Here is a 113,279-nt window from a genome sequence, read left to right on the forward strand (position 1 = left end):
CCTTCGGCTTGCCGATCCTGGCCATGGTGGATGCCAGCGGCATGGGCCAGACCTTCGGGGCGCTGGTGCATGGCTTGTCGACCTACCGTCCGGGCCTGTCGTTTGCCGGCGTGATTGCCAACCGGGTGGGCAGTCCCGGCCATGCGCGGATGCTGGAGGATTGCACCCCGGAGGCGATCCACTTCTTTGGTGCTGTGCAGCGTAACGAGACGCTAAGTGTCCCGGATCGTCACCTGGGTCTGGTGCAGGCAGGCGAGATCGCCGATCTGGATGCGCGGCTGGAGGCGGCAGCGGCCGCGATTGAAGAGGCTGGGGTGACCGGGCTCCCGGAGCCGGTGACCTTTCATCCGGAAACAATTGCGCCGATCGAGGCGGCGCTATCCGGCGTGCGCATTGCGATCGCGCGGGATGCGGCTTTTGCTTTCATGTATCCGGCCAACCTGCGCCTGCTGGAGAAGATGGGCGCCGAACTGCGGTTCTTTTCCCCGCTTGCGGGGGACGGGTTGCCAGAGGCCGATGCCGTCTGGCTGCCGGGTGGCTACCCCGAGTTGTATCTGGATCAGCTGTCCGCCAATGCTGCCCTGAAGTCGGACCTGGAGGCCCATCATGCGGCGGGCCGCCCCATCCTGGCGGAGTGCGGGGGCTTTCTCTACCTGCTGGACGAACTGGCCGACCGCGAGGGCCATGCCGCGGCTATGGCTGGGCTGGTGCCGGGCAAGGCCCAACTGGCGGACCGCCTGCAGGGTCTGGGTCTTCAGGCGGCCCCGCTGCCGGAGGGCGAGCTGCGCGGGCACACCTTCCATCACACCCACTCCGAGGTCGGGCTCGAGCCCTATGGCCATTGCTGGCGCGCGCGCGGGACGGGGTCGCAGGGCGAGGCGATCTATCGCGACGGCCGCCTGACCGCGACCTATCTGCATGCCTGGTTCCCCTCCAACCCGGAGGCCACGGCCCAGCTGTTTCGAGCATGAGTGATCGACCGCGGGACAATGTGACGCGGATCGAGCCCGGGGCGCGCGCCGGGGCCCGCCTCCCGTTGTGCGGCGAGCGAAAGCCCGGTTGCGTGGATCTGGTCGGGGCAGGGCCGGGCGATCCGGGCTTGCTGACACTGGACGCCGCCGCAGCGATGCAGCACGCCGATGTCCTGCTGCACGACCGCCTGATCCCGGAGGCGATCCTCGATCTGGCCAACCCGGAGGCGCAACGCCTGTATGTGGGCAAGGCCCGCTCACGGCACAGCTGCGATCAGGGGGATCTGAACGATCGCATGGTTGCACTGGCCCGGGAGGGGCACTACGTGGTGCGCCTGAAGGGCGGCGACCCGTTTGTCTACGGGCGGGGTGGCGAGGAGGCTGCCGCGATTGCCGCTGCCGGGGTGCCCGTGCGCATCGTGCCGGGGATTACCGCGGCGGGTGGTTGTGCGGCCTATGCAGGAATCCCGCTGACCCATCGCGATCATGCCTATCGCTGCCAGTTTGTTACCGCCCACCGGCGTGCCGGCGAGACCGATCTGGACTGGGCCTCGCTGGTCCATCCGCAGCAGACCCTGGTTGTCTACATGGGGCTGCATACCCTGGCCGAGGTCTGCGGCGAGATGATGGCGGCGGGTGCGGATGGCGCGATGCCGGCCGCGCTGGTTGAACAGGGGACGCGACCGGGCCAGCGTGTCATCGAAGGCGTTCTGGCCGATCTCCCCGCGCGGGTGGCGGATCTGGCTATCCAGTCGCCGGCGCTGCTGATCGTGGGCGAGGTCGTGCGTCTGCGCGAGACGATCGCCATGCAGGGTGCCGAGTCCGTCCCGGGAGCGCATGGAACCGGCTGAGCAGAACAGCTCGGCGGGCGCCATGCGCTCGGAGACGCCCGAGACCAGCGGGCGTCTGCGCACGGGGCTGACCACCGGTGTGTGTGCGACCGCCGCCGCCGTTGCCGGCGCACGGTGGCTGCTGGAGGGGTGGCTGCTCGAGACGGTGGAGGTCGTCCTGCCGAAGGGGCAGGTGGTGAGCCTGGCACTGAACGATCTGGAACCGACCTCGGGGGGTGCGGTGGCCGGAGTCATCAAGGATGCCGGTGACGATCCGGATGCGACCCACGGGGCGCGGGTCTGGGTCGAGGTCACCCTGTGCGGCGAACCCGGCGTGGAGTTCGTCGCGGGTGCCGGGGTCGGGACGGTTACGCGCCCGGGCCTGGTGCTGGCGCCGGGCGAACCGGCAATCAACCCGGTCCCGCGGCGCATGATGCAGGGCCACCTGGAGGCGCTCGCCGAGGCGAGCGGATACAGCGGGGGCTTTCGGGTAACGGTTGGCGTGGACGGCGGCGAACGGATTGCCGAGCGGACCATGAACGCTCGACTGGGGATCCTCGGGGGGCTCTCGATTCTGGGCACCACCGGCATCGTCCGGCCGTTTTCCTGCGCCGCTTATATCGCATCTATCCATCAGGCCATAGATGTGGCCCGCGCCAACGGCTGCCCGCGCGTGGCCTGCTGCACCGGGGGTACCAGCGAGGCCGCGATGCGCGAACAGTACGGTCTGGACGACATGGCGCTGATCGAGATGGGGGATCTGTTCGGGGCGGCACTGAAGTATCTGAGGCGTCACCCCCTGCCCGCGGTGGTGCTGGCCGCGGGGTTCGGCAAGCTCAGCAAATTCGCGGCCGGGCACCTGGATGCCCACAGCCGCAAGTCACGCATCGATCTCGACGCGCTGGCGGAGGAGGCGGCGGATCTGGGAGGCAGCCAGGCACTGGTCGCGCGCATCCGCGCGGCTAATACCAGCGCCCAGGCGCTTGCGGATTGCCTGGAGCAGGGTGTGGCGCTGGCCGACCGTATCAGTGCGCGCGCCTGGCAGCGGGCGCGCGGGATGCTGCCGGAGACCACGGCGCTGGAGATCTGCGCGGTGGATCGGGCCGGACGCATCGTCGGGTTTGCCGATGGTGCCGGGGGGCTCGCGCCATGACGGCCGCCGCGATTGCCCTGCAGTCGGTGGCCAAGCGCTACGCCGGTGGCCGGGTTGGGCTGGCGAACGTGGATCTGGAGGTGCCGGCGGGCAGCTTTTTCGGCCTGCTGGGGCCGAACGGGGCTGGCAAGACCACTCTGGTGGGGTTGTTGACCACGCTGGTGCGGGCGGATCGGGGCTCGATCCGCGTCTGCGGGTACGACGTGGCCACGCAGGCGGTTGCGGCGAAGGCGTGCATGGGCGTGGTACCGCAGGAGGTCAACTTCAACAGCTTCGAACCGGTGGGCGAGATCGTCGAGGCCCAGGCGGCTTACTACGGGCTGTCCCCAAGGCGGGCGCGCGAGCGAACCGGCGAGGTGCTGGAACAGGCGGGGTTGCTGGACCGGCGCGAACAGTCGGCCTGGGGCCTGTCGGGTGGCATGAAGCGGCGGCTGATGATTGCCAGGGCCCTGGTGCACCGCCCCCGCGTCCTGCTCCTGGACGAGCCGACGGCGGGGGTGGACCTGGAGGGGCGCCATGCCACCTGGGAGCTGTTGCGTGGCTTGAACGCGGACGGCGTGACGATCCTGCTGACCACCCACTACCTGGAGGAGGCAGAGACCCTGTGCGACACCCTGGCGATCCTCGATCAAGGCGAGATCGTCGCGCGCGGTGATACGGGCGAACTGCTGCACGGGCTGAACGTGCAGACCCTGGTGCTGGAACTGAGCATGCCGCTGGACGCGGCCCCGGCGCTGGACGGTTTGGCGATTCGTTTGAATGATCGCTGGACCCTGGAGGTCGACCTGCCGCAGGGCATGGAGGTGAATGACCTGTTCGACCGCCTGGGCGCAAGCGGGGTGCGTGTCGCGGGAGTCCGCAACAAGCGCAACCGGCTCGAGTCGCTGTTCCTGCAGCGCATCGCGGAACGCGCTGCCGCCCCGCCGGGGAGGGAGACATGAGGCTCGCGGCGTACGGATTTGCCTATCGCGGGATGGTGGTCAAACAGGTGCGGCGTTTCCTGCGCGCCTGGGTGCAGAACCTCCTGCCATCAGTGGTGACGACGGTCCTGTTCCTGGTGATCTTCGGTCACCTGATCGGGCGCGAGCTCGGCACCATGCGGGGGGTCGATTACGCTGATTTTATCCTGCCCGGCCTGATCATCCTGGCGGTGGCCACCAATGCCTACAGCAATGTGACACTGGCGTTCTACGGGGCGCGGCTGCAGCGACATATCGAGGAGCTGCTGGTCGCGCCGCTGCCCGCCTGGCTGATTGTGGCCGGCTTCGCCACCGGTGGTGTCATCCGGGGCCTGCTGGCCGGGGCGCTGGTCGCGCTGGTCGCGATTCCGTTTACCAATCTCCAGTTGCACCACCTGGCGGCCACGCTGGGGATCGCGCTGATCAGCGCCTTGCTGTTCGCCCTGGCCGGGCTCCTGAACGGCCTGTATGCGCGCAGCTTCGACCATACCTCCGTGGTGGCCACGTTCGTGCTGACCCCGCTGATCTACCTGGGCGGCCTGTTCTACCCGGTAGAACGGATGCCCGAGCCCTGGCAGTCCCTGGCCGTACTCAACCCGCTTTATTACATGATCGAGGGCTTTCGCTACGGCCTGCTGGGGACCGGCTCCTTTGCCTGGGCCGCGACCTTCTGGGTCCTCGCAGGGGCAACCCTTGTCGTTGGCGTGCTGGCCTGGGCCCTGGTGGCCCGCGGCGTGCGGATCCGGACATGAGTGGGGGCGGGGTGCAGCGATGAGTGCCGATCATTCGCGGGTGCGCCGGGCCTGTCCGGGGGTGGCCGCGCCGATGGCCACCGGGGACGGTCTGTTGATGCGGGTGCGTCACCCGATCGGGGGGCTGGATGCGGGGCAGGCGCAGAGCATTGCGGAGGTGGCGCGGCGTTTTGGGTCCGGTGTCCTCGAGCTGACCAGCCGCGGCAATCTGCAGCTGCGTGGTTTGGACGCGGCGGGGCTGGAGCCGGCTCGCGCCGAGCTGGAGGGGGCGGGGTTGGCAGATCGCGACCCTGCGGCGGAAGCGGTGCGCAATGTCCTGGCGGCCCCGGTGACGGATATCGACCCGGAGGCGGCCATGGATGTGCAGCCGGTCGCGCGGGATCTCGTGCGAGCACTGGGGGATCACCCGCGCCTGAGGGCATTGCCCCCGAAGGTGGGGGTGGTGGTGGAGGCGGGTGGCGGTTTGCCGCTGGATGGGGTGCCGGCGGATTTGCGACTGGAGGCCTGTACGGCGCTGGGAGGGGTGTGGTTCCGAGTGGCCTTGGGGGCGTCCAGTCGCACGGCCACGGTGCTGGGCTGGACACGCGCGGAGAATGTGGTGGACGTCGCCCTCGCGGTGTTCGAACGCTTCGTTGCGTTGCGCGAGGGCGATGTGGATCCGCCGGGACGGCTCGCGGGTGCCGTAGCCCGATGGGGCCCGGAGGCGTTGACGCCGCCCGGGCTGGAGCGGGTGCTCCCGGGCGGGGACTGGGTCGCGGCGCGGATCCCCGGATACGCGGATGCCGGGATGGGGACGTGCCTGAACGGGCGCGCCTTCGGGATCGCGTTTCCGTTCGGGGCCCTGCGCGCCGAGGCGCTGCAGGGGCTGGCCGAGCATATTCGGGCGCACGACGGACGCCTGCGCCTGACACCGTGGCGCAGCCTGCTTCTGACCGGGGTACCTCCTGTGGAGCCGGACCGTGTCGCCGAGTGGGGTGGCGTGACCGATCCGGACGACCCGCGCCTGGCGGTGAGTGCCTGTATCGGGCAGATGGGTTGCTCCGCGGGCAGTACCGCCACGCGGGCGGATGCCGAGAGGGCCGGGGGCGCTGCCTGCGGGTTGCTTGCGGGGGACGGGCAAGTGCATGTGAGTGGCTGCGACAAGCACTGTGGGCGTCCCGCGAATGCGCAGGTCCTGCTCACGGCGTGGGAAGGCCGCTATGAGCTCTCGCTGCAACGCGCCCCCGCGCGATGGGAGACCGTGCTGACGAGGCTGGCGCCGGGGCAGGTCGAGCCGGCCCTGGCAGCCCTCGATGCCATCGCCCGCGAAGAGGGTGGCGGGCATGAGTCGGGGCTCGAGGCCCTGCAACGGTTGGAGGGAACAGCGCTGACGAGACGTATGAACGCGATGATGAACAACGGAGATCCAGCATGACGCAGAGCGATACGGCCGGGGCCATACCCGACTATATCCGCGACGGGGCGGCCATCTATCGGGAGTCGTTTGCGATTATCCGATCCGAGGCGGAACTGGACCGCTTTCCGCAGGAGCTGGTGCCCGCGGTGGTGCGCATGATCCACGCCTGCGGCATGACCGACCTGCCACGGGACGTCGGGTTTTCGGCCGGCGTGGCCCGGGCGGCCACTGATGCGCTGGCCGCCGGCGCGCCGATCCTGTGCGACAGCAACATGGTGGCGCACGGGATCACTCGGACCCGGCTACCGGCGGACAACCCGGTGATCTGCAGCCTGCGGGAGGAGGGTGTGGCCGCGGCCGCCGAACGCCTGGGTACCACGCGATCGGCGGCCGCCCTGGAATGGTGGCGACCGCATCTGGAGGGTGCGGTCGTGGCCATCGGGAATGCACCCACGGCCCTGTTTCACCTGCTGGAGATGCTGCACCAGGGCGCGCCACGTCCGGCCGCGGTACTCGGTATCCCGGTGGGCTTTGTCGGTGCGGTGGAGAGCAAGGAGGCGCTGGCCGCCAGCCCGCTGGACCTCGAGTACCTGACCATCTTCGGACGCCGCGGTGGCAGCGCCATGGCCGCGGCGGCCATCAATGCCTTTGCGAGTGACCGGATATGACGACTTCTTCCCCTGTGAATGCATCCCCGGAGGCGGGCTGCCTGTATGGAGTCGGCACCGGGCCTGGCGATCCCGAGCTGCTGACGTTGAAGGCCGCGCGTCTGATCGCACAGAGTCCGGTAGTGGCCTATTTCTGCCGCCGTGGCGGGCGCGGTCAGGCCCGTGCGATCGTGGACGCCCACCTGGGTACCGGCCAGTGCGAGATGCCGCTGGAGTACCCGGTGACCAACGAGATTCCGCACGGCTCCGAGGAATACCGCCGCCGCATCGAACAGTTCTTCGACGCCTGTGCCGAGCAGCTGGCGGCCGAACTGGAAGCCGGGCGCTCGGTCGTGGTGCTGAACGAGGGCGACCCGTTCTTCTACGGCTCCTTCATGCACGTATACCTGCGGCTCAAGGAGCGCTTTCGCACGAGTATTGTGCCCGGAGTGACTTCGATGATGGCCTCTGCCGCCCAACTGCCAACTCCGTTGACCATGCGCGATGACCTGCTGACGGTGATCCCGGGCACGATGCCGATCGACGATCTGCGCCAGGCCCTGCAGGGGACCGATGCGGCGGTCATCATGAAAGTGGGGACCCATCGCGATGCGGTGGTCGGTGTCCTGCAGGAGCTGGGGCTGAGTGAGCGCGCCTGGTACGTGGAACGCGCGAGCACCGCCGAGGAGCGGGTCCTGCCGCTGTCCGAGATCCCGGAACGGGTGCCCTATTTCTCGATGATCGTGATCCCCGGGCGCGGGGTTCGGCGATGAGCGGGGATGGCGGTCCGGTGGTCGGTCGGTTGAGTGTGGTCGGGGTGGGTCCGGCGGGGCCGGAATGGATCACACCGGAGGTCGCTGCCCGTCTCGAAGCGGCCACCGATCTGGTGGGGTACGGGCCGTACCTGGAACGGATTGCGGGCCCTCATCACCGTGTTCACGCCTCGGATAACCGCGAGGAACTGGCGCGTGCGATGCACGCCCTGGACATGGCCGCCGAGGGGCGGGACGTGGTCGTGGTCTCGGGGGGCGACCCGGGTGTATTCGCCATGGCGGCGGCGATCTTCGAGGCGCTGGAAGGGGCGCAGGCACAACGCTGGGCGGGAGTCGAGGTGGACGTGACTCCCGGGGTCTCGGCGATGCAGGCCGCCGCCGCGCGGCTGGGTGCGCCGCTGGGCAACGATTTCTGCGTGATTTCGCTGTCGGACAACCTCAAACCGTGGTCGCTGATCCAGCGCCGGGTGCGGCTGGCGGCCGAGGCCGACTTCGCCATGGCGTTCTATAACCCGATCTCGCGCGCGCGACCATGGCAGCTGGGGGAGGCCCTGGGCATCGTGCGCGAGGCCCAGGGTCCGGACACTCTGGTCATGCTGGCCACCGCGGTGGGACGCGGCGAACGCGAAGACGTGCAGATCTCCACCCTTGGCGAGGTGGATCCGGCGGCGGCCAACATGAGCACGCTGGTGATCGTGGGCGCCGCCTCCACCCGGGTGCTGGAGCGCCCCTCCGGCCGGCGCCACGTGTACACCCCGCGCTATGTCGAGTCGGCGGAGTCGCGGTGAACGCGCGCGAGGCCTTCCAGCCACTCCAGGGCCGCCTGCGGGGCGTGGAAGCGGGGCACCCCGGGGGCGTCCGGCGGCCGGTCCACCATCACCACCGGGATGCCGCGTTCGCGGGCCGCCTGCAGCTTGGGGGCGGTGGCCTCGCCGCCGCTGTCCTTGGTGACCAGCACGTCGATAGCGTGGGTCTCCAGCAGCCGGTGCTCGTCGGCCAGGCTGAATGGGCCGCGGGCCCGCAGCCAGGTGACCCGGGGCAGCGCCGGCAACGGTTCGGGCGGGTCGATGGTGCGGATGACGTAGTCCAGCTCGGGCGCCGCCTCGAAGGCCTCCAGGTGCTGGCGCCCGGTAGTGATGAGCACGCGCCGGCCGAGGCCGGGGAGCGCGCAGGCGGCGGCCTCCAGGTCGGGCACGCGCAGCCAGTGATCCCCGGGGCCGGCCTGCCACGGCGGCCGGGTCAGCCGGGCCAGGGGTACGCCGGCGTGGCGCGTGGCGGCGACGGCATTGGCCGAGATCTGCCGCGCGAACGGGTGGGTCGCGTCCACCAGGGCGTCGACCGCGTGTTCGTGCAGCCAGGCGGCAAGGCCCTCGGCACCGCCGAACCCGCCCGTGCGCCGCGGCAGTCGCGAGGGTGCGGGCCTGCGCGTGCGTCCGGCCAGCGACACGGTGGCGTACAGCCGAGGGTGCCCGTCCAGCAGCGGCTCCAGCGCCGCGGCCTCGGTGGTGCCGCCCAGCAGCAGGATCTGCCGCGGGCGCGCCGCCCGGGGGCCGGTATCGGTGGATGAACGGGAGCTCATGAGGATGACCAGTCTAGCCACCAACGAGGAGCGAGCGCCATGGCTGAATATCGTCGGCGTGGGCGCGGGGGGACTCGCCGGGCTGGCCCCGGATGCCCGCATGGTGCTGGACACGGCGGCGACGGTGATCGGCGGCGCCAGGCATCTGGAGATGCTGCCGGAGCGGCCGGGGCAGGAGCGCCTGGTGTGGCCGTCGCCGCTGGAGACCGCGCTGGACTGGATCGAGGCGCGCGCCGGGCAGCCGCTGTGCGTGCTCGCCAGCGGTGACCCCTTCTGGTTCGGGGTGGGCGCGACCCTGATGCGGCGTTTTCCGGTCGCGCAGACCTGCGTCTGGCCGGCGCCCTCGGCGTTCAGCCTGGCCGCCGCGCGCATGGGCTGGCCGCTGCAGCAGACCCGCTGCCTGTCGGTGCACGGCCGGCCGATGGAGGCGCTGCGGCCCTGGCTGCATGACGGCGCGCGACTGCTGATCCTGAGCCGCGACGGGGATACCCCGGCGGAACTGGCGCACTGGCTGACCGGGCTCGGCTTCGGCGATTCCACCCTGACCGTATTGCAGTCCCTGGGTGCGGACCGCGAGGCGGCGGTCCGCGCGCGCGCCGGGGCCTGGCCGGAGGTCGCGATCGAGGCGCTGAACACGGTGGCGCTGGAGTGCCGGGCCGATCCGGCGGCGCAGGTGCTGGCGGCCAGTGCCGGCCGGCCGGAGGCGCAGTTCGAGCAGGACGGCCAGATCACCAAGCGCGAGGTGCGGGCGGTGGCGCTGGCCCTGCTGGCGCCCGGACGCGGCGAGCGGCTGTGGGACGTGGGCGCCGGCTCCGGAGCCATCGGCATCGAGTGGATGCTGACGGATCCGGCCAACACCGCCGTGGCCATCGAGCCGCGCGCGGAGCGCCTGGAACGCATCGCGCGCAACGCGAGCACGCTGGGGGTGCCGGCGCTCCGTCCCATCCACGGGCGGGCGCCGGAGGCACTGGGAGACCTGCCGCCACCCGACGCGATCTTCATCGGCGGCGGGCTGACCACGCCGGGGCTGGTGGAGCACTGCATCGGCCAACTGCGCCCGGGCGGGCGGCTGGTCGCCAGCAGCGTGACCGTGGAAGGGGACGCGGTGCTGGCGGCGGCGCACGAGCGCCACGCCGGCGAGCTCACGCGGATCAACGTCAGCCGCGCGGAGCCGCTGGGAGGCATGGCCGGCTGGCAGCCGCTGCGGCCGGTGACCCTGTGGTCGCTGCGCCGGAGCTGAGGGAAACGCCGAGCGGGGCGCATGTCCGGGTGACCCCCGGCGTCGGCTTCGCCTCGGCCTGCACGGCCGGCGAGCTGGAGGCACTGGTCCGCGAGGTGCTGGCCGAGGCGCACGCCGGGTTGCGGGCGGGGGGCGGCGAGGCGATCGAGATCCGGCAGCTGGCGGCCCCGGCGCACAAGGGCGACAGCCCGGTGCTGTGGACGGCCGCGCGCGACCTGGAGCTGGAGCCGGTGTTCGCGTCGGCGGCCGCGCTGGCCGAGCACGACGCTGCCCTGTCCACGGACTCCTCGCGCTCGCGTGCCGCCGCCGGGGTCGGTTCGGTGGCGGAGGCGGCGGCGCTGGCGGTGGCCGGCGACGGGGCGCGCCTGCTGCTGCCGCGGCGGCTCTCGGCACGGGCGAGCTGCGCGGTGGCCGTGCGGACGGTGAACGGGACAGACGGGAATTTCGAGGAGTTTTGATGACGGTTCATTTTGTCGGAGCGGGGCCCGGTGCGGCCGATCTGCTGACTTTGCGCGGGCGCGATCGTATCGCGGCCTGCCCGGTATGCCTGTATGCCGGTTCGCTGGTGCCGGAGGTGGTGCTGGAACATGCCCCGGAGGGGGCGCGCGTGGTCAACACCGCGCCACTGACGCTGGACGCGATCATGGAGGAGATCGAACGCGCCCACGCGGCGGGCCAGGACGTGGCGCGCCTGCACTCCGGCGATCTTTCGGTCTACAGCGCGCTGGGCGAGCAGACCCGCCGGCTGGAGGCGGCCGGGATCGACTACAGCATCACGCCTGGAGTGCCGGCGTTCTCTGCCGCCGCGGCGACCCTGGGGCGGGAACTGACGGTGCCGGAGGTGGCGCAGTCGTTGGTGCTGACGCGCACGCCGGGGCGGGCGTCCTCCATGCCGGAGCGCGAACGGCTGGCGAGCTTTGCCGCCACCGGGGCGACCCTGGCGATCCACCTGTCGCTGCACAATATCGAGACCGTGGTCGAAGACCTGCGGCCGCACTATGGCTGCGACTGCCCGGTGGCGATCGTGTTTCGCGCCAGCTGGCCGGACGAGACCGTGGTGCGCGGTTCGCTGGGGAATATCGCGGAGCGGGCGCAGGCCCTGACCACGCGGCGCTCGGCGCTGATCCTGGTGGGGCCGGCGCTGGACCCGGGGGATTTTCGCGACAGTGCGCTGTACGACCCGTCGCACGTGCGCCGTTACCGCGGCATGGACGGGGACTAAGCGGTGGCGCCCCTGATCTTCCGCAGGCAGGGATAACGCCGGTGGGTGTTGTGGGACACGGGGCTTTTCGCCTGCAAGCAGGCTCCCACATCGCCAGGAACCTGTAGGAGTCTGCTTGCAGGCGAAGGCGGTTTCTTCCCGATCAGGGTCATGGCAAGGGGCCGCCATGCGGCGGCCCCTTGGTTCCCGGCCGGTTTAGCGGCGGCGGTAGTTGTCGTGGCAGGCCAGACAATGGTGGCGCACGCCGTTCAGGGCCTCGGTGGCGCGAAGCTGGAAGTCTTCGTTCTCCAGGTCGTCGGCCGACTCCACCTTGCGCTGCAGTCGTTCGGCGGCCTCGCGGTAGGCTGCCTTGTACTCGGAGAACTCCGGGTCCTCCCAGGCCGCGGGCAGGGCCCCGGGTTCGCCGTCCCGCGCTGGTGTCTCGCGTGCGAACCAGGTTTCGATGTCGTCGGCGCGGCGCGCCAGTTCCTCGGCCAGACCGGGCAGACGTTCGGCGAATGGTGCGTCATAACGCAGGATCTGCTCGATGCTGCGGTAGGTGGCCGAGGTGCCCTGCATGCTCTGCTGACGGAAGCGCTGGAAGGCCTCGGTCGCATCCACTTTGGCCGGATCGTCCAGGGTCTCGTCATAGTCGCCCCAGGGGCCCGGCATTGTGACAGTGACCTCCGCGGTGGCCGGGCTGCCGGTGGCAGCCAGCAACAGGATCGCAAAGAGGGTGGTTCTCAACGGGTGGTGGATCGGTTGCATCCAGTTCATGTCGATTCTCCCGGTCATTTCTCAGAAGCGGAACTGGTGCTGCAGGTGCAGCTCCCAGTCCGAGGTGTCGGTGTCGCGGTCCAGCCACATCAGTTGGGTCTTGTGCCGCTGGCCACGGTGATACCAGTTGAGGCCGGCACCCCATTCACGCTGCCAGCGCTCGTCAGTGCCAAGATCGTCGCCTGCGTCGTGGCGCAATACGGCGTGGCGCGCGGCGAACTCCAGTCCCTCCACCGGCAGCGACTGCGCCAGTTCCAGTTCGGCCCCCAGGTCGTGGTAGCTCGCGGTGCGGTCGGGGGAGACATCGCGGCGGAAGGCCGCCAGCGACAGCGAGGTATGGGCGAACTTGACCACCGCGTCGGCGGTGGCGGTGATCCAGTCGGCGCGTTGGTTGGCCACCGTGTCTTCGATGCCGCGGCTCCAGTCGCGCAGGTGGTTGCGGCTGGCGGCCTGTACGCCGGCGCCCAGGGCGACGGTGCGCTCCACGGCCTGGCCTAACGTGGTGTTGTCACGTGGGACTGCGCCGACCGGGGCCCACGCGCCGCGCGCGCTGAACAGGTGGCCGGATGTGGAGGGGCGATCGTCGCGCTGATCCAGACGCCCGCGACCGTCAAACACGCCGATGGCCCATGCCCGGTTGTCGCCGGCGCCGCCCAGCAGGGCGATACCGGTGTCGCGGCCGGCCGGAACCTCGAACTGGTTGCCGGCGATGCTCAGTTCGGTGAACAGGCGGTTGGGTCCGCCGATATCCCGCGACAGGCCGAAGGGGACCGTAAACTGGCCAGCCCGCAGGCCCAGGTGTTCACCCAGTGCGTACTGCAACCAGATGTCGCGCATGGACAGCTCGCCGCTGCTGAAATCCGGCTGCAGGCGGAAGCTCAGATCGGGGTGGAACAGGGTGCCCGAGGTGTCCAGCCAGGCACGACGGAAGTCGAATTCGCTGCTGGAGCCATCCGGGTCTCGTTCGTAGCTGTAGCGGCCCTGGATCAGCGGATCCAGGGTGACCTGCAGGCCGTCTTCCGCGTCGCCGAATTCGAAGCCGGCTTGTGCCGGCGCGATGCCCGCGGCCGTCATCAGGCACAGGGTGGCCAGGGCCGGGACGGCATGCTGTCCCGGTCGGAGATGGGTATGGTTCATTGTTGGGTTGCTCCCTTGGACGCGCGACCCCGCACGCCGTGGATGAAACGACGCCGGAAGCTGGACAGGGAGCAGGGGAGGCCGGGCGATGCGAGCACGCCGGACTGGCCCGCTCGGCCGCCCACCGCGGCGTCGGGTGTCGTCCAGGCCGGTCTCCGGACTCGCGAAGTGGATGCGCGATGCATCCAGGGCGGATCGCCTTCCCGCGGGCATCCCGGGGATGCGCCGCAGTGGCATTGGATCCGCCCGTCTCCGCCTACCGTTGCGGGGGCAGTGCCGGCCTTGCGAATGTCGATTCGCGCACCGGCTTCCCGATTATCCCCGGCGGCTGAGCGCCGGGGCACCTAGAGAGGGGCGAACCGTAATGGAGGGAAAAGGGGGGGTCAAGTTTGTCCGGGTATCCCGGGAAACGGTGTAGTGGGGGCGAACCCGGCTCCCCTGGAGGCTGATAATTGATGCAGATCATCTCCGGGGCGGATTTTGATCGCGACCAGGTTTCCGCGTCTGTAGGGTGGGTTTTAAGTGGTTTGGACCGAGTCTATTTCGGTTCGCGCCGATATCCGCTTCTCAGATGTCTGTTACTCATCTGTTACTCAAGGGAGACCTGTATGAAAACGCTTTCCGGATTCCGCATGACGGCGCTGGCGGCTTGTGCAGCCGTCGCGTTCGGGGCCGCAGCCCCGGCCGTGGCCGATACCGACTATTCCGAATACCGCGACGTGTTCGAGCCGCTGCCGGCGCTGCCGCCGATCCCGGCGGACAACTCGATGACCAAGGAGAAGATCGAGCTGGGCAAGATGCTGTTCTTCGAGCCGCGCATCTCCAGCTCCGGCGTGATCTCCTGCGCCACCTGCCACAACCCGGCGCTGGGCTGGGCGGACCGCATCCCGCGCGCGGTGGGCCATGACGGCCAGGTTGGCGAGCGCAATACCCCGACCGTGCTGAATTCCGGCTTCTTCACGGCCCAGTTCTGGGATGGCCGCGAGGACGATCTGGAAGGCCAGGCCCTGGGCCCGATCCAGGACGCGATCGAGATGGCGATGCCGCTGGAGGAGGCGATCGCGCGCCTGGAGGAGTTCAACGAGTACCAGGAGAAGTTCGAGGCCGCCTATCCCGATTATGACGGCGACAACGTGATCAATACCGACCACGTGGCCAAGGCCCTGGCGACGTTCCAGCGCACGCTGAACACCCCGAATTCGCCGCTGGATCGCTGGCTGGTCGGGGACGAGGGTGCGATGAGCGAGCAGCAGATGCGCGGGATGAAGCTGTTCGCCGATAACGGCTGCGTGGCCTGCCACAGCGGACCGGCGTTGACCGACAGCAACTTCCATCGCATCCAGGTGCCGGGCTCGGAAGACAAGGGCCGCTATCTGGTCACGGGCGATGAGGCCGACAAGTTCGCGTTCAAGACCCCGACGCTGCGCAATGTGGCGCTGACCTACCCCTACATGAACAACGGCGAGACCGCGACGCTGGACGAGGCGATCCGCATCATGGGGCAGGAGATGCTGGGCATGGAGTTCAGCGATGACGAGGTCGCGGACATCGAGGCCTTCATGCACGCACTGACCGGCGAGATGCCGCGCTTCGATATCCCCGCGCTGCCGTAACTGGCCGCACTGGGATCGGGTGTTACAAGCCCCCTCCGGAGACGGAGGGGCTTTTTCGTGGGTGCGTTTATTCGACCGTAATAGTGATCTTTTCGGACACAACCGGTGGGTCGAAGCTGATGTGGCGGTAGTCCATGAACAGCAACTGCAGGGTGTACTCGCCGGGTTCCAGTTCCAGCTCGCCCTCGGTCTGTCCACCACCGAAATGACGCTTGTGGTCGGAGAAGGGCAGCGAGGCATCCAGGTCCACCTCGTCGAGTGGCTTGTTCACCAGCAGGTGGTGGTGGCCGGTGTTGTCCATCTCCACGCCGGCCGGCGCGACACCCATGCCGCGCAGGCCCATCTGGACACGCACTGGACTTTCGAGCGTTTCGCCATCCTGTGGACTGATGAAATAAACCTCGGCCCCGTCCGGTGGCGCAATGCGGTCGGTCGCCATGGCATTCCCGGCCAGCGCCAGGCCGCCGGTCAGTGCCAGTAACGTGGAAAGTCGGGTGAGCGTGGGATTCATGAAGGCTCCTTTGGCCCGCGTTCGGGCATCCGTGTGGTCCCAACTCCAGTATAGACCGCGGTCCCTGCGGCAGCCCCGCGGCGTTCTGCTACCCTAGGCGCCTTCAAATTCCACCTTCCTCAGGAACGAGTGCTTCGCATGACTTTTCGTACCCGTTTTGCCCCCAGTCCGACCGGCTATCTGCATATTGGCGGTGCCCGCACCGCGCTGTTCTCCTGGCTGTATGCGCGTCACCACGGTGGCGAGTTCGTGCTGCGCATCGAAGACACCGATCTGGAGCGCAGCAATGCGGAATCGGTCAACGCGATCCTTGAGGGGATGAACTGGCTGGGGCTGACTTACGATCACGGGCCGTTCTATCAGACGGAGCGTTTTGATCGGTACAAGGAGGTAATCGACCAGCTGATGGCCGCAGGTCACGCCTATCGCTGCTACTGCACGAAGGAAGAGTTGGATGCGATGCGCGAGGAGCAGAAGGCGCGCAAGGAAAAGCCGCGCTACGACGGTCGCTGCCGGGCGCGCACCGAGCCGCGCGAGGGCGTGGAGCCGGTAATCCGTTTTCGCACGCCGGACGAGGGGGTGACCATCGTCGACGACATGGTGCGCGGCAAGGTCGCGTTCCAGAACAGCGAGCTGGACGACCTGATCATCGCCCGCTCCGACGGCTCGCCAACCTACAACCTGACGGTGGTGGTCGACGACATGGATATGGGGATCACCCATGTGGTCCGTGGCGATGACCACTTGAACAACACCCCGCGCCAGATCAACATCCTGAAGGCGCTGGACGTGGAACCGCCGCGCTACGGCCACCTGCCGATGATCATGGGCCCGGACGGCGCCAAGCTGTCCAAGCGCCATGGCGCGGTCTCGGTGATGCAGTACCGCGACGAGGGCTATCTGCCGGAGGCGCTACTGAACTACCTGGTGCGCCTGGGCTGGGCCCATGGCGATCAGGAAATTTTCTCGGTCGACGAGCTGGTGCGCCTGTTCGATATCCAGGACGTGAACCAGTCCGCCTCCGCGATCAACCCGGACAAGCTCCTGTGGTTGAACCAGCACTACATCAAGTCGCTGGACCCGGATCATGTGGCGCTGGAGTTCGGCTGGCACCTGGGTCAGTTGGGTATCGATCCGTCCAGCGGCCCGGCGATGCGCGACGTGGTGATCGCTCAGCGCGAGCGGGCGCGTACCCTTCGCGAGATGGCCGAGAACAGCGTGTACTTCTACCGCGAGTTCGAGGACTACGACGAGAAGGCCGCGCGCAAGCAGCTCACCGCCGAAGCACTCCCGGTGCTGCAGACGCTGCATGACGGTTTCAGTGCGCTGGGGGCCTGGGAGAAGGAGCCTTTGCACGAGGTCGTGGTGCACACCGGCGAGCGGCTGGATCTCAAGCTGGGCAAGGTCGCGCAGCCGCTGCGTGTGGCCCTGACCGGCGGCACAGTATCGCCGCCGATCGACGACACCCTGGTGCTGATTGGGCGTGAGCGATCACTGGCTCGGATCGAGCGGGCGCTGAAGAAAATTTCGGCGGAAGCGGGTTGACACTCCAGGGGGTGCTGGCTACAGTACGCGCTCGCCTGACACGGGGCCATAGCTCAGCTGGGAGAGCGCCTGCATGGCATGCAGGAGGTCGGCGGTTCGATCCCGCCTGGCTCCACCAAATTCGGGTGTAAGCGAGTTCACCGATGCATCGTTTTGGGGTTATATCCATCTGGGTGGGTCTGGTGATTGCAGTGGTTGGGCTGTTCGGCGGTTTCGGGCTGATGTTCACCGGGGAGCAAACCTGGTCCAAGCCCCTGATTGCGGCGGTTCCGATCGGATTTCTTCTGGTGTTTACCGGTGTTGTAACCACGATCATTTATCGTGAGACCGCCGGAGGTCACAGAAGCGGCCGGCCCCAGGGCCCGCCAAACTAGCAACAAGACGTTGCCTCTGCGTCCCCATCGTCTAGAGGCCTAGGACACCGCCCTTTCACGGCGGCGACCGGGGTTCGAATCCCCGTGGGGACGCCATTATTCCGAGAAGGCCCGAATCGAAAGGTTCGGGCCTTTTCTTTTGTGCGCGCCGGTACCCGTGCTGGCGCGGGACCGGTTCAGGCGAGTTGCGGGTTTTGCTGCAGCGCCTGCTCGGATGGGTGTCGTCGGGGGATGATGCAGTGGTTGATGCGCAGGAGTTCGCGTTCGCTCCACTGGCGCCAGACGTCATCGCGAGCAAAGCGGGCATAGTCGAGCAGGGTTAATCGTTCGATATTCGGGTTGCCGTGGTCGTGGGCCAGACGGCGCGCCCGCTCCAGCTCCTGCCAGCCCTCGTTGTCGGTGCCGTCGCTGCGTTCCAGTAGCGCATGCGCCCGCAGTCGCCGGATGGCGGGTTCGAAGCCGTGGTCCCCTCGTTTCAGGCAGTTGGTCAGTGTATCGGTGGCGATCTGCAGACGCTCCGAGGGCTTGGCGCCGGTTGCATGCAGGGCGTCGAGCAGGAAGAGCTGAAAGATGGTGCTGACGCCATCCATGATGTGGCGCAATGCATCTGCCTGTTCCCGGAGTGGAGCCACAGCCGAGGGGTCGCCCTGGCGGGCGAGAGCCCAGTGCTGTAGTGCCAGGCCTGAGGCCCGCCAGAGGGGATAGTCATAGTCCTCGGCAATCGCGAGCGCGCGGCGGGCGGAGGTCAGGGCTTCGTCAGGGTCGTCGGCGAAGAAGCCAAGCGCTGCCCGGAAGGCGTAGACAAAGGCCTCGGTGGGGCGGTGTTCCAGCGCTGTGGCCTCGGCGCAGGCCGCATCCATTTCATCCCACGCGCGAGCGTGGTTGCCGAAGAAGAGGAGCGTCCAGGCCATGAAGCCGCGTGAGCTGATCGCAGGGTTTTCGGTGTGGCGCGCGACCAGGTGTGGGTGGTCGTCTTCGCGGTACAGGGCGAGCGCCTGGGTCTGGTGTTCCAGCGCCAGCGGCAGCTGGCCACTCCAGAAGTGCGTGTTGCCTTGTACATAGTGAGCGGCGATCCGTAGCAGGCGGTCGTTCGACTGCTCTGCGACCTGCTCCATGTCGTTGGCCAGGCGGTGGGCTTCATCAAAGCCATGCCAGGATCCGGCACCGTGCCAAAGTCCCCAGAGCACACGGAAGTACTGCACCGCGTCTCGCTGGGGCGCGGTGATGCCCAGCGTACGCTCAAAGATCGCGTGCACCGTGCGCGAGCCGTATCCCAGCAAGGCGAGGTTTGAGGCACCCAGTCCGCCCAGGGCTCGCTGGGTCTGCGCATCGCGTTCTTCCGAGGGTTCCCGCTCACCCAGCTCGCGATCGAGGCAGCTGAGCGCGTCTTCGAAGTAGTGCGAGGCCTCCAGCAGCATGCCCCGGGCGAACGCCGCCTCTCCCGCCTCGAGCCAGGCGGGCACCGCCTCCTCCACACGCCCGGCGTGATAGAGATGGCTGGCCACCTGGCCCCAGTCGATACTGCTCGTGCCTTCATCGTCACGCAGGAGATCGGCCAGGCGGCCGTGAAGACGCGTTCGTTCGGCCACCAGCATGGATTCGTAGGCGGCCTGCTGAAACAGCGCGTGACGGAACCGGTAGCGCACACCGTCCAGGACGCCGACCGGCTCGATGAATCCGCGGCCGGTGAGGCGGCTGAGCTGGCGGCGGATCACGTCGGCCGGCTGCTCCAGGAGGTGACTCAGGATGCGCGTATCAAAATCGCGTCCGATTACGGCCGCGGCGTGGGCCAGGTCACGCGCGGTCCCGGTTTGTTCCAGACGTGCCACCAGCAGATTAGCCAGCCCGGGCGGCAAGGTGTCGGGCAGGGTCCCGGTGCGCGCCGCTTCGAGGGTGTAGCGCGTCAGCTCCTCGAGAAAAAGCGGGACGCCCTCGCCGCGTTCGATGAGTTGCGCGCGCAGGTGTTTCGTCAGGCGATGCCGGGTGTCGCAACGCTCGATGAGTTCATGTGCAGCCTGGTCGGGCAGGGCGTGCAGTCGCAGGTGCTCGAGCGGGACATCGCGCCAGTTGGAACGAAAACTCATGCGGGCCGTGAGCAGGGTCAGCAACGGGCGGTCATGCAGGCGCTGATACAGGCGTCGGAGGAATTCGGCCGTGCCGGAATCCATCCAGTGCAGGTCGTCGCAGATCAGCAGGATGGGGCCTCGTTGGGCTCGGCGCCGGGCGAGTTCGACGAGGACATCAATGATGTGATCCCGGTCGAGACCCTGCGCGGCCAGTGCTTCGAGCCCGTTGCTGTCCGGGTGTGTGAGCCAGTGCGCCAGGGCGTCGGCGATGTCCGCATCGAGTGACCGAGCGGTGCCGAGGGCACGTGCCAGTCGGCGCTGGCGGCTGGCATTCATGCTGCCGAGCCCAAGCCAGGTGGCGAACGCTTGACGCACGGGCGTCAACAAGTGCCGCGAGCGGTCCTCGCGGCACTTCAGCAGGAAGCGCGAGCGCGCCTGGCCGCGGATGCGCTCGTCGAGGTGTCGTGCGAGACGGCTCTTGCCCAAGCCGGCTTCACCCTGAATCAGTACATAGTGTGGTTTGTGATGTTCGAGTGTCTGGCGCCAGATCATGTGCAGGCGCTCAAGCTCCTCTGTGCGTCCCGCCAGAGGAGTGAGGCCACCTCGGGCGTGCTGGGCATCGACGCGATCCAGGGGGCCGGGGTCGCCGGTGACGCGCTGGCTTCCTTCGAGTACTCCCGTGCCTGCGTGAGGGCTGAACAGAAAATACCCCGAGACGCGCTGGTGCACGGATGGCGAGACCACGAGCGTCCCCGTGTCGGTCGAACGTGCCAGAGCCTGTGCGCGCTGGCTGAGCAGGCCAGCGGGGTCGGGGGTGTCCGGGTCGACCCCGGTTACGATGAGGTCGGTATCGACGCTTATGCGCAGCTCGCAGTCGCTCGGGGCTGTTTGCAGGACTTGCCAGGCGGCGTGGACGGCATCGACGGTGGCCTGCTCGCGACCTGCAGGATAGCCAAAATAGGCGAGGAGGCCGCTGCCAGGGGCCCGAACCACATGCCCCCGATGGTTCAACAGGACCAGGTCCAGTTGCTCCAGGGTGTGTTGCATGCGTTCATTCTGCAGCTCGACGTCAAGCTCGGCGTCCGCCTGGACCAGGCAGGCCACAACGGTGACCCGGCGGCGCTCGGCACGCAGAGAGGCTGTTTCGGGTGTGGTAGTCGAAGACACCGTTGCCGGTGTCTTTGGTGTTGGGGCCAGGATTTCGTCGCGGGTTCGCACCAGCAGGTGGCCAGGGCCATCGACCGCCTGGCGCTCCAGGCGGCCAAAGTGTTCCAGCGCCCGCTCGCGGTTACCCATGCCGGCCAGGGTCAGCATGACCAGGCGGTGCAGGGCCTCTTCATGGGGCTCCATCGCCAGCAGTCGCTGGAGTTCGGTGAGCAGGGCTTCGGCGTCTGCGGAGTGGCAGAGATCGTCGAGATTTTCCTCGATCAGGAGGAGCAGCTGGGACCAGTAGTGGTCGCGCTGTGTCTGTGCCCAGGCGGCGAGCTCGGGGAGATCCTGGAGTGCGCGCACGGGATCAAGAAAGGGGCCATGGTAGTGGCGGATGCTCGCGAGGGTTTGTGCGGCCAGTTCGTTGCAGCTCAGGTGGCTGCGGTCGGCCCGCAGGCGGTGCAGGGCGAGGAAATCGATCTCGGTGCCGGGCTGAAGCTGGAAGTGGACGTAGCGCGGTGTGGCCTCGAGCAGGGCGGCGGGCGGGTCCGGCAGTTGCCGCCGCAGTTGAAATAGCCCCTGGCGCAGGTTGACACGTGCGCTGTCGCTGTCCAGCTCGGGCCAGAACAGGTGCGCCAGCTCCTGGCGTGGCACGCGCCGTGGGCATTCGGCCGCCAGGTAGGTCAGCAACAGCCCCAGCTTGGTGCCGGACAGGGCGGGCACATCACGGCCCTCGACCCGCACGCCGACTGTGCCGAAGGTCGTGATCTCCAGATGAGCCAACCATCCCCCCTGTCGCAAACGCCGGGCGCATGCCAACGGGCGTCGTCGCCGCTGTTGCCGGTGCCCGGGTGGTTATTGCGTGTCTTGCCCGCGCTGTCTGGCCGCGAGACGAAATCACCCGGATTGTACCGGGATTTGAGGTGCTGGGTCAGTCGATCCGGATAGTGGTGTATCCCTGCTGCTCGTAGCCCATGATGGACAGGAAGGTGTTGCCCACCAGATTGACGCCCGGGATCAGGTCGTCCTGGCCGAGATCGAAGCGACGGGTGGCGATATAGCAGGCCTCCATGTGGACACCATCCAGCTCCTGGATGTCGGCCAGGCGGTCATGGATGTGGCGTACCGCCGATACGTCCTCGATCTCCAGGTGGTCGGTGTCGCGTGCAATCAGCGCGGCGGCACCACCGCGAAACGCGAACACCATGTTCGGTTCCAGACCCTGGCGCACCATGTCCTCGTGGGTCTCCTCGATAACGCTCAGCCGGGCAATCAGGCGTTCGGGATCGCCAATGGTGATGTCCCAGAGGATCTGGCCGTGTTCGATGCCTGCGAGTGCACGCTCGTCGGAGGGCTTTTCCGCCGCCACCGGACCCGTGAGCAGGAAGGCCAGCAGGACAGTACCGATCATGCCGATCAGCCGGTATTTCATGGCGAGCTCCTTGCCGACCCAGAGCCGGTTTCTGCGGTGACTATGCCTCGAGTTTAGGGCATGGGGACCCGTGTGCACACGAGTTCCCATGCCCAGCCTGCTTCGGGGGGCCGGTTGGATGGCCCCCGCGCGGGCGATTTAGTGCCCGTGGTAGCCCTTGTGCAGGTACTCGACACCCTCGAGGTTTTGCACCTGGATCTCGCGCACCGGGATGAAGCGTGCAGTGCCGGGCCCGACGATCTCCTCGGTCACTCGGATGCGGTACGGGGCTTTCGAATTCAGGACCTGCCCGACGTATTGCTTGCCCTCGTGGGTCACGCGTACCGGGGTCGTCTTGTCGTGGCGGCTGAAGTTGTAGCTAACGCCTTTGGGGTAGTTCAGGTTGCGTTCGGAAAAGGTCATGTCTGGGCCTTGCTGGATGACTTGGTTTGACTGGTTGATGTGTTCTTGATGGCCTCGAAGGCCTCCAATGCGGCCTGGCGGCTGGCTTTCAGGTCGACGATCGGGTCGGGATAGCCCAGGGTGCCGCCGGCGCCCGGGGCGTGAATATACCGTGTTTCGGTCTTCTTGAGCACCGGCAAAAAGCGTCGCACGAATCGGCCGTCCGGGTCGTATTGTTCCCCTTGGCGTTGTGGGTTGAAGATTCGGAAATACGGTGCGGCATCGGCGCCGCAGCCACCGGCCCACTGCCAGCCCAGAGTGTTGGAGGCAAGATCGGCGTCGACCAGGGTGTCCCAGAACCAGCGGGCGCCGTGCCCCCAGTGCAGGCGCAGGTTCTTGGTCAGGAAGGATCCTACGACCATGCGCAGGCGGTTGTGCATCCAGCCGGTTTCCCACAGCTGGCGCATCGCCGCGTCCACGATCGGGATTCCGGTGCGGCCCTGTTGCCAGGCGGCGAGGTCGGCCTCCGATTCGCGCCACGGGAAATCCTCGAAGCGCGGGTTCAGGGGCTGTTCCGGCGTGTGCGGGAAGTGATAGAGCACATGGTGCGCAAAGTCGCGCCAGCCGAGTTCGCGCACGAAAGACTCGGGCCCCTTGTGCTCCAGGCTGATGTTGGCATCGCGCAGGGCGCGCAACACTTGCCGCGGCGAAACCTCGCCAAAATGCAGATGCGGTGACAGCCCGGAGGTGCCGTCCTGGTCGGGGCGGTCGCGGCTGTCGGCATAGCCTGTGATCGACTGCCCGAGGAACCGCTCCAGGCGTGCCTGGGCGCCGCGTTCGCCGGGTGCCCAGGTGGCGCGCAGGCCGGCGGCCCAGTCGATTCGGGGCAGCAGTGCCAAGTCGTCGAGCGTCAGGGAGGCCGGTGGTTTTTCGGGCCCCGGCAGGCGAGAAGGGGCGGGGAGCGGGTCCTGTTCAATCCCGCGCTGCAGGCAGGCGCGCCAGAACGGGGTGAAGACCCTGTACGGGCCGCCCTGGCCGGTCTCGACGTCCCAGGGCTCGATCAGCAAGGCCGCGTTGAAGCTGCGAACCTCCAGGCCGTCGGCACGCAGCCCGGCCTTGATCCCCTGATCGCGCAGGACGCGGGCCGGTTCGTATACGCGGTTCCAGTACACGGCCTCGGCGCCCGTCTCGACGACCAGCTCGCGCAGGGTGTCGAGGCTCGGGCCGGCGCGAACGACCAGAGGGCTGCCGGCCTTGTTCAGCGCCTCGTTGAGCGACTGCAGGCTGTGGTGCAGCCACCAGTTGGAGGCGGCCCCGGGGGCCCACTGCAGGTCCTCGTCCGGGGCATGAATGAAGACCGGGATCACGGGCCCGCCACGTTCGGCGGCGGCTTGCAGTGCGGGCTGGTCGGCCAGGCGCAGGTCCTGGCGCAGCCAGACGAGGGTGGGTCCGGGCATCAGAGTCGCTCCCCCTGCTGCAGCCGTTCGCGGATCGCGGCGGCCTGTGTGCGAATGGCCTGAAGGCGTTCGGTGTCCATCTTCTCGATGTGCTTCCACTGCAGCGCGGTGCGCGGATGATTCGCGAAGCGTTCGCGGTGGCGATCGAGGAAGTCCCAGTAGAGGGTTGTGAACGGGCAGGCGTCGTCGCCGAGCGCCTCGGTCGGGCGGTAGCGACACTGTGTGCAGTAGTTGCTCATGCGCTGGATGTAGCGCCCGGTGGCGACATAGGGCTTGGAGGCCATGCGGCCGTCATCGGCGTATTGCGACATGCCGATTACGTTCGGAATCTCCACCCATTCCACCGCATCGACGTAGATGCCCAGATACCACCCGTGAATGGCGGTCGGTTGTACCCCCAGCAGCTGCGCGAACAGGCCGGTGACCATCAGGCGCTGGATATGGTGGGCATAGCCAAGACGCAGGGTCTGGCCGACGGCTTCGCGCAGGCAGCGCATCTCGGTGTCGGCATCCCAGTACAGCGCCGGCAGCGGTTCCCCGGCTTCGAGCGCGTTCCAATCGTGCCAGCGCTCGCCGAAATGGAAATACAGGCCGCGCACGTATTCGCGCCAGCCCAGGATCTGGCGGACAAAGCCTTCCACTGCGGCCAGCGGGGCATGGCCACGGCGCCAGGCGTCCTCCGCTGCAGCGATCACCTCGCGCGGGCTGAGCAGGTGCAGATTCAGGGCGGCGGACAGGCGGGCGTGGTACAGCCAGGGTTCGCTGCTCCACATCGCGTCCTGGTACTGACCGAAGTGTGGCAGCCGGTGGGCGATGAAATCGTCCAGCGCCTCGCGCGCATGCGCGGGTGTGACTGGCCAGTCGAAGTCCTCGCAGCGGCCGGGGAGGTCGGGCAACTGCTCGGCGACGATCTGGATGACCTCGCGCGTGACGGCGTCGGGCGGGAAGCGTCTCGGTGCGGGCAGCAGGCCGGGACCTTCGCGGCCGAAATGCCCCCGGTTCTCGGCGTCGAAGTTCCACTGGCCGCCGGCGGGCTTGCCGTCATCCATCAGCACATCAAGACGGCGGCGCTGGTCGCGGTAGAAATACTCCATGCGCAGTTGCTTGCGGGTCCCGGCCCACTCGGAAAATGCCTCGAGCGATACCAGGAACAGCGGGTCGGGCAGGATGGTGAGCGTGACCCCGGCTCTGCGGCAGGCCGTCTCCAGCTCGCGCTGTACGCGAACTTCGCCGGGTTGCAGGACCTGAACTTCGCGCGGACGCAGGCGGCGCAGATCGGCCTCCAGGGCGGACTCGAGCGTGTGATGCCCGTGGTCGCCCAGGGCATGGTAGTGCAGCGCCCATCCGTCCTCGCGCTGGCGCCGGGCGAAGTGGCGCATCGCCGAGAGAAACATTACGGTACGGGCGGCGTGCGACGGGACATGCAGCGATTCGCCCGGCACCTCGGCCATCCAAAGGGCGTCGCGGGAGGGGTGCAGGGTTTCCTGCACGGGGTGCGGCTGGGCGAGCTGGTCGCCGAGTACCACCAGCAATTTCGTCGGGTGGTCGTTCGCGCTCGGAGGTTGGCCGGAGTCCACGAGCCGTGGTGGACCGGCTCAGTGAGGCAGTTGTCGGCTGAGGAGTTCGGCCGCTTCGAGCGGCGCGCCGGGCAACACTTCGATTTCGCGCTGGTGATTCACCTGGGAGAGTTCGAGCGCCGCGGAACCCGCCAGATAGCAGCGAGGCCCGGGGCGATTCAGGATAGCCTCGATGCGCGGCAGTTCGGGGGAGCGCATCAGCTGCGAGGAGCCGTGGATTATCACGGCAGGCGCGGACTGGCGTTTCACCAGCGCCTCGAGGGCCTCGGGGCTGGTCGCGTCAAACAGGGGCAGTGTTTTGAGGCCTCGCCGGGCGCAGGCCAGTTGCAGGAGCATGCCGCCAACCTGCTGGTGCCCGCCGCCCAGGACCAGGCAGGGGATCGCGGGACCTTCGCAGGCCCGGATCGCTGCGCGCAGCTGATCGGCAAAGGCCGCGGTGGCCCAGGCCGCGAAAACCGCCAGGCGAACCTCGCCTTCGGGCGAGTGCCGCGATTCTTCCCGCAGGCGCCGATAGACCTCGAGAAAGGCGCTTTCATGCACGCCGTTCCAGCCGTGGCGCATAACCAGGCGCGCGTAGGTCCTCTCCAGCTGAGCCGTGTCCAGTTCCGCGGCAGAGGAATAGAGCGCCTCGGCCAGTGGGTCGAGCGTGTGAGGGGCGATACCGGGTTTGCTGGTGCCCGTGCGATTGCGGCTGGCGGATGCTTCGGATTGGGTATGCGACGAGGGGGGCGGTTCCACCGTTGCGCTTTCGCTGGCCAGGACACGATGGACCTGGGAGACCGGAATCCCCTGATCGAGCAGCTCCAGGATGCGCTTGATGCGGGCAATGTCGTCTGCGCTGTATAGCCGATGACCCTTGGGGGTGCGCATCGGGCGAATCAGCCCGTAGCGACGCTCCCAGGCGCGCAGAGTGACGTCATTGATCCCGGTCTCCGCGCACACGTGGCGGATGGGATAAAGACCTTCCTGTTCGGATGTGCCCAATTGTGTCGCGCTGGCCATGGGTTAATTGTACAGCATCTGTACGGATCATGTACTGCGTTTTCGGGCCGAGCATCGGCCGTACTGATGGTTGCCGTCAACCCCGGCCTCGACCGCTCCCCCCGCGATTGGCCACCAGGCCTTCATGGGGGGTTCTGTTGGAATGAACCCGAACGGGGTTTAGTCCCCTAATAGGGCAAAGGATCCCATACGGAGGCGAACAATGCCGCAGGACGGACACAGAGCGCGACATCCGGTCATTCGGGGAGGTTCTATGCTGGCCGTGATTACAGCCCTGTCCTGGGCTGTGGCCATGCCGGTGCAGGCCAATCCCGAAATGGCAGAAAGTATTTCCCCGTACCTCAGATTGCATGTCGACGACCCGGTAAAGTGGCGTGCCTGGGATCCTGCGCTGCTGGAGAAAGCCCGCGAGGAACAGCGCCCGTTATTGATCTCGAGTGGGTATTACTCCTGCTATTACTGCCACGTCATGCAGGAGGAGAGCTTCCAGGACGAAGGCATCGCCGAGCGCCTGAACGAGCATTTCATCCCGGTCAAGGTCGATCGCGAGGTGAACGGTGCGCTCGATACCTATCTGCTCGAGTTTCAGCGCGCCACCGCCGGGGCGACTGGATGGCCCCTGAACGTGGTGGTCACGCCCGAGGGGTACGCGCTGACAGGTGTGGTGTATGCCCCGCGTGATCAGTTCGCGGAGTTCCTGGATGGCATTGCCGACCGCCTCGAGGCCGACTATGACCGGCTTCTGGATCTCGCCCGACGCGGCAGTGACGAGCTCTCCGAGCAGCTGCGCAAGGGCGAAGAGCCCATGTCCGACAGCCGGGCGGCGCGTCTGCCGCAGGTCCTCTGGAACGCGATGGAACGCGAGGCCGATGACCTCCAGGGTGGGTTCGGGAGTTCAACCAAGTTTCCGCACTCGCCGTGGCTGCGCGCGATGCTCGAAGCCGAGCAGGCCGGCAAGGCGCCGAACTGGGTCCCGGAGTTTCTCGAGATCACCCTGGACGAGATGGGCGGGTCCGGATTGCGTGACGTACTGGGTGGCGGGTTCTTTCGTTATTCCGAGTCGCCGGACTGGGACGAGCCACATTTCGAGGTGATGCTGGAGGACCAGGCCCAGCTGGCCTGGCTTTACCTCAAGGCGGGTACGCATTTCGATCGTGACGACTGGATCGATATCGGCCTGGAGAATCTCGATTTCGTGAAGCGCGACATGGCCCTGCGCGAGGATGATCTGGGCGAACAGGCCGACGTCGGTCCCGATGGCTTTCGTGGGTTCGCCGCCAGTCTTTCGGCTATCGACGAGCAGGGGCGCGAGGGCGGCGCATACCTGTGGCCGGAGGAGGATCTCGACGCGGCGCTGGCGGATCACGAGAACCCGGAACTGGTGCGGGCCTATTTCGGGATGGAAGGCGCCTCGGTGTTCGACCTCGGATACCTGCCGCGTGGAGGCGATTCCATCACGCAACTGGCCGAGCGCTTCGAGCTCGACGAGGAGGTGGTGCAGGAGCAGGTGGACAGAGGCCGCGAGGCCCTGATCCAGGCTCGCGAGGAGCGCGGTCTGCCGCGCGATGAAAAGGTCCTGACCGGGGCGCACGGGCTCCTGCTGTCCGCGCTGGCGCTGGCGGCGGACCACGACGAGCGCTTCGAGGAGGCCGGAAAGGCCGTGCGCTCGTGGTTGCTGGAGGTGGCCGAGTCGCCTGATGAGTTGCCGACGCTGATGGGCCTCCCGAGCGAGGATGCCGGTGAGGCGACGCTGAACGATTACGCCTATGTTGCCCAGGGGCTGCGTGACTGGGATTCGACGCGCGACAGTGGTGATCGCGACAACGCAATCGCCTTGCTGGAGACGGCCTGGGAGCGTTTCCGCGACGACGACGGCTTTCGGTCCGAGCCGGAACCCCCGCTGCCCGGGATGATCTCGCAACGCTTCCATCCAGCGGTTCACCGGCCGTCGCCGACCACTCTGATCCTGCGGATGACCGAAGAGTGGCTGGAGGAGAGCGAGACGCTCAAGACGGCCTTCGAGGAGTACGACCTGCGCCCGGGGCGCGGAGTCGAGGGGCAGCCGAAGCATCATGCGCGGCTGATCCTCTGGTTCGAGGACCGCGACTGATCGCCAGCGCCCGGCGTGTGGCGCACCTGTCCGGGGCCGTTGAGGCTGGGCCTGGTTCGTGGTTCGTCTTTCAGTGTTTACGATGGCTTCGTGCGTGGCGGTTACAAGTCGAGGCGTAGGGAGAAGTCGATGGCGCGGACGTGCTTGGTCAGGGCGCCGACCGAGATGTAGTCGACGCCGGTGGCCGCGATCTCGGCGAGGCTGTCCGGCGTGACCCCGCCCGAGGCCTCGGAGATGGCCCGCCCCCGGATGCGCTGAACGGCGGTGGCGAGGTCGTCCCGCGAGAGTTCGTCCAGCATGATCACGTCGGCGCCCGCGGCCAGCGCCTGATCGACCTCGTCCAGGTTCTCGGTTTCCACTTCCACCCAGCGCCCGGCCCCGAGCGCGCGGGCGCGCTCGACGGCAGCCGCGATGGAGCCACAGGCGGCGATGTGGTTTTCCTTAATCAGCACGGCATCCCACAGCCCGAGGCGATGGTTGTAGCCGCCGCCGATGCGCACGGCGTATTTCTGCCCGTGACGCAGGCCCGGAAGTGTCTTGCGGGTGTCGAGGATGCGGCTGTGGGCGTCGCCCAGGCGGGCGACCCAGCGGGCGGTCTCGGTGGCGGTTCCGGACAGCGTCTGAAGCAGGTTGAGCGCGGCGCGCTCGGCGGCCAGTACGGCGCGGGCCGGGCCCTCGAGCGTGGCGACGGGCTGTGCGCCCTCGGGTTCCAGCACGGCGCCCTCGGCTACCTGCCAGTCGATACGGATCTCGGGTGCGAGGCTCGCAAAAACGCGGTCGAACCACGCCTGGCCACACAGCACGCCGGGCTCTTTCAGCAGCAGGGTGGCGCGCGCGGCGCGATCCTCCGGTACCAGTGCCGCGGTGATGTCGCCGGCCAGGGCATTGGGCCCCAGGTCCTCGGCCAGCGCCATCTCGACCTCGCGCACCAGCATGGCCCCGTCTGGCCGTGCCGGGCCCTGGGCGAACGGGTCATGCGGGGCGCGCTGCTGCTCAGCCGTCATGGCGATCGGGCATCGGGCGACCGGAAACATAATCGTCGCGCAGCTTCTTCACCAGCCCGGCCAGCAGGATCAGCGCGATCAGGTTGGGTGCGGCCATCAGGATGTTGGCGATGTCGGAGAAGTTCCAGACCATGCCCAGCGGGATGGTGGCCCCGATGACGATCAGGATCACGAACGCGATGCGATAGGGCATCACCGCACGATCGCCGAACAGGAAGTAGGCCGAGCGGTCGCCATAGTAGGACCAGGCGATCATCGTGGAGAAGGCGAACAGCATCAGGCTGAAGCCGACCACCATCGCGCCGAACGGCCCCAGCGTGGTGCTGAACGCGGTGGCGGTCAGCGAGGCGCCGACCACGTCGTCGGCGCGGTCGATGTAGGCGCCGGTGACCACGATCGCCAGGCCGGTCAGGGTACAGACGACGATGGTATCGATGAACGGCTCGAGCATGGCCACCGAGCCTTCGCGCGGCGGATCGCCGTTCTTGGCCGCGGCGTGAGCCATGGCCGAGGAGCCCAGGCCCGCTTCGTTCGAGAACATGCCGCGTGCGACGCCGTACTGGATGGCCAGACCGATCGCGCCGCCGCCGGCCGCCCAGGGGTTCAGCGCCAGGTTCAGGATGGTGGCCACCGCGGCTGGTACGGCCTCGATATTGGCGACGATCACGATGAACGCGCCGATCATGTACACCACGGCCATGAACGGCACGATGGCGGAGGCGATCATCGCAATGCGCTTGACCCCGCCAATGATTACCAGGGCGACGAGCACGGCCATGGTCAGGCCGATGATCAGCGCCATCCAGCCCATGATGTCGTCATCGGCGCGCAGGTTCGGGACCATGAAGGTCAGGCCATCGACTACAGAGTTCGCCTGCACCATGTTGCCGATGCCGAACGAGGCGATCAGGGTGAAGGCGGCGAACAGGATCGCCATCTTCTTCATGTTCAGGCCGTGCAGCAGGGTGAACATCGGGCCACCGGCGATAGTGCCGTCCGGCCCCACCTCGCGGTAGCGCACGGCGAGGGTTGTCTCGGCAAACTTGGTGGCCATGCCGAAGAAGGCGGTTACCCACATCCAGAAGAGTGCGCCGGGGCCGCCGAGGGCAATGGCCGTGGCGACGCCGGCGATATTCCCGGTCCCGATGGTGCCGGACAGGGCCGTGGACAGGGCCTGGAATGGCGAGATTTGGCCAGCGCCCCCGGCACGCCCATCGGTGCCACGCAGCGCGCGCCAGCCCTGGCGGAAGGCGACGACCTGCACCAGTCCCAGGCGGATGGTCAGGTAGAGTCCCGTACCCAGCAGCAGGATCAGCGTGATCGGGTTGCCCCACAGGAGGCTGGCGGTATCACCGAGGAACTGGTCGAGGGTCTCGAGCATTGCGAAGCTCCTTTTGCCGGGCATGCAGGGGGCGCTCCGGGCGAATGTACCGCGCCTTTTCCGCGTTGACGATAGGCAATCTCGAACACCGCAATAGAAAACAGGCGGGAACCGGGTTGAAATCCCGCCTTCTCAACAGCAAAGGGAATGGGTCTCAGGGAATGACTATGACGCAGGATCGACAGGAGCAGATTGACCAGGACACCGAGGGTTCGGCCAAGCCCGTCCCGCGGGTTTTTCTGGTCGGGTCACTGATCGTATTGGCGGCGTTCATCTGGCTGGTCAGCGTGATCTGGCCGACCCTGGAAGGGCGTATCGCGGACATGAGCACCCTGCAGATCGGTCTGCTGGCGAGCTTTGTTGCCGGTCTGATGACGGCTGTGGGCGCGATTCCGATCTTTTTCCTGCGCCGGATCAGCCAGTCGGTCGAGGACGCGATGATGGGCTTCGGGGCCGGGGTCATGCTCTCGGCCACTGCCTTCGAACTGGTGCTGCCTTCGGTGGAACATGCGGAGGTTCAGTACGGTGGTGTCGGCATGGCGATCCTGGTGCTGTCGGTGGGTATGGCCCTCGGCGGCGGGGCGTTGCTGGCGCTGCACAAGCTGGTCCCGCACGAGCACTTTCACATCGGCCCCCAAAGCGGGGCCGATCCCGCGAAGATCCGGCGGGTGTGGCTGTTCATCTTTGCGATCGCCCTGCACAACCTGCCGGAGGGTCTGGCCGTCGGGGTCGGCTTCGGCGGCGACGATGTCAGCGATGGCATCACCCTGGCGATCGCGATCGGTCTGCAGAACATCCCGGAAGGGCTGGTGGTGGCGATTGCGCTCCTCTCGCTGGGCTACAGCAAGTGGGCCGCGTTCGGCGTAACCCTGCTGACCGGCCTGGTGCAGCCGATCGGCGGGTTGATCGGGGCCGGCGCGATCACGCTGATGGAATTCTTGCTGCCCTGGGGCCTGGCCTTCGCCGCGGGGGCGATGCTGTTCGTGATCAGCCACGAAATCATCCCCGAATCGCACCGCAAGGGGCACGAGGCCCAGGCGACCGTCGGCGTGCTGGTCGGCTTCGTCGCGCTTCTGGCGATCGACCTGGCGCTGTAGCGCTGGCGCGGGCTCCGGTACTGTTCTTGCGCGGCGTGTAGTGGCAGCGCCCCTGAGGTTCGGCTTGGGGTGAAGTGGGGCTGCAAGCCCGCCGCCGAAAAGTCGCCGCCAGCCGTCCGGGCTTTCGCGAAGGAGGTATTTGGGTGTACAATTAGTTTCGTCTGCGGGTGCCCGACAATGCCCGCACACCGTTCTGGAAGAGATCTGCGATCGCAAGTCGATTGGCAGACGCCGAAGGCGCAACATCCGCCCGGAATCGCTCAGGCTACCGGACCGGAACGGTGCAGAAGACACACTCTGGAGAGCGGCCGGCGACGGCCCACCGAAGGGGGCGGCCCTGCAGCGAGTAATCGCTGGCACGGCGCAAACTCTCAGGTTTCAGGACAGAGGGGCGGCTGGCAGGTAGACCCTGCTGGCCGCCCTTTTTTTATGCCCCGCGTATACGTAGGGGACGCATCGGGCCGGCAGACGGTCCGTCTCATGAATACGGATGCAAGGCGACAAACGATGAGTCTGAAGAAAACGCCGCTTCACGCCGCGCACCAGCGCGCCGGGGCCAAGCTGGTCGATTTCGCCGGCTGGGAGATGCCGCTGCACTACGGCTCCCAGATGGAGGAGCACAAGATGGTGCGCGCCGGGGCCGGTATGTTCGATGTCTCGCACATGCAGGTCGTCGATATCCACGGCCCGCAGGCGCAGGCCTTTCTGCGCTACCTGCTGGCCAACGACGTCGCCAAGCTGAAGACCGAGGGCCGCGCCCTGTACAGCTGCATGCTGAACGAGTCCGGCGGCGTGATCGACGACCTGATCATCTACTGGACCGGGGGCGACAGCTACCGCGCCGTAGTCAATGCCGCGACCGCCGAGGGCGATATCGCCCACATGCAGCAGGTGGTAAAGGGCTTCGACGCGAACGTCGAGCCGCGCCCGGAGTTCGCGCTGATCGCGATCCAGGGCCCGCAGGCGGTGGAGAAGACGCTGCCGCTGCTGCCGGAAGACCTGCGCTCGGCCGGCGATCTCAAGCCGTTCTCCGCCGTCTGGAACGGCTCCTGGTTCGTTGCCCGCACCGGCTACACCGGCGAGGACGGCTTCGAGGTGATGCTGCCGCAGGCGGAGGCCGACGGCTTCTGGGAACAGCTGAAGGACGCCGGTGTGAACCCGATCGGCCTGGGTGCGCGCGACACGCTGCGCCTGGAGGCCGGCATGAACCTCTACGGCACGGATATGGACGACCAGACCAATCCGCTGACCGCGAATCTCGGCTGGACCATCGCCCTGAAGGACGCCGAGCGCGACTTCATCGGCCGCAAGGCCATCGAACAGTGGAAGGCCGAGGGTGTGCCGGAGCGCATGGTCGGGCTGGTGCTCGAGGGTCGCGGCGTGCTGCGCGGCGGCACCCGTATCGAGACCGCGGCCGGCGACGGCGTGGTGACCTCCGGCAGCTTCTCGCCGAGCCTGGGCGTGTCGGTTGCGTTTGCGCGCATCCCGGCCGCGGTGGACGCCGAGGAACTGCAGGCCGACATCCGCGGGCGCATGCTGCCGGTGCGGGTGGTCAAGCCCGTATTCGTGCGTAACGGCGAGCCACAGATCGAACTGAATCGCTAGCGATTTTATTGCCTCATGCCGCTTGCCACAGACTACACTGCGCAGGCGGGATCCAAACGAAAAAGGAAGACGTCATGAGCGAAGCACCGAAGGATCTGAAGTACACCAAGAGCCACGAGTGGGTGCGCCAGGAGGCTGACGGCAGCGTGACCATCGGCATTACCGATCACGCGCAGGAACTGCTGGGCGATCTGGTGTTCGTGGAGGCCCCGGAGGCGGGCAGCTCGGTCGAGGCCGGTTCCGCCTGCGCGACGGTCGAGTCGGTCAAGGCCGCCTCGGACGTGTACGCCCCGCTGTCCGGCGAGGTGACCGAGGCCAACGAAGAGCTGGCCGACAGCCCCGAGAAGGTCAACGAGTCGCCGTTCGACGAGGGCTGGCTGTTCAAGATGAAGCCCTCCGACGCGAGCCAGCTCGACGCCCTGATGGACGCCGACGCCTACGCCGCGCACGTCGAGGCCGAGTCCTGATCCGACGTTCCCGATGGGTCGGTTCCTGACGGAGCCGGCCTGGCTGGAGCGATAAGGCGCCCCGGGCATCCGGCCCGGGGCCCGATCCGAACTTCGCAGTAGCGAAAGCGAGTACGACATGCCCTTTATCCCGCATACCGAAGAAGACATCCGCTCGATGCTCGACCGCATCGGCGCCGATTCCATCGAGGATCTGTTCGACGAGATCCCGAAAGAACTGCGCGCACCGGCGCTCGAAAAGGTCCCCGAGGGACTGAACGAGATGGCGATCTCGCGTCTGATGCAGGAGCGTGCGGCGCGGGACGGCATGGCGTCCAATTTCATCGGCGCCGGGGCCTACGAGCACCATATCCCGGCGGCCGTGTGGCAGATCGCCACGCGTGGCGAGTTCTACAGTGCCTACACGCCGTACCAGGCGGAGGCCAGCCAGGGTACGCTGCAGCTGATCTACGAATACCAGACGATGATCAGCCGCCTGACCGGTATGGAGGCCTCCAACGCCTCGCTGTACGACGGCGCCTCCGCGCTGGCCGAGGCCGTGCTGATGGCCGTGCGCGTGAACCGCCGCTCGAAGAGCAAGAAGATCCTCGTGCCAGGCGCGCTGCATCCGGATTATCGCCGCGTGATCCACACCCTGATCGGTAACCAGGGCATCGAGCTGGTCGAGATCCCGTTCGACGAGACCTCTGGCCAGACGCCGGTCGAGGCGCTGGCGCCGTTCGCGGACGACGACGTGACCGCGATGATCATCAGCCAGCCGAACTTCTTCGGCATCCTGGAAGATGTCGACGCGCTCACCGGCTGGGCCGAGCAGCGCGAGGTCCCGGTGATCGCCGTGGTCAACCCGGTCTCGCTGGCGCTGCTGAAGCCGCCGGGCGAGTGGGGCGAGAATGGTGTGGACATCGTGGTGGGCGAGGGCCAGCCGCTGGGTGCCCCGCTGTCCTCCGGCGGGCCGTACTTCGGCTTCATGACTACGCGCAAGAAGCACATCCGGCAGATGCCGGGGCGTATCGTCGGCCGCGCCGAGGATGCCGACGGCAAGCCGGGCTACGTGCTGACACTGCAGGCCCGCGAGCAGCACATCCGCCGCTCCAAGGCGACCTCGAACATCTGCACCAACCAGGGCCTGGTGGTCACCGCCGCGACCATCCACATGTCCATGCTGGGTGACGAGGGCCTGACCCGCGTGGCCGAGGCCTGCTACGCCAACACCCACGCGCTGGTGGAGAAGCTCGCGGCCAAGGGCATCAAGCCGCGCTTTACCGGCGAGTACTTCCACGAGGTCGCGCTGGACTTCGGCGGGGACGCGGCGGACCGCGTGCAGGCGATGGCCGACGCCGGCGTGCTGGCCGGATACCAGCTGGGCCGCGACTACGCCCAGCTCGACGGCTGCGTGCTGGCCTGCGCGACCGAGACCAAGACGGATGCCGATCTCGAGCAGTATGTGACGACCTGCGAGCAGGCGAAGGCCGCCTGACGCAGGCCGCACCCGACGCGCCATACACCACAAGCCTGAGGAGGCACGCCATGGCCGAAGTCAAACTGAAGGGTAATCCGATCCATACCAACGGCGATCTGCCGCACGTCGGCTCGCCGGCCCCGGATTTCAAGCTGACGACCAAGGACCTCGAGGACGTCTCGCTCGCCCACTTTGGCGACAAGCGCAAGCTGATCTCGATCGTGCCCAGTCTGGACACCCCGGTCTGTGCCGAGTCCACCAAGAAGTTCGAGGACATGGTCAAGCAGCGCCCGGATCTGGAGATCCTGGTGGTCTCCGCCGACCTGCCGTTCGCAATGGGCCGCTTCTGCGCCGCCGAGAACCTCGAGCGTGTGACCGTGCTGTCGATGATGCGCGATCGCAACTTCGCCAAGGACTACGGCGTGCTGATCCAGGACGGCCCGCTGGAGGGCATCACCGCCCGCGGCGTCGTGCTGCTGGACACCGACAATCTGGTGATGCACGCGGAGCTCGTTTCCGAGATCGGCGACGAGCCGGACTACGACGCCATCTTCAAGGGCCTGGATGACCGGGCCGATTTGAGCCCGACGCAATAAAACACGGGCCATTGGCGGCCGGGCCTCCTGGCCCGGCCGCCTCCAACGAATTCCTGAAGCGAGAAACCGCTATGAACACCACGGAAAACCATCTGATCTTCGAACGTTCGCGTGCCGGTCGCTCGGCCGTGGCGCAGGCGCCTCGTGCGCATGCCACGACTGCCATCCCCGCGAACCTGCAGCGCAAATCGGCCCCCGGCCTGCCTGCGGCCTCGGAGCTGGATGTGGTGCGTCACTACACGCGGTTGTCGCAAAAGAACTTCTCCATCGACACCGAGTTCTACCCGCTGGGCTCGTGCACGATGAAGTACAACCCGCGCGCCTGTAACAGCCTGGCCATGCTGCCCGGCTTCCTGAACCGGCACCCGCATGCCCCGGCCAGCCACAGCCAGGGCTTCCTGCACACCATGTTCGAGCTGCAGGAGATGCTGAAGGACGTGACCGGCATGAAGGCCGTTTCGCTGGCCCCGATGGCCGGCGCGCAGGGCGAGTTCACCGGCGTGGCGATGATCCGCGCCTATCACGATGCGCGCGGCGACAGCGACCGCCGCGAGATCATCGTTCCGGATGCCGCACACGGCACCAATCCGGCCACGGCGATCATGTGCGGCTACGAGGTGCGCGAGATCCCGACGGACGCCATGGGAGACGTCGACCTGGAGGCACTGAAAGAGGCCGTGGGCCCGCAGACCGCCGGGATCATGCTGACCAACCCGTCTACCGTGGGCGTGTTCGAGCGCCGCATCTCCGAGATCGCGAAGATCGTGCACGACGCCGGCGGCCTGCTGTACTACGACGGCGCCAACCTGAACGCGATCCTAGGCAAGGTGCGTCCGGGCGACATGGGCTTCGACGTGATCCACATGAACCTGCACAAGACTTTCTCCACGCCGCACGGCGGGGGTGGCCCGGGTTCCGGTGCTGTGGGCGTTGGCGAGCGCCTGCTGCCGTACATGCCGGTGCCGCACGTGGTCGAGGACGGCGAGGGCGGTTACCGTTTCGCCACAGAGACGGACTACCCCGAGACCATCGGCCGGCTGTCCGCGTTTGCCGGCAACGCCGGCGTGCTGCTGCGCGCCTATGTCTACATGCGCATGCTGGGCCGCGAGGGCATGCAGCGCGTGTCCGAGTTCGCCACGCTGAACGCCAACTACCTGGCGCGCGAACTGGAAAGCGCCGGCTTCGACCTGGCCTATCCCGAGCGCCGTGCGACGCACGAGTTCATCGTCACGCTGAAGAAGCAGGCGAAGGAACTGGGTCTGACGGCCGGCGACGTCGCCAAGCGCCTGCTGGACCACGGCTACCACGCGCCGACCACCTACTTCCCGTTGCTGGTGCCGGAGTGCCTGCTGGTCGAGCCGACCGAGACCGAGTCGAAGGAGACGCTGGACGGCTTCGTCGAGGCGATGGTTGCGATTCTGGAAGAGGCCGGCCGCGACATCGACACCATCAAGGCGTCGCCGCACAACCTGCCCAACCGCCGCTTCAACGAGGTGGCCGCGGCCAAGGCGCTGGACGTGGTGTACCAGGAGCCGAGTACGGATGAAGGCGAGCCGGCCCCGCGTACGGGAACCAGCGGTTAATCCGGTCACGTTCGGTTGTGCTGTCAGGGCCCCCGGTTTCCCGGGGGCTTTTTTTTGCGTGCTGTACTTCTCGATTCTTGCGGGGGTATACGAAAAATTCCGACCCCTGTGGTAGGGTTTAGACCGACTATAAGGATTCATTAACGGGTCCGTGGATACTCCCGCCAGGGGGAGGAAAGGCCAGGCAGGCCTTTTCGAGACGGGCAAGGACTAGGAATGACGGAGATTTGTGCGGCCCACGGCTACGCCGCGCTGTTCGAGCATGCCCCGGTTGGGCTGGCCGAGATGGACACGGAGGGGCGCATCCTGCGCGCGAACCCGCGTCTGGGGGAGATGCTGGCCTGCGACCCTGGGGATCTGGTCGGGGGATGGTTGCGCGAGCGCCTGCTCCCCGAGGATGTCGAGCCCTGCGAGGCGCGGCGCCGTGGTCTGCTTGACGGTGGCTGCCCCAACTGCCAGGTCGAGGTTCGCCTGGTGGACGCCACAGGCCTTGCCCGCTGGGTCGAGATCAGTATCAGCCGTATCCCCGCGACGATTGATAGCCCGGAGGCGCTACTGGCGGCTGTTGCCGATATCGATACGCGCAAGCAGGCCGAGCAGCGTATGGACAGCCTGCTGCATGCCAGCCCCGCGGTGATCTACACCATGGATCCGCACAACCTCGGCACCATGACCTGGCTCAGCCGCAACTCGGTCTCGGTGACCGGTTGGGCCCCGGAGCAGATCAGCTCGAACCCGGACTGGCTGACAACCCACATCGCCCCGGAGGACTATGGCCGCTGCGTCAGCCAGGTGCGGCGCTGGCTGTCCGACGGGGCCCAAGGGTTCTGCCGCCTGAACTACCGCCAGCGGATGCCCAACGGCCACTGGCAGTGGCTGGAGGACCAGATCACCGCCATTCGTGATGCAACCGGTGCGGTGACCGAACTGGTGGGTGCTTTTCAGGATATCGGCGCGCGCGTCGAGACCGAGCGCCACCTGGAAAAGATCGCCCGCAACCTGCCCGGCGTGATTTACCAGTACCGCCAGCACCCCGACGGGCGTGGCTGCTACCCATACGCTAGCGAGGGGATGACCGATATATTCGGGATTGCACCCGAGGAGGCGATGCGCGATGCCGCGGCGGTGTTCCGCGTGATCCACCCGGAGGACGTGGAACGCATCCGCGCGAGCATCGAAGCGTCGATGCGATCGCTGGAACCCTGGTTGCAGCGCTATCGCGTGATGAGTCCCGAACGCGGCGAGACCTGGCTGGAGGGCCACGCGAGTCCGGAGGCTCTGGACGACGGGAGTGTGCTCTGGCACGGCGTGATCCTGGACATCACGCAGCGGGTGCGCGCCGAGCATGCTCTGCACCGAAGTGAGCAGGAACTGGCCCTGGCACAAAGCATCGCGCATGTCGGCAACTGGATCAGTGATTTCCAGAAGCACGAGATTCGCTGGTCGGATGAGGTCTATCGCATCTTCGGGATGGAACGATCCCGCTGGGAGGGCACGCATGGGGCGTTCATGCAGGCGGTCCACCCGGGGGACCGTGAACGCGTACAGGCGGCGGTAGACCGAGCCCTGGCTGGTCTGGAGCAGTTCGATGTGACCCACCGCATCCTGCGGCCGGACGGTACAGAGCGCGTGGTGCGCGAGCTAGCCTCCGTGGAGCTCAGCCCCTGCGGCACGCCCGCGCGCATGGTCGGCACGGTGCAGGATATTACCGAGCAGTATCACCTCGAACAGGAGCAGCGTCTGCTGGCCGCGACCTTCGAGTCCAGCCAGGCCATCTTCATCACGGACGTTGAGGGCACCATCCAGCGTGTGAACGCAACGTTCACGCAGCTCACAGGATATACCGAAGAGGAGGCCGTGGGGGCAAATCCGCGCATCCTGAATTCCGGGCGCCAGGATCGCGACTTCTACCAGGAGATGTTCCGCACGGTGCGTGAGACGGGCCACTGGCAGGGCGAGATCTGGAATCGCCGCAAGAATGGCGAGATCTTCCCCCTGCACGAGGTCGTTACCGCGATCCACGACGATCAGGGCGAGATCGAGTACTACATCGCGATGTTCCACGACATCACGCGGCAGAAAGAACTCGAGGCCGCCCTGGAGCACCAGGCTTTCTACGACCCGCTGACCGATGCCGCCAACCGTGGCTACTTCGAGACGCTCCTGGATCAGGAGGCGCGCCGTGCGCAGCGTTACGCGCATCCCTGCTCGCTACTGCTGCTGGATATCGACCACTTCAAGCGTATCAACGATACGTTCGGCCACGAGGTGGGCGACGAGGTCCTGCGCTTCCTGGTGCATGCCCTGAAGGGTCGTCTGCGCGAGGCGGATGTACTGGGACGCTGGGGTGGCGAGGAGTTTGTGGTCCTGCTGCCCGGAACGGACGCGGAGCGTGGCCAGCATGTGGCCGAACAGCTGCGCGAGCAGGTCACTGCTACGGCATTCCCCTGTGTGGGCCTTGTGACGATTAGTCTGGGGGTTGCGGAGTGCCGCCCCGGTGAGTCGATCAGGGACTGGGTGAAGCGAGCGGACGAGGCCATGTACGTGGCCAAGAAGGGCGGGCGCAATCGGGTCGTGCGGCTGGATGATTGACTACTTCATTGGACCCCGGGCTCTGGGCAGAGTGAGCTGAATGGCGAGCACCGAAGGCGCCGACCCCATTCAATGCGAGCACATTGCAGTAGGCCTGGCCCGCCTCGACGCAGCCGGTGCCATCTGCACGGTCAATGCCCGCCTGGCTGAGTGGCTCGAGTGCTCGCCGGCTGATCTGCAGGGCAGTGCACTGGTGGACTGCATCGCGCCCGAACAGCGGCCATCGCTGGCGGACGCGTTGCAGCGTTCGGCCACATCCGAGGTGACCCTGAGCGTGGACATGCTCGCGCCGGCTGCACCGGAAGGGGCCTCGCTCTCCTGTACGTTGACGCTGGTGCCGGATGACGATGGGCGCGTCGTGACCGTTCAGCGCAGGCCCGGGGGCGATTCTGCAGCCCAGGTCTACGAGCAGACGTTTACCGCCAATACCGCACCGAAGCTGCTGATCAACCCGGCGGATGGCCGGATTGTCGATGCCAACCCCGCCGCGGTGAGCTTCTACGGCTATTCGGCCGACACCCTCAAGGGCATGTATATCCACGACATCAACACGCTGTCGGCGGAAGACGTGCGGGTCGAGATGCAACGTGCGAAGAACGAGGAACGCCGTTTCTTCCGGTTTCGCCACCGTATCCACGGCGGCGAGATTCGGGAGGTGGAGGTGTACTCCGGCCCGGTGGTCCTGGATGGAACCACGTACCTGTACTCGATTATTCACGATGTATCCGAGGCCCGGCGCTACGAGCGCGAACTCGAGTTTTATGGGGGCGTGTTCCGACGCCTTCCGGTGGGGGTCTATCGCAACACGCCCGGGCCGGAAGGCCGCTTTGTCTGGCTCAATCCGGCTATGGTGGCGCTGTTTGAGGCCGAGTCCGAGGCGCAGCTGCGCGCGACGCCAGTGCAAGTTCTGTATCGCGATCCGGATGCCCGCGAGGCATTCAGTCGCGATCTGGAGATGCACGGCCGCGTGGTCGGTCGCGAACTCGACCTGCAGACGCTGCGCGGTCGGGCCTTTCGGGCGCGCGTGACCGCGTATCGCACCCAGGACGAGGATGGACAACCGGTCTTCGATGGCGTGATCGAGGACGTCACCGAGGTGCGCGCGGCCGAGGCCTTTCAGAATCGCTTGCTGGCCAGCCTGGCGGAAGGCGTATTCGGCCTGGATCGTTACGGCCGCTACACCTTTCTCAACCCGGCGGCCTGCCGTCTGCTGGGGTTCAAAAGCGAGGCGGAGGCACTCGGGCGCGATGCCCACTCGACCAACCATCACTCACTGGTGGGTGGGGAGCCCTATCCCAAAGAAGCCTGCCCGATTCTTCGGGTCCTGGAGACGGGCCAGTCGGATGAACCGTGGGACGACTCTTTTGTGCGGGCCGACGGCTCCCATTTTCCGGTGAGCGTCTTTGCGGCGCCAACATTTGATGTGGCCGGTCGGGTCGATGGTGTGGTGGTGTCGTTCCAGGACCAGACGGCCCGGGCGGAAAGGGAAGTACAGCTGAACAAGGCCACCGCCCATTTGCCCGGGGCGATCTACCAGTACCACCTGTATCCGGATGGGCGGCAGGCGTTCACGTTCGTCAGTGATGGGGTGCGGCGCGTGTTCGGGCTCAGCCCGGGGCTGGTTCAGGACAGCGCGGACGCGGCCTTTGCAACGGTACACGCGGATGACCTGCCTCGCATCCAGGCCAGCATGGAGGATTCGGCGCGGTCCTTGGAGCCCTGGCGTGCTCGCTTCCGAGTTCGCCACCCGCTGCGCGGGACGATCTGGGTCGAGGGCCGTTCGACGCCCGAGGCGCGCGCCGGTGGCGTTATCGTCTGGCACGGCGTCATGATCGACATTACCGAACAGGTGGCGATGGAAGATGCCCTGCGCGAGCGTGGCGAGGAGCTGGCCGCTGCACAGCGCATTGCACACATGGGCAGCTGGGTCTGGGATATCCGTGAGGATCGCACCCGCTGGTCGGACGAGGTCTATCGCATCTTCGGCCTCAGGCGGGGTGAGCAGGAAGCCAACTACGCGGGGTTTCTGCAGGCCGTGCATCCCGAGGACCGGCGCGAGGTGGCAAAGACAGTCGAGGCGGCACTGGAGAGCGGCGAATACGATATTCACTTTCGGGCCCTGCGCCCCGATGGACAGGAACGAGTGGTCCATGTACGCGGTGCGGTCGAGTGCGACGACAACGGCAAGCCACGCCGGTTGATGGGGACCGTGCAGGACGTGACCGAGCGGCGCGCCCTGGAGGAAAACCAGCGCCGCCTCGTGGGGATCCTGGAACATACGCCCGACGTGGTCGCGATGCACGGGCCATCTGGCGACATGAAATTCCTGAACTCTGCTGGTCGCCGCTTGTTTGGTCTGCCGCCCATGACGGGCGAACCGTGGACGCCCGAAAACGGCTGGAACACCTGGGGGCTGCCGCCCGAAACCCGCTCGATCGAGAGTGCCGTCCAGCGGTTCCAGCCACCGTGGGCGGCCGAGCGCATCCTGAAAGAGGCCGCTCCGATTGCGATGCGCGACGGGGTCTGGGAAGGCGAGACGGCGATACTGGACGGACAGGGCAGGGAGATCCCGGCTTCACAGGTGATTATTGTTCGCCGCGACGACCAGGGCGAGATCCGGCAGGTCTCGACCATCCTGCGCGACCTCTCGCAGCGCAAGGCGGTGGAGGAGGCCCTGCGCGAGAGCGAGGCACGCTTCCGCCAGCTGGCGGGCAGCGTGAACGAGGTGTTCTGGCTACAGGACGAAGACGGGATCCTGTACGTGAATCCGGCCTTCGAGCGGATCTGGGGGCAAAGCCGGGATCTCCTCTATCGCGATCCGCGTTCGATGCTGGAGGCCGTGCACCCGGAAGACCGCGAGCGCGTGGAACGACGCTTCCTGGACAACCCTTTGAGCGCGGCGCATGTGGAAGACAACTTCCGCCTGCGTCGTGCGGACGGTAGCGAACGCTGGCTACACGTGCATCGTTACCAGGTGCTGGACGAGGACGGGCGAGTGAGCCGAGTGGCGGGAACCGCGGTGGATATCACCGACCTCAAGCAGGTGGAGCTGGAACTACAGCGCGCCAATGCGGAGCTGAAGCGTCAGGCCTATTACGATCGCCTGACCGGTGTGGCCAACCGCCACTACTTCGAAACGCTGCTCAATCGCGAGTTGGCGCGTGCCGACCGCTACGGGGCGCCTTTTGCCCTGGTGATGCTCGATCTCGATCACTTCAAGCGGGTCAACGACACCTTTGGCCACGCGGCGGGGGATGTCGTGCTGCAGGAGGTGACTCGCGTGATCGCGGAACGTCTGCGCGATGCCGACGTTCTCGGGCGCTGGGGCGGCGAGGAGTTCATGGTCCTGCTGCCGGGTGCTCAAGAGGCGGATGCCGCGCGGGTCGCGGAGACCATGCGGGCGCGGGTGGAGGGGCATGATTTCCCGGAGGCCGGCCGGGTCACGATCAGCCTCGGTGTGGCGGCCTTCTGCGCGGGCGAGCCACGTACAGGGTTGTTGCGTCGGGTCGACGAGGCGCTGTATCGCGCCAAGGGCGAGGGCCGCAACCGTGTAGCCGTGGCCGCCTCGGCCGAAGCGATTGGATGAGCCCCGGCGTTTAACCAACCGCGTAGGGTGCGTTGAGCGCAGCGAAACGCACCGCCTTGGCTTGTCCCGCGGGCTATTCCTTACCCAGGCAGCCGGCAAAGCCGTCCGCCATGTTCTGCATCAGTTCGAACCAGGCATCCGGCCCGGGCTCCAGTTCGGCACCGACCGGATCCAGCACGCCGAGCCGTGTATCGGTTCCCTCGGCCACGGTCTCGGCCAGGGCCGGACGGAATTGCGGCTCGGTAAACAGGCAGACCACGTCGCCATCTGCGACCCGTTCACGCAGTTCGCTGATGCGTCGTGGTCCCGGGCTGCGCGAGGGGTCGATGCTGATCGAACCGGCGGCATTCAGGCCGTAGTGCTGCTCGAAGTACTGGTAGGCGTCGTGGAACACGATAAAGGCCTGGTCGCGTACCGGCTCGAGCTGTTCCGCCAGGCGTCCGTCCAGATCGTCGATCCGTTCGAGAAGGGCGTCACGGTTGGCCTCCACGATTTCGGCGCGTTCCGGATCCCATTGCATGAGCTTGTCGGCGAGCTGTTCGGTGATCGAGCGCACCACTGCGGGCGAGAGCCAGATGTGGGCATCGTAGTCGCCGTGATGGTGATCATGGTCGTGTCCATGGGCCTCGTCGTGGTGGCCGTGATCATGGTTGTGGTCATGGCCGTTGTGGCCATGATTATCGTCGGAGTGCCCATCGTCGTGGCTGTGGCCATGGCCGTTGTGATCGTGGTCATGGTTGCCATGGCCGTGATCATCGTCCCCGTGGTCGTGGTGATGCTCCCAGACGCCCCCTTCGCGCGTGGGCTTCAGGTCCAGGTCGAGGTCGTTCATCAGGCTGATAATTTCGCGGTCGCCGGCACGGCGGAGCGGGCGCTCCAGAAAGGTCTCGAGATCCGGGCCGACCCAGACCACCATGTCCGCGTTCTGCAGACGGCGCGCCTCGGATGGCCGCATGGAATATCCGTGCGGCGAAGCCGTGGCGGGGACCAGCAGTTCCACGTCGAAGGCGTCCTCGCCCAGGGCGGCGACGATGCTGTGAATCGGTAGAATGGTCGCGACGATGCGCGGCTTGTCCGCGGCGGCCATGCCCGGGAGCAGGAGGCCCAGGATGGCCAGCAGGCTGACCGTCAGCGAAATCCCGAAGGGGTGGCGCGGGCGCGAGTGCATGGCAGGGTCTCCAGGGTGTCGGATCGGAATTAGAGAACGTTATAGTATATCAACATGAACAAGGGAAGCCCTGCCACCATGTCCGCACCGGAATCGGACCACAGCCCGCTGCTGGACGCCCGTGATATCTCCCTGGAGCGGGGGGGCAAGCTGATTCTCGACCGGGTCTCGGTGCAGATCCCGCCGGCCGAGGTCGCGGTGGTGATCGGCCCCAACGGCGCGGGCAAGACTTCATTGTTGCGTGTGTTGCTGGGCTTGTGGCAGCCGACGCGGGGGCAGGTGAAGCGCCGGCGCGGGCTGCGCATCGGCTACATGCCGCAGCGCCTGCAGATCGAACCGGTGCTGCCGTTGTCGGTGCGGCGGTTTCTGACGCTGCGCCAGCGCGCGCCGAGGGCCGAGCTGCTGGCGCACCTGGAAAGGGTGGGTGTCCCGCACCTGCTGGACAAGCCGGTGCAATCCCTGTCCGGGGGCGAGATGCAGCGAGTGCTGCTGGCGCGGGCGCTGCTCAACCGGCCCAATCTGCTGGTGCTGGACGAGCCGGCGCAGGGCGTGGATATCGTCGGGCAGGGCGAGGTCTTTCGCCTGATCGATGACATTCGGCGCGAGACAGGCTGCGGGGTGCTGATGGTCTCGCATGACCTGCATCTGGTCATGGCGGGTGCAGATGCCGTGATCTGTCTGAACCAGCATGTCTGCTGTACCGGCCGGCCGGAGGAGGTCTCGCGCCACCCGGAGTACCAGCGCCTGTTCCCCACCGCCGATGTGCAAGGCATCGGTATCTACAAACATGACCACAACCATGTCCACGACCTGCACGGCGAGGTGCATGATCTGGACGACAACGGAACGGGCGGGTCGCACGGCTGTGGCCACGCCCACCATCACGGACAGGGAACGCCGAAACGATGATCGAAGCCTGGCTGGATGACTTCCTGTTCCGCGCGGTGCTGGCAGGGCTGATGGTGGCGGCCGTGGCCGGTCCGCTGGGTGCCTTCGTGGTCTGGCGGCGTATGGCCTATTTCGGCGACACGATCTCGCATTCCGCCCTGCTGGGGGTGGCGCTCGGGTTCCTGCTGGGGACGAATCTCAACCTGATGGTGACCATCGTCTGTGTCGCGATCGCCGTGCTGCTGGTGATCCTGCAGCGCCGTCAGGAGCTGGCTTCGGACACCTTGTTGGGGATCCTGGCGCACAGCGCGCTGTCGCTGGGGATTGTGGCGGTCACCTTTATCGAGGGCCTGCGGGTGGACCTGATGGCCTATCTGTTCGGCGACATCCTCGCGGTGGGGACGAATGACCTGCTGGCGATTGCCATAGGCGGCGGCATTGCGCTGTTGCTGCTGGTGCTGCTCTGGCGACCGCTGCTGGCGCTGACGGTGCACGAGGAACTGGCGCGGGTCGAGGGTGTGCCGGTGCTGGCCGTGCGCCTGGGGCTGATGCTGCTGATCGCGCTGGTGATCGCGGCCGCGATGCAGGTGGTCGGCGTCTTGCTGATTACGGCGTTGATGATCATTCCGGCCGCGAGTGCCCGGCGCTTCGCGTCGACGCCGGAGCAAATGGCGTTCCTGGCCGGTGTGATCGGCATGCTGGCGGTGCTCGTCGGCGTCTGGGGTTCGTTCCAGTACGACACCCCGACCGGGCCGACGATCGTCGTCGCTGCGATGCTGGGCTTCATCCTCATTCACCTGCTGCCCGCGCGTCTGCTGCCCCAGTTCGGCGGGCGCTGAGGGAAGCGCTGAGCCATCGGAGCCGTTTCGGAGGGAGGGTCGCGGCCCGTCGTCAGTCGCGGATGTAGTCCAGCGGCAGCGAGGTGCGGTCCACCACCCGGCGCAGGACGAAGCTCGAGTGCACCGAATCCACCCCCTCCAGCCGGGTCACCCGCCGCAGCAGGAAGTCCTGATAGGCGTCCATGTCCGGCACGACGACCTGCAGCATGTAGTCCGCCGATTGCCCGGTGATCAGATACAGGTGCTGCACCTCGGGGTAGCTGGCGATCGCCTCCTCGAAGCGTGCGAAGCGCTCCGGGGTGTGGCGGTCCATGCCGATGTGGATCAGCGCGGTCAGTTCCAGCCCCAGGGCGCGCCGGTCGAGCAGGGCCACGCGCCGGATCAGGATGCCGGCCTGCTCGAGTGCCCGAACGCGCCGCAGGCAGGGCGAGGGGCTCAGCCCCACGCGCTCGGCGAGGGCCTGGTTCGACAGGCTGGCGTCCTCCTGCAGGATCTCCAGGATGTGACGGTCAAAGCGGTCGAGCTTGTGCGGTCGCGGTTCCATGGTGGAATATTGCGCCAGATAGGCTATTTAAAGCAATAAACAGCCTCTTATCTCCCGCTATATGCGAAAAAAGCAAGGTTCTGTCCGCGCAAATTCGTTAGGATAATGTGCAAGTGGACCAATCGCCGCGACGGAAAGCCGCGGCCCCAGGAGAGAATCAAGATGGCCTTCGATCACACCAAGTACGCCCCGTTCCCGCCGATCGACAAGGCGGACCGCCGCTGGCCGGCGCAGCGCACCACGGTTGCGCCGCGTTTCTGCGCGGTGGACCTGCGCGACGGCAACCAGGCGCTGGTGCACCCGATGAGCGTCGAGCAGAAGATGCGCTTCTTCGAGGTGCTGGTGGATATCGGTCTGACCGAGATCGAGATCGGCTTCCCCTCCGCCTCGCAGATCGACTACGACTTCACCCGCCGTCTGATCGAGGAGGACCGGATCCCCGAGGGCGTGTACGTGCAGGTGCTGACGCAGGCGCGCGAGGATCTGATCCAGAAGACCTTCGCCGCGCTGGAGGGCGCGCCGCGCGCGGTGGTGCACGTGTACAACTCCACCAACCCGGCGCAGCGCGAGCAGGTCTTCCGCATGGACCGTGCCGGCATCCGCGGCATCGCCGAGAACGGCGCGCGCTGGGTGCGTGACTATGCGGCGAAGTATCCGCAGACGGACTGGATCTTCCAGTATTCGCCGGAGAGCTTCTCTACCACCGAGCTGGACTACGCGGTCGAGGTCGTGGATGCCGTGAACGCGATCTGGCGCCCGGACCAGGGCCAGAAGGTCGTGATCAACCTGCCGGCCACGGTCGAGTCGGCCACGCCGAACGTGTTCGCCGACCAGGTCGAGTGGTTCTGCGACCATGTGCAGTACCGCGAGCACTTCTGCGTGTCGCTGCATACGCACAACGACCGCGGTACCGGCGTGGCCGCGGCCGAGCTGGGCCTGCTGGCCGGGGCCGACCGTCTGGAGGGCACGCTGTTCGGCAACGGCGAGCGCACCGGCAACATGGACCTGGTCACCGTCGGCATGAACCTGTATTCGCAGGGGATCGACCCGACCATTGACCTGTCCGACATGGAACGGCTGATGGACGTGTACAAGGAGTGCACCGACATGCCCGTCCATCCGCGCCACCCGTGGGCCGGCGAGCTGGTGTACACCGCGTTTTCTGGCAGCCACCAGGATGCGATCCGCAAGGGACTGGCGCACTACAAGGAGAAGGGTGGCCACTGGAACGTGCCGTACCTGCCGATCGACCCGAGCGATCTGGGCCGGCGCTATGAGGAGGTTGTGCGCATCAACAGTCAGTCCGGCAAGGGTGGGGTATCCCACGTGCTGGAGCGCGACTACGGCATCGAGCTGCCGCGCTGGCTGGCGATCGAGTTCGCCCGCATCGTGCAGAAAGACGCCGAGACCTCGCAGGTCGAGGTCTCCTCGCAGCGCATCCACGAGCTGTTCGAGCAGCACTATCTGACGCCGGTCGCCGGCTGGGATCTGGTGCGCTACGAAATCGAGAAGGAAGGCCCGGTGGTACGGCTGGACGCGACCATGGGCCCGCCCGGGCGCGAGTCGCGCCTGCAGGGCGAGGGCCACGGCGCGGTCGAGGCCCTGACCGCCGCGATGAAGGCCGACCGGGGGGTCGAGGTCAAGGTGAGCCACTTTGACGAGCACGCGATGGAGTCGGGCACCGAGGCGCGCGCCATGGCCGCGGTGGACGTGCAAGTCGACGGCGAGCGCTCCGTCGGTGTCGCGCTGGGCGAGGACACGACCGCCGCTACGCTGCAGGCCGTGCTCAATGCGACCGGCCGCCGCCTGGGCGAACGCACCGCCGAGCCGGCCGCCGCCAGCGCCTGATCCAGCGGCCCCTGCGCGTTCGAGGACGCGTAGGGTGCGTTGAGCCTCGCGAAACGCACCGGTCGCAGGCGCGACGCGGCATTGATGCAATTCGCTGCGCTCATTGCATCCTACGGATTTCCGTGGGCCCCGAGGGCAAGGGCATCCCGGACCGTGTGGGAGCGTGCTCGCACGCGAACCGTGCGCACGCCGTCCCCCGTCAGGCCGTCACTTCACCCGCTTCTCCAGCATGCTCTGCATGCGGATGAGGCGTTCCTGAAGCTTGACCGTCTCCTGCTGCAGCTCGTGGATCTCCGAGTGCAGCGCCTTGTTCTCCTCGTGCACGCTGTCATGGATCATCTGCTGCTCGATCTCGATTGCGCGATCATGCATGCGCTGCATCGCGTCCACGATGATCGCGATGAACAGGTTCAGCACGGTGAACGTGGCGATCAGGATGAATGGCACAAAGAACGCCCAGGCCCAGGGGTAGATCTCCATCACCGGGCGTGCGATGTCTTCGGACCAGCCTTCCAGTGTCATTACCTGGAACAGGCTGTACATCGAGGCCCCGAGCGTCCCGAATTTTTGCGGGAACGAGTCGCTGAACAGCCCGGTCGCGATGATCGCGAACACGTAGAAGATCAGCACCAGCAGGCCCATGATCGACACGATCCCGGGGATGGCCCGCAGGAGCGCCTCCACGATAAAGCGCAGTTTGGGCACCATCGATACCAGGCGCAGCAGTCGCAGCACGCGCAATACCGAGAACGGTCCGGAGGCCGGGATGAGTGCGATCCCCACCACGAAGAAGTCGAAGACATTCCAGGGGTTGCGCCAGAAACTCAGGCGATAGACAAACAGCTTGGCCAGTACCTCGGCCGTAAAGATCGACAGGATGACGGCGTCTGCCGTGAGGATCACCGGGCCCATCCAGCCCATTACGGTATCGGACGTCTCCAACCCAAGCGTCACGGCGTTCAGCAGGATCAGCGCGATGATTGCGCGCTGGGTGAGACGGGCTTCGATAAAATGCTCGAGGCGCTGGCGTAGCGAGGTCGGTGCGCTCATGGCGGTTCTGGACTCTGGTGGTTCGCTGGTGGTTCGACATTTCGGCGGCGCGGCGGGCTCGCCGTGGACCAGTCCGGAAAGGCGTGCAAGAGTAGGCGAAACTCCGCTTTCCGGCAATTGGCTGGCAGCCGCGAACCCGCCCACAAAGTGGGTGTCCCTTAGCTGCGCAGGGCAGGTGCTCGCCCACAAAGTGGGTGTCCTGCACATACTTGAGGGCAAGGAACCAACGGGTGGAGTCGATTGATGTGGGATGAACGGTACGCCACGGATGAGTATGTCTACGGTACTCGGCCGAACGATTTCCTGGCCGAGCAGATCTCGGGGGTTCCGCCTGGGAAAGCTCTTTGCCTGGCCGAAGGTGAGGGACGAAACGCGGTCTTTCTGGCCGAACGTGGGTTCGGTGTGCTGGCGGTGGATAGTTCGTCAGTAGGTCTGGAGAAGGCCGAGCGTCTTGCGACGCAACGTCATGTCGCGATCCGGACGGAAGTCGCGGATCTGACCGACTACAGTATCCAGCCGAACCGTTGGGACCTTGTCGTCTCGATTTTCTGCCATCTGCCGCCCGATACTCGGCGTCGGCTACATCGGGAGGCGGTCGCTGGCTTGAGGCCTGGCGGGCGTTTCATTCTGGAGGGGTATACGCCGGCGCAACTGGCCCTGGGAACCGGGGGACCGCCTACCGAGGCACTTATGATGAATCTGCCAGAGCTGCGTGATGAACTGACCGGCCTTGAGTTCATTCATGCGGTCGAGGTCGAGCGTGACGTGGTTGAAGGTGTTTTTCATACGGGCCGTGGTGCTGTCGTGCAGATTCACGCATGCAAGCCCGCCGAGTCCGGTTGATCCACCGCGGAGGCCTGGGCCTTGGGTTGGGTGCCCCGCAAAGTCCCTGTGCAACTGCTGACGCCCTTTCAGTGACGGTGACTCCGGTTTAGTGTCTATCCACATCTCGGGGGCAACGGCTTCCGGGGCAATGCGCCAGGGACGTCGCTGCCATGTCCGTCGCCGCACTCTCCCCTGATTCTTCAGCAGAGCTAGGCTAAGCGCATTGCCTGGTGTTCAGCCTGCAATCGAAAGATAAAACAATCGTTGCTCTGTTGGAGGAAGTACCGCTCAGTCGGCGCATAGGGCCGTTCGACGAAAAACGGGAAATACATCTAGAAATTGGCAAACGATGTGCTACTTTCAACCGCGAAGGCAGGGATGCCTTCGCTAGAGCCGCCCAGGAACGGAAGCCCGGGTGGCTCTTTCTTTTGGGGCCCACGTGAGCCCCACTAAGGCCTAACTCGCCAACAGTGCCGCGGAACAACGTGGATCGAACCGGCCGCGAGCGGCCCAAACAACCGAAATTCATCCATGCCAAGTCGACGTCCTGCGCTCGGGTTCAAGCAGCAGGGCGGGCGAACAGCGCCCGCGCCATGGAGATTCCTCGGAGGTAGCGGCACTGTCGACGTTCGGCGAGGCTCACCAACTGCTCCGGTGCGCCAATGGCCGAGCCGAACGCGCGCAATAGACGGCTGGATCGCCGGATAAAGGCTTCGGCATCCATGCCCAGCTGGTCGAGCAGGCGAGGGCGGTGCGCGGGAATCGATCCTCGTTTCGTCGGATGTACGCAGCGCCCCAATGTGTCCGTCAGCTCCAGGTAATCCTCGAACGCAAATGGGATCGCCGGTTCGAACTGGCCGCTTGCATCAAACGGCATCAGTGGCGCGCGGGGAAGCGATCGCAGCTCAATTTCGGGGCGTAACGTCCCCGGTGCACTGCATGCCCCGGGACGGTGGGAAATGTTGCTGGGCGCGCACGCCGAATCATCCTCGGCCTCCGGGCGGATACGCCGTTTCAGCGAAGTGTGGTCACACTCGTGCAAGGCTTCGGCCATCCCGGCACGGACCGGATTCAAGTCCACGTAGCTCATGGCCGCCAGCACGGCTGCGTCATCCAGCAGGGCCTGACTCTTGAAGCGCCCCTCCCAGAATCGTCCCTTGACGCCTTCCTCCTCGTTGGCCTGTCGTGCGATGGATTCATTCAGCACACGCATGAACCACGACAGATCTGCCAGCCGGTTCCGATACGTTTGGGCGTACTCCTCGACCCGCCGTAACTGTGCGTGGCACATCGTCTTCCGTCGAGGCGACAGATACTGCCTAACCAGTTCGGGGCCAGAGAACAGGCGCGTCCAGCGCTGCAGTACGGACTCGGTATCCAGCGAGGCTGCGCGTTCAGGGTCCAGTCGTACCACCACATGGTAGTGATTGCTCATGACCGCATAGGCAGCCACATCGATGGTAAAGATCGCGGCCAGCTCCAGGATCCGCGTCTCGATCCATTCGCGGCGATGCTCGAAGTTGTGTCCGGACACGCGATCCTCTCCGCAGAGAAAGGCGCGCCGAACGCAGCGGGAGACGACGTGGTACCAGGGCGTGTCCTCGACGGACACGAGGGATGAGCGGGGTTGGGTCATCGTGGACTCCTTCCATGGAATCAGATGCTTCAGAACTTAGATGCGCTCAGCCGCGATAGCAAGGCCTTTCCCTCACAAAGTGGGTGTCCTTCAGATCTGTCCTTCAGATCTGTACCGATCTGTACCCACCGCTGGTCCAAGAGAAACGGCTACAGCAGCGCCGCCGCGTTCACGCCCAGTGGCTCAGCCGCGGCCACGAGCGTCTTGTCGAGGGAGCAGAGTTCCAGGCCGTGGTTATACGCAATAGCCAGGTGAAGGGCATCGCCCGCACGTAATCCGGACGCATGACCGTCAGCGAAATGAGCAGCCATACGGTAATCCATGGATGAGACCGGTACGGTCGTGAGTGACGCTTCGCGCAGCGCTGCAAAGGCCCCAAGTACGGTCGCCCGTTCCCGGGCGGTCAGGATCTCCATGCGAACCTTCATGGACAAGGCTGCGGAAAATTCCGTGACCACCCAGTCACTGATGCATAGCGAGTCCGCACGCTGTGCGCCCAGCCAGTTCTGCATATCGCCCGTGCGGGGTTCACGGGTAAGTGCCGCTACCAGGATGCTGGTATCCAGATAGCGCATCAGTAGCGAGCATCATCGCGGACACGACGGATGAAGGTCTCATCGGCACTGTTGCACTGGGCGTCCGTGACTGCACGGAGCTCGTTCGGATCGATTGGTTTCCTGGGGGCGGCGGCACTGGAGAGGCGCACCACGGCCTTGCCTCGCTTGGTGATGAGGATGGATTCGCCTGCGGCGGCTCGCTCGGCAAGCTCGCTAAGGTGCGCTTTGGCGTTCGCCAGGCTGATCGTCGATTCCGACATGTTGCACGCTCCTGACCATTTAGTTGGTCATATGATAGCGCGGCCGCCGCCGTACCGGAAATCAGCGTGCACAGGCGTTCGGTCGCGTGCGCAGAGTCGGGCTTGAAGGAAAGTGGGTGTCTCACAGATGTGAGAAAGTGGGTGTCTTCCGGATGGTCACTGCCGCAGCCGAGCACTAACGATTATTAGAAGTCGGGCTATGGTCCTTGAGCCAGTCCTTCAAAGCCGAGTCCATTCGCGTCTGCCAGCCCTTTCCTGTAGCGCGGAATGCTTCCACGACGTCTGGCGACAGACGGATCGTGATGCGCTCTTTAGTCACAGGTAGAGGCGGGCGACCCACGCGTCGCAGGGCTTTCGTTTCGCCTTCGGAAGGTTCCCGGGTCTCTGGATCCGTATCGATTCCGGCCTGAATGGACGATTCCTCGTCGGCGTCATTCAAGACGACGCGCCGACCGCTACGTAGCGTTAGTGATTTCGACATAACGCACAATCTCCCGGTTGTTGGCTTTGCGCAGGCTGATGATCCGCCGCACGGACGATCGATCGGTGAATACGACGCAATACAAGCGTTCGCCCATCAAGGCGTACCCGAGCATTCGACGTTCGCCGTAGCTTTTCCGTCGGTCTTCCATGGCCAGGAGAGTATCCCATTCGAGCCCGAGGGCATCGCCGAGTGAGACCCCGTGTTTCGCCAGGTTCGCAGCGTCCTTGTCTGCGTCAAACTCGATCTCCATGGAATTACTGTATGCACAATAACTGGTGAATGCAATTGGCGGGCTGGATCAGCCGCGGACCCTCGGCCAATCCCGGTCGTCTGGCAAGCCATAACACGCCACGGCGAAAACAACGGCGGAAGGCTAGTGGCCCTGCCGGGGAAGGAGCGGAGTGGGAATGCGGACCTGGCGCTAGTTAGGTGTGTCGCTGGTGTCGGCGAATCGGGCTTATGACAACTGGGAGGAAAGTGGGTGTCCCACAGATGTACGTGCTTGCGCTGGTTAGTTGCGGTCCCGGAAATGAAAAAGCCCCGGCGCAAGGCCGGGGCTCTAGTACTAATTGGGTGTCCTTACCCTTTGCTTCTAATCCTAATCAGTCCTGACAGCTTGACGGCAGGTACTTGCTATCAATATCTCCGTCTCCAGGCTCACAAATCCAGCCGGTCACGCGGGTGATACTACCGTCTTCTTCAGTGAACTCCGGACGGAACTGCCAAGAGGTGTCACGAATCGCGCCTGAACCAGCATCGTCTCGCATGTTGATGGTAATGACTCCATCTTCGCCGACGGTAATGGTGTCGACATACTGGCCGATCGGGCCGTCGTCAGCATCGAACCGGTCATCATCCGGCCACTCGCCACGGGTCATTGCGTACTCGGCTACGGCAGTTCTTTGGTCGCCTGACAGCGTCAATCCCTCAGACACCTGAGCCCGCGCCGTATAATCCTGATAAGCCGGCAGCGCAATCGCCGCCAAAATCCCAATGATCGCCACAACGATCATCAGCTCGATAAGCGTAAAACCCTGTTGGGTGGTTTTCTTCTGCATCTTGTTACTCCCTGGTGTGTGACGGAAGACGGAGCGCCGCCCAGCGGCATCCGTCCTAGCCGATGCAAGGCGGGTGCCAACTCGTCCGATTTCGCGAAAAGCCCTGTAGTCAGGCGGGTTTGGCTCGCCTGATGCTCCGAGTATGACGGCTTTGGTCACTTTGTAACAGGGCGCATGTGACCATTTTTGTCATGTGAACTGACGCACATTGTCAGTGTTGGGGGTTGCGGTGTGTTGTGGCGGGCGGATAGGCCCTGAGCTTCGGCTGGGGGCGGAGATCCCGGCTCTTCGCTTCGCTGCGGACGGGATGACTGGGGCCGGGGTTCCGTTCGGAGATGGCCACGGCCCCTGCGGGGCCTCGCCATGAGGGGGCGGGGAGCGTGGTGCTGTCCTCGGGACTGCAAACCGATTCGTAGGGTGCGTTGAGCCGGGCGAAACGCACCATCACCACGTCGGGGTTAACCCTGATGCGATTCGCTGCGCTCATCGCATCCTACGGGGGCGGTGGTGGGGTGTCGTGCCTTCGGTTGCTGGGGTCAGAGGCCGAGGACGGCGACGGCGACGCCGAAGTAGATGAGGATGCCGACGATGTCGATTACGGAGGTGATTAGCGGGGCGCTGGCCACGGCCGGGTCGATGCCGAAGCGGGTCAGGGCGAACGGCAGGAGCATGCCGAACAGCGAGCCGAAGACGATCACGAAGAACATGCCCAGGGCGATCGCGTTGGCGACCTCGACGGTGCCCAGCCAGTTACCGGAGACCCAGATGGCCGCGGCGAGGGTGACGCCTAGCGCGGTGGCGACCAGCACTTCCTTGCCGCCGAGGCGCCACCAGTCGCGTAGCTGTATGTCGTTCACCGCGAGTGATCGCACGACCAGTGTGGCGGCCTGGGCCCCGGCGTTGCCGCCGGAGGCGATGACCATGGGCAGGAAGAAGACCAGCGCGACCACGGCCTCGATCGCGGCCTCGTAGTAGCCGATGGCGATGCCGGCGAAGATATTGACCGCGACCAGGATCAGCAGCCAGCCGATGCGCTTGCGGTACAGCAGGCTCATGCTGGCGTCGCGCAGGGAGAGCACCATGTCGCCGACCGCCGCCATGCGGTGGAAGTCCTCGGTGGTCTCCGCGCGCAGCACGTCCATCACGTCGTCGACGGTGATGATGCCGAGCAGGTGGCCGTTGTCGTCGACCACGGGGAGGACGTCCAGGTCGTAATGACCGATGCGGTGGGCGGCCTCTTCGCGATCTTCCTCGGCCGCGATGCTGACGACATCGGTATGCATGCGCTCGCGCACGCTGGTGGTGGGGCGCGACAGCAGCAGTTCCTTCAGGCGCACCCAGCCCAGCAGTTCGCCCTCCGGCGTGGTCACGAAGATGGTGTTGAGGGTCTCCGCCAGTTCGTGGTGTTCGCGCAGGTGGTCCATTGCCTCGCCCACGGACCAGTCCGGCTGCACGGTGGCGTACTCGGGCGTCATCAGGCGCCCGGCGCTTTCTTCCGGGAAGCCGAGCAGAGTCTCCAGCGCCTCCTGGTCGTCGTCCGGCATGGTCTCGAGCAGGGATTCGGCGTGGTCGTCGTGCAGGCCTTCCAGGACCGAGGCGGCATCGTCGTAGGACAGCGCTGACATCAGCCGGCTGGCATGGTCTTCGTCGAGCGCGTGCAGCACGCGCGTCTGGTGGTCGGGCTCCAGGTGCGCGTAGACATCGGCGGTGCAGGACACGTCGAGACGCCGGAAGAAGTCCAGCATGCGGTCTTCCGGCAGGGCCTCCAGCGCGTCCGACAGGTCGGCGCCTGCATGGGCGTCGCAAAGCCCCTGGAGCGAATCCTCCGTGGGCTGGTCCAGCGCGGTCTTGAGCGTCTGCGGCAGGGTCTGGATGTCGTCGTCGGTCGGGCTCATCGGTCAGTCCCCTACGGAGTCGCCAGGCCGAGCATTGCCACGGCCAGGGAGAAATAGATCATGATGCCGCCCAGGTCGGCGATCGCGGTGATCAGCGGGACGCTGGCGGTGGCCGGGTCCAGCTTCAGGCGGCTGAGGATGAACGGCAGCAGCATGCCCACCATGCTGGCGAACGCGACGATCAGCGTCATCGCGATCGCGACCAGCAGGGCGATGTCGGCCCCGCCGCGCCACAGGCCGAGTACGGATACGGCCAGACCCATGGTCACGCCGATCCCGACGGCCACGCCGAGCTCCTTGCCCCACAACCGCAGCCAGTCCTTGGACGTGACCTCGCCGGTGGCCAGGGCGCGCACCATCAGCGTGGCGCTCTGGGCACCCGCGTTGCCGCCGGAGTCGATAATCAGCGGCAGGAAGAAGACCAGTACCACCAGCGCCTCAATGGCCTCTTCGTACTGCGAGATCATCAGCGCGCCGATGGTGTTGAACGCGACCAGACCGATCAGCCAGCCCACGCGCTTGCGGTACAAAAGGAACGGGCTCGCATCCTGTGGCGAGAGCGGGAGGGTCCCGACCGCCCCGATCTTGTGGAAGTCCTCGGTGGATTCCGCCTCCAGCACGTCCATCACGTCGTCGACCGTGATCACCCCCAGTAGCTCGCCATTCTCCCCGACCACTGGGAGGGTCTCGAGGTCGTAGTGCTGGATCTTGCGGGCGGCCTCCACGGCCGACTCGGATACCCCGATGGTGATCGGGTCGGATTCGCCCAGCAGTTCGCGCACCGGGCTGTCCGCCGAGGCGCGCAGGAAGTGCCGGATCGGCACGGCGGCGAGCAGCACGCGGTCCTGATCGACCACGAAGATCACGTTGTTCGAGTGTTCGTCCGCGTTGCGACGGATGAAGGCCAGTGCGCGCTTGAGCGTCCAGTCGGGATCCACCGCGACGACGTCCGGGGACATCACGCGACCGGTAGAGTCCTCCGGGTAGTTGAGCTGCTTGAGGGCGCGGCGGATGGCGCGAAACGGCAGCAACCGCAGGTAGCTGCGCAGAGTCTCCGGATCCAGGGTCTGGAGCAGGCCGGTGAGGTCGTCGGCCTCCATCTCGGAGAGGATGAAGCGGGCGTCGTCCTTCGGCGAGGCCTCGAGCAGCCGGATCTGGTGCGGGGTGTCGAGGTAGGAAAAGACATCCGCCTTGCGCCCGGGCTCCAGCAGGTTGAACACCGCGCACAGGTCGTCGTCGTTCAGCTCCATCAGCGCATGCGCGATGTCCTGCACACGCGTGTAGTCGAGCAGTTCCTGGATGCCGTCGCGGTCGTCCAGACGCAGCAGCTCCTTCAGCTCGATGATGGATTGTTCCAGATGCAAATCCATGCCCTACTCCCGGCTGTCATCCGCGGGCCAGGGGGCTGAATACACAGCCTCACAAGGCGCCGCACGGATGCGGTGTCTTGGTCCGGTCGGGATCGGGCTGGGGCCCGGCCGCTCCCGGCACTCTAGTACTTAGAGGCCCAGCGGGAAGCGTCCGGTTCGGGAAGGAGGCGCTTACCGCGAGGCGCAGATAGATCGGCTGCGTGATCGACTGCGTGATCGACGTGTCAAGGCGCGTTCCCGTGTATGGAGATACCGGTATTCTAACGGATGTCAGGCCGCAATCAACCGCTTGGGGGCTGTTTTGAAACATTCCTCTCCTGTCAGGGGTCTGTCTCGACAGGATGCGGGTTGCACGTTGCAGCGATGTGAATGGGTACATGGAACAGCCGTTCCGACACGATTCGACCGGCCAGGCAGGAGCCATCCGATGACAGAACGAAACGATCCCGGGGCAAGGGTGCTGGCGATGCATGGCATGGCCTTCGGTTATCCCGGCGAGGGGCGCGTGCTGCATGACGTGGACTTGGCGCTGGCACCCGGCGAGCGCGTGGCGATCGTCGGCGAGAGCGGCTCCGGCAAGTCGACATTGCTGCATCTGGCGGCCGGGCTGGAGCCCGCCGACGCGGGTACGGTGGCACTGGCCGGCCAGGCCCTGGGAGGGTTGGACGAGGCAGCGCGTACGCGGCTGCGCCGCGCGCAAGTCGGGATCGTGTTCCAGTCGTTTCATCTGATTCCGACGCTCACGGCGCTGGAGAACGTGATGCTGCCGCTGGAGCTGGCGACGGATCTGGATGCCACGCAGCGCCGTGAACGGGCTGCGGAGCAACTGGCGGCCGTGGGCCTGGGGGACAAGGGCGGGCGCGAGCCGGAGCAGCTCTCCGGGGGGGAGCAGCAGCGCGTGGCGATCGCGCGGGCGCTGGTACACCGGCCGGCGCTGATCCTGGCCGACGAGCCGACCGGCAACCTCGACTCGCGCACTGGCGAGGCGGTGTTTGGCCTGTTGCTGGAGCAGGTGCGCGCGACCGGCTGTGCCCTGTTGCTGGTTACGCATAGCGACGATCTGGCCGGGCGTCTGGACCGCGTGCTGCGCATGCAGGACGGTCACTTGCAGTATCGCGCCGCGGAGACCCCGGCGACGTGAGCTCACTGCTGGTAAAGGCCTGGCTGCGCGACTGGCGCAGGCGCCCCCTGCAGCGGCTGCTGACGCTGGTGGGGGTGGTGATCGCCGTGGCCGTGGTGCTGGCGGTGGATCTGGCCAATCAGTCGGCGCAGCGCGCGTTCGACCGCTCGATGGACGAGGTGGCGGGAACGGCGACCCACCAAGTCCTGGGGCCGGCCCGGGGTTTCGACGAGGTACATTACCGGGATCTGCGCCTGGCCGGCTGGCGCGATAGCGCGCCGATCGTGGAGGGGCCCGCGCGGCTGCCGGACGGGCGCACGATCTATGTGCTGGGGGTCGATCCGCTGGCCGAGGGGCCGTTCCGCGGGGCGGCCTCGGATATCGGGGATGCCCCGGTGCAGCGGCTCGTTACCGAGCCGGGCACGCTCCTGCCGCCGACTGGCTGGTGGGCGGGTTCAGGGATGGCGCATGAGGACCGCCTTGCGCTCGAGACTGCTGCCGGGCGCTTCGAGGTCACGCTGCTGGACCGCGCGGCGGAGCGTGACGAGCCGGCATCCGACCCGGCAGAGGAGGGCGGTTCGCTGTGGGTCACGGACATTGCGACCGCGCAGACGCTGCTCGGCCGGCCGGGGCGGCTCGATCGCATCGACGTTCGCCTCGATGATGCCGATATAGCCGCCTTCACAGAGCGGTTGCCGGATGGCCTGGAACTGGTGCCGGTCGCCGCGCGCGACCAGGCCTCGCGCGAGCTGGCGCAGGCCTTTCGCATCAACCTGACGGCGATGAGCCTGCTGGCGCTCTTGATCGCGGCCTTCCTGATCTACAACACGCAGACCTTCGCGGTACTGCGCAGACAGGAGGTGCTGGCAAGCCTGCGTCTGGTGGGGGCCGGTCGGCGGGCGCTGTTCGGCGTGGTGATGCTGGAGGCCCTGCTGGTCGGGGTGATCGGAACGCTGCTGGGTGTGCTGATCGGGATGGGCCTGGCGCAGGTGCTGGTCGGCCAGGTCGCGCAGACGGTGACGGATCATTTCTTTGTGGTGGCGGTAACGGAGGTGACGCCGCGCCCGCTGGCGCTGCTGGCGGTGATCGCGCTGGGGGTAGGGCTGTCGCTGCTGGCGGCGCTGGCCCCGGCCTGGGAGGCGGCGCGGGCGGCCAGCCCCGGCAGCCTTGGGCGCGGGCGGCTGGAACGCCGGGCGCGCCGGGGCCTGCGCGGGCTGGCCGTGGCGGCGGTCGTGCTGCTCGCGGCGGGTGGCGTGATGCTGCTGCTCGGGACCGGGGGGCTGGTAGGCAGCTTCGTCGCGCTGTTTCTGCTGATTACCGGCTTTGTGCTGCTGCTCCCGCTGGTGCTGGCCGGGGTGCTGCGTGGTCTGGCGCGGCTCGGTCGCGGGCGGACGCTCCCGCGTATCGGGGTGCGCAGCCTGGAGCGGAGTCTGTCGCGCAGCGCGCCGGCCACCTCGGCGCTGACGCTGGCCCTGGCGGCCGCGATCAGCGTGTCGGTAATGGTCGGGAGCTTCCGCGACAGCGTGGAGCAGTGGCTGGGGCAGGCGCTGACCTCGGATGTGTACGTGGTGCCGGTGGCGCCGGCAGCGGCTCGCAGCGGTGCGCGCCTGCCCGCGGACTGGGGGGAGACGCTCGCCCGCATCGCCGAGGCGGAGTCGGTCAGCACCGGTTCCAGCCAGGACACGCCGAGTGCTGTCGGGATGATCGATCTCTACGTGGTCGAGCCGCATCCGGTCTGGCTGGACTACCTGCCGCTGCTGCGGGCCGAGGCCACGGGCGAGGCACTCGACCGGCGCCTGCGCGAGACCGATGCGGTGCTGGTCACCGAGCCCTTTGCGGCGCATCACGACGTGGGTGTGGGCGACCGGCTGGAGATCCGCGTGGACGACGGACGGCGGATGTTCCAGGTGGCGGGCGTGTATCGCGACTACGGCAGTCCGCAGGGCACCGTGCTGATGCTGGGTGAGCGGTTCTACGCGGGCACGGCCGGCGCCGAGGAGGTGGGGTCGTTTGGGCTGCGTCTGCCCGACGGCGCGGATGCCGACGCGGTGATCGAGCGCCTGGAGGCCTGGCTGGCCGAGCGCGAGACGGCGGCCATGGTCACGCGCCCTGGCGACATCGAGCAGGAGTCGATGGCGATCTTCGACCGTACCTTTGCGATCACGCATCTGCTGCGGGTGATCACGCTGCTGGTCGCGTTCATCGCGATCCTCGGGGCGCTGATGGCCCTGCAGATGGAACGCGCGCGTGAATTCGCCACGCTGCGCAGCCTTGGCCTTCTGCCCGGCGGGGTGCGCGGACTGGTGGTGTTTCAGGGCGCGGTGCTGGGCGCCTTCGCAGCGCTGGCCGCGATCCCGTTGGGGCTGGGCATGGGCTGGCTACTGATCGAGGTGATCAACCGCGAGGCCTTCGGCTGGGGCATGGACCTGCGCTGGGCAGGCCGCGAGATTGCCGAGACCGTCGCCCTGGGCGTGGGGGCCGCGCTGCTGGCGGCGCTGATCCCGGCCTGGCGCATGGCACGCATGCGGCTGGTGCCCGCTTTGCGGGAGGTGCCGTGATGACCTGGTTGAAGGCTGTGGAAGCGGGCATTGTGGGAGCGGGCTTGCCCGCGAAGCCCCTGCCTGCGTCAGGCCCTGGCAAGGTCCTTTCGCGGGCAAGCCCGCTCCCACAGGCACTCTTATGCCAGGTCCTGCGCCTGTTGGTGCTGGTTGGGCTCGTGGTATTGCTGGCGGCCTGTGGCGGGTCGGAGCCGCCGGATGCGCGCGAGGCCGAGGTGTCGGGGCTGCGGGTGGGCGAGGCCCTGGGCGGGGAGGAGACGGAGGGGTTCCGGCGTGCGGATGCGCCGCGGGTGTTCGAGTTTCCGCGTGATCACGGGCCGCACCCGGGGTTTCGTAACGAGTGGTGGTATGTGACCGGCAATCTCGACGGGCCGGAGGGCGAGCGGCTGGGCTTTCACATCACCTTCTTCCGCGTCGGGCTGGCGCCGGAGCTGGCGGGGGACGCCAACTGGCACGATTCGGCGTGGGCCAGCCCGGATATCTGGATGGCGCATACGGCGGTGGTCGACCGCGAGGCCGGGTACCACGCCTCCGAGGAGCGCTTCGTGCGCGACGGGGCGGGGCTGGCCGGGGCAACGGAGCCGGTCGGCCGGGTCTGGGCCGAGGACTGGCAGCTGGCGGATCTGGACCGGGACCGCTGGACGCTGGACTTCAGCGTGGACGACTACCGGCTGGCGCTGGAACTGGAGCCCCTGCGCGGCCCGGTGCTCCAGGGCGAGGCGGGGCTCAGCCAGAAGGGTCCGGAGCCTGGCAATGCCTCCTATTACTACTCCATGCCCCGCCTCAAAGTGAGCGGTGAGGTCGAGCGGGCGGAGCGCGGGCCCCTGGCGGTCACCGGTCAGGCCTGGATGGACCGCGAGTGGAGCACCAGTGCGCTGTCCGAGGATCAGGTGGGCTGGGACTGGTTCGCGCTGCAGTTCGACGACGGGCTGGACGTCATGTACTACCAGCTGCGCAAGGAAGACGGCGAGCCGCACCCGCTGTCCAAGGGCCGCTGGATGCCGGCGGATGCCGACGACCGATTGCTGGAACCCGACCAGGTCGAACTGGAGCCCCGGCGCTGGGCCACGCAGCCCTCCGGCAACCGCTACCCAGTGGAATGGGCGATGCGCATCGCGCCGCCGGACGGCTCGGCCCCGCGCAAGTTCACCGTGCGTGCGATCCGCGACGACCAGGAGATGGATACCGTAATCCGCTACTGGGAAGGCGCGGTGGACATCCTGGATAGCGAAGGGCAACCCGTTGGGCGCGGCTTCGTGGAGCTGACCGGCTACGACGACGAGTAGGCCGGGGGGCTTGGGCGGCACATCCTGCGTTGATGCGTTTCGCGGGGCTCAACGCATCCTACGAAGGGGAGGGGATAGCTGTAGGATGTGATGAGCGAAGCGAATCGCATCATTCCGCAACAACGTTGAAGACCATGAACCCAGGGAAGGGGGCTATGGATGACGGACTATCGCCGCGTATACGTGCCCGGCGGCACGTATTTTTTTACCGTGAACGCCGCCTGGCGTCGCAACACCACCCTGCTGACCGATCATATTGATGCCCTGAGGGACGCATTTCGCGAGGTACGGCGACGGCACCCGTTCGTCATAGACGCAATGGTGGTGCTGCCCGAGCACCTGCACTGCATCTGGCGGTTGCCGGAGGGCGATACCGATTTCAGTCGGAGATGGCGACTGATCAAGGCACGCTTTTCGCGTTCGATTGCGCCGATCGAAACCCGAACATACAGCCGGGCTCAGCGAGGCGAGCGCGGCATCTGGCAGCGCCGGTTCTGGGAACGTTGCATACGTGACGAGCGGGATTGGGCGCGGCACGTCGATTACATCCATTACAACCCGGTCAAGCACGGCTGGGTTCGGGCCGTGGCGGATTGGCCATATTCCAGCTTCCACCGGTTCGTGCGGGCCGGGGTGTATCCGGCGGACTGGGGCGGGGTGCCCGAGATGGAGGATTGGCCTTTGGGGGAGAGGGATTGGAGATTCAGGGATTGATGCGATTCGCTTTGCTCATCGCATCCTACGAGGCTACCCCTGCCGCCCCTCGTAGGATGCGTTGAGCCCCGCGAAACGCATCGTTGAGAAACGCAGGGTGGCCCATATGGGCCACCCTTCTTTTGGCTACCAGTCCAGTGGGTCGCTGGCGTGGTCGAGGTCGAAGTCGTCCTGCAGGTGGGCGCGCAGGGCGCGTTCTTCCATCATGCGTTCGAGGGCACGGCGGGCGGCGTGTTTGCTCGGGCCGCGGTCGTTGACGAGCGGGTTCTCGAACAGGCCGGTGAGGTCTTCGGTGCTGTCGAAACCGGTATCGAGATTGAGGTCCATGCGGGGTCTCCAGGTATGCCGGCCGGGCCACCCCGGTACTGCGGCATCAGGAAAGCCTTATATAGCGGCGGCGGCCGCGCGCAAGCAGAAAATTCTTATGCCTTGTCGCGTTTCCTTATTGTCCACAGTCGGAGCATGACAGCGGCAAAAGTGCCAGGGTTTTCGAACTTGGCGACGGGTTACCGGTCCATCCCGAAGGAGACACTTGGACAGGCACCTGCGGTGCCGCCCTGCAGGGAATGGGCTGGCGGTCCGGTTGGTCCCGAATGGTCGAGATGCGAGGTTGTTCATGCTGATTCGTACGCGGCGGCGTTCCGATCCCGCCCGCAGCGAAATTACCCCGAAGGCAATCTACCAGCGACGGCGGGAATTCCTGCGCGCGGGTGTTGGGCTGGGTGCCGGTCTGGCCCTGGGCGGGCTGGGCATGGCGGTCCCGGCGACGGCTGCTTTGCGCGGCTTTGAGCTCGACTTCGAGCCCAGTGATTACTCCACCGACGAGTCGAAGACGCCGTACGAGGAGATCACCAGCTACAACAACTTCTTCGAGATGGGGCCGGGCAAGGGCGATCCCAAGACCTATGCCGACCAGCTGAAGACGGATCCCTGGACCATCAAGGTGGACGGGCTGTGCGACAATCCGGGTGAGTACGCGGTGGAGGACTTCATCAGTCCCTGGTCGCTGGAGGAGCGGATCTACCGCATGCGCTGCGTCGAGGGCTGGTCGATGGTGATCCCGTGGATCGGCTTCGAGCTGAACCGCATCATCGACAAGGCCGAGCCCCGGGGCGATGCCCGCTATGTGGCCTTCGAGAGTATCTACGACCCGGACAACCTGCGCGGCCAGCGCCGACGCCGCGGCAGTGGCGGGCTGCAGTGGCCCTATACCGAGGGCCTGCGCATGGACGAGGCGATGCACCCGCTGACGATCCTCGCCGTAGGGCTGTACGACGAGGTGCTGCCGAACCAGAACGGGGCGCCGATCCGTCTGGTCGTGCCCTGGAAGTATGGTTTCAAGAGCATCAAGTCCATCAAACACATCCGCTTCGTCGAGGACGAGCCGCCGACCCTGTGGAATCAGGCGCAGCCCGATGAATACGGCTTCTACAGCAATGTGAACCCGGACGTGGATCACCCGCGCTGGTCGCAGCGCACCGAGCGGCGCATTGGCGAGTTTCGCCGTCGGCGCACGGAGATGTTCAACGGGTATGGGGATGAAGTCGCCTCGATGTACGAGGGGATGGACCTGACCGAGTATTTCTGACGGGTTCGGCGTGGCGACGACTCAACGCCGCAGAGGGCAGCCCCCGCGAGGCGTCTGGACGGGCGTGCTGCTGCTCTCGCTCGTGCCCGCGGTCTGGATTGGCCTGCGCGCGCTCGGATGGTTCGGCGGGCTGGGAGCGAACCCCATCGAGAAGCTGCTGGAGCTCTCCGGCACCCACGCGATGATCGCGCTGCTGATCGCGCTGGCCGTGACCCCGCTGCGGCAGATGACGGGGCTGGCCTGGATTACCCGGTTGCGCCGGATGCTGGGGCTGGTGGCGTTCGGCTACGTAACCGCGCATGCCCTGACCTGGCTGGGGCTGGACCTGTTCTTCGACTGGGAGCTGGTGCTCTACGACCTGACCGAGCGGCCGTTCGTGATGGTCGGCTTTGCCGCCTGGGTGATCCTGCTCGCCCTGGCGGTAACCTCCACCGACGGGGCACAGCGCTGGCTCCGCAAGAAATGGGTCTGGCTGCACCGCGGGGTGTACGTGGCCGGGGTGCTGGCGATCCTGCATTTTCTCTGGCTGGCGCGGGCGGACTATGGCGAGGTCGCGCTGTACGCCGCGATCCTGGCCTTCCTGCTCGGCTGGCGGGCGGTCCATTCCTGGATCTCGGCGCGAAGGGTGCGGGCACGCAGGGCCGCCACCGCTTCCTGAGGCCCCGTCCATAAGCGTCTCCCTGGGCGCGCCGCGATGCTACACTACGCAGGATTTGCGGGCCGCGTGTCCGCCCCATTCCGACCGGAACCACATCATGCACGAGATCGAGACCCTGGAAGGCGAGTTCACGGATGCCGCCAACCATCGCTACGGCCTGCTGCTGGCGCGCTTCAACAGCCTGATCGTCGAGCGCCTGCTGGAAGGCGCGGTCGACACCCTGAAGCGCCACGGCGTGGTCGAGAAGAACCTGACCATCGCGCGCGTGCCCGGCGCCTACGAACTGCCGCTGGCGGCGCAGGCGATGGCGCGTTCCGGCCGTTATGACGCGGTGATCGCGCTGGGCTGCGTGATCCGGGGCTCGACCCCGCATTTTGACTATGTCGCGGGCGAGGCCGCCAAGGGCCTGGCCCAGGTGCAGATGGCCGAGGACCTGCCGATCAGCTTTGGCGTGCTGACGACCGACTCCATCGAGCAGGCCATCGAACGCGCCGGCACCAAGGCCGGCAACAAGGGCGCGGATGCCGCAATGGGCGCGATCGAGATGGTCAGCCTGATGCGCAAGCTGCGCGCCGACTCCTGAACGAGTGGGTGCCGTACACGCCGTGAGTGAATCCCATAACCCTTCGCAGCCCGCAGGCAAGAATCCGCGCCAGGGCGGGCGGGGCAAACGCCCGCACAGTACGCCCGAGCAGCGTGCCCGCCACGCACGCTCGGTTGCGCGCCGCCGTGCCATGCAGGCCCTGTATTCCTGGCAGATGACGGCGGCCGAGCCCAAGGACATCCTGGCCGAGTTTCGCGACGACGAGGAACACGCCAAGGCCGACGCCGAATACTTCCGCGAGATCCTGATCGGTGTGACACGCAACCGCGAGGCCCTGGATGCCCGTATGGAGCCGTACCTGGGCCGTCCGCTGGATCAGCTCGACCCGGTCGAGCGGGCCCTGCTGTGGCTCGGCCAGTGGGAGCTCGCCGAGCGCATCGATGTGCCCTATCGCGTAGTGATCAACGAGGCGGTGGACCTGGCCAAGCGTTTCGGCGCCGAGCAGTCGCACCGCTACATCAACGGGGTGCTGGATCGGCTCTCTGCCGACCTGCGCGGCCCCGAGCGTTCCGTTCAACGCTGATTCCGATGGGCCGCCTCTCGCCATGACCGGTCCCGACTCCGAATTCGATCTGATCCGGCGCTACTTTGCCGAACCTGCCGGGACCAGCCCGGACGTGCGCCTGGGCATTGGCGATGACGCCGCGCTGCTTGGGGTGCAGGCCGGCCACGAGCTGGTCGTCAGCGTGGATACGATGGTCGAGGGGACGCACTACTTCCCCGACCACCCGCCGGCCAGCCTGGGGCACAAGGCCCTGGCCGCCAACCTGAGCGATCTTGCTGCGATGGGGGCCGATCCGCTTGGGGCGGTCCTGTCCCTGACCCTGCCTTCCGTCGACCATGACTGGCTGGCGGCCTTCAGCCGCGGCTTTCTGGCATTGGCCGAACAGGCCTCGGTTCCGCTGGTCGGTGGCGATACGACGCGTGGCCCCGGGGCAATCAGCGTGACTGTGCTGGGTCAGGTCCCGGCCGGGCAGGCCCTGCGGCGCGCCGGTGCCCGCCCCGGTGACCGCCTGGTAGTCAGCGGCGCACTGGGCGGGGCGGCCGCGGGCCTCGCCTTTGAGAAGCAGCGCCGGGCGCAGGGCCGGCCACCGGACGAGGAGTCCCCGGACTGCGCCCGCCTGTTCTGGCCGAGTGCGCGCCTGGCACTGGGGCGTGGCTTGCGCAATCGGGCGCGCGCCGTCATCGATATCTCGGACGGGCTGTTGGCGGACCTCGGCCATCTGGCCGCGGCATGCGGCTGCGGTGCCCGGGTCGACTGGTCGCAGCTGCCGGTCGATCCGTTGCTGGAAGGGCAGCCCGAGGAAATGGTTCGCGATTGTGTGCTCGCCGGTGGCGAGGACTACGAACTGCTGTTTGCCTTGCCGCCCACCGAGCCGCTGGAGCTGCTGAGCCTGAGCGTGCGCACCTCGCTGACCGTGATCGGCGAGTTCACCAGCGGCAGCGATATCGAGGTGGTGGACGCCCATGGCGCGCGGCTGGACGTCGCGCGCCGGGGCCACGATCATTTCGCGGGCTAGCCAGAAACACAAAAACAAAAGAACAAAGCCAAGGGACGTCATGGCCAGGAAGAAGACCGGCGCCGGTGCGGCGCCCGCCCAAAGCGCAAAGCCGAAGATGCCGTCGGCGAAGACGGTGTTCACTGATCCGATCCACCTGCTGGCCTTCGGGTTCGGGAGTGGCCTGTCGCGCTGGGCACCGGGGACCACCGGATCGCTCGGGGCGCTGGTGCTCTACTTCGCGATCATGAACTTCCCGGAGTGGGCCTATCTGGCCGTCACCGTGCTCGTGGTGATGGCCGGGTTCCACATCTGCGGGGAGAGCGCACGCCGTCTGGGCGTGCACGACCATCCCGGGATCGTCTGGGACGAATGGGCGGGCATGCTGATTACCCTGGCGTTCGCACCTGCGGGGCTCGTCTGGATCGTGATCGGCTTCCTGCTGTTCCGGCTGTTCGACATCCTCAAGCCGTGGCCGGCCAACTACTTTGACGCCAAGTGGAAGGACGGGCACGGGATCATGATGGATGACGTGGTCGCGGGGCTCTACGCCGGGTTTGCGCTGGTGATTCTCGCGGCGCTGTTCCAGCAGTTCTTCGTGCAGTAGCCGGCTTTCGGTTGTTAAAGCCCTTTGATGGGATTCGCGTTGCTCATCCCATCCTACGAGGTTGGTGGCGCGCCGTAGGATGGGATGAGCAACGCGAATCCCATCATCCCTGATTCCGGGTGAAAAGAGGCAGTTCATGGCGCCGCGCATTGGCCGCGATGAAGGTCCCGCGGCCCCCCTGTTCCGTGTCCAGACCGGCGCGTTCGGTCGACGCCTCGCCCAGAATCGTGGCAAGAAACACCTCCAGCTCGCGGCCGTCCACGCGTAGCTCTCCATAGGGTCCGCCATCGGTGGCCGGATACCAGAAAAGACGCGGCTGCCAGTTGCAGCCCTGGATCTTCGGATGCTCGTAGAGCGCGATCAGGCGCTGTTCGAGGGTGTCGCTCATGGGAACCTCTGGCGGGTCAGGGGGACGAAAAACGTACACCACCCCATTTCGGCTATTGCCCGTGGTGCCGGAAAAGGCGCTACTGTAGTGCAAACCGTTCCCCGCGTCAGAGGACCCGACGTATGGCGATTGACTGGAAGCAATACGACCCCAAGCCCTTCTTTGATGAACTGATTGCCAAGCCTGGCAAGCCGCGCAAGCCGGCGAAACCCCTGACCGATTACCTCAGCAGCCTGGACGACGCCGAGATCCAGAGCCGCAAGGCCGCGGCCGACAGCGCGATCCTGGAAATGGGTATCAGCTTCACGGTCTACACCGAAGGCGAGAACATCGACCGCGCCTGGCCGTTCGACATCATCCCGCGGGTGATCACCAAAGCCGAATGGGAGCGGGTGTCGGAGGGGCTGGAGCAGCGCCTGACGGCGCTCAACATGTTCATCAACGATATCTACAACAAGCAGCAGATCTTCAAAGACAAGATCATCCCGCGCTACGTACTGAAACAGTCGAAGAACTTCCGCGAGCAGTGCGTGGGGATCACCCCACCGCACGGCGTCTGGGCGCACATCTGCGGCACCGACCTGGTACGCGACGGCAAGGGCGACTTCTACGTGCTGGAGGACAACCTGCGTGTGCCCTCTGGCGTCTCCTACATGCTGGAAAATCGGCAGGTGACCAAGCGCGTGTTCCCGGAGCTGTTCGAGAACTCGAGCATCCTCCCGGTGGACGAGTACCCGACCCAGCTGTTCGACATGCTGGCCTCGATCTCGCCCCGCCCACAGGACTACCCGGAGATCGCGGTACTGACCCCGGGGATCTACAACTCGGCCTATTTCGAGCACTCGTTCCTGGCCCAGCGCATGGGGGCCGAACTGGTCGAGGGCGCGGACCTGGTGGTCGGTGATGACGACTGCGTGTACATGCGCACCATCGACGGTCTGGAACGGGTGGACGTGATCTACCGCCGGATCGACGACGAGTTCATCGATCCGGAGGTGTTCAATCCGGACTCGATGCTCGGCGTGCCCGGCCTGATGCGCGCCTGGCGCAAGGGCAATGTCGGGCTCGCCAATGCCCCCGGGGCCGGGGTCGCCGACGACAAGGTGATGTACGCCTTTGTACCCGAGGTGATCCGCTACTACCTCGACGAGGAGCCGATCCTGCCCAATGTGCCGACCTACCTGTGCGTGGACGACAAGGACCGCGAGTACGTGCTCGATCACCTGGACGAGCTGGTGGTGAAGCCGGCCAACGAGTCCGGGGGCTACGGGATGCTGGTCGGCCCGCACGCCACCAAGAAGCAGCGCGCGGAGTTCGCCCAGCTGATCCAGAAGGACCCGCGCAACTACATCGCGCAGCCAACCCTGGACCTGTCCGTCGCGCCGACGCTGTGCGGCGACGATATCGAGCCGCGCCACCTGGATCTGCGGCCCTTCATCCTGCAGGGCGTGCGCACGGACGTGACCGCGGGCGGGCTGACCCGGGTGGCGATGCGCAAGGGCTCATTGGTGGTGAATTCCTCGCAGGGCGGGGGCAGTAAAGACACCTGGATCGTGGACGAGGAGAACTAAGATGCTCTCGAGAGTCGCGGAACGCGTGTACTGGATGGCGCGTTATGTCGAGCGGGCGGAGAACACCGCGCGCATGGTCACGGCCTTCCATCTGCTGGCGCTGGACATGCCGAAGTCGGTACAGCTCTCCTGGAAGGGCCTGGTCGAGGTGACCGGGAACGACGAGCTGTTCGACAACCACTACCAGCGCGAGGACGAGCGCAATTGCGTGAAGTTCCTGCTGGCCGATGCCGACAACCCCAGCTCGGTGCTCAACTCCCTGCGCTCGGCGCGCGAGAACGTGCGGACCACCCGGGACCTGGTGCCATCCGAGGCCTGGGAGGTGATGAACGAGCTCTACCTGTTTGCGCGTGACGAGATCGACCAGGGCATCGGCAAGCGCGGTCGCTTCGAATTCCTGTCGAGCATCGTTCAGCGCTGCCAGACCCTGACCGGGCTGCTGGCGGGGACGATGAGTCACGATGCCGCCTATGACTTCATCCGCCTCGGGCGCAATCTGGAACGCGCGGACATGGGCACGCGTCAGGTGGATGTCGGCGCGCTGAAGCTCCTGAAGAAGGACCACGACGACCCGGAGCCCTACGAGGGCCTGCTGTGGACCAGCATCCTGCGTTCCGAGAGTGGCTTTCAGATGTACCGCCAGCACGTGAAGCGGCGGATCAATGGCGTGGATGTCGTGCGCTTTCTGTTGCAGGACAGCGCCTTTCCGCGTTCGGTCACCCACGCCCTGAAGCAGGTGCAGGATGCGCTGGAAAGCCTGCCGAACAACGAAGTTCCACTACGGCTGGTCATCCAGGCCCGGCGCCATGCAATGAACGCCAACGTGGACGAACTGCTGGCCGAAGACGGTCTGCACGACTTTGTCGACCGCCTGCAGCAGGACATCGCGGATATCCACGGCGCCAATGCCGAGACCTGGTTCCTGGCCGCCCCTGCACAAGCCGCGTAACCCGCCCCTCTGGGAGCTTGCTTGCAAGCGAACGCCCCTGCCAGCGTTCGGCACGGGCAGGGGCTTCGCCGGCAAGCCGGCTCCTACGGCGCCGTGGTCAGCGGCGGGGCTTTTTGGGCTTGCTGGTGCTTGCCTTGGTGGTGCCGGCCTTGCTGCCGCCGGTGGTTTTGCTGGATCCACGGCTGACCCGCGTCCCGCGCTGCTTGCGCCCGTGCGTGCCTTCCCAGTCGAAGCGGGGGAGGTCGGTAAAGGCACGCTTGATGTTTTCGTCCCAGGCCTGAGTGAGGGAACGCAGGTATTCGTCGTCGGCCTCCATGCACAGGTAGTGGTCGAAGTCGAGGGTGCCGCGCTCGTAGACGAGGACCTCGATCGGCGGCCCGACGGTCAGGTTGGAGCGGATGGTGGAATCGATCGACACCAGCGCACAGCGGGCCGCATCGCCGAGCCCAGTGTCGTGCTCGATGATGCGATCCAGGATCGGTTTGCCGTACTTGCTCTCGCCGATCTGCAGGAACCGCGTCTGCTGCGACGTGGTGATGTAGTTACCCTGGGGGTAGATCAGGTAGACGCCAGGGGGGGCCTCCCCGATCTGGCCGCCGATGATCATCGTTGCCTCGGCCTGCATGCCGGAACGGGACAGGGCCTCCGAGTGTTTCTCGGTCTCCTCGCGATTCAGGCGCCCCAGGTACTCGGCGGCGTCCGACATGCGCTCCACGGTCGCCAGGCTCTCCTCGGCGTTGTCCTCCATGTCGCGCTTGAGCCGGTGCACCACGGCCTGCGTGGTGGCCAGGTTGCCGGCGGTCAGCACGACAAACATGCGCTGACCCTCGACCTCGAAGGTGTGCATCTTGCTGTAGGTGCTGACCTGGTCGACACCGGCATTGGTACGCGAGTCGGAGGCGAACACGAGGCCGTCGTCCAGATCGATGGCGACACAGTAGGTCATGCGGGAGCGGGATTCCGGGCTGGGGAGAACGGAATACTAGGGCCGAGATGGGGGGGCGTCAACGATCAGGTATGGCGAACCTCGGGTGGTACGGTTGGTCTGAACCGACTGGATGTCGGGTGGGAAACGTGAGGGCATAACGCATGTGGCGCATGGCTTTTATTCTGATTGCGACTCTTCTCGTACCGGCGGTGGGCCACGCCGATGCCGAGTTGGCTCCCGAGGCGCTGATCGAGCGCATGCAGGAGGGTGGGCTGGTGATCTACTGGCGCCACGCGGCGACCGACCGCAGCCAGCGTGACCGCGACCTGTCGGACATGTCCCGCTGCGAGCTGCAGCGCAACCTCAATGATCAGGGCAAGGACGAGGCGCGCAAGGTAGGCGAGGGTTTCGAGCGTCACGCCATTCCGGTCGAGTCGATCCTGAGTTCGGCGTTCTGCCGCAACGTGGATAGCGCCCGGATCGCTTTTGGCGAGGGCGCCTACGAGATCCGCGAGGATCTGTTCAACGTGCCGCCGGTACGCGATCGCGGGCGTCAGGACGAGCTGGTTCGCGCCTTGCAGCGTTATCTGAATACACCCCCCGAAGATGCCGACCAGAACGTCGTAATCGTGGGGCACAATATCAACCTGCAGCGGGCGGCCCGGGTGCAGATCGACGAGGGCGAGATCGCGGTGTTCGAACCCGGAGAGGAACGCCCGCGGCTATTGGGGGTGCTGACGCCCGACGACTTCTGAGCCGGTCCGCCCGGGCGCGCCCTCGATATTTCGTCTACGCATTAAGTATTGGATAGACGAAGCATGGGGAGCAGAGGCGATGGCGAGGCGGATGTTCGGGTTCTTTGGGGCGCTGCTGATCGGCCTCGTCCCCTTGGGGCTTGGGGCTGATGAGCTGAGTGCGGAACAATTGATCGAACGCCTGCAGGGCGGCGGGCTGGTCGTCTTCTGGCGCCATGCGGAGACCGACCGCTCGCACGATGACTACGACATCAGCGACATGGATGACTGCGCGGGGCAGCGCAATCTCAGCACCCTTGGGCGCAATCACTCGCGGCGGGTGGGTGACGGCTTCCGCGCGCTGGAGATCCCGGTCGAGCAAGTGTTGACCAGTCCCTTCTGCCGAAACTGGGAGACCGCCTCGCTGGCCTTCGAGGAATACGAGATCCGCTATGACCTCTTCAATCTCCCATGGGTGCGGGACGAGGACCGGCGTGCCCATCTGATCGATGGCCTTGCGCGCCACCTCCATACGCCCCCGGAGGATCCGTCTTCCAACATCGTGGTCGTGGGCCACGACCTGAACCTGCGCCAGGCGGTGGATCTGGAAATCCAGGAGGCCGAACTGGCGATCTTCGTGCCCGCACACGACGGCCCCAAGCTCCTCGGGGTGCTTGCCCCGAGTGACTTCCCCGAGCCCGATGCCGACCGTATCGCACCCGTCCCCGGGACTCCCGAACGCGAGGCATCCGATCCGCGCTAGGGCGGTCCCCGGGTACAATGGCCGTTTTGGGGAGAATTCGCATGCGTCCTTGCAGGGGTGTTGGTCTGCCAGGGCTGTTGCTCGGGTTGTGGATCGCGGGTCCCGCATTCGCGGCCTGCCCGGAGGGCAGTGCCCATGAGGGCGAGGCTCTCGCAGCCGCCTGGCTGGATCGGGAGCCCGTAGCTCGGGTCCAACCGGAGGACATGGCCGATGCCCTGTGCATTCAGGGCGCCTTGGTGGCGGATCTGGATGCGGCGGTGGGGCCGCATGTGGGGTGGAAGGTCGGTCTAACCTCCGAGAGCATGCAAGAGCGCTTCGGCGCCGATGCCCCGGTGGCGGGCCCCATGCTGGTCGGGATGATCTGGCCGTCGGAGGTTCCGGTCGAACGGGATTTCGGCGCGCGCCCCATGGTCGAGGCCGATCTGGCCGTGCGCGTGGCGGACCTGGCCATCATGCAGGCATCGGACCATGCCGAGGTGCTCGCGGCCATCGACTGGGTGCTGCCATTCATTGAGCTCGTGGATCTGATGGTCGCGGACCCCTCCACCCTGGATGCCCGGAGCATTACCGCGATCAACGTGGGCGCTCGGGGAGGTGTCCTGGGCGAGCCGTTGCCCGTGAACCCGGAGATGGGTGAGACGCTGGCCGCGATGACGGTGGTCATCGAGAACGAGGATGGCGAGGTGCTGGGCGAGTATCCGGGTAGCGCCATCCTCGGACACCCACTGGACGCCGTACTCTGGCTGGTGGATGAACTGGCGGCCCGCGGCGAGACCCTCGAGGCCGGCGAACTGCTGAGCCTGGGGAGTTTCGGGCCCTTGTTTTCGGTGGATGAACACGACGCCTTCCGGGTGCGTTACGAGGGCCTGGTTCCGGGCCAGGCCCCGGAAGTCGAAGTGCGGTTCGAGTAAAAACGGGCCCGATCAAAAAAGGGGCCCGCGCTGGGCGGGCCCTTGTCGAGCAAGGTCAGTGGCTTAGTAGAGGAAGTCCGGCAGGTGACTGCGCAGGGCGGCCGGGTCCTGGATCTTGGAAACGTTCTTGGCAATCTGGGCGGTTACGATCTGCGCGACCTGCGGGTCCAGCAGTTCGCGCAGGGCCCCCAGGAATTGTGGCGCGGCAAGGATGACCAGCCGCTGATAGCTGCCGCTGTGATAGCCCCCCCTGAGACGGTCGGCGACTTCGCGGGCGAAACGGTTGCGTTCATTGACACTTGGGTCGGTGGTCTCCTGCATGGCGTGGCGGCCGTCACCTCCGGCGCTGCTCCAGCTGCGGCCGGGGCGGTCCGTGACCAGATCCCGGGGATGTACGCGGGACTCGGTGTGCGTCAGGGTTTCGATTTCGTGCAGACCCTGGCAGGCACGACCTTCACAACTGAGGATGCGCGCGCGGGCGGCATCGGCCACAACGATCCATACGGTATCCATACAGTGCCTCCTGTTGGACAGGCGTGAATGCCCCGAAGGGCGAAATGAACGCGCGATCCACGAGCGGGCCCGGTACTGCGATCGGGTCCGCGCGGGATGTTGCATCCTTTCTTCTTGAGTGTAGATCGTTGTGGCTGAGTTTCCTGGTTCCAGGGACATCGAATCGGCCCCTTTGATCTGTGTCACAGGACGAATCAATAAAGGAGGCGGGAGTGAATTTCACGGTGGAACGTGGCACGGGCCTTGAGCCGCATCTGGAGGCCATCGCGCGCCTGCGTATCGCGGTCTTTCGCGAGTGGCCCTACCTGTACGAAGGCTCCGTCGAGTACGAGCAGGACTACCTGGCCGATTATGTCCGCTGTCCGCAAAGCGCGGTGGTGCTCGCCTGGGATAGAGGAGAACTCGTGGGGGCGTCGACCTCGCTGCCGCTGGCGGCGGCCGACGCCGATTTTCAGGCCCCTTTCGCTCAGAACGGACTGGACCCCGAGCGGTATTTCTATCTCGCGGAGTCGGTCCTGCAGCGGCCTTATCGGGGACAGGGGGCCGGCCATCGCTTCTTTGATGCCCGCGAGGCCGCAGCGCGCGAGTCGGGCTATACGCAGGCGACCTTCTGCGCCGTCATCCGCCCGGACGATCATCCGGCACGCCCGGCGGACTATCGCCCGCTGGACGGTTTCTGGCGCAAGCGCGGCTACGAGCCCGCCGACGGGCTCGTGTGCCACTACCACTGGCCGGATCTGGGCGAGGACGAGGAGACCTGGAAGCCGCTCCAGTTCTGGTGGCGGTCACTGTAAGCAAGTCCTCGGGACGCCTGCCCCGCAGGCCTTACTTCGAGTCGTCGTCCCGGTTCAGCAGATCGGCGAGCCCGGCAAAGGGGTTATGGGTCGCCGTGGTTTCGGCGCTCTTGCCGCTTCCCGGGGTCGCGTCGGTATAGCGCTGGTGTTCGTTGTCGTGGCAGTACAGGCACAGCAGCTCCCAGTTGCTGCCATCGGGGGGGTTGTTGTCGTGGTTGTGGTCGCGGTGGTGCACCGTCAGTTCCTGCAGGTTGACGCGCGTGAACTCGCGCCCGCAGCGCCCGCAGACCCACGGGTACATCTTCAGCGCCTGCTCGCGATAGCCCCGCTCGCGTTCGGTCCTGGATTGATGGCTTTGCGCGACCAGCGCGTCCAGCCGTTCGGAAGACCCCTTGCCCTTTTGTCCCATCGTGCCTCCGGCCGCTTTGTCAGCCACAGCGTAGCGGTATCCCACGATAAAACAGCGTGGCCCGTCAGGCGAGGCCGTTCAGTGGCGGGTCTCGCCATTCCCGGGACCGGGCAGCGGTCCGGGGCCGGGGTGGCCAACATGAAAGCCCTGGGCGTAGTGGATGCCGATGGACTTGACCGCTTCCAGGATCTCGGCGTCCTCCACGTACTCGGCGATGGTGCGCACGTTCAGGTCGCGCGCCAGCGCCGCGATCGAGCGGACAAATGCCTGGTCGCGCGTGTCGTGGACCATGTTGCGCACAAAGTCGCCCTCGATCTTCACGAAGTCGATCGGGAAGCGCTTGAGGTAGTGGAACGAGGAGAAGCCCGAGCCGAAGTCGTCGACCGCGAACTGGAAGCCCTGCTGCTTCAGGTCGAGTACGAACTGTTCCAGCACGGCCATGTTCTTCACCGTGTCGCGCTCGGTGATCTCGAACACCACCTTGGACGGGTCGATGCCGTGGTCGAGCGCGAGCTGGCGGACCTTGCCGATGAACTCGCCGATGATCAGCGCGCGCGGCGAGAGGTTGATGAACAACAGCCCCGAGTAGCCGGAGCGGCTGACCTCGATAAAGGCCTGCTCGATCAGCACATAGTCGAGCTGGTGCATCACGCCCATGGTCTCGGCGACCTCGACGAACTGGCCCGCCGGGATCAACTCGTCGCCCACACGGATGCGCATCAGCAGCTCGTGGATATGGGCCTCGCCGGTGGCGGTGTCCATGATCGGCTGGAAGTAGGGGACGATGCGGCGGTCCTCCAGCGCCTCCATGATCATGATGCCGGTCTCGCCCGCCTCGCGGAACACTGCGGCCACTTCTTCGTCACTCGGCACGCAGACCGCGTTTTTCCCCTCGCGCTTGGCCTTGTACATCATGTTGTCGGCCACCAGGAACAGGTCGCGCGTGTCCTTGCCGTGGCGCGGATAGGCGGCGATGCCAATGCAGGTGGTGGCCTTGACCCGCGAGCCGTCCGGGGCCGGGAGCGACAGGCCATCGGTGGCCTCGGCCATGTGCGCGGCCAGCTGCCAGGCGGAGTGCTGGTCGGTCTCGGGCAGGATTAACGCGAACTCGTCGCCGCCGTAGCGCGCCAGGATGTCCTCGTTGCGGATCGCGCCCTGGATCGTCTCCGCATAGGCCTGCAGGAAGCGGTCACCAAAGGCATGGCCGTAGCGGTCGTTGATGGTCTTGAAGTTGTCCAGATCCACGACCATCACCGCAAAGGGGTAGCCATGCCCCTCGGCGCGCTTGATCTCGTAGTTGAACAGCTCCCAGAACACCCGCTGGTTGTACAAGTTGGTCAGCGGGTCACGCGTCGCGTAGTACTCGAGGTCCTGCGTGTACTTGTAGATCGCCTTCACCGAGCCGACCAGGTTCAGCAGGGTCGACAGGATGCTTTCGATTACCACGTGACGGACCGGGTCGCGCACCAGATCGGACTGCACGCCGATTCCGACCACCCCGCCAATGCGCGGGGTATCCAGCACCAGCGACTTGGTCGCCAGCTCGATCTGGCGGGGCGAGAGTTCCGGCAGATGACTGGAGGCATCGGCGATGTTGTGCCGCACGCTGATATTGGCGTCCCGCACGAACTCCTCGGACGCCCGGATGCGATGCGTGGCCAGGCGTTCCACAGTGCGCCGGGTGGCCTCCGTGGGCTCCGCGCGCCAGAAGATCTCCAGCTCGTAGACGTCGTCGTTGGCCTTGAACAGGGTGAACAGGGTGTAGGCGTCGATGATCGTGTTGATCTCGGTCAGCAGTACGCCGATGTATTCGCGCCAGTCCCGCACCACGTCCGAGGTGATGATGAACTTGTCCAGCAGCTTCAGTTCGAACTAGAGGATGTCCTTGTCCATCGCGACCGCGCGCAGCTTGCGCACCAGGTCATCCACCTGGTCGACCACCTGATTGAGCTCCACGAACCCGGTGTCGATCGCCTGCGTCTCGACGTGGTTGAGGTCCTTGATCGCATTGACGCGGGTTACCTGGTCCTGGAAACGGCGCACCGAGCGGGTGATGGGCGCCGTTGCCCAGGCTGCGATCAGGGAGCCCAGCAAGAGCGTGCCCAGCCCGGTCCCGAGGAAGGTCCAGACCTGCTGGTTACGCGCCTCGCTGATGGCCGTGCCCAGGTCCTGGCGCACCTCCATCACCCCGAGCACATCGCCGCTGGACGCGTTGCCATGACAGGCGAGGCATTCGTTGCGGGCGCGCAGAGGGAAGGTGTAGCGCAGCTCGCCGTTGTCCTGGCGGCTTTCGATGGCGCCGGTCTCGAACGCATGCTCGATGCGCTCGTGCCACGCGGGCTGATCCACGTCGCCGTACAGTGCCGACACCTTCTCGCCGCGATAGAAATCCAGCTGCAGCGGTGTGTCCGCCAGCGATTCCTCGATCCCCGCCGAGAACGCCTCCAGCTGCTCGCGGGTCCAGCCCTCGCGCATGATCTGGAACATCGAGGCGAAGGTCTGGTGGGCGATGCCGCTGGCCGTCTGTTCTGCCTGGCGCGCCATCGTCCGTTCGTAGATCAGCGTGGAGGTGATATGGACTGTCAGGAACACGAGCAGGGCCACGCCCATGATCGCGGCGACGATGAACAGCCGCAGTCGCAGGGCCCGGCGCTGGGATGCGGGGCGTTCAGCGGACATGGAGGCCTCGCGGGTCCAGGCAAAAGGCCTCTGAGTATTAGATACCTCATGCCCCGGGATCTTGATCTGGATCACATGCGCAAGCGATGCAACTTTTGTGGCCCTTTCGCCGGGGTGGGCCGGTCGGCGCGAATCAGCGTTGCGTGTCGAGTTCTTGCAGGTTCTGCACCATGGTCTCGGGCGCGCGTTCGTGGCCGGAGGGAAGGTTGGGCTCGGGGTCCAGCATCCAGGCAACGAGATCGCCAAAGGTGTCCGCGGAACGGGTGTAGCGCGTGAGCATGTGGTAGCCCTCGGGATAGAGCACCATGCGGTGGCCGGGGTCGCCGGTCGCGGCCAGGTGTTCGGCCAGCACCGCCGTAGGCCCGGGTGGCACGAGGTCGTCTTTCGCGCCGTAGAGCAGCAGGCTTGGGGCGGGGAGAGCATCTCCGGCACTCAGCGCGCGGCCCATCAGCGTGGTCAGTCCGTCCAGGGCGTCGATGCGGGCATCGCGCAGGACCAGCGGATCATCGCGCATCTGCTCCAGGACCGCCGGGTCGTCGGTGGGCCGGATATCGAATTCCGCCGCCATCTCGCCGGTCAGGCGCATGCCGGGGGCAATGCGGGCGCCAACCCAGAGGCCGAAGCGCTGGTACCAGGGCATTTGATCGCGGCTCCAGACGGCCGGGCTGATCAGCGCCGTCCCGCGCATGGGCGGCGGGTCTTCGCCGGTGGCGGCCACCAGGGCCACGGCCCCGCCCATGCTCTTGCCGATCAGGTAGGGCGGGTTGTCGGGATAGCGCTCGGCGAGGATGCGCAGCCCGGTGCGTGCGTCCTCGGCCATCGTCTGATAGCCCGCCCAGCGGCCGATATCGCGGTTGGCGCCAAAGCCGCGCTGATCAAACGCGTAGACGGCGATCTCGTGCTCGGCAAGGGCCTCGCCCAGGGCCGCCATGCTGCCGCCGTGGTCGTTGAAGCCGTGCAGGGCCAGGGCGACCCGGCGGGGCTCTTCCGGTCCCCAGCGGTGTAGCGGGAGGCGGGTCCCGTCTGCGGCTTCCAGCACCTCGGCGTCCGGGCGTTCATCCGGGGCATCGTCCACGGCCGGCTGCGGCGGACTGCCGGCACAGGAGGCCAGCCAGAAGGCGGCGAGGACGATCCACCAGACGCGCATCATGCCGGCTTCACCTGGGCGGCGCCTCGTCACCTTCCTGTGCCTCGCCACCTCGTGGTGGGAGCAGGAATTGCGTCGGGTGTCGGCGCAGGTGTCGGCCGTAGGCCTTCAGCACGCGGTCGAAGGCCCCGATGCGGACGCCGCGGGCACGCAGGGCGACGTACAGGGCCAGGCCGAAGCTGACCCACAGGTTCACCGCGCCGATCAGCAGCACGAACACCAGGAACAGCAGGAAGGTGAACACGCCGATCGACTCGCTGGCGGTCACGTAGCCGAGGTTGGCGGAGGCGAAGGCCACATGCTGGATGTCCAGCGGCAGGTTCAGCAGGTAGCCGACAAAGCCGGTCATGCCGAGCAGCATGCCGAACAGGAAATTGCCCAGCACCGCGCCGTAGTTGTATCCGACCCAGTCGGCGAGACGGTGACGGGTGGTGGTTGGCAGCAGCCGCTGCAGCAGCGGGTGCTCGCGCAGGCGCCCGGGCAGGTCGAGATAGGCGCAGCGGTTGTCGAAGAACCCGGCGATCAGGCCAGAGACGAACAGCCAGACCCCGGCGATGGCCGCGAAAAACAGCGCCAGGCCCAGGATCGGGCGCAGGCCGTCCAGCAGGTAATCCGTCTCGGTGCCCGACAGGATCGGTGTGCCGAAACCCCAGGCCGCGAAGATTCCGATCAGTAGGGCCGTGGGGAGTGCCACGCCGACATTGCCCAACACGGCCGCGAACTGAGAGCGGCCCACCCGTACCAGCAGCTCTGCAAGCTTCGAGGCGTCGGCCGTGCCGCGTTCGTTCTCCTCGATCGCGGCCGCGAGGCGCGCGGCGGTCATCGCCGGCTGCTTTGTCGCCACGGTGAAGTGCAGGATGTGGATCAGCACAAAGCCCAGACCGTAGTTCAGGCTGACCCACAAGGCGTTCCAGCCCTCGGACAGGCCCAGGGATTCCACCTGGATCTTGATCAGCGCCATGAAGGCGATGATCAGGCCCGCACCGGCGCCCGAGCGCAGCATCGTCAGGTACTCGCCGCGATCACGGGTGATGTAGTGCTCGCCGGTGTCGGAGACATGCTGCGTGATGCTGCGCGAGACCAGCCGGATGTTGTCCTGCCACAGCGCGCGCAGCCCGTGGCGGCGGGCACTGGCCGTGACCAGCTCGCGGAACACGCCCACCGCGGTGGTGCGTGTGTGTGCCTCCTCGCGCGGCTCGAGCAGGTCCAGCAGCTTGTGGATGCGCGACAGCGTCTGGTCCAGGCGCTCCAGCAGATGGGTCAGTGACAGGCTGCTGCCATGCGTGATCGCCCGCCGGCGCAGGCGCAGGATCTGATCCCCGCACTGTTCCAGCAGCACGCGGGCATGGGCGTCGTCCATGCGCTCGTGGCCGGGGTCCTGCAGCCAGGCACGGTAGTCGCGCACATAGGCGGAGATCTCGCGCTCCTGCGCGACGAAGGCGGAATTGCGCTCGGCAATCGACGGATCCAGCCGCAGCAGCTCCGGTTCCAGTTCCTCGGCGGCGATCCAGATCGAGAGCATCTCCAGGGCGTAGAGCGTCTCGCTGCGGGCGCGGTCCAGCACGCCGGGGTGTTCGCCGGACAGGCAGCCCAGCGCCCCGAGCAGCCGGGACCAGGCATCGTCCGGCAGCGCCGATACCCAGATCGCGTCATCGGGGTTGTGGAAGACGTGGTAGAGCACGTCCCGAAGATCCGCGCGGTCCATCGGGTGCGGATTGATGCGCTCGTACAGGAGTTCCGCGGCCTCGCGGAAGAAGCCCTTGCGGGAGAACAGCCCCACGCCGGTGTACAGCGTCAGGTGACGGGCGTCCTCCAGGCCGGTCTCCAGACGTTCGCGCAGGCGTTCGCGAACCATGGGCTGTTCCTGGAGCGCCAGCGTCAGGCTCTCGATCCGGGCAATGACCGGCGCGACGTTGCGGGGGTTGTCTGGGCGCAGCCAGTCCACGATACGGCGCAGGGTCTCGGCGAGATCGCACGGACTGTCATCCTGCAGGGCGTCCAGCAACTGTGCGGCATCGTCCGGGGTCTGCATAACGCTCCCTGCGCAATCGGAATGTCCCCATTATACGGACAGCCGGTGCCCGGTCAGCGGCCCCCGGGTTCGCCCGGAACCGTGGTCAGGCCGAATACGAGAAACGAACAAATCCCGTGTAGCAAGGGCCGATCTCGGCGCATGCGCACCTCCCGTTGCGGCAATGCGGGTCGACGCGCGCGATATATTGAACATAGCAGGTGCCGGCTCGGCCGGTGCTGTTGATGAGGGCAGTGGCTGCATGAAGGCAACAGTAAGCAGGATGGGTGGGTTCCGGAGTGCGAGCCTCTGGGTATGGGTCTGCTGGTTGTTGCTTATGGGGTCGGCAGCCGCCCAGGCCGACCCCGAATCACGGGTGGTCACGGACGACTCCGGCGCCGCCTTCGACGTGACGTTGTATCCGGCCGAGGGCCAGCGTCTGTATCTGTGGCTGCTGCCTCAGGCAGGGCAACACGAGAACCATGATCGGCTGGCGCGCGAACTGGTCGCCTCGGGTATCGAGGTGTGGATGGTTGACCTGCTGGACGCGTATTTCCTGCCCCGTACCAATGAGAGCATGCGCAGCCTGGATGGTGAGGGCGTGGCCGCACTGATCCGGGAGGCGCACCACGAGACGGGCAAGGAGGTGATGGTGGTGGCCTCCGGACGCCCGTCGATCGTCGCGCTGCGCGGCATGCGCCACTGGCAGCTCGGCGAACCCGGCAGCGCCTACCTGATAGGCGCGACGCTGGGCTCCCCCAACTTGATGGTCGACACACCCGTGGCCGGGGCGCCGGCCGAGTACGTGGACGTGGCACGTGCCACCAACCTGCCGGTCTTCATCCTGCAGCCGGAACTGGGGGTCTATCGCTGGTATCTCGACGAGATCCTCGGCGCCCTGCGCGGGGGCGGCAGCCCGGTGTTCGTGCAGATGGTCCCCGAGGTGCGCGACTTCTACTACCTGCGTCGCGGCGACCCCAGTGCCGAGGAGCGCGCCGCTACCGATCAGCTGGCGCGTCAGCTACGTCGGGCGGGCAACCTGCTGGCGACCATGCCGCGCCCGCTCGCGGCAAGTCCGCTCCCGGAGCGCGAGTCGACCGTGGAGGCCCACCGCGGTCTGGTGGAACGCGATCACACCCCGCCGATGGAGGACTTCACGCTGACGGATCACCTGGGGGACGAGCAGTCCCTGAGCGACTATGCCGGGGACGTGATCCTGCTGAACTTCTGGGCGACCTGGTGTCCGCCCTGCGTACACGAGATCCCGTCGATGAACCGCATGGCGGAGAAGCTGGGCGAGGGCTTCGAGATCGTCTCGGTCAACTACCAGGAAAGCGCGGAACACATCGCCGAGTTCATGGACGAGGTGCAGGTCGACTTTCCGGTGCTGATGGATTTCGACGGCCGGGTGGCGGCGGGCTGGCGGGTATTCGCCTTCCCCAGCTCGTTCATCCTCGACCGCGAGGGGCGCATCCGCTATTCGGTTAACAGCGCCATTGAGTGGGATGATCCGGAGGTCATCGACACGGTACGCGAGTTGATGCAATAACGCGGCGAACGGAGCGCACCCGCGGGATCAGGAGATTTCGGCCTCCCGCGAGCGCAGCCTTGCGTTATTGCCCCTGCTGGTGGTTCTCGACCGCCTGCATCAGGAAGCCCGAGAGGTCCGGAAGGCCAAGATCGGGGATCCAGTTACCGGCCTCGGCCCAGGTCCACAGACCGATCAGCAGGAACATGCCGGAGGCGACAAAGCGCATCGGCGCGGCGGGGATGCGCGCGGCAAAGCGCTTGCCCAGGATCAGGGCCGGGGTGGTGATCAGCAGAATGCCCACGGTGGCGCCCAGTACGACGGGCAGCAGGGCGCCGGAGGCCCCGGCCAGGGTGACGACCGCCAGCTGGGTCTTGTCCAGCATCTCGAACAGGAAGAAGGCGACCGCGGCGGCGAAGAAGGCGCTGCGCGCCTTGGGCGCCTGCTCGTCTTCCTCGTCCTCCGGGAACAGGACCCAGATCGCCATGATCAGGAAGGCCGCGCCGACCACCCACAGGTGCCAGTCGGTGGCAATCACCGCGAACAGCCAGATCCCGACCACGGCGGACAACAACTGGTTCAGGAAGAGGCCGGTGGCCATACCCCAGAATACGGCCCAGGCACTGCGGCAGCGCATGCCGAACACGGCCGCCAGGAACATCGAGCGGTCGCCGATCTCCGCGATGGCCACGGCCACGATGGACAGCAGAAAGAGTTCCATGAATGCAATTCCGGGGCGGGCGGCGCAACGCAGAGCCGGTGACATCGCCATCCGCCGCCCGCCCACGGGCTGTCCTCGCGATCACGCGAGGCGGATATCGATGCCACAGGTCTCGTCAGGCCGCTTGTCGGAGGCGCACCGGGGCGCCTTCGGACGGGCTGCATACGCCATGGCCCGAGGGCCAAGGATGTTGACGCATGCCTCCGGCGCTGCCGGAGCGACTACTCCCCTGAGGGTGCGCGAACTATAACCAATGCGTTTAGGGTCTGTCTATCGTGTTCTTGGCGGACGTTGCCCTTGCGGGATTGGCGCGGCGGGCGACGTTCAGGATGGGGCCGGCGCAGCGTCGTCCGGCGTGGCGAACCGCGACTGGTTGCGGCCCTCGTCCTTGGCCCGGTACAAGGCCCGGTCCGCGCGCCGGAGCAGGCCTTCCGCTGTTTCCATCGGCTCGGCGAAGGCGATACCAGCGGAGCAGGTCTGCTGGTTCGGGGTGCGCTGACGGAGGCGCTCGATGACCGTGCGCGCCTGATCCGGACCGGTGTGAGGGAGCACCACCACAAACTCCTCGCCCCCGTAGCGGGCGACCGTGTCGCTGGGGCGCAGTTCCTGATGCCAGGCGGCGACCAGGTCGCGCAACAGGCGATCACCCTGCGCGTGGCCGTGCTGGTCGTTGTACTGCTTGAAGTAATCCAGATCGATGAAGGCTAGGGTGAGCGGTGTGTCCAGACGCCGGGCACGCGCAAGTTCTTCCTCGAGAACGGTTTCCAGCTGTCGGCGGTTCGCCGCGCCGGTGAGAGGATCGGTGCGCGAGAGTTGCTCCAGCGCCTGGGCCTGGCGTTGGGTCTCCCGGATCAGGCCGCTCATGCGAACCAGAACCAGCAGGAAGATCAGGATGGAGGCACCGGCGGCGACGCGCACCGTGTCGGTATCCACCCCGGCGGTGAACAGGATGATCCCCGGCACCAGTACCGCCGCAGAACCCAGGATGTAGAGCCTGCGGCGGGAGAGCTCATGGCTGCCGGTGCGGTCCTCCGGATTTACCTGGGTCGAGGGGTGCCAGGCGGCTGCGGCGAACAGGGTATAGGCGATCAGCCAGCCGGCATCGGTCAGTCCGCCGGGCTGATACCAGCCGGTGGAGTTCCCATGGGCGTAGAGCAGGTCGGCGCTCAGATAGGCCAGAACGCCGAGCAGCAGCAACAGCTGGCCATCAATGTGCGTGTTGTAGCGAAACACCAGGCGCAGTACCAGTGGCAGCAGCATCAGGTCGAACACTGGGTAGCCGGCCGACACCAGCAGCTGGAGGCTGGTCAGTTCCGGATCGTACACATAGGGCTGGATCAGCAGCGCCCAGGCGAGCACCGCCGCGGAGATGCCGACGATCAGGGCGTCGCCCAGGGCACCATCGTGCCGGTCCGTGGGGCCGCCCAGTCGCCACAGGGCGACAATGAATAGCGGATACACCGCCAGGTACAGGAAGTCCGGCGCCGCCGGAAACGGCTCAAGGCCCTGCAGATCCAGGACATACCAGATCAGGTGCCCGGTACCTCCGAGGAGCAGGGCGGTCGCGATCAGGATCCAGGCCGAACGGCACCAGGGGCCCCGGTCACGAAACAGCGAGGCCGCAACCACGGCGGCGGCGCCAAGGCTTGCCGCTACATACAAGGCCGCGGCAGTGTGGCCGTAAGGCATGGCCACATAGGCAATGGTGGCCACAAGCCCGATCGCCAGCCACACAAGCCATTGGCGTCGGCCGGATCCAGGCGTCATGGCCTGGGTGTGCGGATTATCTGAATCGGTCATTGATTCCCCCTGAGCCCTGATGTTGGCAGAAGCGACACGTTTTCGCGCGTGCCGCGTTGGGGATGGCAATCGCCGTGTTTCTGTCATAGGGTAGAACGAACGTTCGTTCTAGGGTGCGACATGTCGGCTGCGGTACAGGAGAATCTGCGCGGGGATGCGCTGCGCCAGCGTGTGCTGGAAACGGCGCTGGAGCTGTTCGGCACGGCCGGGTATTTCAACACCTCGATTCACGACATTCGGCGCGAGGCCGGGGTCTCGATCGGCTCGATCTACCACCACTTCGGCAACAAGGAGTCGCTGGCCAAGGCCCTGTACGACGACCTGCTGGAGCGGATGGATAGCGGGCTGCGCGAGGTGATGGAGCAGCAGCGGACGTGCCGCGCGCGCTGCGACGGCATCATCGCCTTCATGTTTCGGGCGGCGACCGACGATCCCCGAACCATGCGCTTCGTGCTCGAGGCGCGCCATCGGGAGTTTCTGCCAAACGAGCCGCCCGTTTGTTCGTCGCGGCCCTTCCTGCGGATGCGCGAGTGCATCGAGCAGGGCATTGCCTCCGGCGAGGTTCGCCCTATCGAAGTCCCGGTCGCTGCCACCGTGGCGTTTGGCGGGGCGATCCGCCTGCTCCACCTTCATCTGGACGGCGTCCTCGAAGAGCCCCTGTCGTGCTACCTCGCGTCGATGCAGGACGCGGCCTGGCGGGCGATTGCGAGTGATCCGCCTGCGGCCACAAACCACCCCACCTAGGAGACCGAAGAATGAAAATGCTGGCTGTTCTTTCCCTGATCTTGACGCTGTCCGTGGTGTCACTGTCCGCGCATGCGGAACCGACGGATACCCGGGCCCTGGAGGGTGTCGACCAGGGCCGGGTCGTGTTTGACCTGAACAACAATGACCCAGAGCTGCTTGCGCTGTATCTGATGGTAATCCGCGAGACCTTCAACGACCTGACCGATCAGGGCGTCGAGCCGGACATGATCCTTGCCTTTCGTGGTCGGGCGGTGACGATGGTCAGCGAGGATCGCGAGCGCTTCGAGCTGACCGAGTTCGACCATCTGGATGCGATCGAGGAACACATTGCCGCGCTGAAGGAGAAGGGCGTGCGGATGGAGTCGTGCGCCGTTGCCACCCGCCTGTTCGGGGTGGATCACGGCGAACTGCTGCCGGGCATCGAGCCAGTGCGCAACACCTTCGTCTCGCTGACCGGCTACCAGGCCCAGGGCTACGCAGTGATCCCGATCTACTGAGCCGCCTAATGCGGCCACACCGGGCCCGAAAACAAGACAAGCGGGCCCCAACCCCAAAGGAGACATAGCTCATGCGAAACCGAATCCTGATCCTGCTGCTGGCCGCCTTGCTGCCTCTCGGGTTGATCTCGAAGGCGAATGCAGAAGGCCTGGACAACCGCGAGGCCACCCAGGGCATCGAGACCATGCGCGCGGTCTACGACATGCGCAAGTCCGACCCCGACGTGATGCTCGCCTACCTCCGTGGCATCGCCACCAATCACGAGAATCTGGTGAAGGAAGGCGTGGAACCGGACCTGCGCATGGTGTTCATCGCCGAGGCGGTCAAGTTCATCACCACCGACCCCGAGCCCGAGATCGCGATGGACCACGGCGACACGCTGGAGGAGATCGCGAAGGCCGTCGAACGCCTGGACGAGCTGGGCGTGCGCATGGAGGTCTGTGCCGCGGCCACGCGTGCCTATGGGGTGGACAACGACAAGGTCCTCGATGCGATCAAGCCGGTCCGCAGCGGCTTCATCGCCGTGATGGGCTACCAGAATCAGGGCTACGCGCTGGTTCCGGTCTACTGAGCACCTCCGGGACCTCTCACACGGTCCCTTTTTCGGCCGTCACAGGGATGTGACGGCCTTTTTTGTGCCCATGCCGCGTCAGGCGATGCGGTAGGCCGAGGCCAGGTCCCGCACGCGGGCGGCGATGCCGGCGACGTCCTGGCTGGCCGTGGAGGTCTGTTGCGCGCCACGGGAGGTGTCGCCGGTGAGGTCGTTGATGGTGGCGATATTGCGGTTAATCTCCTCGGCCACCGCATTCTGTTCCTCGGCCGCGCTGGCGATTTGGGTCGTCATGTCACTGATGCGTCCCACCGCCTGAACGATCGATTCCAGTGCCTCGCCGGCCCGTTCCGCGTCGTGGCTGGTCGATTCCGCCATTTCGCGCCCGCGCCCCATCGCGTTGACGGCCTCCCGTGTGCCGGCCTGCAGGGCCTCGATCATGGCCTGGATGTCCGCGGTGGAGTCCTGGGTGCGGGAGGCGAGGGTACGCACCTCGTCGGCGACCACCGCGAAGCCGCGACCCTGTTCACCCGCGCGGGCGGCCTCGATCGCGGCGTTCAGCGCCAGCAGGTTGGTCTGCTCGGCAATCCCGCGGATTACATCCAGCACCGAGCCGATCTGCTGGCCCTTTTCGTCGAGGCTGCGGACGGTGCCCTCGATGGTCGCGACCTCGCCGGACAGTCGGCCGATCTCCTTGACCACCGAGCGCACGACCTCGCCCCCGTCCCGGGATTCCTGATCCGCTTCCTGGCTGGACGAGGCGGCATCGGAGGCATTGCGTGCGACCTCCTGCACGGTGGCGGCCATCTCGTTCATCGCCGTGGAGACCTGTTCGGTCTGCGACTGCTGCTGGTCGACGTTGCTGTTGGTCTGGCTGCTGACGGCAGAGAGCTGCTCCGCGGCAGAGGCCATCTGGTCGGTCAGGCCCCGCAGTTCCCGGATCGATCCCTCGAACTGCTCGAGCATGCCGTTCAGGGCTCGGGCAGTGGCCCCGATCTCGTCGTCGTTCCCGATCTCGACCCGTTGTGACAAGTCGTGATTCTCTACGATTGCAGAAAGGGTCTCGCGCATCCGCGACACCGGGGTGGCGATCGCGCGGTAGGTCCATGTGCCGATCACGACGACCGCAATCAGCACGATCAGCAGCACGATGCCGGTGCGCAGGAGTACCTGGCCGTAGACCTCCGATACACGCTCCGCCTCCACGCCGGCAACCTCGATCTGCAGGTCGACCAGTTCGGTTATGCGGTCGCTGATTGGGTCGATGGTGTCGTACAGCGGGCCGTTGAACGCGCCCAGCTCGCCCTCGACGTTGCCGGTCATCCCGGACAGGGCCTGTTCCAGGCGGTCGAGATCGGCATTGGCTGCCTGGAATTCCTCGATGGCGGCGGTGGCCAGCTCTTCCTCTCGGGGGGTGAGCGTCGTGGCCATGTAGCGCTCCCAGATTTCGTCGATCTCGGCGCGGGCGGTCTGGACCCCGTCGAGGGCTTCCTCGGCCGACATCAGGCCGTTGTCGGCCTTGTTCACCGCGTCGATCACTAGAATCGCGTAGTTGTCCGCGATCGTCTTGAGCTGCTGCAGCGGCACTACGCGGTCGTCGTAGATGCTCTGCACCCCATCCTCGATGGTCGCGATGCCGCGTCCTGCCATCAGCGCGACCACGAGCAGTGCCAGCACAGGGACGATGATGGTGATCGCCAGTCGGGAGCGGATATTCAGCGAACGGGGCATGGGCAAGTCCTTTCGTTAGTACTTCGATCCCGGGCGATTGTGCTCGGGGCAGAGAGTTTAACGGCAGGGTCAAGCCCGTTTTTAGGGAGTGGTCAGGGAAGGGGGCGATCCGCATGTGGCGGGCGGAAGGGCATGCGGGTGTGTGTCGCAGCTTCAGGTTTTGTTGTTGAGCAGGTCGGCGAAGCCGTGGTTGACGTCGCGATGGCCGGCCTCGTCTTCGCGTACGGCGCGAATAACATCGGACAGGCGTGCGCCCTCCGGCAGGTCCCAGTACTGGATGGCGCGATCCGGTGCCGGGATGTTCTCGATCGCACCGGTCTCCACTTCCTCCAGGTAATCGGTATAGCTGATCACGGCCTCCTCCTCGAAGTAGCCGACGATCCGGTGCGCGGTGCGCGAGGAGACCACGTAAATCAGGAAATACAGCGTGTAGAAGAACCCCTGCGCCACGATGATCAGGAGCCGCTCCAGCCAGTTGGGCGAGGCGATCTCGATGAAGGTGAGCAGGTGCATGCGCTCGTTTTCGGCCTCGTCCATCAGCGTGCGGATCCAGCCGTGGTCGTTCTCCATGCGGCGCAGCGAGCGCAGATGCTGCAGTGTGGCGCCGACCATGCCGGGGACCCCCGCGACGGTTTCCAGCACCACGGCGCGGTGCCCGTAGCGGCGGGCAAAGAAGGTGTCGGCGAACAGGCGCATCAGCGATGTGAAGGCGCGTGCGACACGGTCGGAGAAATCGCGCGGTTCGTGATGGCGACTCAGGTCCGTTTCCTGGTTGATGCTCATACAGGCTCCCGGGCAGGGCGCAAAACCATGGATGTCCTGTCTCGAGAGTAGAGCCAGCCACCCTCACTGTCGTTCCGCCGTGTCACAAAAATGCGCCGTTTCGCGCAGCGCAGGAGCGTCTGGCGTTGAGGTTCGGGGCCGCTGCGTTCACAATACGCCCCTCTATATCTCCCGTGTGCGCGAACAAGCCGGCGGTTTTCTGGCGGCTCAAATTCGTGTGTGCGGATTCCCGCGCGGGCCCGGGCCGCGCCGCGCGGGGGCTAACGGGGCGTTGCCCCGGCCCTGAGCGAATCGATGATCAAACTGCGCACCTACGTCTACATGGATTCCCTCCAGCCCCAGCTGGCGGAATACATGGCCACCGTCTCCCAGGGCTTTCTGCCCGTGCCGGGGGACGCGTGCCTGTGGGTGGAGGTGTCGCCGGGCATGGCCGTGCACCGGCTGACCGACGTCGCGCTGAAGGCCACCCGGGTGCACCTCGCGCAGCAGGTGGTGGAGCGCGAGTTCGGTTCCATGGTGATCCACCATCGCGACCAGAGCGATGTGCAGGAGGCCGGTCGCGTGCTGTTGCAGCGCCTGGGGGCGGATCAGTCCGATCGCCAGCCCTGCCGTATCCCGTGGCAGGAGACGATCCGCGGCATGACGCCGGACCACACGGTGCTGATCAACCGCCAGAACCGGCGCGGCAACATGATCCTGCCCGACCAGAGCATGTTCATCCTCGAGGCGGAGCCGGCCGGCTACATCATCTATGCGGCCAATCAGGCGCTGAAGGCCTCCCATGTCTCGCTGATCGACGTGCGCGCGGTGGGCGCGTTTGGCCGCCTGACGCTGGCCGGCTCCGAGGCGGACATCGACGAGGCGGCGCGGGCGGCGATCCACGCCCTGCACAACCCCGCCGGAACATAAGATGCATCGCGCGCAACTGCTCGAGCTGCTCGCCCATCACCAGACCCCGTTCATCGAGGAAGCCGGCTTTGTGCGCCGCGCACTGGACTTCGTGCAGGCCCATCCGGACTGCTTCCACTGCGATCTCCTGCCGGCGCACGTGACCGGCTCGGCCTGGGTGGTCAGCCCGGATCGCGAGCGCGCGCTGCTCCTGCTGCATGGCAAGCACCACCGGTGGTTCCAGCCGGGCGGGCATGCCGATGGCCAGTCGGACATCCTGCAGGTCGCCCTGCGCGAGATCCACGAGGAAACGGGCCTGGCGCGGGAACATATCCACCTGGTGGCCGAGGACGTCTTCGACCTCGACATCCACACGATCCCGGCGAGCCCGCACTTCCCGATGCACGAGCACATCGACGTGCGTTTTCTGCTGGAGATCGACGACCGCCTTCCGGTCCCCGGCAGCCACGAATCGCACGACATCCTCTGGGTACCGCTGCAGCACGTCTCGCGCTACAACAACAGCCGTTCCCTCTGGCGCATGGTCGAGAAGACCCGCCGCCTGCGCACCTGGCTGCACACGCATCCACGCTGATCACGCGGCCCCAGGCCCGCTCAGCGTTTCCCTCAGCGGGGCTTGAACGGCGCGTAGTCCTCGAAGCCGCAGCTCATGCAGTGAAAGCGCGCCTCGTAGCCCGCGCCGTCATCGCGTGTGCGCATCGAGCCGGGCTGGAAGTTGAACGAATGCAGCGTGCAGCGCGGGCATCTCAGATTCGTCTCCCGGGGTGCCCGCAACTCCCCTGAATGGTCCGCCTGGCTGGTTCCCGAGGCGGGTTTATCGCCACTTGACCGTGCCGCCAGCTCTCCCTTCAGCTCGTCGGCGAGCGTGCGTGCCGCAGCCGCATGTTCATCGGCGGCCATCCCGGCCAGTTGATCGATCCGTTCCTTGAGTCGCGCCAGCTCGGCGGCGTCTGTCATGGTGGTTTCTCCTGTACCCCTTGGGCTGGGCGTTCCGTTGCCGGGCGCTGTTATGGAAGCTCGCGCCGTGGCTGTCTATGTTCAGGGAATCACATCCGGCAACAACAGGACACCCCGATGCGTACATCATGGCTGGCTTTGGCCCTGTTCGCGGCGGCAACCGTCGCGCAGGGGGACGAGATCACCGCGGATTCCCTGGTCGAGGAGGCCCGCGCCGAGGTCACCAGTATCGACCAGGAGGCCCTGCGCGAGCTGATCGCGAACGAGCCGGACCATGTCCTGATCGACGTGCGCTCGCACCAGGAGATCGAGCTGGGCGGCGGGCAGATCCGCTCGCACCTCACGCTCAACATCCCGCGGGGCGAGCTGGAGTTTCGCATCCCGGGTGCGGTGTCTGACAAGGGCACGGCGATCGTCGTCTACAGCGACGAGAACCGCCGCTCCGCCCTCGCGGCGCAGACGCTCGAGCGCATGGGGTATACCAACGTGCACAACTACGCCGGCGGCTTCCCCGAGTGGAAGGAGGCCGAGCTGCCGCTGTACGTGCTCGACAAGGCGCTGGATTCCTTCCTCTACGCTATGCCCCAGGAGGTGACCGATGGCGTGTGGTCCGCGATCGGTGCCACGCAGCCCTCGACCTACGAGAATTCGGGCCATAACAACAACCTGTCGTTCATCATCACCGACGATGGCGTGGTGGTGATGAACGCCGGCGACAACTATCTGCTGGCTCAGTCCCTGCACGAGGAGATCAAGAAGCGCACGGACCAGCCGGTGAAGTACGTGGTGCTGGAAAACGCCCAGGGACATGCGATGCTCGGCATGACCTACTGGCAGGAGCAGGGCGCCACCGTCATCGCGCATGAGGACGCCGCGCGCGAGATCGAGCAGAACGGCCAGCGCAGCCTGGAGGGCGCGCCGAACCGCACCCGTGACAAGGCGTTCCTGACCGAGCTCGGCACGCCGGACAAGATCTTCGAGGACCGCGTCGAGCTGGACATGGGGGGCGAGATTATCGAGGTGCTCTACCTCGGTCCCGCGCATGCCCCGGGGGACATCGCCCTGTGGGCCCCGGAACGCAAGACGCTGATCACCGGCGACCTCGCCTTCCACGAGCGCATGCTGCCGATCTTCGAGTACACCGACACCGCCGGCTGGATCGAGACCTGGGACAAGCTGGAGGCGATCGAGGCCGACTACATCATCCCCGGCCACGGCGGCCCGGTGACCGACTTGGAGCAGCTGCGCAAGTACACCCGCGACTACCTCGTCTTCCTGCGCGAGGAGGTGCAGGAGATCCTCGATACCGGTGGCACGCTGAACGATGCCTACAACATCGACCAGTCGGCCTACCGCCACCTGGACACCTACGACGAGCTCCACCGGCAAAACGCCGGCCGCGTCTTCCGCACCATGGAGTTCGAGGACTTCTGATGCCAACTGGCGGCGGGGGCCTCCCTCGCCGCTACTTCGACTTCAGCAGGTCGCGGATCTCCGCGAGCAGCTTTTCCTCGTTGCTGGGGGCGGGCGGCTCGGCGGGCGCGGCATCTTTTTTGCGCTGCAGCCGGCCAATCATCTTGATCGCGGCGAACACCACCATCGCGATGATCAGAAAGTCCACCACGCGCTTGATGAAGATGCCGTAATTGATCGTCACCGCGGCCACGCCGTTCTCCGCCTCGCGCAGCACGATCATCAGCTCCGAGAAATCGACCCCGCCGACCAGCAGGCCGATGGGCGGCATCAGCACGTCCGACACCAGCGACGACACGATCTGCCCGAACGCCAGCCCCACGATCACGCCTACGGCCATGTCGATGACATTGCCGCGCGCCACAAACTGTTTGAACTCCTCGACGATGCCCATGACCGTTCTCCTTTCCGGGAGGTAAAGAAGTTCCTATAGGCCAGCGCTAAGGCCGTTTCCATGGGCGGTGACGGGCCGTATTCAAGGCAATTATCGGTAGCCCCATGGGCGCGTGACTTGCGCAACTTCGTTCCGAGCGTCTAGAAATAGGTATATAGGCAATACAGGTTTGTATGGGGTGCCGTGCACGCGGCCCGGGGGAAAGCGCCATGAAACACACAGAAGCAGCATCTTCGACCATGGGTCACCGCCATCGGGGTATGCACCTCGTGCTCTGGTGCGTGACCGGACTGTTCTGGTGGGTGGCCTCCGCGGCGCAGGCGTCGCCGGGCCCGGATTTCAGCGAGCTCTTTGGTGACAGCGACTTTATCGAGATCATCGAACGCGACGAGGCGCTGGAGACGCGACCGACCGGGTACGTCTCGCAGGATGTCGAGCCGGATCATGTGCTCCGGATCGACCTCAACGAGGGCCAGGTACCGATTGGGCAGGGCGTGGTCTACGACGGCTTTCTGATCGACGGCCAGTTGCCGGGCCCGACCCTGCGCGTGACCGAGGGCGACATCGTGCGCATGGAGATCACCAATAGCGGGGCGGTGATGCATGGGGCGTCCTTCCATGCCGCCTACACCCAGACCTCCAAGCATGTCGGTTCGATCATGCCCGGGCAGACCAAGTCGATCACCTTCCGCGCCACCACGCCGGGGGTCTTCATGTATCACTGTGCGCCGGGCGGCCATGCGATCCCCATGCACGTGATGTTCGGCCAGTACGGGATGATGGTGGTCGAGCCGCGCGACAAGCCGTACCAGCTGGAAGAGGACCTGGGCCAGGAACCCGATCTGAAGCTCTACATGCTGCAGCACGAGCTGTACGCCAGTGGCAAGGAAGCGGTGGAGGGCGATCCCAGCTACACCGCCTTCAATGGCGAGCTGTTCCGCTACGTGGAAAACCCCATCCCCGTGCGCCCGGGCGACTACGTGCGTATGTACTTCCTGAACGTGGGGCCCAACCTGCTCTCGACCTTCCATATCGTCGGCATCGTCTGGGACTACGTGTACTGGCAGGGCCACCCCGAGGCCATGTGGCCCGGCGGGCAGACGGTCACCGCGGGCCCCTCGGACTCCTGGGTGATCGAGTTCCGGATACCCCCGGAGGAGGGCGTCTACACCATGCTGGATCATGGCGTGGGGGGCACCAGTCGCGGTGCCATCGGGCTGCTGGATGCCCGTGCGGACGCCGATACGCCTTCCGAGATCCTGGCCGAGGGCCCGAGCTACGAGCCGGCGGAACTGGAAGAGCGGATTGGCGAAGCGCGGCGAATTCTTTCGCCATTCGGCATCCCGGACGCCGATGCCAACCCGGTACCCGCGCGGGCCGATCGGCCGGTTCGGTTCAGCTCGGATATCGAGGAAGTCGTGATCGAGATGAAGGGCAATGCCTTCTACCCGAAGATCGTCGAGGTGGCGCCCGGCACCAAGATCACCTGGGTTAACGAGGATGTCTTCACCTACGGACACGGCGAGACCTCCGGTGCGCACAACGCGGTGGCCCTGAGCGGTCCGCAGTCGTTCGCCACTGAGTTGCTGGCACACGCCGAGAGCGACAGCGTCACCCTGACCGAGCCGGGCACCTACGACTACATCTGCGCCCCGCACCCCTACATGCAGGGCCGCATCATCGTGCGCGACAGCGACTGACTCCGGCCCGAGCGGGACAGCGCCCGCAACAGGCGGCGGTGATCGCCGCGCCGCAGGCAGGCTTCAGGAGCCGTGGGCGGCGCGGGAGTCGGAGGGGGCCTGGTCGCGGTCGTGCATGCCGTAGTCGCGCACGACCTCGGCCACGCGCAGGCGATAGTCGACGAAGATGCCGCCGCGCCCGGCCGCCTGCACCTGACGGTGCGCCTCCAGGTTGCGCCACTGGCGCACCGCGTGCTCGTCGCGCCAGAACGACAGCGACAGCACCTTGCCCGGCTGGCTCAGGCTCTCGAAACGTTCGATGGAGATGAAGCCGTCCACGTCCTTCAGGTGCTCGCGCAGGCGCGCGGCCGCGTCCAGGTAGTCCTGCTTGCGCTCGGCATGCGGTTCCACTTCAAAGATCACGGCAATCATGGCGGCTTCGCTATCGGCGGGATGAGGCGCCGATTAAAGCACGCCAAAGCCCATTGTGCGGAAGCCGCGGCGCACCTGTGACCCACGGCGCACCCGTCACCCAGCACCCGCTAGTCATCCCGGAAACCGCGCAGCGGTTATCCGGGATCTCCGCTCGCGGGATGGGTGCGGTCGGTGGGGCTTGCCGGTGCATGAGATCCCGGCTCTACGCTTCGCTTCGGCCGGGATGACCAGGTGTGGCGACCGCCGCTCGAGGCAGGGCCCCGAGCGATGACAGGCGGGTTCAGGCCGTCTCGGCCTCCCCGCTGGGGGAAGCCTCGCGGCGGATCAGGTAATCCACGTAGAGGAAGCCGAACGGCACGACGCCGAGGAACAGGACCAGTAGCCACTTCCACACCGGCCAGCCGCTAAGGTGGCTGGCGATCAGGGAAGTCGCGCCGTAGATGATGAACAGGATGCCGTGCACCCAGCCGACATAGGTGACGGCCAGCGGCATATCCGCATAGGTGCGTAGAGGCATCGCGATAAACAGCAGGGTAATGAGCGACAAACCCTCGAGAACGCTGATCAGGCGGAAAAATTTCATGGGAGGGACCGGAGGAACGGGAAACGCGGCGGAGGGTAGCACGAAGTGCGACGGGCGCCACGAAATGGACCAGGCAATGTGGCCGGTTTAATCCTTGCGCGGGTTGCGCACCGACTGGGCGTAGCCCTTGGCCCGGGCGCGGATCTCCTCGAAGAACAGCGCCTCCCAGCGTGTGTTGTGCTCGTCGGGCGAGAGGCTTCCGTCGGCCGGCTCGTTCTTCAGGCGTGTATCGGCTGCCGCCTCGGCCTCGTTCAGGATCTTGCTGAACACCTCCTGGGCAGCGGCGGCCGTAGGGTCGATCCCGTTGCGCTTGAGCACGTCGGCCAGCAGCGCACCGCCTTTTTTCCACTTCGACCAAAGCCTCACGCATCCTCCTCGGGCAGGGTGCAAGGAATTGGTGGCGGCCCCGCTATGGAATGATTGTGCCCAAAGCCTCTCGCGAAGATGAAGAGGCAGCACACGGACACGGTATTCTGCCTGCCGGGGCGTGAACCTCCGGCAGGCATGTATGGATTATTGGTCGGGATTGTGCCCCGGTGCCACTATCTCGATCACCAGGAATCGCAGTCGGCTACGGAGCAGCGTGATCTCGGCCAGCGAGTTCTTGCGCAGCCCCAGCAGACGCGAGCCCAGAGGGGACAGGATCGATATCTTGCCGCGCTCGGGCTGGGCATGCTCCGGCTCGCAAAGCTCGACCAGATAGGTTTCCTCGGTCTGCAGGTCCAGTAACCGGACGCAGCAGCCAGCCTGGATGACTTTCCCGCACTGGGGAGCTGTGTCCGTATGGGGTGTCTCGCTCTCGATCTTCTCGAGTAGCGAGGCCAGGTCGACTGGTGTGCCAATCGCGCCCCAGTAGTCCTGGCGGACCCAGCGATTGACCTGGGAATCGTAGGCTTGACGAAGGTAAGACGAATTCTTGCGCGCCACGGTCGCATCTCCTGTTCAGGTGTTAGAAGAAGGCATGGGCCGGGCGCGGAACATTCGGCGCCCGGCCTAAGTGAGGGTTCCCGTCATCGTGAGCTCCATCGTTTGATAAGTGTCTGTTAGAATTAAAGAAATAAGGATGCTACCCAGGCACCCCGAAAAAGGCAAATCCATGTGAATCGTGGCATTTTTAGTGTGCCTAATCCCGACCTTTCCGACCCCGAGTGCAAAGGAGCCTTCATGGCGAACGAGACGAACGACCCGCAACTGGAAATCAGCGTCAGTTCGGCGCGCGAACTGGTCGATATCGGCCTGGCCGTGTTGCTGGATATCCGCCAGCCCTTCGAGCTGGAGCTGGAGGGTGAGGTGGAAGGCGCGGTGTCGGTGCCGCTGTTCCGGCTGAAACAGCTGCTGGGGCGCGAGATCTCGGAGGAGGAGCAGGAGCTGCTGGACGCGGACGAGCCGGATGATCGCGACTTTCAGCACTTCCTCTCGCTGATCAATCGCTACCACGTGACGCAGGATCAGATCCTGCTGTGCCTGTGCAACAGCGGTCGGCGCAGCCTGCGCGCCGCCGAACTGCTGCGGGAGCTGGGCTATGCACGCTGTCTCTCGGTACGTGAGGGCTTTCGCGGCTGGAAGGACTAGGGGCCTGTCGTATTTTGGCGATTCGTTGACTGTCCGGCGATTCCGGGCCTTGTCGGGAACCCGTGGGCGTGCGTGGCTGTCGCTGGTGCAGCACGTAACGGGAGACAGGCATGCAGTCCACGGGTGAGCGGTTGGCGAATCACTGGATCACGAAGCGGCGCAGGTCGCCTGCGGCCATCGCGTTGAGCGTGTCGCTGGCGTTGTTCGCCGTACCGGCCGTTGGCGCTGCCGAGACCGGGGTCGAGGCCGAACTCGTGGAGGGTAACGAAGGCCCGTGGGCCGAGGGCGAGGCGCCGCCGCTGCTCGAGCTGGAGCAGTTCTTCCGCGATCCGCAGCATGCCGCCGGGCGCATCTCGCCGGATGGCGACTACGTGGCACTGGTGAGCGCCCACGAGGGTGCGATGAACCTGCACCTGATGGAGCGGGGCGAGCCCCTGGAGTCGGCGCGTCCGCTGACCGAGGAGCCGCGTTCCATCATGGGCTTTTTCTGGTCGCGCGACGGGCGGCACCTGATTTTCGTGCGCGATCGCGACGGCGACGAGAACCTGGAACTGCGCGTGATCGCGCTGGAGGACGCCGCCGGGCAGGATGGCATCCCCGAGTCGCGCCGGCTCGCCGGGGGTGATGGCGTGCAGGCGCGGGTGCAGCATGTCCCGCGCTCGACCCCGGAGTACATCTTCGTCGGGCTGAACGAACGCGACCCGCGCCTGCACGATGTCTATCGCGTATCGCTGGAGACCGGCGAGAAGACGCTTGTGGCGAAGAACACCGCCGAGATCGAGGGCTGGGGCTTCCACGAAGGCGAACTGCGCAAGGCGGTGCGCACCACGGACGACGCGGGCACCGAGATCCTGCGCGTGAAGTCGCAGGACGAGTTCGAGTCCATCTACACCTGCGCGTTCGGCGAGACCTGCTCCATCGCCAACTTCCACCCCGACGGCGAGCGGCTCTATATGCGCACCAACGCGGGGGACGAGCGTGACTTGGTCGAGCTGGTCCTGTTTGACCCGGCCACCGGCAAAGAAGAGCTGGTGCACCGCGACCCGGAGGGCGAAGTCGACCTCGGTGGCGCGAAGTTCTCCGACCGGGACCATCGCCTACTGGCCACCGTGTACACCGGGGATCGCCAGCGCATCTATGCCCATGACGAGGACTTCGAGTCGCACCTGGAGTGGCTGCGCGAAGAGCTGGGCGAGGGCGAGCTGGAGATCACCTCGCGCACCCGTGACGAGTCCCTCTGGACGGTCGGGGTCATCCGGGACACCGACCCGGGCAGCGTCTATCTGGCGAACACTGAGGCGCGCGAGATCGAACTACTGTACGAGGGGCGCCCGGATCTGCCGCGCGAGCACCTCGCGCCGATGGAGCCGATCCGCTACACCGCGCGCGACGGCCAGGAGATCCCCGGCTACCTGACGCTGCCACATGGCGTGGAGCCGGAAGGCCTGCCGCTGGTGGTGATGCCGCACGGCGGCCCGTGGATTCGCGATACCTGGGGCTACAGCGGCACCGTGCAGTTCCTCGCCAACCGCGGCTATGCGGTATTTCAGCCCAACTTCCGTGGCTCCTCCGGTTTCGGCAAGGAGTTCCTCAACGCCGGCAACCAGGAGTGGGGCACGGGCGTGATGCAGCACGACGTCACCGACGGCGTGAAATACCTGATCGACCAGGGCATCGCCGATCCCGACCGGGTCGCGATCTTCGGGGCCTCCTATGGGGGCTACTCGGCCCTGGCCGGGCTCACCTGGACGCCCGAGCTGTACGCCGCCGGCATCTCCATGGTCGGGCCGTCCAACCTGATCACGCTGATGGAGTCCATCCCGCCGTATTGGGAGGCCGGCATCCGCCGCATGCACGGCCGCGTCGGCGATCCGGAAGACCCCGAAGACCGCGAGCGCCTCAAGGCGCAGTCGCCGCTGTTCCACGTCGAGAACATCCAGGCCCCGCTGATGGTCGGGCAGGGCGCGAATGACCCGCGCGTGAAGCAGCAGGAGTCCGACCAGATCGTCGCGGCGCTGCGCGAGGCCGGGCACCCGGTCGAATACCTGTTGGCCCCGGACGAGGGCCACGGCCTGGTCGACCAGACCAACCGGCTCGCCTTCTTCGCCGGGCTGGAAACCTTCCTGGCCGAACACCTGGGCGGCCGCCATCAGGCGGACTACCCCGAGGCCGTGCAGGAGCGCCTGGACCTGCTGCGCCAGGACGTCGACGAGGTGGAGGCTCCGTAAGGGTCTAGCGCGCCCTGCCCGAGGAGGATGCGTGCAGCCTCGGTGAAGGTGAAACAGCGATGCGCTGTGGGTCGGCAAGCTCAAGCTGCATTCAGAGGAGGTTGTGCGCGACTACGTTATGCGCCAGCGCGGCCAGGCGGCGCTCGACTTCCCCGCTGTCCACGGGCGCTGTAGGTCGCCCAGTATTCCGGCAGGCCGTGCAGTGTCCCGCACGGCTGCGGGGTCAGAACAGTTCGATCTCGCCCGCCTCGATTGGCGTGGGCTTGATTGCACCTTCCTCGACCAGCCGGTCATACAGGCAGACTCGGTTCTTGCCGTGCGCCTTGGCGTGGTACAGGGCCTGGTCGGCCTCGTCGAGTGCCGCGCTGGCGGTCTTGTAGGGCGCCAGCCGCGTCACGCCGATACTGGTGGTGAGCCGCCCTACCCGTGGTAGTGGGTACTCGGCTACAGCGCGGCGCAGCCGGTCAAAGGTGGCAATGGCCTGGCTGGCGTCGGCGAACTCGGCCAGTACCACGAATTCCTCGCCGCCGAAGCGGTAGACCAGGTCGTTCTCGCGGAAGCTTTGTTTCAGCAGGCGCGCGAGCAGGATCAGTACTTCATCGCCATACACATGGCCGAAACCGTCGTTGATCTTCTTGAAGTCGTCGGCGTCGATCACGCCCAGCCAGACGCCGGTCTGCCCCGGCTCTTGCAGCTGGCGGCGGTCTTCCGGCAATCCCGGCATCGGGCTGATCCGCTCGAGCGTTGTCAGATCATGGAAATTGTCATCGAAGGTCTTGCGGTTGAGCAGCCCGGTGAGCGCGTCGGTCTGGGCATCATCAATCAGATTGACGAAATTGCGATAGACCAGGAGAAAGCTTTCCACTAGGCGCTGGTCCACTCGCTTGCTGCCCAGGTGCCGGTCAAAGGCGAATACCAGGCAGATGCTGAATTCTTTGAGTCCCGACATCGGGAAGATCGATATCGCGCGACCCGCTTCGTCCTGATCCGCGACCCAGTGTCCGCTGGCCAGTGCCTGATCCAGCAGCCCCGCGGGCACAAAGGGATGTTCGGGGTCGAAGGGCACGCTCATCACCGCGTCGCGCTTGCGATCGTAGAAGTGCAGGCTCCGGGGGCGGCCTTCGGCATCGAACCGGATGGTCCGGGTGCAGGCGGACTCGTAGATGTCGTCCAGGGTCTTGAGCAGACTGTGTTCCAGTCGCTGGGCATCACGTATGCCCGTCAGTTGGGCTAGTCCGTCCAGCAGGTCTCGACCGCTGTTCATGGCATTGTTCTCGTGGCGGCGAAGGCGCTGTGTGGTTCTTCGCAGATGCTTTCAGGGTACCAGCGAAAAGACAAGCTCGAGCTGTGTGACGCTGGGATTTCCCTGCCGGGCTCGTTTCACCGGGTTACGCAGATGGATCCATTCCGCAGACGCCGAGAAGGGACCCGAAGTGGAGGGCCGTAATGCCCAGCCGGTTGCTCGCCAGGTTTGGAGTCGAAAACAACAGGGCCCTCCGAAGAGGGCCCTGACGTGATCCTGCGCGGGGGATCAGTTGGAGAAGAAGCGCACGCTCGGGTCGGCCATGTAGGCGCCGACTTCTTCCGGATCGGCGGGGGTGATGCCGTCCAGCAGGTCCGCCTCGGTGTAGTCAGTGTTGGGCAGGAAGATCGCGCAGGTTTCCACCTTGGCACCGTTGTTGATGAGGTTCATCAGCAGCTGCTGGGCGTTGCGACCGGCGGGCTCCATGGTCGGGCCGTCGAAGTCTTCGGTGGCCATGGTAGCGGCCGGGCCGCACAGCAGCACGCGGATCTCCTGACCCTGACTCATGGTCTGGTTCGCCAGCACCATGGACATGAACTGGGTGTGGTCGTCGGCCGAGGTCAGGCTTACGAACAGCTTGTTGGGTTCGGCAGCCTGAGCTGCACCACTGGCACCGGCAATGGCGAGAACGGCGGAAGCGGCGAGCGTCTTGAGGGTTCGCATAGAATCTCCTTCGGTCTTCGTATGAGCGAATCACAAGATAAGCACATGCTAATGGATAGGGCAAGGGCTACTCGCAAGGCTGGGGCCATACAAAGCACGCACCTTCGAAATTGGTTTCCCTACGCACTTTTCGAAAGTGGGTGTCCCTTCGCAGTTCTCGAAAATGCGAAGGTCCTCTGCTTCAGCAACCGGCTGCACCATCCGGGTGGAGGAGCCGGGTGCGGGGGCACCGCATCCGGCAACAACCGTTGAGGGCGGCAGGCTTAGTGGCCGTGGGTCTCGTGCGCATCCACCGGGTCTTCGAACGCGATGAACAGGATGCAGTCCTCGTCCGAGATGCAGTGGGTGGTGTGCGCCAGGCGCGGCGGGCCGTAGGCGTAGGTCCCCGGTCGGAGTACAACCGGCTCCTGGTCGTCGTAATCCACCTGCATCTCGCCCTGAACGAGCACCATGCGTTCGGCGCTGGTGTGCCAGTGGTGGGGCGCGGTGCTGTTGCCCGGCAGCAGGAAGAACACATCGGCGTTGGGTTCGGCCGGGTCGCCCTGGAGGACGGCCAGGCGGCAGTCGTCGGGCATAAACGCCGGGCAGGGGTTCCATTCGAGGTCGGGGGAGTCCGGATCCCAGATGAAGGCCTGGCCGTCGTCGGCCCCCAGGCTCGCCAAGGGGGCGGCCAGGGCGAGCGCGGCGGCAGCCGTGGCCAGGTGGCGAAGCGCTCCCGCGGGCCGGGTCGAGTGGTCGTACATGATGCACCTCCTGTGGTCCATGGCTTGCGCGGCCTGTGGTCCATGGCTTGCGCGGCCGCGGGCCGGGCGTGACCTTGGCTTTGGCATGGCGGCCCCGCCACAGAGATTGGTGTGCGCGGCCTGTATCCAGGATTCTGGCTTGGGCCGGTCGGGGTCGCTTCCACAATCTTGCGGCGGGGGAGCGGATGTTGCGGTTACCGCGTCGGCCGAGGGTGGCGGTCGCCTTCACGGGCCGGCTCCTTCATCGCGAGGCGCGCTGCGCCGTGGCGATCGCTGAAGGGATGCCCGGCCGCTGATCGAGGCGGAGGTCCGGGGTTGCGTTTGGAGATGGCCACGGCCCCTCCGGGGCCTCGCCATGACGAGGCGGGGGCCGAGCTGGTTGGCCTCTGCTTTCTCGGGCCGGTTCCGTCATCGCGAGGCGCGCTGCGCCGTGGCGATCGCTGACGGGATGCCCGGCCGCTGATCGAGGCGGAGGTCCGGGGTTGCGTTTGGAGATGGCCACGGCCCCTCCGGGCCTCGCCATGACGAGGCCGGGAGCGAGCTGGTTGGCCTCTGCTTTCTCGGGCCGGTTCTGTCATCGCGAGGCGCGTAGCGCCGTGGCGATCGCTGACGGGATGCCCGGCCGCTGATCGAGGCGGACGTCCGGGGTTGCGTTTGGAGATGGCCACGGCCCCTCCGGGGCCTCGCCATGACGAGGCGGGGAGTGGGCTTGCTGCCCTTTGGTTGCCGCGCTGGTGGTCTAGCGGGAGGTCTCGGTCTTGCGCGCCTCGGCCTCGCTGCGTTGCTCCGGGGTGAGCTGCTGGTGGACGTAGTCGCGGGCTTCCGCGGCCGGCTTGTGGCCCTGATCGGCTGCGCGCGCGAACCAGACCCAGGCACCGGGCAGGTCGGCCTCCACGCCACGGCCCTCGGCGAGCACGATGCCCATGTTGTACTGCGCCGGGGCCAGCCCCTGCCGCGCCGAGGCCAGGTACCAGGCGGCCGCGGCCGCCTCGTCCTGAGCCACCCCTAGCCCCCGTTCCAGGAGGACGCCCAGATTCGCCTGAGCCAGGGGATGGCCGGCTTCGGCCGCGGCGCGATACCAGTGGGCCGCCGCCGCCAGGTCTTCGTGCGTGCCGTTGCCGTCGCGGCAGAGGTTGCCCAGGCGGGCTGCGGCGTCCGGGTCTCCGGCCTCGGCGGCTTGCCGATACCAGTGGGCGGCGCCGGTCATGTCGGTTGCTACACCGTCGCCCTGTTCCAGGGCCAGGGCGAGGTTGAAGGCCGCGTCGCGGTGTCCCGCCTCGGCGGCCTGGGCGTAGTACTCGGCTGCCGCGGCCCGATCGCGCGCGCATCCGCTGCCTTGCTGGTGCGCGACACCGAGACTGTTCAGGGCGTCGGGGTCGCCGTGCTCCGCAGAGCGTTTCCACCACTGGACGGCTTCGGTGGCGGCGGCCTCGTCGCCCGCGTTCTGCAGCAGCACGGCCAGGTTGTTCTGCGCCACGATGTGACCCGCCTCGGCCGCATGGCGGTACCAGTGTCGGGCCGCGTCGGCATCGGCGGGGTCGGCCTTCTCCGCCATCACGCCCAGGTTGAAGCTGGCATCGCTCAGCCCCTGCTCCGCGGCCTGTTCCCAGTACCCGCGCGCACGCTCGGCATTGGCCTCCAGCCCCAGGCCGTCGGCATACAGAATCCCCATGCCTAACTGGGCCCAGGCCGAGCCGGCCTCGGCGCTGGCCGCCCACAGTTCCCCGGCGGTCCGATAGTCGCCGCGTTCAAACGCGGCAAAGCCGTCCTGATCGGCAATGCTCGGACCTTCGGGCTGTTCCGGGTCCGGGGAGTCGGCAGGCGTACCCATGGTGGTGGTTCTCGCTGGCAATGTTTGCGGAGCGCCCGAGCATACAGCCTGGGCACTCGGCCGCAAGCAACCCCGGGCGCTGACCACCCCGTTGCGGAGCGGACACGATGGGTGTCCTCGTCTTCGTTGCCCCCGTGAGGCTTCACCACACGGAGAAGCAAACACCGTCATCGCGAGGCGCGCAGCGCCGTGGCGATCTCTGTGGATGTCCTCGGCGCTGATCGAGGCGGACGTCTGGGTTGGATTCGGAGATGGCCACGGCCCCTGCGGGACCTCGCCATGACGCGGCAGAGAAGGTGGGTGTCCTCGTCTTCGTCGCCCCTTTGAGGTTTCACCACACGGAGAAGCAAACACCGTCATCGCGAGGCGCGCAGCGCCGTGGCGATCTCTGTGGATGTCCTCGGCGCTGATCGAGGCGGACGTCTGGGTTGGATTCGGAGATGGCCACGGCCCCTGCGGGACCTCGCCATGACGCGGCAGAGAAGGTGGGTGTCCTCGTCTTCGTCGCCCCTTTGAGGTTTCATCACGACGGAGAAGCAAACACCGTCATCGCGAGGCGCGCAGCGCCGTGGCGATCTCTGTGGATGTCCCCGGCGCTGATCGAGGCGGACGTTTGGGGCTGCATTCGGAGATGGCCACGGCCCCTGCGGGACCTCGCCATGACGCGGCAGGGAAGAAGGATGTGTTCTTGTTGACCTTTGCTCAGGTATGCCCTGGTGCGTGTCCCTGGCGGGGGCTGTCGAGTTCGAGCAGCTCCAGGCGATGATTGCCGGTGGGGTTGGGGCCCGAGGGGCCCTGAACGAGGAGGGCGAGACCGTCGTGGATGGCGTTCTCGGCGAGCCACTGGCGCGCAAAGTCGTTCCAGTCGCTGCGGTCCTCAGCGACTGCCACCGGCTGGACGCCGTAGGAGAACTGCAGGTTCTGGGCGGTTTCCGGATCCGGGGTGAAGGCGGCGACCCAGCAGGGCAGGCGCAGGCGCGCGATGCGCCGGGCGGTCGCGCCACTGAGCGTGGGCGCCAGGGTGACGCGCGGCAGGCGCCGTTGCGCGGTGTGGAATACGCTGCGCGCGATCAGGTCGACCGCGCGATCGTGCCCGGCTTCTTCGGGCTCGTCTGGACTATCCGGGGCCATGCCGCTGTCACGCTCCGGTTCGATCGAGCGGGCGATAGCGGCCAGCATCGCCACGGATTCCACCGGATAACGCCCCATGGCCGATTCGCCGGAGAGCATTACGCAGTCCGTACCGCCGAGGATGGCATTCGCCACGTCGGTGGCCTCGGCGCGCGTGGGCCGGCGTGAGGTGACCATGGACTCCAGCATCTGGGTGGCGGTGATCACCGGACGGTTGTGCTGGTTGGCGCGCCGGGTGATGCGGCGCTGGGCGCGGGCGATGCTCGCGATCGGGATCTCCACCCCCAGATCCCCGCGCGCCACCATGATGCCGTCCGCCGCCTCGAGGATGCCGTCGAGCTGCTCCAGCGCCGCGGCCCGTTCGATCTTGGCGATGATGAAGGGGTTGTAGCCCAGCGCCTCCGCCGCCTTGCGCACGGCCAGGATGTCGTCGCCGTCGACGACGAAGCTCTGGCTCACGGCATCCACGCCATGTTCCGCCGCAAACCGCAGCCAGTCGTGATCGTCCAGGGTAAAGGCACGGATGCCCAGGTCGATACCCGGCAGGTTCAGGCCCTTACGCGAGCGCAGCTCGCCGCCGGTCAGCACGCGGCAGGCGACCTCGCGGCCCTCGACCGATACCACCTCCAGCTCGATGTAGCCGTCATTCAGAAACAGCGCATCACCGGGCTGTACCGCCTCCGGCAGCTCGGAGAACGACACGCTGACACGAGAAGCATCGCCGACGCAGTCCTCCGTGGTCAGCGTGATCGTCGCGCCGGGCTCCAGTTCGATCGGCTCCTCGGCCAGCTCGCCGATCCGCATCTTGGGCCCCGGCAGGTCGCCGAGTATCGCGACGCGGGCGCCGGTCTCCTGCGCCGCCTCGCGGATACGGCCGATTAGCTCGGTGTGGTAGGCGGCATCGCCGTGCGAGAAGTTCAGCCGTGTCACATTGAGCCCGGCCTGCATCATCCGCCGCAGCGTGTCCGGGGAGTCGGACGCCGGCCCGATGGTGGCCACTATCTTTGTCTTCTGTGCGGGAAACGGCATGGGCAGGCCCTTACTCGATCAATGCCCCTTGAGGGTAAACCGTCCGCGCCAGCCTGTCGCCGCTGGGCTTTCTGGTTCGTCCGCCGTCAGGTGGGGGGACAACTGGCGCTGAACGACGAGTAGCTGCAGCATCAAGAGGGTGGGTGTCCTCTTCTTCCTTCTCTACTTCTTGCATCGAATATCTCCCTGCGGGCGGTCGGTGTTTGCCTGGTAGATACCCCTAGGGGGCGCGGCGGGGTTCCGCGTCACAACCCTCATGAAATCGGGGTTGGTTGTGGGGCGGACCGCATCTACCGAAGGTCTAGGGTAGCTTTCGGGCCGTTCGGGCCAGCCGGCTGTCAGGAGACGCCGCTCGGGGAGGGATCTCATGTCCACTGATTCGTACATCCATTTGCTGCATCCGCGTCGCTGGCGGCGTTCAGGTCTGGTGACCGCGTCGGCGGTCGCGCTGATGGCCTGTGGTCCCGGGGATGGGCAGTCGGAAGTGCCGGGGGTGTCGGGCTCGTCGCTGGAACATCCGGAGGGCACCGGTGAACTGGTGGTGGTGACCCGCAATGCCCCCACCGCCTGGTTCTACGACCGCCACACCGAGACCGCAGGCCCGGAACACGACCTGGTGGAAGCCTTCGCAGCCGCGCGTGGCTGGGAGGTCCAATGGAAGGTGGTGGACTCGGTGGGCGAGGTGCTGAAGACCCTGGCCTCCGGCGAGGTCCATATGGCGGCGGCCGGTCTCACGCATCTGGAATCGCGCGATGCGGATTTCCTCCGCGGGCCGCAGCATACCGAGGTGACCGAGCAGGTCGTGTGTCACCGCGATCGCGGCTCGCTGCCGGAGTCGGCCGCCGATCTGGACGGGCTGGAGCTGGCAGTCAGCGCCGGCAGCGCCTACGTCGAAACCCTGCAGGCGCTGGACGAGCCGGTGGCCCATCGCGCCGAGCCGGAGGGCACCGAGCGGCTGTTGGCGGCCGTGGAAGAGGGCGAACTCGACTGTACAGTGGCCGACTCGCATATCGTCGACCTCAACCAGCGGATCTTCCCGCACCTGGAAGTGGCCTTCGACGTGAGTGATGAACGCGCGATCGGCTGGTATCTGCACCCCGATTTCGAGGAACTTGCGGCGCAGGCGGGTGCGTGGATGGACACCGACGAGGGGACGCAGGTGCGTGCCCGGGTGGACGAGCAGTACTATGCCTACGTCCCGGAATTCGACTTCGTGGACCTGCGTGCGCTGACCCGGCGCATCGACCAGCGGCTGCCGGATTTCCGCCCGGTGTTCGAGGAGGCCGCTGACGAGTACGAACTGCCAGCCGACCTGCTGGCCGCGCTGGCCTACCAGGAGTCGCACTGGGATCCGCAGGCGCGCAGTCCCACCGGGGTGCGCGGGATGATGATGTTGACCCAGCGCACCGCGCAGGAGCTGGGGATCGAGGATCGCCTGGATCCGGAGCAGAGCATTCGCGGTGGCGCGCGCTACCTGCACCAGATGCACGAGCGCCTGGACGAGGACATCCCGGAACCGGACCGTACGTATCTCGCGCTGGCGGCCTACAACATCGGCCGCGGGCACCTGCTGGATGCACGGCGCCTGGCGAGAGAACTGGATCGCGACCCAGACCGCTGGGCGGACATGCGCGAGGTGCTGCCGCTGCTGACCGAGGAACGCTATTACCGCGATCTGCGGTTCGGCTACGCGCGCGGTTACCAGCCGGTGTACTACGTGCAGCGCATCCGCAACTACCGTGCCGTGATCCGGCCCGCCTTCGTGGGGGACGAGGTCGCCGTGGACGGGCCGGCGCCGTCCATCTTCTCGCGGCTGCTGTCGGACTGAGCGGGCCTCCGGTCAATTCTTCTTCCAGCGTCTGCGCCCAGGCGGGCAGCAGCTACGTCTAGCGAAGCGGGCAAACCTCAACAAGGTGGGTGTCCTTTTTTTTCGTCGCCTTCTCAACCCGTCTTCGCAACCAAACACCGTCATCGCGAGGCGCGCAGCGCCGTGGCGATCTCCGAGGGTGTGTCCCCAGCGCTGGCCAGGGCGGACGCGGGAGGTAGCGTTCGGAGATGGCCACGGCCCCTGCGGGACCTCGCCATGACGGCCAGAAAAAACTGGGTGTCCTCTCTATCTTCGTCGCCTTCTCAACCCGTCTTCGCAACCAAACACCGTCATCGCGAGGCGCGCAGCGCCGTGGCGATCTCCGAGGGTGTGTCCCCAGCGCTGGCCAGGGCGGACGCGAGAGGTAGCGTTCGGAGATGGCCACGGCCCCTGCGGGACCTCGCCATGATGGCCAGAAAAAACTGGGTGTCCTCTCTATCCACCACTGGCAGAGGCAAACGTCAGGAGTTGCGTTCGGAGATTGCCACGCCCCCCGGGGCCTCGCTCTAACGGGCAATAGAATGATGCTATCGAGGTCCGAGCCCTTTTCCCGCTGGTTTTCGCGTGTCGTTCAGGCGGAACCCGGATTCCTCGCAATGGTCCATCGGTATGTGTTCGGGGCAGGGGATCCGGCAGGCCGACAAACACCGGCTGTCAGCGCATCAAGTCGGAAGGACGGTGGACGTGATACGGAACAGGATCTGCGCATGCCCCATGGTTCTGGTGGCCGTGGCGCTTCTCGTGTTCGGCCTGAGCGGCAACGCGGCCGCCGGGGAACGGGAGGCCGAGATCGTGCAACTGGTGGAAGGCCTGGACGAGGACGAGCTCATCGTCTTTGAGCCGGACGACGCCCAGTACACCGTGACGGTCTTTACCGACGTCAACTGCCCTTATTGCCGCGAGTTCCATCAGCAAATCGACGATTACCTCTTATGGGACATCCGCATTCGCTATGCGGCGTTCCCCGTCATCGGCAACGCCTTCGAGCAGATGGAGGCGTTGTGGTGCAGCGACGACCGGCAGGATGCCATCACCCGGGCCAAGCTGGGCGAGACCATAAAGGCGGAAGACTGCCCGAACCCCGTGGCCGATCATCTGGCCATCGCCCGGGAGCAGCGGTTCCGGGGCACCCCCACCATCATCACCCCTCAGGGCCGGATCAGGTACGGCCTTGTCTCCGCCGCCGAACTCGTGGATATGCTGGAAGCCGAGGCGGCCCGGTAAGCAGCGTCTCAAGAAGGTGGGTGTCCTCATCTTGACCTTGAACAACGAGTAGCCACCGCATCGAGAAGATGGGTGTCCTCTTGTTCCTAAGCCGTTAGTGCGCGTTTTCTGCAGCTACGCGGCTGGCTGCCCGTTCTCTCTGTGCCCGTCGAACCGCATCGGCTGCACGGCGTCCAGCTTCACGCTCTTCCGTGCACACCAGAGGTCGTGCTGATCCTGCATGGCCAGCCAGCTTTCCGGCGATCGGCCGAGCGTTTTGGACGCAGTGCCATCTCGGGACTCACCCCGCTGCGTCCCTGCAGGACGCGCCCCAGGGTGGAAGGCGAGACATCGAGCTTGCTGGCTAGGTGGCGGGCACTCAGCTCAAACGGTTCCAGATAGACCTCGCGAATGAACGCGCCCGGATGCGGAGGGTTGTGCATGGTCATCAGTGGTAATCCTCGAAGCCTACGGCAGTCGTCGCCACAGCGAAGGAAGATGGGCGTCCTCTTTTCCCCTTTTCCCGAGAGAGATTACAAAAAAGGCCCGGTCCATTGAGACCGGGCCCTGGTGTCGACGCTGCCGAAATCAGGTGCCGATCAGGCCGCCATCATTCTTGGTGACTACCACAGTGGCGGGACGGGGCCGGCCACCGCGGGCGCCATCGGGCCAGGAACTGATCGCCTTCGGCTCCTTCGGGTTGCTGTGGCGGTGATTGACGTAGTGGTCTCCACCGCCGCCTGGGTGCTGGATGTTTACGAACAGCGTCGTGCCATCGGGGCTAACGTGTGCGCCAGTGATTTCCGAGCCGACGGGCCCGGTCAGGAATCTGCGCACTTCGCCAGTTTCCGTATCGGCGGCCATCAGCATGTTGTTTCCAAAGGCTTCATAGGCGCCACCCTTGCGCGGATAGATGCCCCCGCCACCCATGTCCGTATTGATCCAGAGAATGCCCCTCGGGTCGAACGCCATCCCGTCGGGTTGTGCAAACATGTCGCCGCGAATGTTTCCGCGTCGGTTGGGGGATTCGTCATTCGGGTTGCCGGCCATGACGAAGATATCCCAGCGGAAGGTATCGGCGGCCGGGTCGTTGCCCGTTTCTTTCCAGCGCAGGATATGGCCCATTACGTTGTCCTCGCGCGGGTTCGGGGCATTCGGGTCCTTGCTGCCGAAGTCGCGGCGAGTTAGTGACCCTTCATCGCCCCGGCGGCCGTTCTGGGTCAGTGCAACGTAGGCCTGACGGGTTTCCGGATGTACGGCGATCCACTCGGGTCGATCCATGGGCGTGGCACCGACGACGTCGGCAGCCTTGCGCGCGTGTACCAGGACGTCGGCCTGGTCCTTGAAGCCGTTTGCCTCGGTCAGCCCGTTTTGTCCGTAGACCAGCGGGATCCATTCGCCGCCACCTTGATCATCGTAGCGAGCGACATACAGGGTGCCATCGTCGAGCAGATCGCGATTGGCCTCGCGGTCCATCGGCTGCCACGGTTTGCTGGAGACGAACTTGTAAACATATTCGAACCAGTCATCGTCGCCCATGTAGTAAACCACTCGACCATCCTTGGCGAGCGTGAACGCCGCATTTTCGTGCTTGAAACGGCCTAGCGCTGTCCGCTTCACAGGCGTGGAGTTCGGGTCGTAAGGATCGATTTCCACCACATAGCCGAAGCGGTTCGGTTCGTTCGGGTTCTTGCCGGTGTCGAAGCGTTCATCCGCATCGGCCCAGCGCCATCGGGGGTTGTCACTGACGCCGTAGCGCTTGTAGGCCTCGGGCACTTCGGCTGTCGGGTGGCGGAAGTAGACATCCCAGTTTTCTTCACAGGCGAGATAGGTGCCCCAGGGGGTGTAACCGTGTGCACAGTTATGAAAGGTGCCAAGGATCTCGCGGCCTTCAGGGTCAGCTTCCGTCTTGAGCAGTTCGGACCCGGCAGCAGGGCCACCGACTCGCATCGGAGTGTATGCAGTCACTCGACGTCCGTATTTGGACGGACGCACGACTTCCCACTGGCCGTCTACCTTGCGCACCTCGATGACCGACACGCCGTGAGCAGCCTGAGATTTGCGGA

Annotated in this window: 102 protein-coding genes, 2 tRNA genes, 2 pseudogenes and 4 riboswitches (2 of these 110 cut by a window edge); of the genes and pseudogenes, 58 read left to right on the forward strand and 48 right to left on the reverse strand. The window is 66.3% G+C overall.

Translation table 11 applies throughout. The features are described from left to right. The 9 genes in view from C936_RS0108565 to cobJ are tightly spaced (at most 22 nt apart) and all read left to right on the forward strand, a layout consistent with a single transcriptional unit that may run on beyond the window. Positions 1-971: the 3' portion of a cobyrinate a,c-diamide synthase gene (locus tag C936_RS0108565; protein ID WP_018174777.1), read on the forward strand. Its footprint begins 322 nt before the window's first position; the window shows 971 of its 1,293 coding nt (coding positions 323-1,293); its start codon lies off the left edge, out of view; the stop codon is at positions 969-971. After that, the gene (gene cobA / locus C936_RS0108570) at positions 968-1,822 is read left to right on the forward strand and encodes a uroporphyrinogen-III C-methyltransferase (RefSeq protein ID WP_018648988.1); all 855 of its coding nucleotides are present in this window, start codon (positions 968-970) and stop codon (positions 1,820-1,822) included. The genes C936_RS0108565 and cobA overlap by 4 nt, the downstream gene beginning before the upstream one ends. Positions 1,823-1,844: 22 nt before the next feature. Continuing rightward, complete coding sequence (locus tag C936_RS0108575; RefSeq protein ID WP_026278826.1) at positions 1,845-2,954, forward strand: cobalt-precorrin-5B (C(1))-methyltransferase; 1,110 nt, start codon at positions 1,845-1,847, stop codon at positions 2,952-2,954. Continuing rightward, positions 2,951-3,895, forward strand: a complete 945-nt coding sequence (locus tag C936_RS0108580; protein WP_018138720.1) for an ABC transporter ATP-binding protein — start codon at positions 2,951-2,953, stop codon at positions 3,893-3,895. The genes C936_RS0108575 and C936_RS0108580 overlap by 4 nt, the downstream gene beginning before the upstream one ends. Further along, positions 3,892-4,665, forward strand: a complete 774-nt coding sequence (locus tag C936_RS0108585) for an ABC transporter permease (RefSeq protein ID WP_018993136.1) — start codon at positions 3,892-3,894, stop codon at positions 4,663-4,665. The genes C936_RS0108580 and C936_RS0108585 overlap by 4 nt, the downstream gene beginning before the upstream one ends. A 19-nt stretch (positions 4,666-4,684) precedes the next feature. Then, positions 4,685-6,079, forward strand: a complete 1,395-nt coding sequence (gene cobG / locus C936_RS0108590) for a precorrin-3B synthase (protein WP_018648986.1) — start codon at positions 4,685-4,687, stop codon at positions 6,077-6,079. Continuing rightward, positions 6,076-6,729: a precorrin-8X methylmutase gene (locus tag C936_RS0108595; RefSeq protein ID WP_018648985.1), complete on the forward strand. Its 654-nt coding sequence runs from the start codon at positions 6,076-6,078 to the stop codon at positions 6,727-6,729. Before cobG ends, C936_RS0108595 begins: the two co-directional genes overlap by 4 nt. Further along, on the forward strand, positions 6,726-7,481 hold the full coding sequence (locus C936_RS0108600; RefSeq protein WP_038038619.1) for a precorrin-2 C(20)-methyltransferase: 756 nt from the start codon (positions 6,726-6,728) through the stop codon (positions 7,479-7,481). The genes C936_RS0108595 and C936_RS0108600 overlap by 4 nt, the downstream gene beginning before the upstream one ends. Next, positions 7,478-8,269 (forward strand): precorrin-3B C(17)-methyltransferase, encoded by a 792-nt coding sequence (gene cobJ / locus C936_RS0108605; RefSeq protein WP_018648983.1) that lies wholly within the window; start codon positions 7,478-7,480, stop codon positions 8,267-8,269. Before C936_RS0108600 ends, cobJ begins: the two co-directional genes overlap by 4 nt. On the opposite strand, the gene C936_RS0108610 is transcribed toward cobJ, so the two are convergent. Beyond that, entirely contained in the window at positions 8,242-9,060 is an 819-nt protein-coding gene (locus tag C936_RS0108610; protein ID WP_018648982.1) for a cobalt-precorrin-6A reductase, read from the reverse strand. The two genes, cobJ and C936_RS0108610, sit on opposite strands and share 28 nt — an antisense overlap. A 4-nt stretch (positions 9,061-9,064) precedes the next feature. Between C936_RS0108610 and C936_RS0108615 the strand changes: the two genes are divergently transcribed. The 3 genes from C936_RS0108615 to cobM are packed head-to-tail and all read left to right on the forward strand — an operon-like array spanning position 9,065 to position 11,522. Beyond that, positions 9,065-10,300: a bifunctional cobalt-precorrin-7 (C(5))-methyltransferase/cobalt-precorrin-6B (C(15))-methyltransferase gene (locus C936_RS0108615; protein WP_018648981.1), complete on the forward strand. Its 1,236-nt coding sequence runs from the start codon at positions 9,065-9,067 to the stop codon at positions 10,298-10,300. Positions 10,301-10,329: 29 nt separating this feature from the next. Next, positions 10,330-10,758, forward strand: coding sequence for a cobalamin biosynthesis protein (locus C936_RS0108620; RefSeq protein ID WP_018174786.1), 429 nt, complete (start codon positions 10,330-10,332; stop codon positions 10,756-10,758). Then, positions 10,758-11,522, forward strand: a complete 765-nt coding sequence (gene cobM / locus C936_RS0108625; protein WP_018648980.1) for a precorrin-4 C(11)-methyltransferase — start codon at positions 10,758-10,760, stop codon at positions 11,520-11,522. The genes C936_RS0108620 and cobM overlap by 1 nt, the downstream gene beginning before the upstream one ends. 195 nt (positions 11,523-11,717) lie before the next feature. Here cobM and C936_RS0108630 read toward each other — a convergent pair whose 3' ends face one another. Continuing rightward, positions 11,718-12,278 (reverse strand): cytochrome c, encoded by a 561-nt coding sequence (locus C936_RS0108630; protein WP_012982222.1) that lies wholly within the window; start codon positions 12,276-12,278, stop codon positions 11,718-11,720. 21 nt (positions 12,279-12,299) lie between these two features. Continuing rightward, positions 12,300-13,415 carry a porin gene (locus C936_RS0108635; RefSeq protein WP_012982223.1) on the reverse strand — a complete coding sequence of 372 codons (1,116 nt, stop codon included), beginning with the start codon at positions 13,413-13,415 and terminating at the stop codon, positions 12,300-12,302. Positions 13,416-13,543: 128 nt separating this feature from the next. After that, positions 13,544-13,778: riboswitch (cobalamin riboswitch) on the reverse strand. 269 nt (positions 13,779-14,047) lie between these two features. Here C936_RS0108635 and C936_RS0108640 point away from each other — a divergent pair. Continuing rightward, positions 14,048-15,028 carry a cytochrome-c peroxidase gene (locus C936_RS0108640; protein WP_018138730.1) on the forward strand — a complete coding sequence of 327 codons (981 nt, stop codon included), beginning with the start codon at positions 14,048-14,050 and terminating at the stop codon, positions 15,026-15,028. Positions 15,029-15,095: 67 nt separating this feature from the next. On the opposite strand, the gene C936_RS0108645 is transcribed toward C936_RS0108640, so the two are convergent. Further along, the gene (locus tag C936_RS0108645; RefSeq protein WP_018138731.1) at positions 15,096-15,539 is read right to left on the reverse strand and encodes a DUF4399 domain-containing protein; all 444 of its coding nucleotides are present in this window, start codon (positions 15,537-15,539) and stop codon (positions 15,096-15,098) included. Between the two features lie 138 nt (positions 15,540-15,677). Here C936_RS0108645 and gltX point away from each other — a divergent pair, with 138 nt between their 5' ends. The 4 genes from gltX (at position 15,678) to C936_RS0108665 (ending at position 17,554) form a co-directional block, all read left to right on the forward strand. Further along, complete coding sequence (gltX, locus tag C936_RS0108650) at positions 15,678-17,084, forward strand: glutamate--tRNA ligase (RefSeq protein ID WP_018174788.1); 1,407 nt, start codon at positions 15,678-15,680, stop codon at positions 17,082-17,084. A 42-nt stretch (positions 17,085-17,126) separates the two neighbouring features. Next, positions 17,127-17,202: transfer RNA gene (locus C936_RS0108655), tRNA-Ala, on the forward strand. A gap of 25 nt (positions 17,203-17,227) precedes the next feature. After that, positions 17,228-17,458 (forward strand): hypothetical protein, encoded by a 231-nt coding sequence (locus C936_RS0108660; RefSeq protein WP_012982227.1) that lies wholly within the window; start codon positions 17,228-17,230, stop codon positions 17,456-17,458. Between the two features lie 20 nt (positions 17,459-17,478). Next, positions 17,479-17,554, forward strand: a tRNA-Glu gene (locus tag C936_RS0108665). A gap of 80 nt (positions 17,555-17,634) precedes the next feature. On the opposite strand, the gene C936_RS0108670 is transcribed toward C936_RS0108665, so the two are convergent. The 6 genes from C936_RS0108670 to C936_RS0108695 all read right to left on the reverse strand — a co-directional run bounded on the left by C936_RS0108670 (position 17,635) and on the right by C936_RS0108695 (position 26,522). Continuing rightward, positions 17,635-21,456, reverse strand: coding sequence for an AAA family ATPase (locus C936_RS0108670; protein ID WP_018648979.1), 3,822 nt, complete (start codon positions 21,454-21,456; stop codon positions 17,635-17,637). 148 nt (positions 21,457-21,604) lie between these two features. Then, a complete protein-coding gene (locus C936_RS0108675; protein ID WP_018138734.1) occupies positions 21,605-22,105 on the reverse strand; it encodes a hypothetical protein in 501 nt (166 codons plus the stop codon). A gap of 138 nt (positions 22,106-22,243) precedes the next feature. Beyond that, entirely contained in the window at positions 22,244-22,507 is a 264-nt protein-coding gene (locus C936_RS0108680) for a hypothetical protein (protein ID WP_018138735.1), read from the reverse strand. Then, the gene (locus tag C936_RS0108685; protein WP_018174790.1) at positions 22,504-23,943 is read right to left on the reverse strand and encodes a deoxyribodipyrimidine photo-lyase; all 1,440 of its coding nucleotides are present in this window, start codon (positions 23,941-23,943) and stop codon (positions 22,504-22,506) included. Before C936_RS0108685 ends, C936_RS0108680 begins: the two co-directional genes overlap by 4 nt. Continuing rightward, entirely contained in the window at positions 23,943-25,475 is a 1,533-nt protein-coding gene (locus tag C936_RS0108690; protein WP_018174791.1) for a cryptochrome/photolyase family protein, read from the reverse strand. Before C936_RS0108690 ends, C936_RS0108685 begins: the two co-directional genes overlap by 1 nt. Before the next feature lie 63 nt (positions 25,476-25,538). After that, a complete protein-coding gene (locus tag C936_RS0108695) occupies positions 25,539-26,522 on the reverse strand; it encodes a MerR family transcriptional regulator (protein WP_038038618.1) in 984 nt (327 codons plus the stop codon). A 253-nt stretch (positions 26,523-26,775) separates the two neighbouring features. Between C936_RS0108695 and C936_RS0108700 the strand changes: the two genes are divergently transcribed. After that, positions 26,776-28,632 (forward strand): thioredoxin domain-containing protein, encoded by a 1,857-nt coding sequence (locus C936_RS0108700; RefSeq protein ID WP_018174792.1) that lies wholly within the window; start codon positions 26,776-26,778, stop codon positions 28,630-28,632. A gap of 101 nt (positions 28,633-28,733) precedes the next feature. On the opposite strand, the gene nadC is transcribed toward C936_RS0108700, so the two are convergent. Further along, positions 28,734-29,636 (reverse strand): carboxylating nicotinate-nucleotide diphosphorylase, encoded by a 903-nt coding sequence (gene nadC, locus C936_RS0108705; RefSeq protein WP_018174793.1) that lies wholly within the window; start codon positions 29,634-29,636, stop codon positions 28,734-28,736. Next, positions 29,626-31,017, reverse strand: a complete 1,392-nt coding sequence (locus tag C936_RS0108710; RefSeq protein WP_018174794.1) for a sodium:alanine symporter family protein — start codon at positions 31,015-31,017, stop codon at positions 29,626-29,628. Before C936_RS0108710 ends, nadC begins: the two co-directional genes overlap by 11 nt. 167 nt (positions 31,018-31,184) lie before the next feature. Here C936_RS0108710 and C936_RS0108715 point away from each other — a divergent pair, with 167 nt between their 5' ends. The 8 genes from C936_RS0108715 (at position 31,185) to C936_RS0108750 (ending at position 44,002) form a co-directional block, all read left to right on the forward strand. Further along, a complete protein-coding gene (locus C936_RS0108715; RefSeq protein WP_012983088.1) occupies positions 31,185-32,114 on the forward strand; it encodes a ZIP family metal transporter in 930 nt (309 codons plus the stop codon). Positions 32,115-32,298: 184 nt separating this feature from the next. After that, positions 32,299-32,400: riboswitch (glycine riboswitch) on the forward strand. A gap of 1 nt (position 32,401) precedes the next feature. Beyond that, positions 32,402-32,511, forward strand: a riboswitch (glycine riboswitch). Between the two features lie 110 nt (positions 32,512-32,621). After that, the gene (gene gcvT, locus C936_RS0108720; protein WP_018174795.1) at positions 32,622-33,719 is read left to right on the forward strand and encodes a glycine cleavage system aminomethyltransferase GcvT; all 1,098 of its coding nucleotides are present in this window, start codon (positions 32,622-32,624) and stop codon (positions 33,717-33,719) included. Positions 33,720-33,793: 74 nt separating this feature from the next. Further along, positions 33,794-34,186, forward strand: coding sequence for a glycine cleavage system protein GcvH (gene gcvH / locus C936_RS0108725; protein WP_012983086.1), 393 nt, complete (start codon positions 33,794-33,796; stop codon positions 34,184-34,186). A gap of 118 nt (positions 34,187-34,304) precedes the next feature. Next, positions 34,305-35,663, forward strand: coding sequence for an aminomethyl-transferring glycine dehydrogenase subunit GcvPA (gcvPA, locus tag C936_RS0108730; protein WP_018174796.1), 1,359 nt, complete (start codon positions 34,305-34,307; stop codon positions 35,661-35,663). Between the two features lie 50 nt (positions 35,664-35,713). Further along, the gene (gene tpx / locus C936_RS0108735) at positions 35,714-36,241 is read left to right on the forward strand and encodes a thiol peroxidase (RefSeq protein ID WP_018137939.1); all 528 of its coding nucleotides are present in this window, start codon (positions 35,714-35,716) and stop codon (positions 36,239-36,241) included. A 71-nt stretch (positions 36,242-36,312) separates the two neighbouring features. Continuing rightward, positions 36,313-37,824 carry an aminomethyl-transferring glycine dehydrogenase subunit GcvPB gene (gcvPB, locus tag C936_RS0108740; protein WP_018137938.1) on the forward strand — a complete coding sequence of 504 codons (1,512 nt, stop codon included), beginning with the start codon at positions 36,313-36,315 and terminating at the stop codon, positions 37,822-37,824. Between the two features lie 216 nt (positions 37,825-38,040). Further along, positions 38,041-40,416 (forward strand): PAS domain S-box protein, encoded by a 2,376-nt coding sequence (locus tag C936_RS0108745; RefSeq protein ID WP_018648978.1) that lies wholly within the window; start codon positions 38,041-38,043, stop codon positions 40,414-40,416. A 40-nt stretch (positions 40,417-40,456) separates the two neighbouring features. Then, positions 40,457-44,002, forward strand: coding sequence for a PAS domain S-box protein (locus C936_RS0108750; protein WP_018174798.1), 3,546 nt, complete (start codon positions 40,457-40,459; stop codon positions 44,000-44,002). 73 nt (positions 44,003-44,075) lie between these two features. Here the strand turns inward: C936_RS0108750 and C936_RS0108755 are convergent, their stop codons facing one another. Next, positions 44,076-45,170 carry a zinc ABC transporter substrate-binding protein gene (locus C936_RS0108755; RefSeq protein WP_018174799.1) on the reverse strand — a complete coding sequence of 365 codons (1,095 nt, stop codon included), beginning with the start codon at positions 45,168-45,170 and terminating at the stop codon, positions 44,076-44,078. Positions 45,171-45,248: 78 nt separating this feature from the next. Between C936_RS0108755 and znuC the strand changes: the two genes are divergently transcribed. Further along, positions 45,249-46,079, forward strand: a complete 831-nt coding sequence (znuC, locus tag C936_RS0108760; RefSeq protein ID WP_012983079.1) for a zinc ABC transporter ATP-binding protein ZnuC — start codon at positions 45,249-45,251, stop codon at positions 46,077-46,079. Then, the gene (gene znuB, locus C936_RS0108765) at positions 46,076-46,897 is read left to right on the forward strand and encodes a zinc ABC transporter permease subunit ZnuB (protein ID WP_012983078.1); all 822 of its coding nucleotides are present in this window, start codon (positions 46,076-46,078) and stop codon (positions 46,895-46,897) included. The genes znuC and znuB overlap by 4 nt, the downstream gene beginning before the upstream one ends. 52 nt (positions 46,898-46,949) lie before the next feature. Here the strand turns inward: znuB and C936_RS0108770 are convergent, their stop codons facing one another. Beyond that, positions 46,950-47,441 (reverse strand): Lrp/AsnC family transcriptional regulator, encoded by a 492-nt coding sequence (locus C936_RS0108770; RefSeq protein WP_018174800.1) that lies wholly within the window; start codon positions 47,439-47,441, stop codon positions 46,950-46,952. Between the two features lie 162 nt (positions 47,442-47,603). Here C936_RS0108770 and C936_RS0108775 point away from each other — a divergent pair, with 162 nt between their 5' ends. Beyond that, the gene (locus C936_RS0108775; RefSeq protein WP_018174801.1) at positions 47,604-49,289 is read left to right on the forward strand and encodes a 2-isopropylmalate synthase; all 1,686 of its coding nucleotides are present in this window, start codon (positions 47,604-47,606) and stop codon (positions 49,287-49,289) included. A gap of 207 nt (positions 49,290-49,496) precedes the next feature. Here C936_RS0108775 and C936_RS0108780 read toward each other — a convergent pair whose 3' ends face one another. Beyond that, a complete protein-coding gene (locus C936_RS0108780) occupies positions 49,497-50,339 on the reverse strand; it encodes an ion transporter (RefSeq protein ID WP_018137932.1) in 843 nt (280 codons plus the stop codon). A 243-nt stretch (positions 50,340-50,582) separates the two neighbouring features. Between C936_RS0108780 and C936_RS0108785 the strand changes: the two genes are divergently transcribed. Then, on the forward strand, positions 50,583-51,182 hold the full coding sequence (locus tag C936_RS0108785; RefSeq protein ID WP_018174802.1) for a bifunctional 2-polyprenyl-6-hydroxyphenol methylase/3-demethylubiquinol 3-O-methyltransferase UbiG: 600 nt from the start codon (positions 50,583-50,585) through the stop codon (positions 51,180-51,182). Positions 51,183-51,723: 541 nt separating this feature from the next. On the opposite strand, the gene C936_RS0108790 is transcribed toward C936_RS0108785, so the two are convergent. The 8 genes from C936_RS0108790 to mgtE (C936_RS0108820) all read right to left on the reverse strand — a co-directional run bounded on the left by C936_RS0108790 (position 51,724) and on the right by mgtE (C936_RS0108820) (position 58,424). Next, positions 51,724-52,800: a transposase gene (locus C936_RS0108790; protein WP_018648977.1), complete on the reverse strand. Its 1,077-nt coding sequence runs from the start codon at positions 52,798-52,800 to the stop codon at positions 51,724-51,726. Between the two features lie 149 nt (positions 52,801-52,949). Next, complete coding sequence (locus C936_RS0108795) at positions 52,950-53,375, reverse strand: type II toxin-antitoxin system VapC family toxin (RefSeq protein ID WP_018648976.1); 426 nt, start codon at positions 53,373-53,375, stop codon at positions 52,950-52,952. Next, on the reverse strand, positions 53,375-53,617 hold the full coding sequence (locus C936_RS0108800; RefSeq protein WP_018648975.1) for a type II toxin-antitoxin system Phd/YefM family antitoxin: 243 nt from the start codon (positions 53,615-53,617) through the stop codon (positions 53,375-53,377). Before C936_RS0108800 ends, C936_RS0108795 begins: the two co-directional genes overlap by 1 nt. A 175-nt stretch (positions 53,618-53,792) precedes the next feature. Further along, on the reverse strand, positions 53,793-54,098 hold the full coding sequence (locus C936_RS14615; RefSeq protein WP_081616851.1) for a BrnA antitoxin family protein: 306 nt from the start codon (positions 54,096-54,098) through the stop codon (positions 53,793-53,795). Next, positions 54,073-54,351 carry a BrnT family toxin gene (locus C936_RS0108805; RefSeq protein ID WP_018648974.1) on the reverse strand — a complete coding sequence of 93 codons (279 nt, stop codon included), beginning with the start codon at positions 54,349-54,351 and terminating at the stop codon, positions 54,073-54,075. Before C936_RS0108805 ends, C936_RS14615 begins: the two co-directional genes overlap by 26 nt. A gap of 352 nt (positions 54,352-54,703) precedes the next feature. After that, a complete protein-coding gene (locus C936_RS0108810) occupies positions 54,704-55,159 on the reverse strand; it encodes a pilin (RefSeq protein ID WP_018648973.1) in 456 nt (151 codons plus the stop codon). A gap of 536 nt (positions 55,160-55,695) precedes the next feature. Beyond that, the gene (mgtE, locus tag C936_RS0108815) at positions 55,696-57,054 is read right to left on the reverse strand and encodes a magnesium transporter (RefSeq protein WP_018648972.1); all 1,359 of its coding nucleotides are present in this window, start codon (positions 57,052-57,054) and stop codon (positions 55,696-55,698) included. Positions 57,055-57,065: 11 nt separating this feature from the next. Then, on the reverse strand, positions 57,066-58,424 hold the full coding sequence (mgtE, locus tag C936_RS0108820) for a magnesium transporter (RefSeq protein WP_018648971.1): 1,359 nt from the start codon (positions 58,422-58,424) through the stop codon (positions 57,066-57,068). A 427-nt stretch (positions 58,425-58,851) separates the two neighbouring features. On the opposite strand from mgtE (C936_RS0108820), the gene C936_RS0108825 reads away from it, so the two are divergent. The 4 genes from C936_RS0108825 (at position 58,852) to C936_RS0108840 (ending at position 64,102) form a co-directional block, all read left to right on the forward strand. After that, a complete protein-coding gene (locus C936_RS0108825; RefSeq protein WP_018648970.1) occupies positions 58,852-59,565 on the forward strand; it encodes an ABC transporter ATP-binding protein in 714 nt (237 codons plus the stop codon). Then, complete coding sequence (locus C936_RS0108830) at positions 59,562-62,102, forward strand: ABC transporter permease (protein WP_018648969.1); 2,541 nt, start codon at positions 59,562-59,564, stop codon at positions 62,100-62,102. Before C936_RS0108825 ends, C936_RS0108830 begins: the two co-directional genes overlap by 4 nt. A gap of 140 nt (positions 62,103-62,242) precedes the next feature. Beyond that, entirely contained in the window at positions 62,243-63,388 is a 1,146-nt protein-coding gene (locus tag C936_RS0108835) for a lipocalin-like domain-containing protein (protein WP_018648968.1), read from the forward strand. Between the two features lie 159 nt (positions 63,389-63,547). Next, positions 63,548-64,102, forward strand: a complete 555-nt coding sequence (locus C936_RS0108840; RefSeq protein WP_012983059.1) for a transposase — start codon at positions 63,548-63,550, stop codon at positions 64,100-64,102. Positions 64,103-64,228: 126 nt separating this feature from the next. On the opposite strand, the gene C936_RS0108845 is transcribed toward C936_RS0108840, so the two are convergent. Then, positions 64,229-64,429: a PA3496 family putative envelope integrity protein gene (locus C936_RS0108845; protein ID WP_012983058.1), complete on the reverse strand. Its 201-nt coding sequence runs from the start codon at positions 64,427-64,429 to the stop codon at positions 64,229-64,231. 289 nt (positions 64,430-64,718) lie between these two features. Between C936_RS0108845 and msrP the strand changes: the two genes are divergently transcribed. From msrP to C936_RS0108875, 6 genes are all read left to right on the forward strand, one after another. Next, positions 64,719-65,690 carry a protein-methionine-sulfoxide reductase catalytic subunit MsrP gene (gene msrP / locus C936_RS0108850; protein WP_018174811.1) on the forward strand — a complete coding sequence of 324 codons (972 nt, stop codon included), beginning with the start codon at positions 64,719-64,721 and terminating at the stop codon, positions 65,688-65,690. A gap of 64 nt (positions 65,691-65,754) precedes the next feature. Next, on the forward strand, positions 65,755-66,348 hold the full coding sequence (locus tag C936_RS0108855) for a sulfite oxidase heme-binding subunit YedZ (RefSeq protein WP_018174812.1): 594 nt from the start codon (positions 65,755-65,757) through the stop codon (positions 66,346-66,348). Positions 66,349-66,445: 97 nt separating this feature from the next. After that, positions 66,446-66,931 (forward strand): 6,7-dimethyl-8-ribityllumazine synthase, encoded by a 486-nt coding sequence (gene ribE, locus C936_RS0108860; protein WP_018174813.1) that lies wholly within the window; start codon positions 66,446-66,448, stop codon positions 66,929-66,931. A 22-nt stretch (positions 66,932-66,953) separates the two neighbouring features. After that, positions 66,954-67,475, forward strand: a complete 522-nt coding sequence (gene nusB, locus C936_RS0108865) for a transcription antitermination factor NusB (protein WP_018995200.1) — start codon at positions 66,954-66,956, stop codon at positions 67,473-67,475. A gap of 22 nt (positions 67,476-67,497) precedes the next feature. Further along, positions 67,498-68,472: a thiamine-phosphate kinase gene (gene thiL / locus C936_RS0108870; protein WP_012983053.1), complete on the forward strand. Its 975-nt coding sequence runs from the start codon at positions 67,498-67,500 to the stop codon at positions 68,470-68,472. A 40-nt stretch (positions 68,473-68,512) separates the two neighbouring features. Next, positions 68,513-69,058, forward strand: coding sequence for a phosphatidylglycerophosphatase A (locus C936_RS0108875; RefSeq protein ID WP_012983052.1), 546 nt, complete (start codon positions 68,513-68,515; stop codon positions 69,056-69,058). Between the two features lie 103 nt (positions 69,059-69,161). On the opposite strand, the gene C936_RS0108880 is transcribed toward C936_RS0108875, so the two are convergent. After that, positions 69,162-69,446: a hypothetical protein gene (locus C936_RS0108880; RefSeq protein WP_012983051.1), complete on the reverse strand. Its 285-nt coding sequence runs from the start codon at positions 69,444-69,446 to the stop codon at positions 69,162-69,164. A gap of 122 nt (positions 69,447-69,568) precedes the next feature. Here C936_RS0108880 and C936_RS0108885 point away from each other — a divergent pair, with 122 nt between their 5' ends. Together C936_RS0108885 and C936_RS0108890 are read left to right on the forward strand one after the other, a co-directional pair. Continuing rightward, positions 69,569-71,017: a circularly permuted type 2 ATP-grasp protein gene (locus C936_RS0108885; protein WP_012983050.1), complete on the forward strand. Its 1,449-nt coding sequence runs from the start codon at positions 69,569-69,571 to the stop codon at positions 71,015-71,017. A 1-nt stretch (position 71,018) separates the two neighbouring features. Then, complete coding sequence (locus tag C936_RS0108890) at positions 71,019-71,966, forward strand: alpha-E domain-containing protein (protein WP_018137847.1); 948 nt, start codon at positions 71,019-71,021, stop codon at positions 71,964-71,966. A gap of 97 nt (positions 71,967-72,063) precedes the next feature. Here C936_RS0108890 and C936_RS0108895 read toward each other — a convergent pair whose 3' ends face one another. Further along, positions 72,064-72,912, reverse strand: coding sequence for a proteasome-type protease (locus C936_RS0108895; RefSeq protein ID WP_018137848.1), 849 nt, complete (start codon positions 72,910-72,912; stop codon positions 72,064-72,066). Positions 72,913-73,055: 143 nt separating this feature from the next. On the opposite strand from C936_RS0108895, the gene C936_RS0108900 reads away from it, so the two are divergent. From C936_RS0108900 to C936_RS0108910, 3 genes are all read left to right on the forward strand, one after another. Then, complete coding sequence (locus C936_RS0108900; protein WP_018137849.1) at positions 73,056-73,649, forward strand: histidine phosphatase family protein; 594 nt, start codon at positions 73,056-73,058, stop codon at positions 73,647-73,649. A 91-nt stretch (positions 73,650-73,740) separates the two neighbouring features. Further along, on the forward strand, positions 73,741-74,391 hold the full coding sequence (locus C936_RS0108905) for a histidine phosphatase family protein (RefSeq protein ID WP_018137850.1): 651 nt from the start codon (positions 73,741-73,743) through the stop codon (positions 74,389-74,391). Between the two features lie 203 nt (positions 74,392-74,594). Next, positions 74,595-75,302, forward strand: a complete 708-nt coding sequence (locus tag C936_RS0108910) for a 2-keto-4-pentenoate hydratase (protein ID WP_018648967.1) — start codon at positions 74,595-74,597, stop codon at positions 75,300-75,302. Positions 75,303-75,365: 63 nt separating this feature from the next. Here C936_RS0108910 and C936_RS0108915 read toward each other — a convergent pair whose 3' ends face one another. Next, positions 75,366-75,815, reverse strand: a complete 450-nt coding sequence (locus C936_RS0108915; RefSeq protein WP_018137852.1) for a host attachment protein — start codon at positions 75,813-75,815, stop codon at positions 75,366-75,368. A 212-nt stretch (positions 75,816-76,027) separates the two neighbouring features. Between C936_RS0108915 and C936_RS0108920 the strand changes: the two genes are divergently transcribed. Continuing rightward, on the forward strand, positions 76,028-76,609 hold the full coding sequence (locus C936_RS0108920) for a GNAT family N-acetyltransferase (RefSeq protein WP_018174814.1): 582 nt from the start codon (positions 76,028-76,030) through the stop codon (positions 76,607-76,609). 31 nt (positions 76,610-76,640) lie between these two features. Here the strand turns inward: C936_RS0108920 and C936_RS0108925 are convergent, their stop codons facing one another. The 4 genes and pseudogenes from C936_RS0108925 to C936_RS0108945 form a co-directional block, all read right to left on the reverse strand. Further along, positions 76,641-77,018: a YajD family HNH nuclease gene (locus C936_RS0108925; RefSeq protein ID WP_018174815.1), complete on the reverse strand. Its 378-nt coding sequence runs from the start codon at positions 77,016-77,018 to the stop codon at positions 76,641-76,643. A gap of 78 nt (positions 77,019-77,096) precedes the next feature. Next, a pseudogene (locus C936_RS0108930) lies at positions 77,097-79,697 on the reverse strand (putative bifunctional diguanylate cyclase/phosphodiesterase). A 133-nt stretch (positions 79,698-79,830) separates the two neighbouring features. Then, complete coding sequence (locus tag C936_RS0108940) at positions 79,831-80,847, reverse strand: alpha/beta fold hydrolase (protein WP_018174817.1); 1,017 nt, start codon at positions 80,845-80,847, stop codon at positions 79,831-79,833. A 7-nt stretch (positions 80,848-80,854) separates the two neighbouring features. Beyond that, complete coding sequence (locus C936_RS0108945) at positions 80,855-82,876, reverse strand: site-specific recombinase (protein ID WP_018137857.1); 2,022 nt, start codon at positions 82,874-82,876, stop codon at positions 80,855-80,857. Between the two features lie 355 nt (positions 82,877-83,231). Between C936_RS0108945 and C936_RS0108950 the strand changes: the two genes are divergently transcribed. Beyond that, positions 83,232-84,404: a TlpA disulfide reductase family protein gene (locus tag C936_RS0108950; RefSeq protein ID WP_018137858.1), complete on the forward strand. Its 1,173-nt coding sequence runs from the start codon at positions 83,232-83,234 to the stop codon at positions 84,402-84,404. Positions 84,405-84,468: 64 nt separating this feature from the next. Here the strand turns inward: C936_RS0108950 and C936_RS0108955 are convergent, their stop codons facing one another. Together C936_RS0108955 and C936_RS0108960 are read right to left on the reverse strand one after the other, a co-directional pair. Beyond that, positions 84,469-85,104, reverse strand: a complete 636-nt coding sequence (locus C936_RS0108955) for a TMEM165/GDT1 family protein (RefSeq protein WP_018137859.1) — start codon at positions 85,102-85,104, stop codon at positions 84,469-84,471. A gap of 117 nt (positions 85,105-85,221) precedes the next feature. After that, a riboswitch (yybP-ykoY riboswitch) is annotated at positions 85,222-85,339 on the reverse strand. A gap of 89 nt (positions 85,340-85,428) precedes the next feature. Further along, positions 85,429-86,838: a diguanylate cyclase gene (locus C936_RS0108960; protein WP_018137860.1), complete on the reverse strand. Its 1,410-nt coding sequence runs from the start codon at positions 86,836-86,838 to the stop codon at positions 85,429-85,431. Positions 86,839-87,024: 186 nt separating this feature from the next. On the opposite strand from C936_RS0108960, the gene C936_RS0108965 reads away from it, so the two are divergent. From C936_RS0108965 to C936_RS0108975, 3 genes are all read left to right on the forward strand, one after another. Next, positions 87,025-87,648, forward strand: a complete 624-nt coding sequence (locus C936_RS0108965) for a TetR/AcrR family transcriptional regulator (RefSeq protein ID WP_018174819.1) — start codon at positions 87,025-87,027, stop codon at positions 87,646-87,648. Between the two features lie 11 nt (positions 87,649-87,659). Continuing rightward, complete coding sequence (locus C936_RS0108970) at positions 87,660-88,148, forward strand: DsrE family protein (protein WP_018137862.1); 489 nt, start codon at positions 87,660-87,662, stop codon at positions 88,146-88,148. Positions 88,149-88,219: 71 nt separating this feature from the next. After that, positions 88,220-88,720, forward strand: a complete 501-nt coding sequence (locus C936_RS0108975; protein WP_018137863.1) for a DsrE family protein — start codon at positions 88,220-88,222, stop codon at positions 88,718-88,720. Between the two features lie 78 nt (positions 88,721-88,798). On the opposite strand, the gene C936_RS0108980 is transcribed toward C936_RS0108975, so the two are convergent. Both C936_RS0108980 and C936_RS0108985 read right to left on the reverse strand, forming a co-directional pair. Next, positions 88,799-90,430: a methyl-accepting chemotaxis protein gene (locus tag C936_RS0108980; protein ID WP_018174820.1), complete on the reverse strand. Its 1,632-nt coding sequence runs from the start codon at positions 90,428-90,430 to the stop codon at positions 88,799-88,801. Between the two features lie 153 nt (positions 90,431-90,583). Beyond that, positions 90,584-91,213: an alternative oxidase gene (locus C936_RS0108985; RefSeq protein ID WP_018174821.1), complete on the reverse strand. Its 630-nt coding sequence runs from the start codon at positions 91,211-91,213 to the stop codon at positions 90,584-90,586. Between the two features lie 294 nt (positions 91,214-91,507). Here C936_RS0108985 and C936_RS0108990 point away from each other — a divergent pair, with 294 nt between their 5' ends. Continuing rightward, the gene (locus tag C936_RS0108990; RefSeq protein ID WP_018137866.1) at positions 91,508-92,122 is read left to right on the forward strand and encodes a microcompartments protein; all 615 of its coding nucleotides are present in this window, start codon (positions 91,508-91,510) and stop codon (positions 92,120-92,122) included. Position 92,123: 1 nt separating this feature from the next. Continuing rightward, the gene (locus tag C936_RS0108995; RefSeq protein WP_018174822.1) at positions 92,124-92,696 is read left to right on the forward strand and encodes an NUDIX hydrolase; all 573 of its coding nucleotides are present in this window, start codon (positions 92,124-92,126) and stop codon (positions 92,694-92,696) included. A gap of 32 nt (positions 92,697-92,728) precedes the next feature. Here C936_RS0108995 and C936_RS0109000 read toward each other — a convergent pair whose 3' ends face one another. Continuing rightward, positions 92,729-93,079 carry a hypothetical protein gene (locus C936_RS0109000; RefSeq protein ID WP_018174823.1) on the reverse strand — a complete coding sequence of 117 codons (351 nt, stop codon included), beginning with the start codon at positions 93,077-93,079 and terminating at the stop codon, positions 92,729-92,731. Positions 93,080-93,196: 117 nt separating this feature from the next. On the opposite strand from C936_RS0109000, the gene C936_RS0109005 reads away from it, so the two are divergent. After that, the gene (locus tag C936_RS0109005) at positions 93,197-94,513 is read left to right on the forward strand and encodes a rhodanese-like domain-containing protein (protein ID WP_018174824.1); all 1,317 of its coding nucleotides are present in this window, start codon (positions 93,197-93,199) and stop codon (positions 94,511-94,513) included. A gap of 31 nt (positions 94,514-94,544) precedes the next feature. On the opposite strand, the gene mscL is transcribed toward C936_RS0109005, so the two are convergent. Then, positions 94,545-94,946 carry a large-conductance mechanosensitive channel protein MscL gene (gene mscL / locus C936_RS0109010; RefSeq protein WP_018137870.1) on the reverse strand — a complete coding sequence of 134 codons (402 nt, stop codon included), beginning with the start codon at positions 94,944-94,946 and terminating at the stop codon, positions 94,545-94,547. 239 nt (positions 94,947-95,185) lie between these two features. On the opposite strand from mscL, the gene C936_RS0109015 reads away from it, so the two are divergent. Continuing rightward, the gene (locus tag C936_RS0109015) at positions 95,186-96,646 is read left to right on the forward strand and encodes a plastocyanin/azurin family copper-binding protein (RefSeq protein WP_018648964.1); all 1,461 of its coding nucleotides are present in this window, start codon (positions 95,186-95,188) and stop codon (positions 96,644-96,646) included. A gap of 63 nt (positions 96,647-96,709) precedes the next feature. Here C936_RS0109015 and C936_RS0109020 read toward each other — a convergent pair whose 3' ends face one another. The 4 genes from C936_RS0109020 to C936_RS0109035 form a co-directional block, all read right to left on the reverse strand. Next, positions 96,710-97,057: an antibiotic biosynthesis monooxygenase gene (locus tag C936_RS0109020; RefSeq protein WP_018174826.1), complete on the reverse strand. Its 348-nt coding sequence runs from the start codon at positions 97,055-97,057 to the stop codon at positions 96,710-96,712. Positions 97,058-97,340: 283 nt separating this feature from the next. Next, positions 97,341-97,643, reverse strand: a complete 303-nt coding sequence (locus C936_RS0109025) for a DUF3817 domain-containing protein (protein WP_018137873.1) — start codon at positions 97,641-97,643, stop codon at positions 97,341-97,343. An 87-nt stretch (positions 97,644-97,730) separates the two neighbouring features. Beyond that, on the reverse strand, positions 97,731-98,009 hold the full coding sequence (locus tag C936_RS0109030; protein WP_018174827.1) for a hypothetical protein: 279 nt from the start codon (positions 98,007-98,009) through the stop codon (positions 97,731-97,733). Between the two features lie 147 nt (positions 98,010-98,156). Continuing rightward, positions 98,157-98,570 (reverse strand): GreA/GreB family elongation factor, encoded by a 414-nt coding sequence (locus C936_RS0109035; protein WP_018174828.1) that lies wholly within the window; start codon positions 98,568-98,570, stop codon positions 98,157-98,159. 237 nt (positions 98,571-98,807) lie between these two features. Between C936_RS0109035 and C936_RS0109040 the strand changes: the two genes are divergently transcribed. Both C936_RS0109040 and C936_RS0109045 read left to right on the forward strand, forming a co-directional pair. Then, entirely contained in the window at positions 98,808-99,215 is a 408-nt protein-coding gene (locus C936_RS0109040; protein WP_018137876.1) for a rhodanese-like domain-containing protein, read from the forward strand. Positions 99,216-99,325: 110 nt separating this feature from the next. Further along, positions 99,326-101,443, forward strand: a complete 2,118-nt coding sequence (locus tag C936_RS0109045; RefSeq protein ID WP_018174829.1) for a S9 family peptidase — start codon at positions 99,326-99,328, stop codon at positions 101,441-101,443. Positions 101,444-101,666: 223 nt separating this feature from the next. Here the strand turns inward: C936_RS0109045 and C936_RS0109050 are convergent, their stop codons facing one another. From C936_RS0109050 to pyk, 5 genes are all read right to left on the reverse strand, one after another. Continuing rightward, complete coding sequence (locus tag C936_RS0109050) at positions 101,667-102,707, reverse strand: diguanylate cyclase (RefSeq protein ID WP_018174830.1); 1,041 nt, start codon at positions 102,705-102,707, stop codon at positions 101,667-101,669. A gap of 267 nt (positions 102,708-102,974) precedes the next feature. Next, positions 102,975-103,409 (reverse strand): DsrE family protein, encoded by a 435-nt coding sequence (locus C936_RS0109055; protein WP_018137879.1) that lies wholly within the window; start codon positions 103,407-103,409, stop codon positions 102,975-102,977. Between the two features lie 263 nt (positions 103,410-103,672). Beyond that, complete coding sequence (locus tag C936_RS0109060; protein ID WP_018174831.1) at positions 103,673-104,152, reverse strand: cupin domain-containing protein; 480 nt, start codon at positions 104,150-104,152, stop codon at positions 103,673-103,675. A 739-nt stretch (positions 104,153-104,891) separates the two neighbouring features. Continuing rightward, a complete protein-coding gene (locus tag C936_RS0109065; protein ID WP_018173989.1) occupies positions 104,892-105,983 on the reverse strand; it encodes a tetratricopeptide repeat protein in 1,092 nt (363 codons plus the stop codon). A gap of 702 nt (positions 105,984-106,685) precedes the next feature. Then, positions 106,686-108,143, reverse strand: a complete 1,458-nt coding sequence (gene pyk, locus C936_RS0109070; protein ID WP_018173990.1) for a pyruvate kinase — start codon at positions 108,141-108,143, stop codon at positions 106,686-106,688. Positions 108,144-108,510: 367 nt separating this feature from the next. Here pyk and mltF point away from each other — a divergent pair, with 367 nt between their 5' ends. Both mltF and C936_RS0109080 read left to right on the forward strand, forming a co-directional pair. Further along, positions 108,511-109,971, forward strand: coding sequence for a membrane-bound lytic murein transglycosylase MltF (gene mltF, locus C936_RS0109075; protein ID WP_018173991.1), 1,461 nt, complete (start codon positions 108,511-108,513; stop codon positions 109,969-109,971). Positions 109,972-110,724: 753 nt separating this feature from the next. Further along, a complete protein-coding gene (locus tag C936_RS0109080) occupies positions 110,725-111,234 on the forward strand; it encodes a DsbC family protein (RefSeq protein ID WP_018138497.1) in 510 nt (169 codons plus the stop codon). 114 nt (positions 111,235-111,348) lie between these two features. Here the strand turns inward: C936_RS0109080 and C936_RS14270 are convergent. Further along, positions 111,349-111,662, reverse strand: a pseudogene (locus C936_RS14270) (HigA family addiction module antitoxin). A 139-nt stretch (positions 111,663-111,801) separates the two neighbouring features. Next, positions 111,802-113,279 carry the 3' portion of a PhoX family phosphatase gene (locus tag C936_RS0109090; protein ID WP_018138499.1) on the reverse strand. Its footprint extends 502 nt past the window's final position, so the window shows 1,478 of its 1,980 coding nt (coding positions 503-1,980); the start codon falls outside the window, past its right edge; it ends in the stop codon at positions 111,802-111,804.

This window comes from Thioalkalivibrio sp. ALJ4 (genome assembly GCF_000377225.1).
Classification (GTDB): Bacteria; Pseudomonadota; Gammaproteobacteria; order Ectothiorhodospirales; family Ectothiorhodospiraceae; genus Thioalkalivibrio.

Bases quoted from the DNA above. Each gene is read 5' to 3' on its own strand.
- cobA (WP_018648988.1), top strand. From the start codon at position 968: ATGAGTGATCGACCGCGGGACAATGTGACGCGGATCGAGCCCGGGGCG.
- C936_RS0108575 (WP_026278826.1), top strand. From the start codon at position 1,845: ATGCGCTCGGAGACGCCCGAGACCAGCGGGCGTCTGCGCACGGGGCTG.
- C936_RS0108580 (WP_018138720.1), top strand. From the start codon at position 2,951: ATGACGGCCGCCGCGATTGCCCTGCAGTCGGTGGCCAAGCGCTACGCC.
- C936_RS0108585 (WP_018993136.1), top strand. From the start codon at position 3,892: ATGAGGCTCGCGGCGTACGGATTTGCCTATCGCGGGATGGTGGTCAAA.
- cobG (WP_018648986.1), top strand. From the start codon at position 4,685: ATGAGTGCCGATCATTCGCGGGTGCGCCGGGCCTGTCCGGGGGTGGCC.
- C936_RS0108595 (WP_018648985.1), top strand. From the start codon at position 6,076: ATGACGCAGAGCGATACGGCCGGGGCCATACCCGACTATATCCGCGAC.
- C936_RS0108600 (WP_038038619.1), top strand. From the start codon at position 6,726: ATGACGACTTCTTCCCCTGTGAATGCATCCCCGGAGGCGGGCTGCCTG.
- cobJ (WP_018648983.1), top strand. From the start codon at position 7,478: ATGAGCGGGGATGGCGGTCCGGTGGTCGGTCGGTTGAGTGTGGTCGGG.
- C936_RS0108610 (WP_018648982.1), bottom strand. From the start codon at position 9,060: ATGAGCTCCCGTTCATCCACCGATACCGGCCCCCGGGCGGCGCGCCCG.
- C936_RS0108615 (WP_018648981.1), top strand. From the start codon at position 9,065: ATGACCAGTCTAGCCACCAACGAGGAGCGAGCGCCATGGCTGAATATC.
- cobM (WP_018648980.1), top strand. From the start codon at position 10,758: ATGACGGTTCATTTTGTCGGAGCGGGGCCCGGTGCGGCCGATCTGCTG.
- C936_RS0108630 (WP_012982222.1), bottom strand. From the start codon at position 12,278: ATGAACTGGATGCAACCGATCCACCACCCGTTGAGAACCACCCTCTTT.
- C936_RS0108635 (WP_012982223.1), bottom strand. From the start codon at position 13,415: ATGAACCATACCCATCTCCGACCGGGACAGCATGCCGTCCCGGCCCTG.
- C936_RS0108640 (WP_018138730.1), top strand. From the start codon at position 14,048: ATGACGGCGCTGGCGGCTTGTGCAGCCGTCGCGTTCGGGGCCGCAGCC.
- C936_RS0108645 (WP_018138731.1), bottom strand. From the start codon at position 15,539: ATGAATCCCACGCTCACCCGACTTTCCACGTTACTGGCACTGACCGGC.
- gltX (WP_018174788.1), top strand. From the start codon at position 15,678: ATGACTTTTCGTACCCGTTTTGCCCCCAGTCCGACCGGCTATCTGCAT.
- C936_RS0108660 (WP_012982227.1), top strand. From the start codon at position 17,228: ATGCATCGTTTTGGGGTTATATCCATCTGGGTGGGTCTGGTGATTGCA.
- C936_RS0108675 (WP_018138734.1), bottom strand. From the start codon at position 22,105: ATGAAATACCGGCTGATCGGCATGATCGGTACTGTCCTGCTGGCCTTC.
- C936_RS0108680 (WP_018138735.1), bottom strand. From the start codon at position 22,507: ATGACCTTTTCCGAACGCAACCTGAACTACCCCAAAGGCGTTAGCTAC.
- C936_RS0108685 (WP_018174790.1), bottom strand. From the start codon at position 23,943: ATGCCCGGACCCACCCTCGTCTGGCTGCGCCAGGACCTGCGCCTGGCC.
- C936_RS0108695 (WP_038038618.1), bottom strand. From the start codon at position 26,522: ATGGCCAGCGCGACACAATTGGGCACATCCGAACAGGAAGGTCTTTAT.
- C936_RS0108700 (WP_018174792.1), top strand. From the start codon at position 26,776: ATGCTGGCCGTGATTACAGCCCTGTCCTGGGCTGTGGCCATGCCGGTG.
- nadC (WP_018174793.1), bottom strand. From the start codon at position 29,636: ATGACGGCTGAGCAGCAGCGCGCCCCGCATGACCCGTTCGCCCAGGGC.
- C936_RS0108710 (WP_018174794.1), bottom strand. From the start codon at position 31,017: ATGCTCGAGACCCTCGACCAGTTCCTCGGTGATACCGCCAGCCTCCTG.
- C936_RS0108715 (WP_012983088.1), top strand. From the start codon at position 31,185: ATGACGCAGGATCGACAGGAGCAGATTGACCAGGACACCGAGGGTTCG.
- gcvT (WP_018174795.1), top strand. From the start codon at position 32,622: ATGAGTCTGAAGAAAACGCCGCTTCACGCCGCGCACCAGCGCGCCGGG.
- gcvH (WP_012983086.1), top strand. From the start codon at position 33,794: ATGAGCGAAGCACCGAAGGATCTGAAGTACACCAAGAGCCACGAGTGG.
- gcvPA (WP_018174796.1), top strand. From the start codon at position 34,305: ATGCCCTTTATCCCGCATACCGAAGAAGACATCCGCTCGATGCTCGAC.
- tpx (WP_018137939.1), top strand. From the start codon at position 35,714: ATGGCCGAAGTCAAACTGAAGGGTAATCCGATCCATACCAACGGCGAT.
- gcvPB (WP_018137938.1), top strand. From the start codon at position 36,313: ATGAACACCACGGAAAACCATCTGATCTTCGAACGTTCGCGTGCCGGT.
- C936_RS0108745 (WP_018648978.1), top strand. From the start codon at position 38,041: ATGACGGAGATTTGTGCGGCCCACGGCTACGCCGCGCTGTTCGAGCAT.
- C936_RS0108750 (WP_018174798.1), top strand. From the start codon at position 40,457: ATGGCGAGCACCGAAGGCGCCGACCCCATTCAATGCGAGCACATTGCA.
- C936_RS0108755 (WP_018174799.1), bottom strand. From the start codon at position 45,170: ATGCACTCGCGCCCGCGCCACCCCTTCGGGATTTCGCTGACGGTCAGC.
- znuC (WP_012983079.1), top strand. From the start codon at position 45,249: ATGTCCGCACCGGAATCGGACCACAGCCCGCTGCTGGACGCCCGTGAT.
- znuB (WP_012983078.1), top strand. From the start codon at position 46,076: ATGATCGAAGCCTGGCTGGATGACTTCCTGTTCCGCGCGGTGCTGGCA.
- C936_RS0108770 (WP_018174800.1), bottom strand. From the start codon at position 47,441: ATGGAACCGCGACCGCACAAGCTCGACCGCTTTGACCGTCACATCCTG.
- C936_RS0108775 (WP_018174801.1), top strand. From the start codon at position 47,604: ATGGCCTTCGATCACACCAAGTACGCCCCGTTCCCGCCGATCGACAAG.
- C936_RS0108780 (WP_018137932.1), bottom strand. From the start codon at position 50,339: ATGAGCGCACCGACCTCGCTACGCCAGCGCCTCGAGCATTTTATCGAA.
- C936_RS0108785 (WP_018174802.1), top strand. From the start codon at position 50,583: ATGTGGGATGAACGGTACGCCACGGATGAGTATGTCTACGGTACTCGG.
- C936_RS0108790 (WP_018648977.1), bottom strand. From the start codon at position 52,800: ATGACCCAACCCCGCTCATCCCTCGTGTCCGTCGAGGACACGCCCTGG.
- C936_RS0108795 (WP_018648976.1), bottom strand. From the start codon at position 53,375: ATGCGCTATCTGGATACCAGCATCCTGGTAGCGGCACTTACCCGTGAA.
- C936_RS0108800 (WP_018648975.1), bottom strand. From the start codon at position 53,617: ATGTCGGAATCGACGATCAGCCTGGCGAACGCCAAAGCGCACCTTAGC.
- C936_RS14615 (WP_081616851.1), bottom strand. From the start codon at position 54,098: ATGTCGAAATCACTAACGCTACGTAGCGGTCGGCGCGTCGTCTTGAAT.
- C936_RS0108805 (WP_018648974.1), bottom strand. From the start codon at position 54,351: ATGGAGATCGAGTTTGACGCAGACAAGGACGCTGCGAACCTGGCGAAA.
- C936_RS0108810 (WP_018648973.1), bottom strand. From the start codon at position 55,159: ATGCAGAAGAAAACCACCCAACAGGGTTTTACGCTTATCGAGCTGATG.
- mgtE (WP_018648972.1), bottom strand. From the start codon at position 57,054: ATGAGCCCGACCGACGACGACATCCAGACCCTGCCGCAGACGCTCAAG.
- mgtE (WP_018648971.1), bottom strand. From the start codon at position 58,424: ATGGATTTGCATCTGGAACAATCCATCATCGAGCTGAAGGAGCTGCTG.
- C936_RS0108825 (WP_018648970.1), top strand. From the start codon at position 58,852: ATGACAGAACGAAACGATCCCGGGGCAAGGGTGCTGGCGATGCATGGC.
- C936_RS0108840 (WP_012983059.1), top strand. From the start codon at position 63,548: ATGACGGACTATCGCCGCGTATACGTGCCCGGCGGCACGTATTTTTTT.
- C936_RS0108845 (WP_012983058.1), bottom strand. From the start codon at position 64,429: ATGGACCTCAATCTCGATACCGGTTTCGACAGCACCGAAGACCTCACC.
- msrP (WP_018174811.1), top strand. From the start codon at position 64,719: ATGCTGATTCGTACGCGGCGGCGTTCCGATCCCGCCCGCAGCGAAATT.
- ribE (WP_018174813.1), top strand. From the start codon at position 66,446: ATGCACGAGATCGAGACCCTGGAAGGCGAGTTCACGGATGCCGCCAAC.
- thiL (WP_012983053.1), top strand. From the start codon at position 67,498: ATGACCGGTCCCGACTCCGAATTCGATCTGATCCGGCGCTACTTTGCC.
- C936_RS0108875 (WP_012983052.1), top strand. From the start codon at position 68,513: ATGGCCAGGAAGAAGACCGGCGCCGGTGCGGCGCCCGCCCAAAGCGCA.
- C936_RS0108880 (WP_012983051.1), bottom strand. From the start codon at position 69,446: ATGAGCGACACCCTCGAACAGCGCCTGATCGCGCTCTACGAGCATCCG.
- C936_RS0108885 (WP_012983050.1), top strand. From the start codon at position 69,569: ATGGCGATTGACTGGAAGCAATACGACCCCAAGCCCTTCTTTGATGAA.
- C936_RS0108890 (WP_018137847.1), top strand. From the start codon at position 71,019: ATGCTCTCGAGAGTCGCGGAACGCGTGTACTGGATGGCGCGTTATGTC.
- C936_RS0108895 (WP_018137848.1), bottom strand. From the start codon at position 72,912: ATGACCTACTGTGTCGCCATCGATCTGGACGACGGCCTCGTGTTCGCC.
- C936_RS0108900 (WP_018137849.1), top strand. From the start codon at position 73,056: ATGTGGCGCATGGCTTTTATTCTGATTGCGACTCTTCTCGTACCGGCG.
- C936_RS0108905 (WP_018137850.1), top strand. From the start codon at position 73,741: ATGTTCGGGTTCTTTGGGGCGCTGCTGATCGGCCTCGTCCCCTTGGGG.
- C936_RS0108910 (WP_018648967.1), top strand. From the start codon at position 74,595: ATGGCCGATGCCCTGTGCATTCAGGGCGCCTTGGTGGCGGATCTGGAT.
- C936_RS0108915 (WP_018137852.1), bottom strand. From the start codon at position 75,815: ATGGATACCGTATGGATCGTTGTGGCCGATGCCGCCCGCGCGCGCATC.
- C936_RS0108925 (WP_018174815.1), bottom strand. From the start codon at position 77,018: ATGGGACAAAAGGGCAAGGGGTCTTCCGAACGGCTGGACGCGCTGGTC.
- C936_RS0108940 (WP_018174817.1), bottom strand. From the start codon at position 80,847: ATGATGCGCGTCTGGTGGATCGTCCTCGCCGCCTTCTGGCTGGCCTCC.
- C936_RS0108945 (WP_018137857.1), bottom strand. From the start codon at position 82,876: ATGCAGACCCCGGACGATGCCGCACAGTTGCTGGACGCCCTGCAGGAT.
- C936_RS0108955 (WP_018137859.1), bottom strand. From the start codon at position 85,104: ATGGAACTCTTTCTGCTGTCCATCGTGGCCGTGGCCATCGCGGAGATC.
- C936_RS0108965 (WP_018174819.1), top strand. From the start codon at position 87,025: ATGTCGGCTGCGGTACAGGAGAATCTGCGCGGGGATGCGCTGCGCCAG.
- C936_RS0108970 (WP_018137862.1), top strand. From the start codon at position 87,660: ATGAAAATGCTGGCTGTTCTTTCCCTGATCTTGACGCTGTCCGTGGTG.
- C936_RS0108975 (WP_018137863.1), top strand. From the start codon at position 88,220: ATGCGAAACCGAATCCTGATCCTGCTGCTGGCCGCCTTGCTGCCTCTC.
- C936_RS0108980 (WP_018174820.1), bottom strand. From the start codon at position 90,430: ATGCCCCGTTCGCTGAATATCCGCTCCCGACTGGCGATCACCATCATC.
- C936_RS0108985 (WP_018174821.1), bottom strand. From the start codon at position 91,213: ATGAGCATCAACCAGGAAACGGACCTGAGTCGCCATCACGAACCGCGC.
- C936_RS0108990 (WP_018137866.1), top strand. From the start codon at position 91,508: ATGATCAAACTGCGCACCTACGTCTACATGGATTCCCTCCAGCCCCAG.
- C936_RS0108995 (WP_018174822.1), top strand. From the start codon at position 92,124: ATGCATCGCGCGCAACTGCTCGAGCTGCTCGCCCATCACCAGACCCCG.
- C936_RS0109000 (WP_018174823.1), bottom strand. From the start codon at position 93,079: ATGACAGACGCCGCCGAGCTGGCGCGACTCAAGGAACGGATCGATCAA.
- C936_RS0109005 (WP_018174824.1), top strand. From the start codon at position 93,197: ATGCGTACATCATGGCTGGCTTTGGCCCTGTTCGCGGCGGCAACCGTC.
- mscL (WP_018137870.1), bottom strand. From the start codon at position 94,946: ATGGGCATCGTCGAGGAGTTCAAACAGTTTGTGGCGCGCGGCAATGTC.
- C936_RS0109015 (WP_018648964.1), top strand. From the start codon at position 95,186: ATGGGTCACCGCCATCGGGGTATGCACCTCGTGCTCTGGTGCGTGACC.
- C936_RS0109020 (WP_018174826.1), bottom strand. From the start codon at position 97,057: ATGATTGCCGTGATCTTTGAAGTGGAACCGCATGCCGAGCGCAAGCAG.
- C936_RS0109025 (WP_018137873.1), bottom strand. From the start codon at position 97,643: ATGAAATTTTTCCGCCTGATCAGCGTTCTCGAGGGTTTGTCGCTCATT.
- C936_RS0109040 (WP_018137876.1), top strand. From the start codon at position 98,808: ATGGCGAACGAGACGAACGACCCGCAACTGGAAATCAGCGTCAGTTCG.
- C936_RS0109045 (WP_018174829.1), top strand. From the start codon at position 99,326: ATGCAGTCCACGGGTGAGCGGTTGGCGAATCACTGGATCACGAAGCGG.
- C936_RS0109050 (WP_018174830.1), bottom strand. From the start codon at position 102,707: ATGAACAGCGGTCGAGACCTGCTGGACGGACTAGCCCAACTGACGGGC.
- C936_RS0109055 (WP_018137879.1), bottom strand. From the start codon at position 103,409: ATGCGAACCCTCAAGACGCTCGCCGCTTCCGCCGTTCTCGCCATTGCC.
- C936_RS0109060 (WP_018174831.1), bottom strand. From the start codon at position 104,152: ATGTACGACCACTCGACCCGGCCCGCGGGAGCGCTTCGCCACCTGGCC.
- C936_RS0109065 (WP_018173989.1), bottom strand. From the start codon at position 105,983: ATGGGTACGCCTGCCGACTCCCCGGACCCGGAACAGCCCGAAGGTCCG.
- pyk (WP_018173990.1), bottom strand. From the start codon at position 108,143: ATGCCGTTTCCCGCACAGAAGACAAAGATAGTGGCCACCATCGGGCCG.
- mltF (WP_018173991.1), top strand. From the start codon at position 108,511: ATGTCCACTGATTCGTACATCCATTTGCTGCATCCGCGTCGCTGGCGG.
- C936_RS0109080 (WP_018138497.1), top strand. From the start codon at position 110,725: ATGGTTCTGGTGGCCGTGGCGCTTCTCGTGTTCGGCCTGAGCGGCAAC.